This window comes from Aeromonas sp. 2MA4 (assembly GCF_029237305.1).
GTDB lineage: Bacteria > Pseudomonadota > Gammaproteobacteria > Enterobacterales > Aeromonadaceae > Aeromonas > Aeromonas salmonicida.
Genome location: NZ_JAACFY010000014.1, coordinates 1 through 110,619 on the forward strand (window position 1 = coordinate 1; position 110,619 = coordinate 110,619).

Sequence of the window (110,619 nt, forward strand, 5' to 3'; positions counted from 1 at the left end):
CACTTCACCAGACATTGAAAATCAACAAAATTGTTTGATGTTCGATGCTGTGAGTGCCCACACAGATTGCTTGATTCAAATTGTTAAAGAGCGACGCAACAGTGTGTTGCTGCGGGAGTGGAATTCTACTCAACCGCCTTCTCGAGTCAAGCCTTATTTTCAAAGGCTTTTCGAGGCACCGACTGGTTTGTTTGCGTTGCCGCTTGCCCTGTCGATGGAGGCGCATTATAGGGAGTTGAATCTTTCTGGCAACCCCTTATCGGCAATAAAATTGCAAAAATCGGCATCTTTTTAGTTATTCATATCCAACCACAGCTTTTGTACAAACTTATCCACAGAAACTCATAAATACAGGGTAATTACACTCCTTTCTTACGTGTCGCCAGGCAGCACATACAAGTAATCATAAAGACCAAGGCGTAAGGACTTGGTTATGGACAAAGCATAATGCTGTATATAGAAGAGATTAAAAATCAGGGAACGGGCAGTTGAGGCAGTTGAGGCAGTTGAGGCAGTTGAGGCAGTTGAGGCAGTTGAGGCAGTTGAGGGCTCCATTAAAAGAAAAGCCGGGACAAGCCCGGCTTTTTCTTTATCACTCAGCAGCTGCTTCAGCAGCGGCCGGGCGGTCTACCAGCTCAATGTAAGCCATAGGGGCGTTGTCGCCAGCACGGAAACCGCATTTCAGAATGCGAGTATAACCGCCGGCGCGCTCCAGGTAGCGCGGGCCCAGTTCATTGAACAGCTTAGCCACGATCGCGTTGTCGCGAGTGCGGGCAAATGCCAGACGACGATTAGCAACGCTATCAGTCTTGGCAAGGGTGATCAGCGGTTCAACTACACGACGCAGCTCTTTTGCCTTAGGCAGAGTCGTCTTGATGATCTCATGACGAACCAGGGAGCTGGCCATGTTGCGGAACATAGCCTGACGATGGCTGCTGTTCCGGTTCAGTTGACGACCACTCAAACGATGGCGCATGACCTTATCCTTCTAACTAAATCTGTGAAACCCGTAATCTGGATTACTCGTCAGCGATGCTGGCGGGCGGCCAGTTCTCAAGGCGCATGCCAAGAGACAGACCACGGGAGGCCAACACATCCTTGATCTCAGTCAGGGACTTCTTACCGAGGTTAGGAGTTTTAAGCAACTCAACTTCGGTACGCTGTACCAGATCACCAATATAGTGGATAGCTTCTGCCTTCAGACAGTTCGCAGAACGAACTGTCAGCTCCAAATCATCGACAGGACGTAGCAGAATCGGATCAAACTCGGGTTTCTCTTCTTTCTTCTCGGGCACGCTGACATCGCGCAGATCCACGAAGGCTTCCAGTTGCTCAGCCAGAATAGTGGCAGAACGACGGATTGCTTCTTCAGGATCCAGAGTACCATTGGTCTCCATGTCGATGACCAGCTTGTCCAAGTCGGTACGCTGTTCCACACGTGCTGCCTCAACATTGTAGGCAATACGAACGATGGGGCTGAACGCGGAGTCCAGCAGCAGGCGACCAATCGGACGCTCTTCATCATCGTTGTGAACACGAGCAGAAGCAGGCACATAACCACGACCGCGCTGAACTTTCAGGCGCATGCTGATTTCAGCATTGGCACCGGTCAGGTGGCAGATTACGTGCTCCGGGTTTACGATCTCGACTTCATCACCGTGAGTGATATCACCAGCGGTAACGGGGCCTGTTCCAGACTTGGTCAGGGACAGAGTTACCTCGTCCTTGCCTTCCAGCTTCACAGCGATACCTTTCAGGTTGAGCAGAATTTCAAGAATGTCTTCCTGCACACCTTCTTTGCTGCTGTACTCATGCAGTACCCCGTCAATTTCGACTTCAGTAACTGCACAACCGGGCATAGATGACAGCAAAATACGACGCAGGGCATTACCCAGCGTGTGACCAAAACCACGCTCAAGTGGCTCAAGAGTCACTTTCGCATGAGTCGGGCTAACTTGCTCGATGTCAACTAGCCGCGGTTTAAGAAAATCTGTTACAGAACCCAGCATTGTGTCCTCTCTTTAGAAGCTAGCTTTACTTGGAGTAAAGCTCGACGATCAGCTGTTCGTTAATGTCGGCAGACAGGTCGGAACGCTCTGGCAGACGCTTGAAAGCACCTTCCATTTTAGCGGTGTCAACCTCTACCCAAGTCGGCTTCTCACGCTGACCAGCAACCTCGAGGGATGCTTTGATACGCGCTTGCTTCTTAGCCTTCTCACGAACGCAGACCACGTCCTCAGGGGAAACCTGGAAAGAAGGAATATTCACAACGCGACCATTTACCATGATGGCCTTATGGCTCACCAGCTGACGAGATTCAGCACGGGTAGCGCCGAAGCCCATACGGTAAACAACGTTGTCCAAACGACCTTCCAGCAGCTGCAACAGGTTCTCACCGGTGTTACCCTTTTGACGGGCAGCGTCGCGGTAGTAGTTGCGGAACTGTTTTTCCAATACGCCGTAGATACGACGAACTTTTTGTTTCTCGCGCAGCTGAACACCGTAGTCGGACAGACGCGCTTTACGCGCACCGTGCTGACCAGGGGCGGTGTCAATCTTGCACTTAGAATCAATCGCACGAACACCAGACTTCAGGAAGAGGTCGGTGCCCTCACGACGGCTAAGCTTAAGCTTAGGACCGATATATCTTGCCATCTTCTTTCTCCAACAATCCTAGACCAAGTTGCAACAGCGTTATACGCGGCGCTTCTTGGGAGGACGACAACCGTTGTGCGGGATCGGAGTCACATCAGTAATATTAGTGATGCGGAAACCAGCCGCGTTCAGAGCGCGGATGGAAGACTCACGACCGGGACCCGGACCTTTGACCATGACTTCCAGGTTCTTCACGCCGTATTCTTTGGCGATCTCACCAGCACGCTCAGCAGCTACCTGGGCAGCAAACGGAGTGGACTTACGGGAACCACGGAAACCTGAACCACCGGAGGTAGCCCATGACAGAGCATTGCCCTGACGGTCAGTAATGGTCACGATTGTGTTGTTGAAAGATGCATGAACGTGCGCAATACCGTCGCTCACTTGCTTTTTAACGCGCTTGCGAGCACGAGTCGGAGTTTTAGCCATTTTCTACCTTCCCGTTACTTCTTGATAGCCTTGCGCGGACCCTTACGGGTACGAGCGTTGGTCTTGGTACGTTGACCACGAACAGGCAGGCTACGACGGTGACGCAAACCACGGTAGCAACCCAGATCCATCAATCGCTTGATGTTCATGGATATCTGACGACGCAGGTCACCTTCAACGGTGAATTTACCTACTTGTTCACGCAGACTCTCGATCTGAGCTTCGTCCAGGTCTTTAATTTTCACATTCTCAGCGATACCGGCTGCGGCACAGATGGCCTTGGAGCGGGTACGACCGACGCCATAAATCGCAGTCAAAGCAATGACTGCATGCTTATGGTCAGGAATGTTAATGCCAGCGATACGGGCCACTATTCACTCCTACATATAGTAGATTACGACCACCACAAAGCCCGTGAGCGGATACGTGGCGGTCAACCAATACACAACAAAAGTTGGCTGGCTATATTAGCCAGCACAACTATTTGTTGCAAGTACTAACCGTAAAAAATTAGCCTTGGCGCTGTTTATGCTTTGGCTCGCTGCAAATCACACGCACCACACCGTGACGCTTGATGATTTTGCAGTTACGGCAGATTGCCTTAACGGAAGCACGAACTTTCATTGCTTAACTCCGTAACTACGCCGACCTTTAGCGGCCGTAGCCCTTCAGGTTGGCCTTCCTCAGGACGTCGCCATATTGATGAGACATCATATGGGTTTGTACCTGAGCCATGAAGTCCATGATAACTACCACGATAATCAGCAGCGAGGTGCCACCGAAGTAGAACTGTACGTTCCAGGCAGTCATCAAGAACTGGGGTACCAGACAGATAAAGGTTATATAGAGCGCACCTGCCAATGTCAGGCGAGTCATAACCTTATCGATGTAACGTGCTGTCTGCTCGCCCGGGCGGATCCCCGGGATAAAGGCTCCACTCTTCTTCAAGTTGTCTGCTGTCTCGCGGGGGTTGAACACCAGCGCGGTATAGAAGAAACAGAAGAAGATAATGGCTGCTGCATAGAGCATCTCATACAAGGGCTGACCCGGCTGCAGGACCATAGAGACCTGTTGCAGGATATCAGCGACCTTGCCCTCACCCTGACCAAACCAAGAAGTAATGGTCCCTGGGAAGAGGATGATGCTGGATGCGAAAATCGCAGGAATCACACCGGCCATATTCACTTTCAATGGCAGGTGTGTGCTTTGCGCTGCGAATACCTGGCGGCCTTGTTGACGCTTGGCGTAGTTAACGACGATACGACGCTGACCACGTTCCACGAACACCACAAAGTAAGTCACTGCGAAAACAATCAAGCCTAGCAACAACAACAGCAGGATGTGCAATTCCCCTTGACGTGCCTGTTCGGCCGTAGCACCAATGGCATGCGGCAAACCAGCAACGATACCTGTGAAAATAATCAACGAGATACCATTACCGATCCCACGCTCGGTAATCTGCTCACCCAACCACATCAAGAACATGGTACCGGTGACCAGACTCACAACGGCCGTGAAATAGAAGCCCAAACCCGGATGTGTCACGAGTCCTTGCATCATATTCGGCAGACCGGTTGCAATACCAATGGCCTGGAAAGTTCCCAAAACCAGCGTGCCCCAACGGGTATATTGGCTAATCTTGCGACGGCCAGATTCACCTTCTTTCTTGAGTTCAGCAAGAGCGGGGTGAACCACAGTCAGCAGCTGGATAATGATCGATGCCGAAATGTACGGCATGATCCCCAGCGCAAGAATAGAAGCACGCGAGAGTGCACCACCACTGAACATGTTGAACATCTCAATGATGGTGCCCTTCTGTTGTTGGAACAACTCGGCCAGTACGGCGGCGTCAATACCAGGAATCGGCACATAAGAGCCTGCACGGAAAACGATAATCGCCCCGAGAACGAAGAGCAGACGGCTCTTCAGTTCACTCAGACCACCCTGTGCTTTAACATCCAATCCTGGTTTCTTAGCCATTGTACTGATTATTCCTCGATTTTACCGCCAGCGGCCTCGATGGCTGCACGTGCACCTTTGGTGACGGACACACCACGAACGGTCACAGCACGGTCAATGTTGCCAGACAGAACAACTTTAGCGAAAACGATGTTCTTGGTAACAACACCGGCTTGCTTCAGAGTGCTCAAATCGACCACATCACCTTCTACCATGGCGATTTCGTTCAGACGCACTTCGGCAGAAACCAAAGATTTGCGAGAGAAGAAACCGAACTTCGGCAGACGGATTTTCAAAGGCATCTGGCCGCCTTCGAAACCAGCGCGGACTTTACCGCCACCGGAACGAGAGGTTTGACCTTTCACACCACGACCACCAGTCTTGCCCAGGCCGGAGCCGATACCACGACCACGACGTTGTTTTTCAGGCTTGGAACCAGCGGCCGGAGACAGAGTATTCAGACGCATGCTTAGCCCTCCACCTTAACCATGTAATAAACCTGGTTGATCATACCGCGTACGCAGGGAGTATCTTCCAGCTCAACGGTGTGACCAATGCGACGCAGACCCAGACCACGCAGAGTCGCCTTGTGCTTTGGCAGACGGCCGATAGAGCTGCGAGTTTGAGTTACTTTTACAGTGTTAGCCATGTCGCATTACCCCAGAATTTCTTCAACGCGCAGACCACGCTTGGCAGCGATCTGGGCCGGGGATTGACCCTGTACCAGAGCGTCTACAGTTGCGCGAACAACGTTGATTGGGTTGGTGGAACCGTAGGTCTTAGCCAGCACGTTGTGAATACCAGCAACTTCCAGAACAGCACGCATGGCGCCGCCTGCAATGATACCAGTACCTTGTGAGGCCGGCTTCATGAACACGGAGGAACCGGAGTGAACACCGCGCACCGGGTGGTGCAGAGTGCCATTGTTCAGTTCTACCTTGCTCAGGTTACGCTTAGCCTGTTCCATCGCTTTTTGAATAGCGGCCGGAACTTCACGGGCCTTACCGTAACCGTAACCTACACGGCCGTTACCATCACCCACCACGGTCAACGCGGTGAAGGACATGATACGACCACCTTTAACAGTTTTCGAAACACGGTTTACTGCAATCAGCTTTTCTTGCAGTTCGCCGGCTTGAGATTCGACTTTAGCCATCTTCGACTCCTAGCTTAGAACTGAAGACCAGCGTCACGAGCAGCGGTAGCCAGAGCGGCTACACGACCGTGATACTTGAAACCGGAACGATCGAAAGATACGTTCTGAACGCCTTTGGCAATAGCACGCTCAGCGATTGCTTTACCTACTGCGGTAGCTGCATCAGCATTACCGCAGTATTTAAGAGCTTCACTGATGGCTTTCTCTACTGTAGAAGCAGAGGCCAGAACTTCGGAACCGTTGGCTGCGATAACCTGCGCGTAGATATGACGCGGGGTACGGTGAACAACCAGACGGGTAGCTCCCAGTTCCTGCATCTTCTTCCGAGCACGAGTAGCACGACGGAGACGAGCTGCTTTCTTGTCCATAGTGTTACCTTACTTCTTCTTAGCTTCTTTAGTACGCACTTGCTCGTTGGCATAGCGTACACCCTTGCCCTTGTAGGGCTCCGGAGCGCGGTAAGAACGGATATCGGCGGCGACCTGGCCAACCAGCTGCTTGTCCACACCACGCAGAACGATCTCTGTAGCGGTCGGGCATTCAGCGGTGACACCAGCCGGCAGCGCATGCTCTACCGGGTGAGAGAAGCCCAGGGCCAGCGCGACAGCATTGCCCTTGATGGAGGCTTTATAACCTACACCAACCAGCTGCAGCTTACGCTCGAAGCCTTGGGTAACACCGATTACCATGTTGTTAGCCAATGCACGTGCAGTACCGGCCTGAGCGTCAGCACCAGCGATGCCGTCGCGCGGGGCGAACTTCAGTACATTGTCTTCTTTGGTCACTTCTACACCGGCGTGGATGGAACGAACCAGAGAACCTTTACCACCTTTGATGGACAGTTCCTGACCGTTCAGAGTCACCTCTACGCCAGCAGGAATAGTGACGGGTGCCTTAGCAACGCGAGACATTTCCGACCTCCTATTAAGCGACGTAGCAGATGATCTCACCACCCATGCTTGCCTTGCGGGCAGCACGGTCGGTCATCACACCTTTAGACGTGGACACGATAGCAACACCGAGACCGCCCATAACTTTCGGCAGATCAGTAGTGCGCTTGTAAATACGCAGGCCGGGACGGCTCACACGTTGGATCAGTTCTACAACTGGCTTGCCCTGGAAATATTTCAGTTCAATTTCCAGTTCCGGCTTCACATCACCAGCTACGGAGTAGCCAGCGATGTAACCTTCTTCTTTCAGCACTTTGGCGATAGCCACTTTCAGCTTGGAAGAAGGCATGGAAACCGCAACTTTGCTCGCCGCCTGACCGTTACGGATGCGGGTCAGCATATCCGCGATCGGATCTTGCATGCTCATAAGTCTAACTCCCGAGATTCGTTACCAAGAAGCCTTCTTCAGGCCCGGAATTTCGCCCTTCATGGCATGCTCACGCACCTTGATGCGAGACAGACCAAACTTACGCAGGAAACCGTGCGGACGACCAGTAATATTGCAACGGTTACGCTGGCGGGACGGACTGGAATCACGGGGCAGCTGTTGCAGTTGCAGTACAGCATCCCAACGCGCTTCTTCAGAAGCGTTCATATCAACGATGATAGCTTTCAGCTCGGTTCGCTTAGTGGCGAACTTGGCTACCAGCTTCGCACGCTTTGCTTCACGTGCTTTCATGGATGTTTTAGCCATAACCCTAACCTTACTTGCGGAATGGGAAGTTAAAGGCAGCCAGCAGAGCACGGCCTTCTTCATCGGTATTCGCGGAAGTGGTGATGGTGATATCCAGACCACGGACGCGATCGACTTTGTCATAGTCGATTTCCGGGAAGATGATTTGCTCACGCACGCCCATGGAGTAGTTACCACGACCGTCGAACGCTTTAGCGTTCAGGCCACGGAAGTCACGGATACGCGGTACGGAGATGCAAATCAGCCGTTCCAGGAACTCCCACATACGCTCGCCACGCAGGGTTACTTTACAACCTATCGGGTAGCCTTCACGAATCTTGAAGCCCGCAACAGATTTGCGAGCTTTGGTGATCAGCGGCTTCTGACCGGAAATGGCAGCCATATCGGCAGCGGCATTTTCCAACAGCTTTTTGTCAGAGATCGCTTCACCAACACCCATGTTCAGGGTGATTTTCTCGATCCGAGGGACTTGCATGATAGTCTTGTAACCGAACTGTTTGGCCAGTTCATTTACTACATCGGATTTGTAGTAATCATGCAGTTTCGCCATCGTTAAACTCCAATTACTTCACAAGTTCGCCGGTGGATTTGAAGAAACGAACTTTTTTGCCGTCTTCAATCCGGAAACCAACGCGATCAGCCTTGCCAGCGGCAGAGTTGAACAGCGCTACGTTAGAAACGTCCATTGGGGCTTCTTTGCTGATGATGCCGCCAGCCTGACCCAGTGCGGGTACCGGCTTTTGATGCTTCTTCACCAGATTGATGCCTTCAACGAGAACCTTACCTTCGGTTACCAGGACTTGAGTGACTTTGCCACGCTTGCCCTTGTCTTTGCCGGTAAGAACAATCACTTCGTCTTCGCGACGGATTTTAGCTGCCATCGTTCGACTCCTTACAGTACTTCGGGTGCCAGGGACACAATCTTCATGAACTTCTCATTACGGAGTTCACGGGTCACCGGGCCAAAAATACGAGTACCGATTGGCTGTTGGTTGTTGTTAAGCAACACAGCCGCATTGTTGTCGAAACGGATGACTGAGCCGTCCGGACGACGAACGCCTTTACGGGTGCGTACGACCACCGCGTTATATACATCACCTTTCTTCACTTTACCGCGAGGAATGGCTTCCTTGATGGAAACTTTGATGATGTCGCCGATGCCGGCATAACGGCGGTGCGAGCCACCCAGAACCTTAATACACATTACACTGCGAGCGCCGGAGTTGTCGGCTACACCCAGCATACTTTGCATCTGGATCATTTTAGTGCTCCGCTTTGTTTACTTCTTATCCCTTTCGGGATCTGGCTGCCTTCAAAAGGCGCGAAACTATAACACATGATTTTGAGAAAAGGTAGCCTAAAAAACAAACGGCCCCGCTAAGGGGCCGTTTGGACTACAAAGTACCGATTAGGCCTTTTCTAAGATCGCAACCAGGGTCCAGGACTTGGTCTTGGACAGCGGGCGGCATTCGCGGATTTCCACGAGATCGCCAGCTTTACACTCGTTGTTTTCATCATGTACGTGCAGCTTGGTAGTGCGCTTGATGATCTTACCGTAGATCGGGTGCTTTACCTTGCGCTCGATAGCAACAGTGATGGATTTTTCCATCTTGTCGCTGATTACACGACCTTGCAGAGTACGGATCTTGTCAGTCATTACGCACCTGCCTTCTCAGTCAGTACAGTCTTGATACGTGCGACGTCACGACGCACTTGTTTCAGAGTGTGAGTCTGAGCCAGCTGGCCAGTGGACGCTTGCATGCGCATGTTGAATTGCTCACGCAGCAGGCCCAGCAGCTCCTGGTTCAGTTCATCGACGCTCTTTTGACGCAGATCTTGGGCTTTCATCACATCACCGTCTTAATTACGAAAGTGGTCTGAACAGACAGCTTAGCTGCGGCCAGGGCAAACGCTTCACGCGCCAGAGCCTCAGGTACACCGTCCATCTCGTACAGAACCTTGCCAGGCTGGATCGGGCAGACCCAATATTCCACGTTGCCCTTACCTTTACCCATACGAACTTCGAGAGGCTTTTCGGTGATGGGCTTGTCCGGGAACACACGGATCCAGATCTTGCCTTGACGCTTAACGTGACGGGTCATGGCACGACGGGCTGCTTCGATTTGACGAGCAGTCAGTTGACCACGAGATGTCGCCTTCAGGCCAAAGGTACCGAAGGATACTTCGTTACCAGTGTTGGCCAGACCGCGGTTGCGACCCTTATGGGTCTTGCGGAATTTAGTACGCTTTGGTTGCAACATTTACCGAATCTCCTTACTTACCGCGGCGTTTGTTATCGCGCTTGGGCTTTGCAGGAGCTTGCTCTTGAGCAGCGGCAGCATTAACTGCAGCCAGACCACCCAGAACTTCGCCCTTGAAGATCCAAACCTTAACGCCGATCACACCGTAAGTGGTGTGGGCTTCAGAAGTTGCGTAGTCGATGTCGGCACGCAGGGTGTGCAACGGCACACGACCTTCACGGTACCATTCGGTACGCGCGATTTCAGCACCGCCCAGACGACCAGACACTTCCACTTTGATGCCCTTGGCACCCAGGCGCATTGCGTTCTGTACGGCGCGCTTCATAGCACGACGGAACATTACGCGACGTTCCAGTTGGGAAGTGATGCTGTCAGCAACAAGCTTGCCATCCAGCTCCGGCTTACGGACTTCGGAAATGTTGATCTGAGCAGGCACGCCGGTAATCACGGCGACAGCTTTGCGCAGTTTCTCAACGTCTTCGCCTTTCTTACCGATCACAACACCCGGACGAGCGGTGTGAATGGTCACACGGATGCTCTTGGCCGGACGCTCGATGGTGATCTTGGACAAGGACGCATTTTTCAGTTCCTTGGTCAGGAACTGGCGTACTTGAAAATCGCTGTACAGGTTGTCAGCGAAGTCTTTGGTGTTCGCGAACCAGGTAGAATTCCAAGGCTTGGTAATACCCAGGCGAATGCCATTAGGATGTACTTTCTGACCCATTGCTTATCTCCCAGCCTTAGCGTCGGATACCACTACAGTGATGTGAGCGGTACGCTTGAGGATACGATCCGCACGACCTTTGGCACGCGGACGGATGCGCTTCATGGAGGGACCTTCGTCGACCATGATAGTAGCAACACGCAGCGCATCGATATCAGCGCCTTCGTTGTGCTCAGCGTTTGCAATGGCAGATTCCAGCACTTTCTTAACCAGCACTGCAGCCTTTTTCGGGCTGAAGGTCAGGATATTCAGAGCCTTGTCTACAGACAGACCACGTACTTGATCGGCTACCAGACGAGCTTTCTGGGCAGAAGTACGGGCATAACGGTGTTTAGCGATAGCTTCCATCATTTATCCCTTAGCGCTTCTTAGCCTTCTTATCAGCAGCATGGCCGCGATAAGTACGAGTCGGTGCGAATTCACCCAGTTTGTGACCGATCATTTCTTCGGTAACGAAAACCGGAACGTGCTGACGACCATTATGGACAGCGATGGTCAAACCGATCATGTTCGGGATGATCATTGAACGACGGGACCAGGTCTTAACCGGCTTTTTATCCCCGCTTTCCACCGCTTTCTCTACCTTCTTCAGCAAGTGCAGGTCAATAAATGGACCCTTCTTGAGAGAACGTGGCATGGTGATTCCTCTATGTTAACAATTACTTGTTACGACGACGTACGATGTACTTGTCGGTACGCTTGTTCTTACGGGTCTTGAAGCCTTTAGCCTTCTGGCCCCATGGGGACACAGGCTGCATGCCCTTGTTACGACCCTCACCACCACCGTGCGGGTGGTCGACCGGGTTCATCGCCATACCGCGAACGGTCGGACGAATACCACGCCAGCGGTTGGCACCGGCTTTACCCAGTTGACGCAACATGTGCTCGGAGTTACCGACTTCACCGATGGTGGCGCGGCACTCGGCCAGAACTTTACGTACTTCGCCGGAACGCAGACGCAGAGTTACATAGTTACCTTCACGAGCCAGGATCTGGATGAAAGTACCAGCGGAACGAGCCAGCTGGGCACCTTTACCAGGTTTCATCTCAACGGCGTGAACAGTAGAACCAACCGGGATGTTGCGCATCGGCAGGGTGTTACCTACCTTGATGGCTGCATCAGCACCAGAAGCGATCGCGTCACCAGCTTTCAGGCCTTTCGGAGCCAGGATGTAACGACGCTCACCGTCTGCATACAACACCAGTGCGATGTTAGCGGTACGGTTAGGATCGTATTCCAGGCGTTCTACTTTGGCCGGGATACCGTCTTTGTCACGTTTGAAGTCGACGATACGGTAATGCTGCTTGTGACCACCACCGATATGACGGGTGGTGATACGACCGTTGTTGTTACGACCACCGGACTTGCTCTTGCTGTCCAGCAGAGCGGCAAAGGGCTTACCCTTGTACAGCTCTTGATTGACGATCTTAACGACGTGGCGGCGGCCTGGAGAAGTAGGCTTGCACTTAACGATTGCCATTTTTCAGAACTCCTCTTACTCGGCTGCGCCCATGAAGTCGATGTCCTGACCAGCTTTCAGGGTCACATAAGCCTTTTTCCAATCGGAACGACGGCCTACGCGGGCACCTGAGCGCTTGGTTTTACCCTTCATGTTCAGGGTACGGACGGTCTCAACTTCGACCTCGAACAGTTTCGCAACTGCAGCTTTGACTTCCGCCTTGGTGGCGTCGACAGCAATTTTGAACACGATAGTGTTCTGCTTCTCGGCGACCATGGTGCTCTTTTCAGAGATATGCGGAGCCTTCAGAACTTTCAACAGACGCTCTTCGCGGATCATGCCAGCATCTCCTCGATTTGCTTAACTGCTTCAGCAGTCATCAGAACCTTGTCGAAAGCGATCAGGCTGACCGGGTCGATACCGGCAACGTCACGCACGTCAACTTTGTACAGGTTGCGAGCAGCCAGGAACAGGTTCTCATCGACTTCAGCTGTCACGATCAGAACGTCAGTCAGTTCCATCTCTTTCAGCTTGGCGATCAGTTCTTTGGTCTTCGGCGCTTCGATGCCGAATTTCTCGACAACGATCAGGCGCTCTTGACGTACCAGCTCGGACAGGATGCTACGGATAGCGCCGCGGTACATCTTCTTGTTTACTTTTTGGCTGTGATCTTGCGGCTTAGCAGCAAAAGTCACACCACCGGAACGCCAAATGGGCGAACGGATGGAGCCAGCACGGGCACGACCAGTACCCTTCTGACGCCACGGCTTTTTGCCGCCACCAGACACTTCAGAGCGAGTCAGCTGCGCACGAGTACCCTGACGGGCACCTGCGGCATATGCAACGACGACCTGGTGAACCAGAGCTTCGTTGAATTCGCGCCCGAAGGTAGTCTCGGAAACTTCAAGAGCGCTCTTGGCGTCTTTCATTACCAATTCCATTACTATCTCCTCAGACGTTACGCTTTGACGGCAGGTTTGACGATCACGTTGCCGTTGGTTGCACCTGGGACTGCACCTTTGATGAGCAGCAGGTTACGTTCAGCGTCAACACGAACCAGTTCCAGGTTCTGAGTCGTTACACGCTCAGCACCCATGTGACCAGCCATCTTTTTGCCCTTGAATACACGACCCGGAGTCTGGTTCTGACCGATAGAACCCGGAGCGCGGTGAGACAAGGAGTTACCGTGGGTCATATCCTGGGTGCGGAAGTTGTGGCGCTTTACAGTGCCCGCAAAACCTTTACCCTTGGATGTGCCGGTAACGTCTACCATCTTAACGTCAGCGAGAAGATCTACTTTCAGCTCGCTACCAACAGTGAAAGTTTCACCGTTGTTCAGGCGGAACTCCCACAGACCGCGACCGGCTTCTACACCAGCTTTGGCGAAGTGGCCAGCTTCCGGCTTGGTCACACGGCTGGCTTTCTTGGCGCCAGTGGTAACCTGAATAGCGTTGTAGCCGTCGGTTTCTACAGATTTGACCTGAGTTACACGGTTAGCTTCAACTTCGATAACAGTCACCGGGATAGAAACGCCATCTTCAGTGAAGATGCGAGTCATACCCACTTTGCGACCTACAAGACCGATTGTCATTGTTATCAACCTCTTTCCGTAATTAACCCAGGCTGATCTGGACGTCTACACCAGCTGCCAGATCCAGACGCATCAGGGCGTCTACGGTCTTGTCAGTCGGCTCAACGATGTCTACCAGACGCTTGTGAGTGCGGATCTCGTACTGATCACGCGCATCTTTGTTGACGTGCGGGGAGATCAGGACGGTGAAGCGCTCTTTGCGAGTCGGCAGCGGAATAGGACCGCGAACCTGCGCGCCGGTGCGCTTTGCAGTTTCAACGATTTCCGCAGTGGATTGATCAATCAGGCGATGATCAAAAGCCTTCAGGCGGATACGGATTCTTTGGTTCTGCATTGACAGAGCTCCAATAGATAAAAGAACATAAACCAACACCGCCCGACCGAGATTACTCCCGCCAGAGGTGTGATTTTTCACGTTTCCCCCCATATCGGGAGGACTGTATGGCTGGCTCCTGTAAACAGGAAACTCAGCAGCAGACATATCGTCTGGCTTACCTCATGGGTAAGCGGAGGGGATTATACGGATTTTTCAAATTTGCGCAAGGGAGGGCGAACAGATTGTGCGCAGTTTTATGTGACAGATGGATCTCGCCGGCGACACCTCATCCCCTTGGCAACTCGGGGTAACGACAATGTTACAAACAGGCTGGTAGACTGTGCGCCTGCCTCTGTCAGTGGAACGACATCCAATGCTCAAAGATCAAAAAAAAGCCTATCAGTATGGACTCTGCGCCGTTGCCCTCTGGTCGACAGTCGCCACCGCCTTCAAGATCTCCCTCGCCTACTTTGAACCGTTGCAATTGCTGCTTGTAGCCGCCTTCACCTCGACCCTCACGCTGACGGCGATAGTTGCCAAACAGGGTAAACTGCCGCTGCTACGGAGTTACATCAAGGCACGACCTTTCTATTACCTGACCCTGGGTGTGCTGAACCCCTTCCTCTATTACCTGCTGCTGTTCAAGGCCTATGATCTGCTGCCCGCCCAGCAGGCACAGACCCTCAACTACACTTGGGCCATCACCCTCAGTCTGCTGGCAGTCCCCTTTCTCGGCCAGAAACTGCGCCGCCGCGATGGAGTGGCCATAGTGCTGGGCTACTTCGGTGCCCTGGTGATCGCCACCAAGGGGGATGTGTTCGGCCTGCAATTCGACAGCCCGCTCGGGGTCGCGCTGGCGCTGGTATCGACGCTTATCTGGGCCAGTTACTGGATCCTCAACACCCGCAATCAGGGAGACCCCATCGTCAGCCTGTTGCTCGGCTTTATCATCAGCCTTCCTTTCATTGTCGCGGCGACCTGGCTGCTCTCCGATTTCGCCATGACAGCCTGGCAAGGCTGGGTCGGCGCCATCTATGTGGGCCTGTTCGAGATGGGCTTCGGTTTCGTGCTGTGGCTGATGGCTTTGCGCCATGCCACCAACACGGCCCCTATAAGCAACCTCATCTTCATCTCGCCGTTTGCCTCCCTGGTGTTGCTCAACCTGTTGATCGGCGAGACCATACACCCGGCAACCCCCATAGGGCTGGGGCTGATCGTCGCCGCCTTGCTGATCCAGCAGCTGAAATATGGCAAGCGCTACCGCAAGGGAGCTGAGCCGCAAGCCTGATAATGCAAAAGGGCGTATCCACAGATACGCCCTTTTCTCAATCCATCCACTCCAGTGGCTGGTTCTTGGGAAGCCGGACCTCCACCAACAAGCCCCCCAGCTCGGCCCGTCCCAGCCGGATGGTGCCGTGATGCTGGGAGACGATCTTGGCGACAATGGCCAATCCCAGGCCGCTGCCACTGCCGGTGCGAGCCTCGTTGCCCTGAGTGAAGGGCTTGAGCACACGGTAATAATCCTGCTCGGGGATGCCGGGACCATTGTCCGACAGCCGCAGCCGTACCCAGTGACCATCATCTTTGAGCTCGGCGTGCAACCTGCTCGCGCCGTAGCGCAGCGAGTTGCCTGACAGGTTGTTGAGAATACGACGAATACTGATGGGATTGCAGGCCACTCGCACCGCCTCTTCCGGCAATTCGAGGTCAACCTCCAATCCCTGATCGGTCTGCATCAGCAGTACGTCGTGGATCAGCTGAGTCAGATCGATCTGCTGGGTATCCAGTCCCTCGTCCGGACGGATGTAGTCGATGAACTGATCTATGATGCCGTTGGACTCGTCGATGTCCGCATTGATGCTCTCCTTGAGATACTCATCCCCGGACGACATCATTTCGGTCGCCAGCCGGATACGGGTCAGCGGTGTGCGCAAGTCATGAGAGACCCCGGCCATCATCAGATTGCGCTCCTCAATCAAGCGTTTGATGGAGCTCGACATATGATTGAAGGTCCGGGTCAGTCGGCGTACCTCCCGCGACCCCTGTTCCCCCAGCGCATCGGGAAAGTTGCCGCGCGCCACGGCTACGGCGCCGGCCTCCAGATCCTCCAGCGGACGCACCAGCTGGCGGGCAAAACGCCAGGCAGCAAACAGAGTGACCACCAGCAGCACGCTCATGTAGAGGATCAGCGGCTCGATATCGTCATCTTCGATCTCGGTCAGCGGGATGCGAACCCACACCTGATTGGCCTGCGGCGGCTGGATCCAGATGATGTAGTGATCCTGGATCTCGACCCGCACCTTGGTCTTGCCACCCAGTTCACGACTGATGCTCTCTTCCAGATAGGTATAGGGCTTGGAATCGTTGAGCCCATGCTGTTCGGCCTCCGTCTGGGTGTAGAGGTCACTGCCGGTCGCGACATAAACCAGCGCTTCGGCATCCTCGCTCAGCGCCAGCTGATTGCTTTCGACCGGGAAGATGAGCTTGACCTGATTGGCCAGCAGGTGGCTGATCTGCTTGACGGTGGGTGCCAGCAGATAGTTGTAGAAGGTGACATAGGAGACAAACTGATAGACCACCAGCACGGCGGCCAAAAACCAGAGCATGCGAGAAAACATGCTGCCCACTTTTTTCATTCGCCATCACCGTCCGGCACGAAGACGTAACCCAGGCCCCAGACTGTCTGCAGGTAACGGGGCTGGGCCGGATCCTGCTCCAGCAGGCGGCGCAAGCGGGAGACCTGCACGTCTATGCTGCGCTCGGTCGCCGTGTACTCGCGCCCTCTGGCCAGATTCATCAACTTGTCGCGGGAGAGGGGCTCACGAGGGTGGCTGACCAGCACCTTGAGCACGGCAAATTCACCGCTGGTCAGGGCAACGGGCTCCCCATCACGGCTGAGCTCCCGGGTCGCCAGGTTGAGCTGATAGCTGCCGAAGGTCACCATCTTCTCGGCGGTCGAAGGCGCGCCAGGCAGTTCGACGGTATGCCGGCGCAGCACGGCACGGATCCGCGCCAGCAGCTCACGGGGGTTGAATGGCTTGGGCAGATAGTCATCAGCCCCCATCTCGAGCCCAACGATACGATCTACCTCATCCCCCTTGGCGGTCAGCATGAGCACCGGGATCTGGTTGCCGGCTTCACGAAGGCGACGACAGATAGAAAGCCCATCCTCCCCCGGCAGCATCAGATCAAGTACCATCAGGCTGAAGTTTTCACGGGTCAGCAGGCGGTCAGCCTGTTCGCCATTGGCGACGCCCCGAACAACGAATCCCTGTTCGGTCAGGTAACGCTCCAGCAGGGAACGTAATTTCAAATCATCGTCGACGACCAGAACCTTGTATTGCTGACTCATTGCTTGCCTCTCCTCTCGATATGTTGCCAATACTAGAGCTCGAGGCCCCAACGGCAAAGCATAAATATGTTACCGGTTATTGCCCATGGCATCCCTTGATCCCTCTGCCGTCAGCACCTGTCGACCATGCTGCCCCCTGATGACGACGCAGTTTTTGCTCGACACAGAAATGGCAGCGACTAAGATCCGCCGAGCCATAAGAGGCTCATCAGCCCACATTGACGCAGGTACCTGAAATCCATGAAGACCAAGCTCATCACCCGCGAAGGCTACAACAAGCTGAAAGAAGAGCTCGATTTCCTGTGGCGCGAAGAGCGCCCCGAGACCACGCGCAAGGTGGCCTGGGCCGCCAGCCTGGGGGATCGCAGCGAGAATGCAGACTACCAGTACAACAAGAAGCGGCTGCGGGAGATCGACAGACGGGTGCGTTACCTGCGCAAATGCCTCGAGGAGCTGGGGATCGTCGATTATGCTCCCGTCCAGGAGGGCAAGGTGTTCTTCGGCGCCTGGGTCGAGGTGGAAAACGAAGAGGGTGACACCAAGCGCTTTCGCATCGTCGGTTATGACGAGATTTTTGGCCGCAAAGATTACATCTCCATCGACTCTCCCATGGCTCGAGCCCTGCTCAAGAAAGAGGTCGGGGATGAGGCCATAGTACCTACGCCAGTCGGTGACGCCTGCTGGTATATCAATGACATCAGCTATCCCAAATGACGCAGCCGGGGAGACTTGTCCTCCCCGCCATCCCGGGTAGCATAGTGCCCTTCCCTCCCGGACATCTTCTCTTCCATGACGGGGAGCGGATCGCTCGCTCTCTTCCCCCTCCCTTGGGCTCAACGGCCATTTACGTCACTTCGCCAGGGTGGCATACAGTCGTGCGACCCCATATAGTGCTCACATTTGGCGCCTTATGGCGCAAACCGATCTCGGTGGCACTCTCGGTACACGCCATGATGCACATCCTCATGGTGTAGAGACGCGACCTGCTGGCAGGCAATATACCCAGCAGCAAGTCGACGCCACCCAGGCCAGTTGGATAGAAGCGACCACAGAGATCCCCGATGCACAGCCATGTAATAGAGAGACAGATTGCCGGTGAGCTGAATACTCGTCCGGAACAAGTGCAGGCAGCCGTGCGCCTGCTGGATGAAGGCTCGACAGTGCCCTTTATCGCCCGTTACCGCAAAGAGGTGACTGGTGGCCTGGATGACAGCCAGCTACGCCCCCTGGAGAGCCGCCTTGGTTATCTGCGCGAGCTGGAGGATCGCCGCCAGGTGATCATTCGCTCCATCGAGGAGCAAGGCAAACTCACCCCTGAGCTGACCCGTGAGCTGAATGGCGCCGAGAGCAAGACCCGGCTGGAAGACCTCTATCTCCCTTACAAACCCAAACGTCGCACCAAGGGACAGATGGCCATAGAAGCGGGGCTAGAGCCACTGGCGACCCTGCTGCTCACGGACCCGATGCGGGATCCCGAACAGGCCGCTGCCGGCTTCCTCAATTCCGAGCAAGGCATCACAGACAGCAAGACAGCCCTTGATGGAGCCCGCTACATACTGATGGAGCGCTTCGCCGAGCAGGCAGACCTGCTGGAGAAACTGCGGGACTATCTGTGGCACAACGCCACCCTGCGCGCTCGCGTGGTGGCAGGCAAGGAACAGGAAGGGGCCAAGTTCAAGGACTACTTCGAACATGATGAGCCGCTGCACAAGGCTCCCTCCCACCGGGTACTGGCCATGCTGCGCGGGCGCAATGAGGGGGTCCTCAATCTGGCGCTGGTCACAGGTGAAGACGAGGGCGCCAGTCCCTGTGAAGGCATCATCACCCACCACCTCAAGCTCAATCTGCAAAACCGTCCGGCCGACAAGTGGCTGCAAGGTGTCGTGAGCTGGACATGGAAGATCAAGCTGTCGCTGCAGATGGAGACCGAGCTGATCGGCCGGATCCGCGAATCGGCAGAAGAGGAGGCGATCAAGGTATTCGCCATGAACCTCCAGGATCTGCTGATGGCAGCCCCGGTGGGCATGCGCTGCACCATGGGGCTGGATCCGGGTATCCGTACCGGAGTCAAGGTGGCCGTGGTCGACGCCACCGGCAAGCTGGTCGATCACGCCACCATCTACCCGTTCGAGCCGAAGAAACAGGTCGATCAGAGCCTCAAAACCCTGAGCGAGCTGTGCCAGAAGCACAAGGTGGAGCTCATCAGCATCGGCAACGGCACCGCCTCGCGGGAAACCGATCGGCTGGTGAGCGAGCTGTTTGAGCGCTACCCCGCCGCCAAGGCGCAAAAGGTTGTGGTCAGCGAGGCAGGCGCCTCCGTCTACTCCGCCTCCGAGCTCGCCTCTCAGGAGTTCCCGGATCTCGACGTCTCGATCCGTGGCGCTGTCTCCATCGCCCGCCGCCTGCAGGATCCCCTGGCCGAGCTGGTCAAGATCGACCCCAAGAGCATCGGGGTGGGCCAGTACCAGCACGACGTAGGCCAGAGCCAGCTTGCACGGCGGCTGGATGCCGTGGTCGAAGATTGCGTGAACGCAGTCGGGGTGGATGTGAACACAGCCTCGGTCGCTCTGCTGAATCGGGTTTCCGGTCTCTCCCAGACGCTAGCCCAGAATATCGTCGCCTATCGGGACGAGCACGGCGCCTTCCAGAGCCGCCAGCAGTTGCTGAAGGTGAGCCGGCTCGGTCCCAAGGCATTCGAGCAGTGTGCCGGTTTTCTACGTATTCGCGGGGGCAGCAATCCTCTCGACAGCTCGGCGGTACACCCGGAATCCTACCCTGTGGTTGAAAGGATCCTGGCGCAACTCCAGCAGCAAGTTGAAAGCCTGCTCGGCAACGGCAGCCTGCTGCGTAGCCTGAAGCCGGCTGACTATACGGATGAGCAGTTCGGCGTGCCCACTGTCACCGACATCATAGGCGAGCTGGACAAGCCTGGCCGCGACCCGCGCCCCGAGTTCAAGACCGCCACCTTCAAGGATGGGGTAGAGAAGATAAGCGACCTGGTGCCAGAGATGATATTGGAAGGGGTGGTCACCAACGTCACCAACTTCGGCGCCTTCGTCGATATCGGTGTCCATCAGGACGGGCTGGTCCACATTTCCTCCCTGACCGATCGCTTCGTGAAGGACCCTCGCGAGGTGGTCAAGGCGGGGGACATAGTGAGGGTCAAGGTGCTGGAGGTCGATGCCCCGCGCAAGCGGATCAGCCTGACCATGCGGCTGGACGAAAAAGCCGGACAACCAGCCCGCAAGCCTGCCGAGCCACGCAACACTGGCACTGGCAGTGCCAAACCCAGAAACGAGCCCCGTCAGGCAGCGCCCATGGGGGGCGCCATGGGCAGTGCGTTTGCTGCAGCTCTCTCCAAAACCAAGAAATGAAAAAAGCCCCGCGAGGGGCTTTTTTACAAGGCCAGGCTTACTGACTGAGGGTAGCCAGAATACCTTCCGGATCCTGATGTTGTACCAGCACCTCCCGCAGCCGATTGAATGCCTTGCAGGCTTCCTGTGGGTACTTGCCATAAGAAACGACGCCAGTGTGGCTCCAGCCGGCCGCCAGCATGACCTTCTTCTTGAAATGGGTTCCTTCAGTCCCGCCGCCACCGAGTTGCATCAAGAACTGTTCCATCTGAAGGTGAGGAGGGGGAACACGGGAGAAGGTGGCAAAATCTTCCGGTTTGACTTCATCAAAGTGCATGGCGACTCCTGTGAGGATGAATGGGATTACCCCTCAGATTAGTTGCAAAAACCTAGGTCGGGATAGAAAAATCGGGGAAAAGTAGTGTGCCTAGACGCTTAGGCTGAGACCCTGCTGCGCCGCTGGCCTGACCGCCTGTTGATATCGCTGGGCGATGACCTGATTACGTTGTTCCATATAGGTGTTCAGCACGCCGGTCCGTGCACCATCAGCAGGCGTAGCACCTGACTGGGAGCTGGACGTCATCATTGCCTTGCGGGCTTGGGCCTCCTTGGCTGCGGCACTTCTGGCCACACTCAGATCCTGTGCGGAAGGCTCGGCAGGCGCCAGAGCGGCAGTCCGTACCTGCTGCATCTTGGCAATGGTGGCCTCGGGATCACCAGGGATAGTCCCGATGTCGATGGAAACCTCACCACCAGTGGCATAACGCTTGCCGTCCGGTCCCATCGAGAATTGATAAGTAGGGCTACTGGCAAACTGGCCGCCTGCAGCCTGATGAGCCTGCTCGTGGGTGCGAACCTCCTGATCCCTGTCCACCAGCTCCTTGATCTGCAGCTCCTGCTTTTGTTGCTGCTCCTGCTGCTTGGGATCCTGCTGTTGCTTGTTGCGCTGGCCATCCTCACCCGTGGCTTCAACAAAGCGGTTATCCACGGGCGTTTGCGGGTTGCTGGTCTGTGACCCTTCCCGCGTCTGCTGAGAGGTCTGGGCGGCATTGGCCTGGCTGGTCTTGGACTTGTCTTTCTGCGAGCCGACTTCAGGCTCGGCATTGAATGCCTCGCTCTGACGAGTCTGGGGAATGAGTGCTGCACGGCGATTGTCAGTGCGTGCCGATTCCGTCTGCGGTTGCAGCTGATTAGGAATAAGGGTTGGCAGACTGACATTGATGTTCATGTCAGACCCGGATATCGATCAGGGTACCCATCATGTCACTGGCAGTCTGGATCACTTTGGCAGAGGCACCAGCCTGCACCTCGGCCACCTTGAGGTTGACCAGCTCGTCAGGCAACTGCACCTGATCGCCGCTCGGCGTGTTGAGCCGGGCAATCTGGCTGGATGCCTTGTCGGCAATCTGCTCCGCTCGCTGAAACCCTTGTACTCCGCTGTTCAATGCAGAATCTATGCGCATGACAACTCTCCTCTGACGTTGGATTAATTATCCGTCACGCCAGAGGATTAATGAAGTAAATCGTCTGTTTTTCAACCAACAAAATGTCGAACGATTTCAACGAACTGTTGTGGATGGGAAATAAAGGGTGCGTGCGAGGCCTTTTCCAGCACCACGCTGTGGCTGGCTGGGTAGCGCTCATCCAGCAGCACAATGGAGGCTTTAGGCACCAGGGAATCCAGCCGGCCATAGACGCGCAGCCAGGGCAAGCTCAGTGGTACCAGCTCATCGCGCAGGTCAACATCTGCCAGCAAACCGAGTCCTGCCTCCAGCGCAGCAAACTGGGGGGCGGGGCGTTCCGCCAGCCAGTGGCGCAGCTGACGGATATCATCCCTGGCATGCTCGCTGCCCATGGCCTGGATCGCCAGAAAGCGTTCTATGGTCTGCCTGAAGTCTCCCGCCAACATCTGATTGAAACCGGTCAGCACCTTGGGGGCTATACCAGGCCACTCATCCCGGGCCATGAAACAGGGAGAGCTGGCCACAGTGATAAGCGAATGAAGTCGCTCAGGCTGGGTCAAGGCCAGCTGGCTTGCTACCAGACCACCGAGGGACCAGCCGAGCAGATGGCACTTCTGCGGCAAGACTGTGGCAATCTGCTCTGCCAGCCAGGGCAGGTTGTAATCACTCCCCTCGCGCAGCGGACTGTTGCCAAACCCGGGCAAGTCCACCAGATGCAGCCGATAATGTGCCGCCAAATGCTGGGCAATACCATGCCAGACTGCGCCATTCATGCCCCATCCGTGCAACAGCACCAGATCGGGTCCCTGACCAAACCGTTCTACCGATACGTTCATCTAGACTCAAGATCCCTGTTCATTCTCTTGGGGTCAGCATGTTAAAGCGGCTGCTAGCCAAAGCAAGTCCGATCCTTGGCAGCCACGCCGACTGGCAGGGCAGCTGTCTGCTCTGCCAGCAAGATTGTGATAGCCAGCCACTGCTTTGTAGCTGGTGTCGACAAGCCCTGTACCAGTCCTACCCCAGATGCACATTGTGCGCGGCCCCCTTGACGGAATACATGGGAGATAAGGAGCTGATCTGCGGCCGCTGCCAGCGCAGGCCACCACCCTGGGAGCGGTTGCAGGTCATTGGCGACTATCAGGCCCCCTACCCCATGCTCATTCCCCAACTGAAATACGCCGGCCAGATCCTGCTGGCGCCACTGCTCGCACGCCTGCTGGCCGATCATCTGGAGAGAGACGAGCCCCCAGAAGTCATCATCCCTGTTCCCCTGCACTGGTGGCGGCAGTGGTGGCGCGGCTTCAATCAGGCTGAGGAGATAGCCACCACCCTCAGCCAGATCACCGGTATTCCTTGTGATAAGCGGTTGCTGAGTCGCACCAAGGCAACCCCCCAGCAGACCCGGCTCAGTGCCGGTCAGCGGCGGCGGAATCTGCGGGGCGCCTTTCACGTTCGCCCCCATCACTATCGGCATGTGGCCCTGCTCGACGATGTGGTAACCACGGGGGCGACGGCAGGCCAACTAACCCGCTTGCTGCACGAGAGCGGCATCGAAAAAGTGGAAGTGTGGGCCATTTGCCGTACGCTCAAACATCTCAAATGACCCTAGGTATGTATACCGCAGGCTCAGTCACATCAGGCTGCCATAGGTATATTTGACATATGTTAAGCGCCATCTGCATGCTACCCAAGCACTGCCAAGCGAGTTATCATGAATACCCTAGTCGTACACTCAGGTTTATGAGGATAGTGATGATCAGCATTTCCGACACCGCCCAGGCCCATTTCCGTAAACTGCTGGAAAAACAGCCTGATGGCACCAATATCCGGGTGTTTGTGGTCAATCCGGGAACCCAGAATGCCGAGTGCGGCGTATCGTATTGCCCGCCCGACGCGGTGGATCCGGAAGATCAACACCTGCCTTTCAGCGGATTCGACTGCCTGGTTGATCCTCTGAGCGCCCCTTACCTGGTCGATGCCACCATCGATTTCGTCACCGATCAGATGGGCTCCCAGCTCACCCTCAAAGCCCCCAACGCCAAGATGCGCAAAGTGGCCGACGATGCACCGCTGATCGACCGCATTGAATATGTGCTGATGTCCGAGGTCAACCCCATGCTGGCCGGTCACGGTGGCAAGGTAACTCTGGTCGAGTTGACCGAAGACAAGCTGGCCATCCTGCAGTTTGGCGGCGGTTGCAACGGTTGCTCCATGGTCGATTACACCCTGAAAGAGGGGATCGAGAAGCAGCTGCTGGAAAAATTCCCTGGCGAGCTCAACGGCGTCAAAGATGCCACCGAGCACCAGCGCGGCGATCACTCCTACTATTGATCCCGTGCCAGTGGCGATCATCCATCAGGGTTGATCCCCTCTGACCGCACATGAAAAGGCCCCGCCAATCTGGCAGGGCCTTTTGCTATCCGACGAACCGAATGAGCCTATCTCAGTAGGCGTCGTTGTTGACGGCAGTTTGAACACGGACAGCGCGCAGAAACCGGAGCGTATAGGCATATGTGAGGATTTCGAGCACTGCCCAGGTTCAAAATGGCTAATAAAACAGCCTAATGGGATTTGCTCTTATTCGTCGCGCTTGTCCCGACTGAGCAGAGCAATCGCGGCTTCTTTCGGGTTCTTTCCCTGGTAGAGCACCTGGAAGATCTGCTCGCAGATGGGCATCTCGACGCCACAACGGGCCGCCAGCAGATGCACCTCCTTGGTGTTGCGATAACCTTCCACCACCTGGCCGATCTCGGCCATGGCAGTCTCCACCGCCTTGCCTGCACCTAGAGCCAGACCGAAACGACGGTTGCGGGACTGGTTGTCGGTGCAGGTCAGCACCAAATCCCCGAGCCCCGCCATGCCCATGAAGGTTTTGGCATCGGCACCCAGCGCCGCACCGAGACGCTGCATCTCCACCAGACCCCGGGTGATGAGCGCGGTTCTGGCGTTGGCGCCAAAGCCCAGACCATCAGAGAGGCCGGCGCCGATGGCGATGACGTTTTTGACCGCACCACCCAGTTGCAGGCCGACGAAATCCGGATTGGTATAAACCCGGAACGAACGGCCGCAGTGCAGCAGATGGGAGAGCTCATCGGCAAAGTCGTCGTGAGTCGACGCCACCGAGATGGCGGTCGGCAGACCGGCGGCCAGCTCCTTGGCAAAAGTGGGGCCCGAGATTACGGCCAGCGGAATAGTCTCCCCCAGCACATCACGGGCCACATCCTGCAACAGACGGCCGCTGTCAGGTTCAAGCCCCTTGGTGGCCCAGGCGATACGGGTATCGGGGCGCAAGAAGGGTTTGACCTGGCTCAGCACCTGGCCGAACACATGGCTCGGCACCACCAGCAGCAGGACGGGAGCGGCTTGTACCGCCCGTTGCAAATCGGCGGTCAGTTGCAGATCCGCAGGAAAAGGGACATCAGGCAAAAAGGCCTTGTTGCAGCGGTCGTGTTCCAGCTCGGCGACATGGGCAGGGTCGTGACCCCACAGCAGGGTCGGATGACCGTTGCGCGCCAGAGAAATGGCAAGGGCGGAGCCATAAGACCCCGCCCCCAAGACCGAGATAGCGATCTGGTCAGCCATTATCAGGCTTCCGCAGTCGCCTGCTGGGCCTGTGCTTGCGCCATGTGCTGGGCAAACAGGGCATCGAAATTGACCGGTGCCAGGTTCAGCTGCGGGAAGGACCCCTTGCTCACCATGTTGGCCACGGCTTCGCGGGCATACGGGAACAGTATGTTCGGGCAGAAGGCTGCCAGGCAGTGAGCCAGTTGCGGCTCCGGCAGGTTACCTATGGTGAAGATACCGGCTTGCTGCACTTCACACAGGAAAGCGGTCTCGGTTTCCAGCTTGCAGGTCACGGTCAGGGTCAGTACAACCTCGTACACGCCATCAGCCAGGATGTTGGTCTTGGTGTCCATGTCCAGCTTGACGTCCGGCTGCCACTCTTTCTGGAAGATGTGCGGGGTATTCGGGGCTTCGAAAGAGACATCCTTGGTGTAGACACGCTGGATGTGGAATTCCGGTTGCACTTCCTGGTTGTTGATTTCGTCAGCCATTTCGTTTGATTCCTTTTTAAGATAATGAGTGGGCGCAGGCCCTTAAATCAGCGTTTTTTGGTCACCGGCAGATTATCTGCACGCCACTGGGCCATGCCACCGCTGAGCACATACACCTGCTTGAAACCGGCCTTGCTCAGTTGGCGACCCGCGCCACCAGCGGTCATCCCCGACTCGCACACCACTATGATGGGGGCATCTTTATGCTTTTCAACCGGGCCCAGATTATTGCTCTGGATCTGGCTGAGCAGCAGGTGCTGGGCACCGGCCAGATGACCCTTGGCAAACTCTTCCTGACTGCGAATATCCACCACGGTGGCATTTTCACGGTTGATCAGCAGGGTAGCCGTGTGGTTGTTCACCGTCTTCACCGGAGAAAAACGAGCACGCACGCTGGTGTAAACCAGGGTGCCTGCCAGGCCGAACCAGGCTGCGGTCAGCAGCGGGTTACGGGCCGCAAAATCCAAATACTCTTGCATCTTCTACTATCCAGGGACCAAGACAAGGGCCCGAGTATACATGGTGACCCCACCAAGATCAGCCATCTTGGCGGCAAAGCGGGAGCAGGCTCCCATCAGGCGGGACCTCCATAACGGATCGGCATAAAAAGTGGCATCCCGTCTCTTGGGGCGAGGATTCGTCGAGTGAAGGGACAAGCCGGCGACAAAGGGGAAACAGGCTGGCAACAGTCCGCGGCGGGTGTTGGCAAGGGCTTGGCTATCAGGTGACTATTTCGGCAGATGTAGTAATATTACGCTAGTTTCACTTCCCGCAATTCATTCCTATCCGAGAGGACATAGCCTTATGTCAACAGCTAAGAAACCTTTGGTTCTGGTCATCATGGACGGTTGGGGCTACAGCACCAAGCAAGAGCACAACGCCGTCGCTGCCGCCAAGACTCCCAACCTCGACCGTCTCGCCCGTGACTACACCAGCACCCTGATCTCCGGCTCCGGCCTGGATGTGGGTCTGCCGGATGGTCAGATGGGTAACTCCGAAGTGGGCCACGTCAACATAGGTGCCGGTCGCATCGTCTATCAGGAGCTGACCCGTATCTCCAAAGAGATCAAGGACGGCGACTTCTTCCAGAACGTCGAACTGGCCAAGGCTGTCGATTCCGCCGTGACCAAGGGCAAAGCCGTTCACATCATGGGTCTGATGTCCCCGGGTGGCGTACACAGCCACGAAGAGCACATCATGGGCATGATCGAGATGGCAGCCAAACGTGGCGCCGAGCAGATCTACTTCCACGCCTTCCTAGATGGCCGCGACGTCCCGCCGCGCTCCGCCCAGTCCTCCATCGAACAGTTCGATGCCCTGTTTGCCCGTCTGGGCAAGGGTCGTTTCGCCTCCATGATCGGCCGCTACTTCGCCATGGATCGTGACAACCGCTGGGATCGCGTGCAGCAAGCTTATGACCTGATGACTCAGGGCAAGGGCGAGTTCACCGCCGACAGCGCCAGCGAAGCCCTGGCCGCTGCCTATGCCCGCGACGAAAACGACGAGTTCGTCAAGGCCACCCGCATCGGTGCTGCCGCCCCCATGCAGGATGGCGATGCCCTGATCTTCATGAACTTCCGTGCCGACCGCGCCCGTGAAATCACCCGCGCCTTCGTTGACAGTGACTTCACCGGCTTTGCCCGTGCAGCCACCCCTGCGCTGAACTTCGTGATGCTGACCGAATACGCGGCCGACATCAAAACTGCCTGTGCCTACCCGCCGACTGCCCTGGTGAACACCCTGGGTGAGTGGCTGGCCAAGCAGGGCAAAACCCAGCTGCGCATCTCCGAAACCGAGAAGTACGCCCACGTCACCTTCTTCTTCAACGGTGGCGAAGAGTCCTGCTTCACCGGTGAAGACCGCGAGATCGTCGCCAGCCCGAAAGTGGCCACCTATGACCTGCAGCCGGAAATGAGCTCCGAAGAGCTGACCGACAAGCTGGTCGCCGCCATCAAGAGCGGCAAGTACGACACCATCATCTGCAACTACCCGAACGGCGACATGGTCGGCCACACCGGCGTATTCGATGCGGCCGTCAAAGCCTGTGAAGCCGTTGACCACTGCGTCGGTCGCGTCACCGAGGCCCTGGCCGAAGTAGGCGGCGAATGCCTGATCACCGCCGACCACGGCAACGCCGAGAAGATGCTGGACGAAGAGACGGGTCAGGCTCACACAGCCCACACCAACCTGCCGGTTCCCCTCATCTATTTCGGTCGCAAGGCCGAGGTGCTTGAAGGTGGCAAACTGTCCGATCTGGCCCCGACCATGTTGACCCTGATGGGTCTTCCTGTGCCGCCGGAAATGACTGGCAAGCCCCTGATGATTCTGAAATAATCCTTCCCCATGCGGGGATACGAAGTTATTTCAAACAAAACCAGTCGCGTCGGCCTGTTGGCCGGCGCGCTGTTTTTTTGCCTGTCGTTTATCGCGGGCAAGGCCTTGGCTGCCAACCAGCAGCTCGGCACCATGCAGTCCCAGATAAAGGAACAGCAGAAGACCCTCAAGCTCAGCAAGCAAGAGCTGACCAAACTCAATACTCAGCTCAAGGCTGACGAGCAGGCCATTTCGGCCGCCGCCGCCAAGCTCGAGCAGACCAAGCAACAGCTGAAAAAAAACCAGCAAAAGCTGGTAAGCCTGCAACAGGACAAGCTGGATCTGGAACAACAGGCAAAGCATCAGAAGCAGTTGCTGGCCAAGCAGGCGGAAAGCGCCTTCCAGGCGGGCAACCACGATTACCTCAAACTACTGCTCAACCAGCAGGATCCGGCCAAACTGAGCCGCTCTCTCGACTACTACGACTATCTCAACAAGGCCCGCATCGAGGCCATCGAAGCCCTGCGCGCAACCCGCACCAAGCTGGCCAAAAACCAGCAGGCCACCAAAGAGACCGAGAGCAAGCTGCAATCCTTGCTGAGCGAACAGCAACAGCATCACCAGAGCCTGTTGGCCAGCCAGCAGAGCCGTGCCAAGGTGCGCAACCAGTTGCAACAATCGGTGCAAAGCGACGAGCTAAAGCTGACCAAGCTGGTCAAGGCGGAAAAAGCCCTGAAAGCCAGGCTGGAAGAGCTTCGCCGCCAGCGGGAAGAGCAGGAGCGTCGCGAACGGGCCGAGCGGGAACGGCTGGCCAAGCTGAAAGCCGAGCAGGAACGCCAGCGCCGTCTTGAGGCCCAACGACTGGCCGCCGAACAGAAGCGGATTGCAGAACAACAGCGGATCGCGGCTCAGCAGCAGAAGGTCGGCGAGCAGCAACGGCTCGCCGCCGAGCAGCAGAGAGTCGCCGAACAACAAGACAGGGTGGCGGAGCAGCAAGCTGCCGCGCGCAGCAGCAGCGCCAAGGCAAGCAGTGGCGGCTACGGCGGTCTCAAGACCAACGGCAGCCTGCGCTGGCCGGTGCAGGGACCCATCCTCATCTCCTATGGCTCGCCCCGTACCGCCCAACTCAAATGGAAGGGCACCCTGATCGGTGCCAGCGAAGGTACCCAGGTCAAGGCGGTGGCACCGGGCCAGATAGTCTACGCCGACTGGCTGGACGGTTTTGGCATGTTGCTGGTGATCGACCATGGCCGTGGCTATATGAGCCTCTATGGTCACAATCAGTCGCTGCTGCGCCAGGTTGGCCAGAATGTGGAACAGGGCGAACCTGTGGCTCTGGTCGGTGACAGTGGCGGCCAGGACAGACCCGGCCTCTACTTCGAGATCCGCTATCAGGGTGAGGCAATCAATCCGACAAAATGGTTGGCAAAAAGCTGATGTGATCCGGGCTCGGTCCAGATGACAAACAGCCTGCATTACGCAGGCTGTTTTTATCGCAGCATTCACCGCAGCTCAGTGCCAGATGGTGGAAATTTACCTCTTTTCCGAAACCTTCAAGGAAACACCACCAGACCTATCTGCTCCAGCAAACCCTGTTGCTGCTCTTCATTGATCTGCACGCCGTCCAGGTTGATCCGGCGCAGATCCAACCCGGGCAGATCGCACTGGCGCAGATCACAGCCCTGCAGGTTGAAGCTGGCCCAGTCTATCTGGCCAAACTCGGAGCCACTCAGATCAGATCCCGCCAACGAGGCCCCCAGCAGGCTGGCCCCCTGCCAGCGGTTGCCACTGAGCTCGCATCGCTCCAGCAGGCAGCCATCGAAGTTGGCGTAGCTGAAATTGTTGCCCGTAAGATGGGCCTCGCAGAAGTAGCTCTTGACGGTGATCTGGTTGGCGAAGCTGGCGTGGGCGAAATTGATGCCCATGGCCTGGCAGTCGCGCATCTCCAGCCCCAGGCACTGGCTGCGGCTGAGATCTGCCAGAGTCAGATCGCAGCGCAGAAAGCTCGCCTCCCTCAGATCGCAACCCTGCAACTGGCAGCCCAGCTCGCGCTCCCGCTCATAGAAGGTGCAGTCAACGAAGCGGCTCTCGCTCAAGTCCAGCCAGGAGAAGTTGCAGTCGACAAAGCGGCAACCATCAAACTGTTCCTCTTCCACATCCTGCTGTTCGAAACGCTTCCCCTCGAAGCACTTGCCCTTGATCATCCGAGTCATCCTCTACTGATGGCGCCATATGCTGACTTTGTTAAACAAAAACGGTAATGTTACGTGTAACATTCCTTCCGGATCCCCAGATGAACGACACCCGCAAACGCCGCCCTACCCTGCAGGACATAGCCGACCTGACCGGGGTCACCAAGATGACCGTCAGCCGCTATCTGCGCGATCCCCACGCCGTGGCCGAGGGCACCCGTGAGCGGATCGCCGCCGCAGTGGAAGAGCTGGGCTATATCCCCAACCGGGCACCTGACATTCTCTCCAACGCCACCAGCAAGGCGATCGGCATACTGATCCCCTCTCTCTCCAACCAGGTGTTTTCCGCCGTGGTACATGGCATAGAGTCGGTGACCCGGCCCGCCGGCTACCAGACACTGCTCGCTCACTACGGCTACAGCCCGGAGCGGGAAGAGGAGCAGGTGGCCTCCCTGCTCTCCTATCACGTGGACGGCCTGATCCTCTCCGACAGCCAGCACACGGAGCGCACCCGCAAGATGATCGCCACCGCCGGCATTCCTGTGGTGGAAACCATGGATCTGCCGCAAGCCCCCATCGACATGGTGGTGGGGATGGATCACAGGGCCGCCGCCCGGGCCATGGTAACAGAGATGCTGCGCCGGGGCCGACGCAAGCTGGTTTACCTGGGGGCGCGGCTCGACGTGCGCACCCAGCTGAGGATGGAGGGTTACTACCAGGCGATGGCCGATTTCGGCCTGACAGGTCAGCACCTGCTGACCGAGCAATCCTCCAGCTTCACCCTGGGTGGTCAACTGCTGGATCAGGCGCTGGTGCGCTATCCCGACCTCGATGGCCTCTTCTGTACCAATGACGACTTGGCGGTTGGCGCCCTGCTGCAGTGTCAGGCAAAGTGGATACCCGTCCCCCAGCAGATCGCCATCGCCGGCAGCAACGCCCTCGACATAGGCCATGCCATGACCCCCAAGCTGGCCAGTATCGTCACACCACGCAAGGAGATAGGCCGTGAGGCGGCGACCATGCTGCTGGCCCGACTCAGCGGCCAACCACTGCCTGACACCCGCAAGGACATGGGCTTCTCCCTCTATGTCGGGGAGAGCCTGGGCTGACGCTTGCGCGAAGGGAGGGTCAAAGCCTGACGGTACGCACGCGAAGCAGTCTGATCCGAGACGCCAGCCGATTTATCCTCCTGATTCAAAGGCAAAAAAAGAGCAGGTCACCCCGGGGTGGCCTGCTCTTTTTTATAAAGAACGCGCGCTTAGCGTTTAACCAGCTCGACCGCTTCGCGAGAGAGGCGAGTCACCTCCTCCCAGTTGCCACTCTTGACCGCATCGGCCGGCAGCATCCAGGAGCCGCCGACGGTGGCGACGCATTTCAGCGCCAGATAGTCGGCCACGTTTTTCGGGCCGATGCCGCCGGTGGGGCAGAACTTGATCTGGGGAAGCGGTGCTGCGATGGCAGCCAGCGCCTTGGTACCGCCGTTTGCTTCGGCCGGGAAGAATTTCAGGTGGTCATAACCCGCTTCCAGCGCCTGCATCACTTCGGAGGCAGTGGCAACGCCCGGGATCAGCGGCGCCGTGCTGTTGGCCGCATGGGCCAGCAGCGCCGGTGTCATCCCCGGGGAGATGACGAAGCGGGCACCGGCGGCCACGGCTGCATCAAACTGCGCGCAGTTGAGCACTGTGCCTGCACCGACCATGGCATCCGGCATCGCCTTGGCGATGAGGGCGATGGCATCGAGCGCCACCGGGGTACGCAGTGTGATCTCGAATACCGAGATGCCGCCGTCGAGCAGCGCCTTGGCCATCGGCAGGGCCTGCTCCAGCTCATTGATGACCATAACAGGAACCAGCGGAGAGGCGGCAAACACCTCGGCGGGGGTCACTTTCCAGTTTTGCATAACGCTTCCTTAATCAAAGATGGTGGCGCCACACTCGGCGCTCGATACCGCGCGACGCATCACGCTGAACAGTTCACGGCCCCACCCCTCTTGTTCCAGAGTGAGGTCAATCTCGGCCTGGGTACGGCCACTCAAATCGGTCAGGCAATCGAGGCGACCGTTTACCGCGTCCACCCGCAGCAGATCGCCATCCTTCAACAGGCCGATGGCGCCGCCGTGCAGCGCTTCCGGGGTGACATGGATGGCCGCCGGGATCTTGCCGGAGGCGCCTGAGAGACGGCCATCGGTAACCAACGCCACCTTGTGGCCCGCCTTCTGCAGGTTGCCGAGCACCGGCATCAACTTGTGCAGCTCAGGCATGCCGTTGGCCGCCGGGCCGTTGTGGCGCACCACGATAACGGCATCCTGATTGAGGCTGCCAGCCTTGTAGGCCGCCTCCACAGCGTGCTGGGAGGAGAACACTCGGGCGGGCGCTTCGATAACGCGATACTCGGGCGCCACGGCGGAGACCTTGACCACGGCGCGGCCCAGATTGCCCGCCAGCAGCTTGGTGCCGCCGGTGGCCTGGAACACGGAGCCGGTCGGCGACAGCACGCTCGGATCCGTGCTTTCACCCACCGGCTGCCATACCAGCTGGCCATCGACCAGCGCCGGGCGGCTGAGGTAATCCTGCATCTCGCCAAACACAGGGGTGGCATCCATGTGGATCAGCCCCTCTTGCGCCAGACGACGCATCAGGCCGGGCACGCCGCCCGCCTGTTCGAAGGCATTCACATCAGCCGGGCCGTTCGGGTACATGCGTACAAAGAGCGGCACCACATCGGAGAGATCGCTGATGTCGTCCCAGGTCAGGTGCAGGCCGGCGGCCCGCGCCAGCGCCACCATGTGGATGCTGTGGTTGGTGCTACCGCCGGAGGCGAGCAGGGCCACCAGACCATTGACCAGGGAGCGCTCATCCAGCACCTCACTCAAGGGGCGGTAGGCAGGAGAGCCAGGGATCATGGCGCTGATGCGACGGGCGGCTTCTTCAGTGAGCGCGTGGCGCAACTCGCTATGAGGATGGACGAAGGCGGAGCCCGGCAGCATCAGGCCCATGGCCTCGAACACCAGCTGGTTGGTGTTGGCTGTGCCGTAGAAGGTGCAGGTACCCGGCGCATGATAGGCGCCGCACTCCATCTCCAGCAGGGCGTCGCGGCCCAGTTCACCGGCGGCGTACTGCTGGCGCACCTTTACCTTGTCATCATTGCTGATGCCGCTGGCCATGGGGCCGGCCGGCACGAAGGCGGTGGGCAGGTGAGCGTGGGAGAGCGCCCCCATAATCTGGCCCGGGGCTATCTTGTCGCAGATGCCGAGCAGCAGGGTGGCGTCGAAGGTGTTGTGGGAGAGCGACAGCGCGGTCGCCTGGGCGATGAGATCGCGGGAAAACAAAGACATGTCCATCCCCGGCTGACCCTGAGTCACACCATCGCACATGGCCGGTACGCCACCCGCCACCTGGGCGCTGTGGCCGAGTTCGGCCAGTGCCGCCTTGATGATGTCCGGGTAGCCCTGATAGGGCTGATGGGCGCTCAGCATGTCGTTGTACGCAGTGACAATGCCGATGTTGGCGCGGGTCATGTCGAGAATGCGACCCTTCTCGTCACTGCTACAGGCGGCTACGGCGTGGGCCAGGTTACCGCAGGCCAGGGCGGCGCGGGTCTTTCCCTGTTCGGCCTGGCGCTGAATACGGGCCAGGAAAGCCTGGCGACGGGCGACACTGCGCTCACGAATGCGCGCAGTAACCTCGGAAATAACAATGTGTGTCATACGGCTTGCTCCAACGCTGAGACGGCGCGGTCGACCACCTGTTCGAAGGTGCCATCTATATCGATATGGAATACCCCGGCCTCGCCATCCGGACGTTCCAGCGTATCGAACTGACTTTGTACCATGCTTTCCCGCATGAAATGGCCCTTGCGTGCCCGCATCCGTTCGAGGATCAGCGGCTGATCACCGTCCAGAAACAGGAAATGCACTGACTCATTGCCATCGCGGATCTGGTCGCGGTACTGCTTCTTGAGGGCCGAGCAGACGATCACGCCCACCTCGTTCTTCTGTTCCAGGCTGTAAGCCGCATCACGGATCCGCTCCAGCCAGGGGGCACGATCCTCATCGTTGAGGGGGTTGCCACCCGCCATCTTCTGAATATTGGCTCTGGGGTGCAGGTCATCACCATCGATGAACTTGGCACCCAGCGCCTGGGCCACCTTGAGGCCGACACTGGACTTGCCGCTACCACACACACCCATCACGATAATGCTCTTGCCCGCCATTGTTTGACCTCTATCCCATTTTTCAAAAATCGTGCTGCTGATGGGTTCTAACTTAGCACGTTACCGGTAACATGTTACCGGTAACAACAAGAAATGTGAAGTCTGCCACAGACTGAGCGAACTCACAGTCACCTGGGCAATCGACCTTGAGCCCTGGCCATAAACCTAAATAAATCATAAAGATATGGTCTGCTGACGGATCAGCAGGGTGTCGATACTGAACTTGGAACAAGGAACGCACAACAATGTCTGACCTCTCCCTGATCATGACGGCCGCGGGCTCCATAGTGCTGCTGCTCTTTCTGGTGATGAAGGCCCGCCTGCACGCGGTCGTCTCCCTCATCCTGGTCTCCATGGTGGCCGGCCTCGCCGCCGGCATGAACCCGGCGGAGATCGCCACTACCATCCAGAAAGGGATGGGCGGCACCCTGGGCTTCGTCGCCGTCGTGGTGGCACTGGGCGCCATGTTTGGCAAGGTGATGGAAGTCACCGGCGCCCTCGACCGGGTGGCCCATACCCTGCTCGGTACCTTCGGCGTCAAGCGCGCCAACTGGGCCATGTCACTGACTGGCTTCGTCTGTGCTCTGCCGCTCTTCTTCGACGTCGCCGTAGTGCTGCTGATCGGGGTGGCCTTTGCCATTGTCCGCCGTGGCGGTGGCAGCGTGGTGAAGATAGGCATAGCGCTGCTGGCGGGCATCGCCACCTGCCAGGCCTTCCTCATCCCCGCGCCAGGCCCCATTCTGGTGGCGTCCCAGCTGGGGGCTGATTTTGGCTACATGATACTGTTCGGTCTGATCGCCGCCGTGCCGGCCCTGATCCTGGCGGGCCCCCTGTTCGGCGATCTGATCAGCAAGGTGGTGGATGTGCCGCTCCCTGCCGATGCCCAGAGCAGTGCCCATGACGATAGCAAGACTCTCCCCTCCTTCGGACTGGCCATGGGCCTGATCGGTCTGCCGCTGCTGATGATTGGCCTCAAGACCATAGTCGGCCGCTTCGTCGAGGCGGGATCCACCCTCCACAACTGGCTGGAGTTCGTCGGCCACCCCTTCACCGCCATCATGGTCGCCTGTCTGGCCGCCTTCTATCTGCTGGGGGTGCGCCGCGGCATGTCCCGTGACGAGGTGATGAACGTCTGCAACAGCGCCATCCAGCCTGCCGGCGTCATCATACTGGTGACCGGTGCCGGTGGCGTTTTCAAGCAGGTACTGGTGGATTCCGGTGTGGGCGCCGCCCTTGGCAACATGCTGGCAGACTCCGGCCTGCCCATAGTCGCGCTGGCCTTTATCCTGGCGGCGGCCGTGCGGGTCATTCAGGGTTCTGCCACCGTCGCTATGCTGACTGCCTGCGGCCTGCTGCTGCCCATGCTGGAACCGCTCGGTCTGAACGGAGCCCAGCTGGCGGCCGTGACCATCGCCATCGGCGGCGGGGCCATAGTGCTCTCCCACGTCAACGACTCGGGTTTCTGGCTGGCCAACCGCTACCTGGGCCTCTCCGAGAAGCAGACCCTGCAAACCTGGACAGTGATGGAGACCATCATAGGCACCACGGGTGGCGTCATGGCGATGATTATCTACAGCTTCCTTTGAACATAACCGCTGTCAAAAAGGCCTCCGATGTGAGGCCTTTTTCATCTTTATGAAGATTCTTTCTTTGGCTAACAGGTTGAGGTTGCTAGAATCGCCTATCCATCGCTCCGAGTGGAACGCTTAACGCAGTGATTTCAGGTTTCTCTATGCATTCATCGGCACATTATCGACAACTGTTGGCTCGTCTGCCCCAGATCGCTGTCGCCGCAGATCAGTTTCAGGTGCTCAACAGCGCCAAGGACTTCAAGAGCCGGATCCTTTCGCTTATCGACAGCGCAACTCGGCGCATCTATCTGGTGGCGCTCTATCTGCAAGATGACGAGGCGGGACGGGAAATTCTGTCTGCCCTCTACGCCGCCAAACAGCGCAACCCGGCCCTCGACATCAAGTTGTTCGTGGATTTTCACCGTGCCCAGCGCGGCCTGATCGGCAAAGGCAAGCAGGGTGGCAACCACCTGATGTATCAGGAAATGGCCGCCCGCCATGAACACCAGATCGCCATCTACGGCGTGCCGGTCAAGGGACGAGAGCTGCTCGGGGTGCTGCACCTCAAGGGCTTCATTTTCGATGACACCCTGCTCTACTCCGGTGCCAGCCTCAACGATATCTACCTGCATCAGCAGGATCGCTACCGTTTCGACCGTTATCACCAGATCACCAGCCCAGAGCTGACCCGCTGCATGGTCAACTATGTGGACGATCTCTTTCTCAAGAGCGAAGCGGTGCAGCGACTCGATCGCAGCGACATTCCCACCGCCAAGCAACTGAAGGGGCCGATCCGCCGCTTCAAGCACAGCCTGCGCCTGGGCCAGTACCGCTTCGAGAGCATGCCGGTCAACAGCCAGGAGATCGCCATCACTCCGATGACGGGGCTGGGCAAGCGGGGCAATCAGCTCAACAAGATGATCCGTACCCTGGTGCGTGCCACCGAGCGGGAGATCTTCATCTGCACCCCCTATTTCAACCCGCCCAAGGAGTTGAACAAGGACATCGAAGCCCTGCTCAAGCGCGGCTGCAAGGTGACCATAGTGGTGGGCGACAAGACGGCCAACGACTTCTTCATCCCGCCGGAAGAGAAGTTCACCACCATAGGTGGCCTGCCTTATCTGTACGAGACCAATCTGCGCAAGTTTGCCGAGCGCAATCAGCATCACATCGATGCCGGCCGTCTCAACCTGATGTTGTGGTGCTGCGAGCGCAACTCCTACCACCTCAAGGGGATCTTCGTGGATGACGAGTGGGCAATGCTCACCGGCAACAACCTGAACCCCCGCGCCTGGGCGCTGGATCTGGAGAACGGCCTGCTGGTGTACGATCGTCGCCATCACCTGCGCGCCCAGTTCAACGGGGAGCGGGAGAACATACTCGCCAACACCAAGCGGATCAGCCACTTCGATCAGATAGAGCAGATCAAGGACTACCCGGAACAGGTACGCAAGCTGCTGGCCAGGATCCACAGGGTCAGGGCCCATATCCTGCTCAAGCGCATCATCTGATCCGGGGCACACGCTGCCCGTCCTCACTCGTTGACACCTGTGCAAAGGCCTGCCGTTTTCGGCAGGCCTTTTTGTCAGGATCTGCCATGGTCAGTATCCCGCCCCTGGCCTGGCGCCGGGTGTCACTGCAACGCGGCTTGCACCGAGACGTCAATAACCCCTATCATCTGGACATATTTACAGTGTTTTCGGGCATCTGATTGATGAAATTGGATAAAATCTCCCTCGACAGCCTCAAGGGCGTCGGCAGCAAGATGCAGGAGAAACTCGAGCGACTGGGGCTGGCCACGGTACAGGATCTGCTGTTCCACCTCCCCCTTCGTTACGAGGATCGTACTCAGGTGTGGCCCATCGGCGATCTGCCGCCCGGGCTGCACGGCGCCGTCGAGGGCGAAATCCAGGACACTCAATTGGTGATGGGCCGCCGCCGCATGCTGGTCTGCCGCATCAGTGACGGCACCGGCACCCTGACCCTTCGCTTCTTCAACTTCACCGCCGCCCAGAAGAACAGCCTGGGTCAGGGCAGGTTGATCCGCTGCTTCGGCGAGGTGCGCCCCGGCAAATACGGGCTCGAGATGGCTCATCCCGAGTACAAGTTGCTCGGTGAAGAACAGGCAGGTCAGACCGAAGAGGCGCTCACCCCCGTTTACCCCACCACGGAAGGGCTGCGCCAGCTCACCCTGCGTAGCCTCACCGATCAGGCGCTGGCTCAACTCGACCTGTACGGGGTGGAGGAGCTGCTGCCTGCAGGCCTCTATCCCCAGCAGATCGATCTGGCCGCCGCCCTGCGCCTGCTCCATCGCCCGCCCCCCTCGGTGGCGCTGGCCTTGCTGGAGAGCGGCCAGCACCCGGCCCAGCAACGACTGGTGCTGGAAGAGCTGCTGGCTCATAACCTGTCGGTGCTCAAAGTGCGTGCCCAGGCGCAAACCCAGCTGGCACGCGCCCTCAAGCCGGCACCTGCCCTCGTCAAGCAATTGCTGGGGGCGCTGCCGTTCAAACCGACCGGTGCACAGAATCGGGTGGTAGCCGAGATCAACCAGGACCTGCAACGCAGCTACCCCATGATGCGGCTGGTGCAGGGGGACGTGGGCTCCGGCAAGACACTGGTTGCGGCGCTGGCTGCCCTCCAGGCCATCGGTAACGGCTGCCAGGTGGGGCTGATGGCACCGACCGAGTTGCTGGCCGAACAACATGCCATCAACTTCGCCAACTGGCTGGAGCCGCTCGGTATCGGGGTCGGCTGGCTGGCGGGCAAGCAGAAAGGGAAGGCGCGGGAAACCCAGCTCGCCGCCATCGCCGATGGCAGCGTCAAGATGGTGGTGGGCACCCACGCCATCTTCCAGGAGCAGGTGGTGTTCCAACGCCTCGCGCTGGTCATCATCGATGAACAGCACAGATTCGGGGTGCATCAGCGCCTCGCGCTGCGGGAAAAAGGGGAGCGGGAGGGAGTCCATCCCCATCAGCTCATCATGACTGCCACTCCCATACCCCGCACCCTGGCGATGACCGCCTATGCCGATCTCGACACCTCCGTCATCGACGAGCTGCCACCGGGCCGCACCCCCATCACTACGGTGGCGCTGCCGGACAGCCGTCGCCCGGATGTGATCGAGCGGGTCAAGCTGGCCTGTGAAGAGGGCAAGCAGGCCTACTGGGTCTGTACCCTGATCGAAGAGTCCGAGGTGCTGGAGTGCCAGGCCGCCGAGGATACCGCCGCCGAGCTGCAAAACCAGCTGCCCGGCCTGCATATCGGGCTGGTGCACGGCCGGATGCGCCCCATCGAAAAGCAGCGGGTGATGGAGGAGTTCAAGGCGGGCATACTGCAGCTGCTGGTCGCCACCACAGTCATAGAGGTGGGGGTGGATGTACCCAACGCCAGCCTGATGATCATCGAAAACCCGGAGCGGCTCGGGCTGGCTCAGTTGCACCAGCTGCGCGGCCGGGTCGGTCGCGGTTCTGTGGCCTCTCATTGCGTGCTGCTCTATCATGCTCCCTTGTCCAAGACGGCCCAGAGCCGACTCGGGGTATTGCGGGAGACCAACGACGGCTTCCTGATCGCCCAGCGCGATCTCGAGCTGCGCGGCCCGGGGGAACTGCTCGGTACCCGCCAGACCGGGCTGGCCGATCTCAAAATTGCCGATCTGGTGCGCGACCAGCCACTCATCCCTCAGGTACAGAAGATGGCGCGCTTCCTGATGGACAGGCATCCCGCCCATGTTGAACCGCTCATCCGGCGCTGGCTGGGTCTGCGGGATCACTACTCCAACGCCTGAGTAGAACAGCACAAGAAAGAACGCACGTGACACTCAGGCTCCCAATAGATGTGTTGCCACAACACTCAGACCCTGGAGGAAAGCACCGATGAATTCCTGGCTTCGCGCCCTGCTCTACACATTTGCCTTCCTGCTGCTGTTTGCCTGGGTCGCGCTTGGTCTGTTCGACGCCGAACGGGCCAGGGGCCCCATCGCCAGCTGGATCAGCCAGCAAACCGGCGTGCCGGTCACCATAGGGCGGCTGGTGTTCAACCCTCTCCATCCCTATACCCTGCTGGCCGAGCAGGTGAGCTATGGCGACGCCATCGCCCTCGACAAGCTCTATCTGGAAATAGAGAGCATCGACTGGCTGAACCGGGACGTGCGCATCGCCCACCTCGACCTCATTCGCCCCGTCATCAAGCTGCCGCTGCCCAACACCTTGCCGACCCTGCCGGTTCACTCCCTCACCATCAGCGATAGCACTATCGATCGCCTCAGCCTGCACAGTGACGAGCTGACCCTGAACGGCCTCAACGCCACCCTCAACGACTGGCAGCTGCTCAATCCGGTGCGGCCACCCCAGGCCAACCTGAGCCTCAACATCAATGAGCTGGAAACCCCGGCCTTTGCCCTCTCCCGCCTCAATCTGAAGGGACGACTGGAAGGCCGGGTGCTGAGTACGGATCGGCTGGTCGCCAACCTGTTCGATGGCCTGCTGGAAACCGGCATGACCCTGGACTGGCCCGCCCGCAGCCTGCGACTGCACAATCTGAAGGCACAAGGCATGCGGGTCGAGTGGGGAGCCATGGGCCAGCCTGAACTGCCCTTGCGCCACATCAGCCTGGACACGGGACAGGTGCGCGATGTGAGCATCAACGCCATCACCCAGGAGATCGCCCTCAACAACTTCAACGGCCAGCTCACCGCCTTCAGCTGGCAGGCTGGCAGTACGCCGACCGGTTACTTTACGGGTAGCCTCGGTGATCTCGGCCGCGGCCTGTTCCAGCTGGAAGATCTCAAGGGACGAGTCTCTTTCTCGCCACAGCAGATCGATGCCGAGGTGCAGGGCAAAGCCTATGAAGGTGAATTCAATCTGGATCTGGCCCTCGATACCCAGCAGCAGAAGCTGACCCTCAAAGACATGACGCTGAGCGGCATGGACATCAGCCTGCCAGAGGGGTGGTGGCAGGATTGGCAAAGCTGGCGGCCACAACAGATCGATATCCGCAAACTGACGTTCGACAAACTCAAGGTACTCTCCTTCGACGATACCCTGCCCCTGTCGCTGACGGGCTGGCAGTTCTATCTAAGCGATCTCGCCCTGCGAGGCCGGCAGCCAACCCCCTTGCTCGGCCGGGCAAAGGTCGAGAGCAAATGGTTCGAGCTGGTGTGGGACGGCCTCAGTGCCCGCAACGGCGAACTGGATGGTGAGCTGACCCCCAGCTCATGGCAGCTCAACAAGCTGACCAGCTCGCTGCCGGATGAGGGCTCACTCAGCCTGAGCGGCCAGTGGGGCAAGGAGCCCGGCCAAAGCAGCCGCCTGCAGGTGAAGGGGGAGAAGCTGGATCTGGTGCAGTGGAGCAAGATACTGCACTCCCCCATCTCCTTCGCCGGCAAGGCAGACCTGAGTGCCGATCTGCAAGCCGTGCATGGCAAGACAGCAGGAGAGTGGCGCAGTACCCTGCAGGGCAGCTTCGCCCTCGATGCGGTTGATCCTTTCTGGGACAAGGTGAAGATAGATCCCCTGCTGGATGAGTGGTTCAAAGGCGCCACGCCACCTGATCTGACGCCGGAAAGCCTGTGGCAGGCGATGCAGGAAGGAGATACCCCCTTCTACCGCATCAAGTTGCAAGGCAAGATCGAGCATGGCCAGCTGCAGGTGGAACAGGCTGGTGCCTCCACCATCACCCACCTGCTCGCCCTGCAAGGGGGCATGGATTTGGTCAAGGAGCAGTGGCAGCTGGATCTCGGTGTCCTGAATGGCCAGCGCTGTGCCGAGCTGCTGAGCCACTGGCGCGGCCCGCTTGATGCCCCCGTCTTGAGCTGGGAGTTTCCGGCCAGGCAGGCCTCCTGTGGTTGGGAGGTGGGGGTGCCTTATCCTGCACAGGGGCGCAACAGCCCGCTCTGGCGGCCAGCACCACAGCCCAAAGCACCCGCGTCGACCAGCGTTCCGTAAAACAAACAAGGCCTCATCACGAGGCCTTGTTTGTTTCAGATAGCTTTACAGAACGGGGGACTGGCCTCGCCGTTTGACCGGTTGCACCACATACTGGCCGATGAATTCCACCGCCAGCTTGTCGCCGCTGAACAACTTGACCATGAGGCTGAATTTGGCCGACTCCCCCGCCTTGAGCGGAGCCAGCACGGCCGGCATCCCCTCCCTGGCAACCCGCGCCTCGGGCTCCTCGTTGACCGGGCGGTAATACTTGATGTTGCCCTCCGCCAGTACCGTATCCCCCACCAGACCCGCCTCTTTCAGCTGCAACCAGATGAGACCCCAGCCCGCCAGCACGCACTGACTGTAGATGCTGCCGGCAAACATGGTGTCATGCACGTTGAGGTTGGCCGCCAGATTGGCCTTGAGATGAAAAGTCTGGCCGTCATAGTGGGTGATGTGTACTCCCATCTTCTCGCTGATGGGGATGCCTTGCGACCAGCGAGTGGTGAGATCCTGGCACCACTCGGGGCGATACTGGATGGTCTGCAAGGGGCTTAAGGATTTGATCATCTGACGATGGGGAATGCGGCCAAAGCTGACCGGCCCTTCCCCCACTTCGAGGAAGCCGCACCTGCGATAGAACTCCACCGCTTCCTGACGGGCATTCATCACCAGCCGCTTCACTTTTTCCTGGCAGGCGAGCTGTTCGAGATCCTCCACCATGCGAGCCCCCAATCCCTGGCTACGATACTCGGGGTGCAGCGCCATAAAGCGGATCTGGGCCTCGTCACCACCGATAAACAGTCGACCAACGGCAATGGGAGTACCGTCTGGCGCCAGCATCATGCGATGAATGGCAACGGTATCGTATTCGTCTCGCTCGGAACCAATGGGTAGATTGAAGGGTTTACGCAGCAGTTCCCAGCGCAGCTGGTAGTAAGCGTCCAGCTCGGCTGCCGTTTGAGGAGTGACTACCCGGTACATAAAGCGATCCTTGAGTTAGCGCCGACGGACAGATTGAAGGGCTTGCGCACCCATGCCTCCCAGCGCAGCTGGTGGTAAGCGTCCAGCTCGGCAGCCGTTTGAGGAGTGACTACCCGGTACATAAAGCGATCCTTGAGTTAGCGCCGACGGACAGATTGAAGGGCTTGCGCACCCATGCCTCCCAGCGCAGCTGGTAGTAAGAATCCAGCTCGGCTGCCGTTTGAGGAGTGACTACCCGGTACATAAAGCGATCCTTGAGTTAGCGCCGACGGACAGATTGAAGGGCTTGCGCACCAATGCCTCCCAGCGCAACTGATAATAGGCATCCAGTTCGGCTGCCATCTGGGGAGTGACCATCCGGTACATAGTTCTATCCTTGAGTTACACTGGCCGGAAACCATCTTGCCGTGCAAATTCATGGACTTCAATCTGCAAGCGTACCAAGCCGACCACTTATTGCACCTGAGTGCCAAACCGGAACGACGCCTCTCCATCCTGGAAAATGCCCATCACCGCTGGCTGGAGATCGACGGTGTGGTGCAATCGGCCATGTCCCTTGCCGAACCTGCCGCCCTCTGCCTGCCCCATCAGCAGTGCATCGCAGACCTGCTGCCAGCCACCGCAAGCCGGGTGCTGGAACTGGGATTGGGCGGTGGCGATCTCACTCGTCATCTGGGGGCGCGCTGGCCAGAGGCTCGGCACGACTGCGTCGATCTGGATGAAGAGGTACTGACCCTGTTTCAGACCTTCTTCCGCCACCCGGCGGAACCCGTTGACCGGGCGTTGCACCTGCACCACGCCGATGCCCTCGCCTTCCTGCTGGCCCACGACGACACCTATGACTTCGTGCTGCTCGACCTGTTCAGTCAGGATGGCAATCCCCTGCTGCTGTTTCAGGTTCCGCTCTATCAGGCACTGGCCAAATGCCTCCGCGGTACCCTCATCGTCAACCTGCTGCCACGGACACATCTCGAACTGGCGCAGGCCAAGCGGCTGGCGGAGGAGTGGATTGGCCTCACCAGCACCCACAGGGTGCCCGGCTATCGCAACGTCATACTGCACGCCACCAATCTGATCCCCTAGCTCCTGTTACGGGATGCCACGGCTGGCCCTGTCTGCACGTCCGCAGATGAAGGCCTGTAGCAAGGAGCGGGCTCGCGGCCATGGCGCCTACACCTGCAGCCAGAAGGTGACGGGGCCATCGTTGAGCAGCGCCACCTTCATGTCGGCAGCAAAACGGCCTGTCTCGGTCGGTATGCCACTGGCCTTTGCCTGCACTACAAAATAGTCGTAGAGCCGCTCGGCGTCGGTCGGATGGGCGCCGCCAGAGAAGCTGGGTCTCATGCCTTTTTTGGTATCCGCCGCCAGGGTGAACTGGGAGACGACCAGCAGGCTGCCGCCGGCCTGACTCACATTGAGGTTCATTTTGCCCTCTTCATCGGAGAAGATGCGGTAGCCGCTCACCTTGTGCAGCAACTTGTCCGCCCTGGCCTCGTCATCCCCCTGCTCCACCCCGAGCAACACCAGCAGGCCATTGGCAATGGCACCCGTTACTTCGCCTTCCACTGTCACGCTGGCCTCTGAGACCCGCTGGATCAATGCAATCACATCCCTCTCCTCTCAAAACAGAACGACCGCCCTCACAGGGGCGGTCGTCGATGCTACCAAGAAAACGACGGGCAAAGCGATGGATCAGGCCAACTCCTCGCTCACCGGTTTTTCATATTCGCCGAGACAAGCCGTGGTCTCGGCGCCAAGCAATACCACCAACCAGCTGAGATAAACCCAGACAAACAGGATCGGAATGGTCGCCAGAGCGCCATAGATGGCCTGATAGGAGGGGAAGTTGGTGATGTAAATGGCAAATCCGCGCTTGGCCAGCTCGAACAGGGTAGCGGCCACCAAGGCACCGATGAAGGCATGAACCAGCCTCACCTTGCAGTTGGGCACAACCGTATAGACCAGCAGGAAGGTGAGCACCGAGAAGAGGAACGGCAAGCTGCGCAACAACAGATAGCCGATGCCGAACAGACTCTCGGCCCCGAACAACCGCAGCGAGAAGATGTAAGAGGAGATGGCAATGCTGCCACCGATAAGCACAGGGCCCAGTGTCAGTATCATCCAGTACATGGCAAACGCCTGCGCCAGCGGCCGGCCCTGGGTCGAGCGCCAGATGTAGTTCAGGTTCTTGTCGATGGCCGAGATCAGCATCAGCGCCACCACTATCAGGGCACCGATACCCACGGCAGTGGTGTTGGTGGCATTCGCCACGAAGCCATCTATGTACTCCTTGAGCATCTCACCCGCGGTCGGCACGAAGTTGTGATAGACGAACTGCTCCATCGCCTGTTTCAGGGTTTGGAACACAGGGAAGGCGGACATCATGCCAAATACCACGGCAATCATGGGGACCAGAGAGAGCAAGGTGACATAGGCCAGATAACCGGCGGTGACGGTCAACCTGTCGTGCTGGAAACGGCTCCAGACAAACTGGGCGAAATGGCCGCCATCGTGGCGTAAAAAGGAGAGAGCATGGCCAAGACGGCCACCAAATTTCTGCTGCATTGTGATTCTCAACGTCTTCATCATGCAGACATTGTGTCAGATAGCATGGTCATTTGACCACCCATGGACCGGATCGGTACGACCAGCCCGAGCATACTGGCTGGTGATCCACCGTCAAAGGGGCATAAAAAAAGAGGCCCGCAGGCCTCTCTCTGTCTGTCGATAAACAGATATCAAGCACGACCGGCGCGCTTGCGATCCATTTCAGTCAGCAGTTTCTTGCGCACACGGATGGCCTTGGGAGTGATCTCTACCAACTCATCGTTATCGATGAACTCGAGAGCCTGTTCCAGGGTCATGCGGATCGGCGGAGTCAGCACCTGGGCTTCGTCGGTACCGGAGGCACGCATGTTGGTCAGCTGCTTGCCCTTCAGGCAGTTTACAGTCAGGTCATTGGAACGGGAGTGAATACCGATCACCTGGCCTTCGTACACTTCGGTAGCGTGACCGATAAACAGACGACCGCGGTCTTGCAGACCGAACAGGGCGAAGGTCAGCGCCTTGCCGGTAGCGTTGGAGATCAGCACGCCATTCTGACGCTCGCCGATGCTGCCACCCTTGTGCGGACCGTAATGGTCGAAGGTGTGGTACAACAGACCGGTACCGGAAGTCATGGTCAGGAACTCGGTCTGGAAGCCGATCAGGCCACGACTCGGGATCATGAAGTCAAGACGGACACGGCCCTTGCCATCCGGGGTCATGTTGGTCATCTCACCCTTACGCAGGCCGAGTTGCTCCATCACAGAACCCTGGTGGATCTCTTCCACGTCGACAGTCACAGTTTCGAACGGTTCGTGCAGAACGCCATCCACGGTGCGCAGGATAACTTCCGGACGGGATACTGCCAGCTCGTAACCCTCGCGACGCATGTTTTCGATCAGGATGGAGAGGTGCAGTTCACCACGACCGGATACGCGGAACTTGTCCGGATCTTCGGTCTCTTCCACACGCAGGGCCACGTTGTGGACCAGCTCCTGATTCAGACGCTCCAGGATGTTGCGGGAAGTCACGAACTTGCCTTCTTTACCAGCGAACGGTGAGGTGTTGACCTGGAAGGTCATGTTCACGGTCGGCTCGTCAACGGAGAGCGGCGGCAGGGCTTCAACAGCACCGTTGTCACAGATGGTGTCGGAGATTTTCAGCTCGCCCAGACCTGTGATGGCGATGATGTCGCCCGCTTGCGCGTCAACAACTTCGGTACGGGACAGACCCAGGTAGCCAAGCACCTGACCGACCTTACCAGTACGGGTTTTGCCATCGGCACCGACGACAGTGACTTGCTGGTTGGTCTTGACGCGACCACGGCTGATACGGCCGATACCGATAACACCGACGTAGGAGTTGTAGTCCAGCTGGGAGATTTGCATCTGGAAAGCACCGGCAGGGTCACCCTTCGGCTGCTCGACGTTGTCGACGATGGCCTGAAACAGGGGTTCCATGTTGTCGGATTCAACGCTTTGGTCCATGGTGGCCCAACCGTTCAGTGCTGAAGCGTAAACAACTTTGAAGTCCAGTTGCTCATCGGTCGCACCCAGGTTGTCAAACAGGTCGAACACCTGATCCATAACCCAGTCAGGACGAGCACCCGGACGGTCGATCTTGTTGATGACCACGATCGGCTTCAGACCCTGGGCGAATGCCTTCTGGGTCACGAAACGAGTCTGCGGCATAGGGCCGTCAACAGCATCAACCAGCAGCAGCACTGAGTCGACCATGGACATAACGCGCTCTACTTCACCACCGAAGTCGGCGTGACCCGGGGTATCAACGATGTTGATACGGTAGTCTTTCCAGCGGATCGCGGTGTTCTTGGCGAGAATGGTAATACCACGTTCCTTTTCCAGGTCGTTGGAATCCATCAGACGCTCTTGACCATCAGTGGTACGGTCCAGGGTTCCAGACTGCTGCAGCAGCTTATCAACCAGGGTAGTTTTGCCGTGGTCTACGTGCGCAATAATCGCAATATTGCGTAAATTCTCTAACATTCTCGCCTCAATCACCGGGTAAAATTGGGCGCTAATTGTACTCTCGCCTTTGTGATCTGCCTAGCATAATTGCAGTGCAATCACGCATAACAGGGGATCAGGATCATAGACCTTCCGATCAAAGCCTGTTTAGATGGGGGCTGACCGTATACTGCGCACCATTTTAGTGCACCAAAACGATCCACAGTTGCACTACTTTGAGGCGTAACGCGCTGGGACAGCAAGTCTTGGGGCAGGCTTATAGCCGCAAACGCCCTGAAATCAAGCTGTCACAAACTTGGCACGATACTGGCTTATGTGAATGTGATGACGCATTCACCCTAAGAGTTTTAACACCGGAGGTTACTTAGCATGTCAGCCCAGAATGTAATGGCCCTGATCCAGGAACACGAAGTCAAGTTTGTTGACCTGCGCTTTACCGACACCAAGGGTAAAGAGCAGCACGTATCCATCCCTTCCCATCAGATTGACGAAGATTTCTTCGAAGATGGCAAGATGTTCGATGGCTCCTCCATCGGCGGCTGGAAGGGCATCAACGAGTCTGACATGGTGCTGATGCCGGATGCGGCCTCCGCCAAGCTGGACCCATTCACCGAAGAGACCACTCTGAACATCGTCTGTGACATTCTGGAACCGGCCACCATGCAAGGCTATGACCGCGACCCGCGCTCCATCGCCAAACGTGCCGAAGAGTTCCTGAAGTCCAGCGGCATCGCTGACACTGTACTGTTCGGGCCTGAGCCAGAATTCTTCATGTTCGACAACATCACCTTCTCGAACACCATGGGCCACAGCTTCGTGAAAATCGAATCTGAAGAAGCCGCCTGGAACTCCGGCACCGCCTATGAGCACGGCAACAAGGGTCACCGTCCTTTCGTCAAGGGTGGCTACTTCCCTGTTGCACCGGTTGACTCCTCCCAGGATATCCGCGCCGCCATGTGTCTGGTGCTGGAAGAGATGGGCCAGGTCGTTGAAGCGCACCACCACGAAGTGGCAACCGCCGGTCAGAACGAGATCGCCACCCGTTTCAACACCCTCACCCTGAAAGCGGATGAAGTGCAGGTTCTGAAGTACGTGATCCACAACGTGGCCCACGCTTACAACAAGACTGTCACCTTCATGCCGAAACCCATGTTCGGTGACAACGGCTCCGGCATGCACTGCCACCAGTCCCTGGCCAAGAACGGTGTCAACCTGTTCGCTGGCGACCTGTACGGCGGTCTGTCCGAGATGGCACTGCACTACATCGGCGGTATCATCAAGCACGCCAAGGCCATCAACGCCTTCGCCAACCCGACCACCAACTCCTACAAGCGTCTGGTTCCGGGTTATGAAGCACCTGTCATGCTGGCTTACTCCGCCCGCAACCGCTCTGCTTCCATCCGTATCCCGGTCGTACCGAGCCCGAAAGCGCGTCGTATCGAAGTACGTTTCCCGGATCCGGCAGCCAACCCGTACCTGGCTTTTGCAGCTCAGCTGATGGCCGGTCTGGACGGTATCATCAACAAGATCCATCCGGGCGATGCCATGGACAAGAACTTGTATGACCTGCCGCCGGAAGAAGCCGCAGAAGTGCCGACCGTTGCCGGCTCTCTGGACGAAGCACTGGCCGCACTGGACAGCGATCGCGAGTTCCTGACCCGCGGTGGCGTGTTCAGCGATGACTTCATCAATTCCTATCTGGAACTGAAACAGCATGATGTTGACCGTGTGCGCATGACCCCGCACCCGCTGGAGTTTGAACTGTACTACTCCGTTTAATTCGGACCACAGCTCTGAACTTGACCAAACCCGCCAACAGGCGGGTTTTTTCTCTGATAGGATTAAGCAAAATCCCGTCAAGGAGAGATGGATGAAAAACGCATGCCCCCTATGGGCTCTGGGACTTTTGCTGTTGACGAGCACCGCCGCCCAGGCCACCAAGATCTACTCCTGGACAGACAGCAAGGGCGTCGTTCACTACACGGATTCCCCCCCTCCCGGCCAGCAGGCCAAAGAAGTGGATCTGCGTGTTGCCCCTCTCATTGGTGGTGCCCCCCGCTCGGTGCAGGTGGACAACTTCAACAGCCTGACCGGCGTTGATGCCAAGAAAGAGGAGGAAGCAGCCAAGCTGGTAATCGAACTACTCTCCCCGGAACAGGGCAGCACACTGCGCGACAACACGGGCAATGTGGTGTTCCAGGGGCAGATAAGCCCCAAACCGCCGACCCAGTACGACGTGCGCCTGACCCTGGATGGCAAGGCTGCCCCCATCGTCAGCAACGGCTTGGCTATTCGGGTCGAAAACCTGGATCGCGGCGCACATGAGGCACAACTCGAACTACTCGCCAAAGACGGTACGATCCTTGCTAAATCAAGGGTAGTCACCTTCTACCTGCACCGAGCCAGTATCAATCCGGCACCTAAAGTGACTCCGCTCCCCAACAAGGGGTGATCCTGTGCATCGATACGGGTAGACTAAATGCACCACGTTGGTGCATTACTGGTGTATAGCACCGTTTTAGGGAGAAACCTGTGCCAACCCGCTCGGACAACGCCAAAACACTCTTGGATAATTTGCTGACCGCCGTGATCCTGATGGATGAGCGGCTCTGCATCCAGTTCGTCAACCCGGCGGCTGAACAGCTGCTCTCCCTCAGCGAACGCCGGCTGATCGGCATCGAACTGCCCCATCTGCTGGAACATATCTCCCTCGATTTGCAGCGGCTCAAGCAGTGCCTCGTTTCAGGGCAAGGCTTTACCGATAGCGAAGTGACTCTGGTGGTAGAGGGAGAACCGCGACTGGTGGAGCTGAGCGCCACTCCGATGGCGGATCACGAACAGCGTCTGCTGGTGGTGGAGCTGCGCAAGATCGACCAGCAGAAGAAGATCAGCCAGGAGCAGCAGCAACATGCCCAGCAGCTGGCGGCCAAGGAGCTGGTGCGCGGGCTGGCCCATGAGATCAAGAATCCCCTCGGCGGCCTGCGCGGCGCGGCCCAGCTGCTGCAAAAAGAGCTGCCGGACCCGGCGCTGCGCGAATATACCGGCATCATCATCGAACAGGCCGACCGGCTGCGGGTACTGGTCGATCGGCTGCTCGGCCCCCAGCGCCCCGGCCGCCACCAGATGCACAATGTCCATTCGGTGCTGGAGCAGGTACGCCGACTGGTGGAGCTGGAGCTGCCATCCTCGGTTCGCATCGAGCGGGATTACGACCCCAGCATTCCCGAATTCGAGATGGAGCCGGATCAGCTGCAGCAGGCGTTTCTCAACATAGTGCGCAACGCCGCCGAAGCGCTGGGCGATCAGACCGGGCTTATCCGCATCAAGACCCGCACCGCGTTCCAGGTCACCATCCACGGCCAGCGTTACCGGCTGGCGGCGGAGATCAAGATCATCGACAACGGCCCCGGCATTCCCGATGCCATCCGCGACACCCTCTTCTACCCCATGATCACCGGCAAGGAGGGGGGAACCGGACTCGGCCTCTCCATCGCCCAGAACCTGATTGATCAGCACAAGGGGCGCATCGACTGCATCAGCTGGCCTGGCCACACCGAATTCACCATTTTTCTACCGCTTCGCAAATAAGGGAACGTAATGACAGCAAAAGTGTGGATCGTCGATGACGACAGTTCTATCCGCTGGGTACTGGAACGCACCCTCGGCAGTGAAGGCTTCGAGTGCGAGAGTTTTGCCGATGGCGAGGCTCTGCTGAGCTCGCTGGAGATACGTTCGCCCGATGTGATCCTCTCCGATATCCGCATGCCCGGCATCGATGGTCTCAGCCTGCTGGAGCAGATCCACCGCCGCCAGGCCGATCTGCCCATCATCATAATGACGGCCCACTCGGATCTGGACAGCGCGGTCAACGCCTATCAGAGGGGCGCCTTCGAGTACCTGCCCAAGCCGTTCGACATCGACGAGGCGGTCACCCTGGTGCGCCGCGCCGAGAATCACCTGAAAGAACAGCGCACCAAGCGCAAGGCACGCCAGCAGGAGACTGCCACCACACCTGAAATCATCGGCGAAGCGCCGGCCATGCAGGAAGTGTTTCGCGCCATCGGCCGGCTGTCACGCTCCAGCATCTCGGTGCTGATCAACGGTCAGAGCGGTACCGGCAAGGAGCTGGTCGCCCACGCGCTGCACAAGCACAGCCCGCGCGCCCACAAGAACTTTATCGCACTCAACATGGCCGCCATCCCCAAAGATCTCATCGAATCCGAGCTGTTCGGTCATGAAAAAGGGGCCTTTACCGGTGCCAACAATATTCGCCACGGCCGCTTCGAGCAGGCCGATGGCGGCACCCTGTTTCTCGATGAAATCGGCGACATGCCGCTGGATGTGCAAACCCGCCTGCTGCGGGTGCTGGCCGATGGCCAGTTCTACCGAGTCGGCGGTCATCAGCCGGTGCAAGTAGATGTGCGGATCATCGCTGCTACCCACCAGAATCTGGAGAAACGGGTGGCTGACGGCGAATTCCGGGAAGATCTGTTCCACCGCCTCAACGTCATCCGCATTCATATTCCGGCCCTCAAGGAGCGCCGCGAAGATATACCTCAACTGGCCCAGCACTTCCTGCTGCGCGCCGCCAAGGAGCTGAACGTGGAGGCCAAGAGCCTGCACCCTGATACCCAGGCCTACATCAGCCGTCTCGCCTGGCCGGGCAACGTGCGCCAGCTGGAGAACGTCTGCCGCTGGCTGACGGTCATGGCCTCGGGTCAGGAGGTGCTGGTAGGGGATCTGCCCGCCGAACTGCTGACCCCCATCACCAATACGGCAGAGCCCGGCCAACCTGCCCTGCCCGGCTGCTGGCAGCAGCAGTTGCAGGACTGGGTCGCCAGTAAGCTGGCACTGGGGGAGACCGACATCCTGGCCGATGCCCTGCCCCAATTTGAGCGGATCATGCTGGAGACGGCACTGGATCACACCCATGGCCACAAACAGGAGGCTGCCCGCCTGCTTGGCTGGGGTCGCAACACCCTGACTCGCAAGCTCAAGGAGCTCGACCTCTCCTGAGCCCTCTGGAAAAACGATTCCCATCACGCCTTGGCAAATCCCTGACCAATAAGACCCCGTTTGATTTCAAACGGGGTATCTTTTTTGAGAGCCCTGCCTAGAATGGCAGGCTTTCAAACCCGACTCGAAGAAGGCGCCATCATGATTGACAGATCTCTCCCCCTGACCGACCTGCACCGCCATCTGGACGGTAATATCCGCGCGCAGACCATCCTCGAGCTGGGCCGTCAGCACAATATCCAGTTGCCAGCCTTTGAGCTGGAAGCACTTCGCCCCCACGTGCAGATCGTCGAGAATGAGCCGAGTCTGGTCGCCTTCCTGAAGAAACTGGACTGGGGCGTGGCCGTGCTGGCTGATTACGATGCCTGCCGCCGTGTTGCCTACGAGAACGTGGAGGATCTGCTGCGCGCCAGCATCGACTATGCCGAGCTGCGCTTCAGTCCCGCCTACATGGCCATGACCCACAAACTGCATCCACAAGGTGTGGTGGAAGCCATCATTGACGGCGTTGCAGCTGGCAGCCGCGACTTTGGCATCAAGACCAACCTCATTGGCATCATGAGCCGCACCTTCGGCACCGAACAGTGCCGCAAGGAGCTGGACGCCTGTCTGGCCCATCGCGACAAACTGGTTGCCGTCGATCTGGCCGGTGACGAACTGGGCTTCCCGGGCGAGCTGTTCACCGAGCATTTTCGCAAGGTCCGTGATGCGGGCATGCGCGTCACAGTACACGCAGGCGAAGCGGCGGGCCCCGAAAGCATGTGGCAAGCCATTCGCGATCTCGGCGCCGAGCGCATCGGCCACGGCGTCAAGGCCATCCAGGATCCGGCCCTGATGGCCTATCTGGCGGAGCACCGCATCGGCATCGAATCCTGCCTCACCTCCAACCTCCAGACCACCACGGTCACGAACCTGACCGAGCACCCAATCCGCCAGTTCCTGGCTGCCGGTGTGCTGGCCTGTCTCAACACCGACGATCCTGCGGTCGAAGGCATAGACCTGCCCCACGAATATGACGTGGCTGCCCCGGCCGCCGGCATGACCGCCAGCGAGATCCGCACCGCCCAGCAAAACGGCCTGACCCTCGCTTTTCTGAGCGATGGCGAGAAAGCCGAGCTGAGCGCCCGCGCCGCCAGCCGCTAAACCTTGAACCGTTTGCTTACCCCATAAAAAAACCGCCGAAAGGCGGTTTTTTTATCTTCAGTGCAGGGCTGCCTGTTCAGATCACCCGGGAGAACTGCTGCTGGCGCGCCTTGTTGCGCAGGTAGACATCGAAACACATGCAGATATTGCGAATGAGCAGCTGACCGGTGGAGACCACTTCCAGCCCATCGTCGGTCATGCGCACCAGACCGTCGTCGATAAAGGTCTGCAACAGCTTGAGATCATCGGCAAAATACGCCTTGAAGACCAGACCATAAGCCTGCTCGACGGCGGCGAAGTTCAGGCTGAAATCGCAGATGAGACGTTTGATCACCTCGCGGCGGATCAAGTCGTCCTGATTGAGGGAGCACCCCTTCCACTGGGCATGCCCCAGCTCTTCAACCTGGGCGTAGTAAGCTTTGAGCTCTTTTTGGTTCTGGGAATAGGCATCGCCAATCATGCTGATGGAGGAGACCCCCAATCCCAGCAGATCACAATCCCCCTGGGTGGTGTAGCCCTGGAAGTTGCGGTGCAACTTGCCCTCGCGCTGCGCCACCGCCAGCTCGTCATCAGGTTTGGCGAAGTGGTCCATGCCGATGAACTGGTAGCCCTGACCGGTGAGGAAGGCGATGGTGTCTTGCAACATGGCCAGCTTCTCCCGGGGGGCCGGCATGTCTTCCTCTTTCAGCTTGTGCTGGGCGGCAAAGCGGCTCGGCAGATGAGCGTAGTTGAAGATGGAGAGGCGGGCCGGATCCGTCTTGAGCACTTCCTCCAGGGTGTGGTGGAAGCTCTCCCTGTTCTGGTGCGGCAGGCCGTAAATAAGATCGAGATTGGTGGAGCGAAAGCCCAGTGCGCGGGCGCGCTCCAGCATGGCGCGGATGAAGTCGTTATCCTGCTCGCGGTTGACCGCAACCTGGACCGCCTTGTTGAAGTCCTGCACGCCGAGACTGATGCGGTTGAACCCCACCTCTCGCAGCACATCCAGCATGATGAGTTCGATTTCACGCGGGTCCACCTCTATGCTGATCTCCCCTTCCTCCGCGAACTGGAAGTGCTCGCGCAACATGGCCATCAGGCGACGGGTCTGGGCTTCGTTCAGATAGGTAGGCGTACCACCACCCCAATGCAGCTGGGTCACCAGCCGATGCTTGAACAGAGGGGCCTGCGCCTTGATCTCCTGTTCGAGGTAGTCGAGGTATTGATCGGCCTTGTGCTGGTGACGTGTGATCACCTTGTTGCAGCCGCAGTAATAGCAGAGCTTGTGACAGAAGGGGATGTGTACGTAAAGCGACAGGTTGCGCGCCGGGTACTGGCCTGCGGCGCGGACCAGGTCCGGATAGCCGAAGCTTTCGTTGAACTCCAGCGCGGTGGGATAGGAGGTGTAGCGCGGGCCGCTGTAGTTATATTTTTCGATCAGGGCCTGATCCCACACAATCTGTTCTGCTTGCACGCTTGCTTCCTCTTTTTTGTTATCCAGGGCTCAGCGGCTTAACTGAAAATCCTTCAGTTGGGCCACATCCTTGAGGATCTGTGCCTCCAGCTCGGCCTCATAGCCACTGCGTTCGAGATCCATCTTCATCACTTCATTGCGCTTGAGGGCACGTCTCGCCTCATGAGTCGGCATCTCTTTCACCTTCTCATAGAGACTGTACAGACCCGGAAATTCGCTGGCAAAAACGCGCCCTTCCTTGATCTGCAAGGCATCCAGCAAATTGGTCAGCCGAATGGCACCTTCGGAATAGTCGCACTGACCATCCCGCACCGCATGGGCGATCACCCGTACGCTGTCGAGAATGCGTTCATTGCGCGCAGCTATGGCCTGCTGCTGCATATCGCGCTGGCGCTTGAGACGAGCCAGCAGGGTACCGGCATACACAGCCAGTCCCAGCAAAATCAGGCCGCCCAACGAGGCGGCCAGCATCCATCCACTCATCACTTTTTCTTCGGCTCTGGCTTGGGCTCAGGCTGATAGTCGACCTGAGTGAAACGATCCCACAGCTCCTCTTCGGAGGCGGGCTGGGTCGGCGCCTCATAACTGGCATCGTCGAATGAGCCGTCGTCTTCTTCGTCATCATCGTTGTCTATGATGCCAAGCTCATCCATCAATTCCTGATAACGATCGACACGCTGGTCAACCCAGGCCTGCTCGGTCGCTTCCAGGGTCTCGCCAGCATCGAGGCGATCCAGCAGGTCATTCAGGCGATCATCATTCTCGATGGCAGCCAGCTCCTGCTCCGGCGTCATCACCAGCTTCTTCTCTTTCGCAGGCTTGGGCGCAACTGGCTTGGCACCCTTCTCGTCTACGATCAAGGCAACCGGCTTGCGGGAACCGATACGCGGATCCTTGGCCTGCTTGCCATTGTTGTTCTTGCTGGATTGCTCTGCCTGCTGGCGGGAACCCGCCTTCAAGCCCTTACGCTTGGCAGCGCGTTTGCGCTCACGGCCGTCCAGGGCACTGGCATCTGATTCTTTGCGCTTACCGGTAGGCTTGCGATTGGGTTGTTTAGCCGACATGAATGACTGACTCCGACAAATAACTGGATTGAAGCCCGCACCCGGGATGAGAATCATCCGGGGAAGATACAGACACGGGGAACAGTGGATTAGAAACAAGAGTGGGATCCCGCACCAATCCGGCCATTGCTGGCCTCTGAACACCGCAGGATCGGTATCCTCTGGGCATGTTGCTGGTATTTTGACACAGAATGGCTAATCGGGTTAATGACCCAAAAGAAAAAAGGCAGCCGAAGCTGCCTTGATATGTTTATGCGAGTCCCATCCCTGGCTGCAAATCACCCTGTCCGTGGTGATACCTCTGCGCATCATATCTTTGTATGTGGTCATCCTGACCTTAATTGGTCGATCCTGAATGTGCGTGTGCTTGCTTTGACCCATGGGGACGACATCCGGTCATCACTCTGGGGTGGTTGCATCCTGCAGCCCGGCTCTTCCTGAGCAGTCACCATCCTGGTATTTCAATCCTTTGCCTGTCATTTGCGTGGTTCTGTGGCATCCCGCCAAATCGACATCCTGTCTTCACAACATCCCGGTCGTGAATGGCCCTGTGGGCCGCTCCATATATCCACTGTATCAACTTAATAAAGCGGCTCAATCCACCGATAACGTTTTCAAACGGAGATAAACCTATCACTCTTATTTAACATATTGAAATCAATGAATTATTAAACATAATTTGAAAAATGTTTAAGCCTTGACCAGGCCGATGAATGGGGGATCTCTTACAGCAATGCGAGAAAAACTGGCCGAATGGAGTTAAAGGTCAAAAAGAAACGAGGAGCCAGTGGCTCCTCGTTCATATCAATGGGGTACATCATCAGACATGATCAGTGCAAACCAGCCACATATTTGGAAAGCGCTTCGATGTCCTGATCAGTCAGCTTCTTGGCAACATCCTGCATCATGCCATTCGGATCATTATCACGGGCAGCCGCACGAAAGGCGGTGAGCTGAGCCTTGATATAAGCAGGATGTTGGCCGGACAGACTTGGATATTTCGCCTGTTCTATACCTGATCCACGCGGACCATGACAGGCAGTGCAGGCAGCCAGACCACGGCTCATGTCTCCACCCATATAGAGCGCTTTACCCGCTGCTACAGCATCATCAGGCACCGCTATCGGTGTTACCTTCTGGCTGGAGAAGTAGGCAGCAAGGTCTTCCATGTCCTGTTCAGACAAGGGGAGAGCCATAGGCCCCATGATGGGTGCGACTCGACCAATTTGGCCAGAAGCTGCAGCCTTCAGTTCAACTAATTGCTTTTTGATATATGATGCGTGCTGACCAGCAATCTTGGGATACATATCAACAAGGCTGTTTCCGTCCGGTCCATGACAAGCCGCACACACGGCAGCCTTGGATTGTCCCGCAGCGGCATCGCCCTTGGCTTGTGCCATCCCCGTTACGCCAACCATCAGAGCAAGAGTAATGACTAGGTTCTTCATGGCGTTCCAACTTCTCGTTATTAGGCTTCCAGATCCCATGCCGCTGAAGGCATGTTAAAATAAACGCGTTTAAGCGACGTCATTTTACACGATTTCACAAAAAAGTAACTCTATAACCCTCTATCTCTATGGGGAATTTACGTTGGATACACAAACTCTGAATTTCAATAAGGTGCATTTTGTGACCAGCGCACCCGACATCCGCCACCTGCCAAATGATGGGGGTGTCGAGATTGCGTTTGCCGGCCGTTCCAATGCCGGTAAGTCATCTGCATTGAACACCTTAACGAAACACAAGAACCTGGCTCGCACCAGTAAAACACCGGGTCGCACCCAGTTGATCAACCTGTTTGAACTGGAGCCGGGCAAGCGTCTGGTCGATTTGCCGGGCTATGGTTATGCGCAAGTTCCGCTAGAAATGAAGCTCAAGTGGCAAAAGTCACTGGCAGAGTACCTGCAGCGCCGCGAGTCATTGAAAGGCCTGGTGATCCTGATGGACATCCGCCACCCGCTCAAAGATACCGACATGAACATGCTGGAGTGGAGCTCACACCGTGAATTGCCGGTCATGCTGCTGCTGACCAAGGCTGACAAGCTGAGCCCTGGTCCCCGCAACAATCAGGTCATCAAGGTACGTCAGGCCATTGCCGACCTGGGCCCACAGATCCAGGTGGAAGCCTTCTCCTCCCTTAACAACATAGGGGTGGAAAAATTGGCCCAGACTCTGTCTGGCTGGTACTTGGCGGGTGCCGATGAAATTGCCGATAACGATGAGCAAGAACAGGTTGAGGAATAATACATTCCTCCATCTTCCTGCTGCTTCTCTCTTGCAATTAGCGGAGCTGACCCTCCGCTGATTGAAAGACTTTCAGTTCAACTGCTTCCTGCCAACGCTCAATCCCCACCGATATGCCCTTCTAGCAATCCTAGTAAAATCATTATCAATCAATAGGATATGAGGTTAATTTCAATTAATAATTAACTTCATATCCACATGATAACGGTTTCATATTTTTGCTATTAAACGGCAAGCACATCACGTAAGAAGAACCAAAATGAAATTTAATTACACTTCGAGGTATGGAAGGGATAAAGAAGGGATAAAAATGAAGCCAGTACCACTGGTGCAGTACCGGCCTGAAACAATCAGTTCAAAAATTGGGAAGAAGCTAAATCTTGAGAACAAAGACGACTGGTTTTCCTCAAGAAGCCCTTTCATTCTAGCAAATACTTGCCAAAACTAAAGCATTTACTCTAAATTAGGTGCATAAAAAAACACCCCGACGAATACTCATCGGGGCAGCTATTCAGCCACATTCAATTACGTGAAATAAAAGGTCTGAAAGATAGAACATCTTACCTCTGTACCCTACGTCGCTAACTGTATAGCAAAGCAGCAAAAAGTGAAAGTAATTTATGTAATTAAGTTTCATGAAAGACGGTTTGGTAAAAACCACTTATTTTTCATACAGATAAAAAAATCCCCAGTACGAATACCGGGGAGTTATAAAGGTGACTAGCTAGCACTTCCTCAACTATCTAGTTAGTCAGCGGTATTTCTCACAAGTTCCGCCGCTTTGAGAAAAAACTTGGGACACTCAGAGGTAGATGGATCCATCCTCTGCAAACTCTTGTTCTTCAATGAGTTTCTCAGCAATATCTTCAATGTCAAAACGAACGCTCTCGAAAGCACGCAGTATGTCCTCCTCCTTGACGAGGGAGAGTCCGGTCATTTTTTCCAGGCGCCGACGACTGATGTAGCAATTGATCAATGCCCCCATCTGCTGGGCTGGAAAATGTATCCTCTGTTCGTCCGGCTGCCAGGCCGCCAGTTCGGGAAACAGGATGCCTTGATTCATAGAGTCCCCAGATTTCGTTTCAGCTCTCTCAATACCTGTTTAGTTCCTGGGCGGATTCCTCGCCACACTGTGAATGCTTCAGCCGCCTGTTCAACCAGCATACCCAGCCCATCCATGGCCTGACGGGCACCGTACTGTTTGGTCCAGCTGATGAAAGGGGTATCCATGGATCCATACATCATGTCGTAGATAGCAATATCCGCGTGGATCAGTGCAGGGGAGAGGGGCGGCAGCTCCCCTTGCAGGCTGGCGGAGGTGGAGTTGATGATGAGATCAAACGTCCCCCCCAGTTGCTCGTAGGTCAGAGCTGTCACTACCCCCAGATCATGAAACTCGGCCGCTAGTTGCTCCGCCTTGGCGTGGGTGCGGTTGGCAATCACCAGTTCTGTCGGATGCTCGGCCAGCAGCGGAGCCAAAGCACCACGGGCGGCTCCCCCGGCCCCCAGCAGCAAGATCCGGCTTCCGGCCAGAGTCACACCATGAGACTTCAGGTCCGCCACCAGACCAGCACCATCGGTATTGTCTCCCAGCAGTACACCGTCATCGGTCAGCTTGATGGTGTTGACGGCGCCCGCCCGTTTGGCCCGGGGGCTCAAGCTGTCAACCAACGCAAACGCCTGCTCCTTGAACGGTACTGTGACATTGCACCCCTTGCCCCCTTGGGCAAAGAAGGCTAGCAGGGTCGTAGCAAACTCGTCGACGGCAGGTTCAGCCAGACCATACTCCAGCTCTTGCTGAGTTTGTCTGGCAAACAGGGTATGAATGAAGGGGGACTTGCTGTGGCGCACCGGGTGGCCAAAAACCAGATAACGATCCATCAAAGAGTTCCATCAGAGGGTAATATTCCGATTTAACGGGTTTTCGCACTCGGGAACAAGCCGAATATCGGCCAATAAAAAGGGGCCATCATGGCCCCCCCGGGTCACAGCCACTCTCGCGGCGCGAGGTAGTCGGTGTAGAGCAAGGCCTCCGGGCTGCCCGCTTCCGGCCGCCAGTCATACTCCCAACGGGCCAGTGGCGGCATCGACATCAGAATCGACTCGGTACGTCCACCGGTCTGCAACCCGAACAGGGTGCCCCGGTCGTACACCAGATTGAACTCGACATAACGACCGCGGCGATAGAGCTGGAACTCCCGCTCCCGCTCGCCATAGGGCTGCGCCTTGCGTCGCTCGATGATCGGCAGATAGGCATCGAGATAACCCCGGCCTACCGCCTGCATAAAGGCGAAGCAGTCAGCAAAGGGCCAACGATTCAGATCGTCGAAGAAGAGGCCACCCACCCCCCGCGTTTCGTTGCGATGCTTGAGGAAGAAGTAGCGATCGCACCAGGATTTGAACTCGGGGTAAATATCTTCGCCAAAGGGTTGGCAGAGATCGCGTGACACTCGATGCCAGTGCTGCACATCCTCGGCAAAGGGATAAAACGGCGTCAGATCGAAACCACCACCGAACCACCAGATGGGCTCCTCGCCCTCTTTCTCGGCGATGAAAAAACGGACATTGGCATGGCTGGTCGGCACATAGGGATTGTGCGGATGGATCACCAGCGACACCCCCATGGCCTCAAACTTGCGACCGGCCAGCTCGGGCCTATGAGCCGTCGCCGAGGCAGGCATGGCATCACCATAGACATGGGAAAAGTTGACCCCACCCTGCTCAATCATGTCGCCGTGGCGCATTACGCGGGTTCGACCACCGCCGCCGCCCTCACGGGCCCAGGCATCCTCAACAAAGCGCCCAACGCCGTCAGCCTGCTCCAGACTTCGGCAGATCTCGTCCTGCAACTGCAACAGGAAGGCCTTGACCTGGGCCACATCCGGTTTGCTCATCTTGTCTCCAGTCAGGCAGGATCTTGAACGCCCTGTCCATTTTTATAGTTGAATCAATCCGGTGAGCTCACTGCTCATCGGATTGATGACAAATCATGACGTATCCGCCCGCTCAGGAAGGGCGAATGACGGCGCCGGTACGGGCGTCCTTGATCTCGGATGGGTTAGCTTGACCACCCACTTCACCGGGCAGGATGTAGGCCAACTGACTTGCCAGCAATACGCCAATATCGGCGACCCGACGGGCGGGCTCTTCACCGGTCAGATTGGCACTGGTGGAAACCAGGGGCTTGCCGAAGGCGCGGCACAAGGCCTGCACCTGTGGGTGTGCGGTGACTCGCACAGCCAGCGTATCAAACTGGCCGGTTAGCCAGGTGGGTGTCGTGGCGCGAGCCGGCATGATCCAGGTGAAGGGACCTGGCCAGCTGGCCTGCACTCGCGCAAGCTGCTCACCGCTAAGCTGGCTCAGATCGATGTAATCCTGCAATTGCGCCACGTCGGCAGCAATCAGGATCAACCCCTTCTCTACCGGACGCTGTTTGATGGCCAACAATCGCTGCACCGCCACTTCGGAGTCGGGATCACAACCCAGACCAAACACGGCCTCGGTTGCATACGCGATCACCCCTTCGCCGTGAAGGGCGGCAACCGCTTGTTCAAATTCAGTAGACATAGGAAAAATGCGGCAGCCTGGCTGCCACCTCACTACTTGGTTGAGTTAAGCCTGCAAGGCGACAACCGCACCATATACAGCGGGCTGTCACCTCATCACTTACTTGAGTTGAGCCTGCAAGGCGGCATCCTTGGCCATCACCTCTTCGGCATTCTTTTGGCGTTCGGCCCGAACCTTGGCTGCCAGTTCATCATCAGCCACCGCCAGCATCTGGGCTGCCAGGTAACCTGCGTTCTTGGCACCGGCCTTGCCGATCGCCACGGTTGCCACCGGCACGCCACCCGGCATCTGCACGGTGGAGAGCAGTGCATCCAGTCCCTTGAGCGGACCACCATCGATGGGCACCCCAATCACGGGACGGGTGGTGATGCCGGCAACGGCACCCGCCAGGTGAGCCGCCAAACCGGCAGCACAGATAAAGACCTTGCAACCACGGGACTCGGCATCGGTCACATACTGATGGGTCGCAGCCGGAGTACGGTGCGCAGAGGTTACTTTCACTTCCACTGCGATATCAAACGACTTGAGGATCTCAAGGGTGGATTGCATCACGGGAAAATCAGAGTCAGAGCCCATCAATACGGCAACAAAAGGTTTATTCATGGTGGGAATTTCCTTACTCCAAGTGGGGGGTTGAAGTGCGCCGAAAACGTTTCAATTTGGTTACGGCGGCGGGATTATACCTGCTCACTTTGATGGCCGCATTTCTTTTGCGGGCAGATCCACTTCAGATTGCCCCTTACTTTCTTCTCCACCATAATGCCCCAGCCACACTCGGGACAAGGCATGGGGATCGGCTTGTCATTCACCACATATTTACAATGGGGATACCCATCACAGGAGTAAAACTGCTTGCCGTAGCGGGAGGTACGGCTCACCAGATGACCCTTGCCGCACTCGGGGCAGAGGATCTGGGTATCATCGCTCTCCTGCAGAGACTCGATATGCTGGCAGGCCGGATACTGGGTACACCCTACAAACAAACCGTAACGACCCTTCTTGATTGCCAGCGGCTGGCCACAATCCGGGCAAGCTGACCCCTCAAGCACTTTCTCGATGTCACGACCGGACGGTGTCAGAGAACGGATGTAATCACAGGAGGGGTAGGCGGAGCAGCCAAGAAAAGGGCCATGCTTGCCCTGGCGGATCAACAGCTCGGCACCACACTGCGGGCACGGCTCTCGCTCAAACCCATGCTCGTGGGCAGAAAAGAGATGATGATCGATTTTTGACATGTGCCGCGCCTTGAAATCCAGATGGCCTGAATTCTACCAGCGCGACACCAGACTGTCAGTGAATGACGCCATCGGACTCATCAAACACCAGCTCTTCCATCTGCTGGTAGGCATTTTCACTGCCCGGCACATTGAACAGCACCATCATGACAACCCACTTCAGGTCATCCAGCTCGATATCCGGTTTATCCAGCTCGAGCAGTCGCTCGATACAGATTTCGCGGGTTTCAGCATTCAGCACCTGGGCTTGTTCCAGAAAGAGCAGGAAGCCGCGGCACTCGGTGCCAAGGCGGGCCAGCTCCTGCGGGGCATAGATACGCATCGAGCCTTGCGCGCTGGCGGCGACATACACCTCCCGCTCGCTATCATGCAGATTGGCCAGCCTTTCCAGCCAGTTGAGCGCCTTCTCGATCTCGTCCTTGTCGAAACCAGCCCGGCTCAGTTCGTCGGTGAGTTCATTTTGTTCGACCATCACATCTGCATCGCTGTGGATGTAGGTCTCGAAAAGGTACATCAGTACATCAAACATGATTCGCCCTCCTCGCTCTGACGTATCCACCGGCTACCGCTATCACTGCGCCTGCCAGTTCCAGCTCTACCAACCTGCCCAATACCACTTCGACAGGAAGCTGGGACCGTTCGGCGACGGTATCCACGCTCGTGGTCTCATAATCTACGTTATCCAACAAATCGGCATAAGGCAATTCGCTATTATGCTCTTGCTCAAGCAATCCAGCCTCTTTGCGCACCAGACTGGCCAATCCGGGAAGCTCTTCCACTATATCGGCCGCACTCAACACAAGTTTGGCCCCCTGCTGGATTAATTTATTGCAACCCAGCGCCTGCCCATTTTGTGGCGCTCCCGGCACGGCAAACACTTCGCGCCCCTGTTCCAGTGCGTAACGCGCCGTGATGAGTGACCCGCTCTGCTCGGCAGCCTCCACCACCAGGGTTCCCAGCGACAGGCCACTGATGATGCGGTTGCGACGGGGAAAATGTTCGGCCAGCGGCCCCTTGTCCGGCGCCAATTCGGAGATGATCAAGCCACCGCTCTCCAGGATCTGGCCAGCCAGCCCATGATGGCGCTTGGGGTAGAGACAATCCAGGCCGGAGCCCAACACAGCAAGCGTGATACCGCCCGCCGCCAGCGCCTGCTGATGGCAGACACCATCTATGCCGAGCGCCAGCCCCGAGGTAATCGCCAGTCCACACCCTACCAACTCGCTACACAAACGCGCGGCATTGTCCTTGCCGGCATAGGTGGGATGACGCGTCCCTACCATAGCCAATTGCGGCAACGACAAGGCTGCGACATTTCCGCGACAATAGAGCAGCAAGGGGGCGGCAGGGATCTCTTTCAGCAGGTCGGGATAGGCGGGATCATCGGGACAAACCAAGTAATTGCCAGGCATTGCAGCCCAGTTCAGCCCCAGCTCTACCACCGGCAGCGGCCATCTGAGCTGCTGTATCTGGGACGAGTGCAGACCCAGCGCCCGCAAACCGCCATCATCGCACTCAAACAGGGCTTTTATGTCACCATCGAAGCGGGCAAGCAGGCGTGAGGCAGTGACCGGGCCTATGCCAGTAACGGCATCCAGCGTCAGCCACAGTGAAAGCCGCCCGGATGGAAATGGCACGTTAGAAGTTACTGACCTGATAGCCGGAGCTGACCATGCCCTGGCTCTGCATGATGAGGCCGTAGCTCAGCTTGTCGTACACCTTGAACAGCATGACGCGCGCCACCGCCTCCGACGGCAGGGAGGGCTTGCCGGCAGAATAGAACGCCTTGTCATAGACGGAAGAGTACTCTTTGTAAGATACCTTGCCGTTCTTGCTCACCAGCTGGGCGCCAGGTCGCCGCACCTCCAGTACATCGCCGGGGGAAACCTGATCGCGCAGCCCCTTATTGATGAGCACAACGTCAAACTTGCCGCCACCACGAGCCTTGCTCGGCAGATCTATGATGTAACCCGGCGAAATAACGGGCGCGGCTTTAGGAGTGAATACGGCGAAGAGACTCTCTTGCGGCGGGAAGGGCATCAGCTTGTCTCCCTGGTATACCTCCCGCTGGCTGTGGCTGAGCGTGACTCGGGTGCGATCATTCGCCAGCCGCTCCTCTGCTCTGGCAGTGCCGACAAACACAGCTTCCTGCCCCAGCAACTCACCTGTCTCCTTGTCCTTGTACAAGCTCCCCGGGTGGTAGATGCCGTAGTCCTGACCCGGGGTCAGCGATCCCTGTACATACAGGGTATCTCCCTCCAGCATGCCGATATGCGCCTCATCGTTGCCGAGCACATAAGGCAGCTGTTTCGCCTGCTGGCTGTCGGCCAGGATATGGTCGGTACGCAGGAAGGGACCTATCTCGCTAAGCGGCAACGTCGGGATCGGATTGGCCTTGTTCTCGTAACGGCTCTTGGGAGAGAGGTGAACCACCGGCTTGCCCCCCTGCATCGCTTTGCCGAGGCGAGGCTCGCCATTGACCCAGCTCAGATGCAGCACGTCACCGGGATAGATCCAGTGCGGGTTGGCAATCTGGGGATTGATGTTCCAGAGACGGGGCCAGAGCCAGGGTTGAGCCAGATACCGGCCTGAAATATCCCAGAGGGTGTCACCCTTTTGCACGACATAGCGCTCGGGATAACCCGCTTTCAGTGTCAACTGGTCGGCCATGGCAGCCTGGCTCAGAGTGGCCAGCAGGCAAGCGAGGATGGTTTGCTTCAGATACATAACACTCCCTGTTACTTCTGCGCGCAAAGTGTTGCTGTTTTTTGTCGGCGTAAATGACTAGAATTACGCCAATATTGACTGCATTTATACGAAACTAAAGAAAAAACTATGGCCATTCTAGATGTATTGCGTTTTCCCGATGAACGTCTGCGCACAGTTGCAGCCCCTGTCGAGACCTTTACACCCGAGTTACAACACATTGTAGATGATATGTTCGAAACCATGTACGCGGAGGAAGGCATAGGCCTGGCCGCCACTCAGGTCGACATTCATCAGCGCATCATAGTGATCGATGTCTCCGAGAACCGTGAAGATCCTCTGGTATTGATCAACCCCGAGATCCTCGAGCAAGCGGGCAGCACAGGCATCGAAGAGGGCTGCCTCTCGGTGCCCGACCACAGAGCTCTGGTGCCACGCGCCGAGTGGGTCAAGGTACGTGCGCTGGATCGCAACGGCCAGCCGTTCGAGCTGGAAGCGGACGATCTGCTCGCTATCTGCATACAGCATGAGATGGATCATCTGATCGGCAAGCTGTTTGTGGATTACTTGTCTCCGCTCAAGCGCCAGCGCATTCGCCAGAAGCTGGAAAAGATGGCCCGTGAAGATCGCAAAGCCCTCTGAGGATCTGCCCCATTGAATAAGCTGAAACTGATTTTTGCCGGTACTCCCGACTTCGCCGCCCGTCACCTGGCGGCGTTGTTGTCTTCCGACCACGAGGTCGTTGCCGTTTATACCCAGCCGGACAAGCCTGCTGGCCGTGGTCAGAAGCTCACCGCCAGCCCGGTCAAGGAGCTGGCTCTGACCCACAATCTGCCGGTTTACCAACCAGCTTCCCTGCGCAAGGAAGAAGCGCAAGCCGAGCTGGCTTCTCTGGGCGCCGACTTGATGGTGGTAGTGGCCTACGGCTTGATCCTGCCCAAGGTGGTGCTCGATACCCCGCGTCTGGGCTGTATCAACGTGCATGGATCTCTGCTGCCGCGCTGGCGCGGTGCAGCCCCGATCCAGCGCTCCATCTGGGCGGGTGATACCGAGACCGGCGTCACCATAATGCAGATGGATGTCGGGCTGGATACTGGCGCAATGATCAGAAAAGTGACCTGTCCCATCGCCGCCAACGAAACCTCCACCAGCCTGTATGACAAGCTGGCCGAGCTGGGCCCGCAAGCACTGGTCGACACCATCAATGCCATGGCCGCCGGTGAAACCGCAGCCGAGGAGCAAGACGATGCGCTGGCCAACTATGCCGAGAAGCTCTCCAAAGAGGAGGCTCGCATCGACTGGGCGATGGAAGCCGTCGCCATAGAGCGCTGCATCCGCGCCTTCAATCCCTGGCCCATCAGCTGGTTTGAGGTGGCGGGACAGACTATCAAGGTGTGGCAAGCCGAAGTGGTGGACAGTGAGCACAGTCAACCCGCTGGCACCCTGCTCAAGGCCGACAAGCAGGGGATCGACATCGCTACCGGCCTGGGTGTCCTGCGCCTGCTGACCCTGCAACCACCCGGCAAGAAGGCCATGTCCGTTTCGGATCTGCTCAACTCTCGCCGCGACTGGTTTGAACCCGGCACGCAATTGAATTGAAACAAGCGGGGCCCAGGCCCCGACTTGCGCATCTAAGGTAACACTATGAAAACACGTGCACAGGCCGCTCTCGTTATTCAACAGGTGCTGGATCAGGGTCAATCCCTTTCCGCTGTTCTGCCTGCTGCCCAGGAGAAGGTTGCGCCCCGCGATCGCGCCCTCCTGCAAGAACTCTGCTATGGCACCCTGCGCTGGCTGCCCCGCCTCGACGCGGCGGTGGGCGAGATGATGGACAAGCCGCTCAAGAACAAGAGCCGCATCTTCCACTATCTGATCCTGGTCGGCCTCTATCAGCTCATCTACACCCGCATTCCGGCTCACGCTGCTGTGGCCGAGACAGTCAACGCCGTCAAGCTGCTCAAGGGTACCTCCTTGCGCGGCCTCATCAACGGTGTGCTGCGCAACTTCCAGCGCAGCGCCGAAGTCATATTGCTGCGCATCGACCGTGTCCCCAGCATTCGCCTCGGTCACCCTGAGTGGCTCACCAAGCGCTTGCGTCAGGCCTATCCCGAAGATTGGGAATTCATCATGGAGGCCAACAATCAGCGCCCCCCCATGTGGATCCGCAACAATAGCCAGCGCCAGAGCCGCGAGCAGATGCTGGCTCGCATGGCCGAAGTTGGCATCAATGCGGTTGCCGGTCAGGAAGGCGAGGATTGCATTCTGCTGGAACGACCCTGCGATGTGACCAAGCTGCCCGGTTTCGAGACAGGTGACTGCTCGGTACAGGATGGCGCGGCCCAACAGGCCGCCCGACTGCTCGATCCGCAGCCGGGCGAATGGGTGCTGGATGCCTGCGCCGCTCCCGGTGGCAAGACGGCCCACCTGCTTGAGCGTCAACCCGCACTGGCTGGCGTAGTGGCCGTGGATGCAGACGAGCACCGCCTCAAGCGGGTGCAAGAGAATCTGGATCGTATCGGCCTCCAGGCCCGGGTGATCCATGGTGATGCCAGCACCCCTGAGCTGTGGTGGCCACAAGGCCAGTTCGATCGCATCCTGCTGGACGCCCCCTGCTCCGCCACCGGTGTCATCCGTCGTCACCCCGACATCAAGTGGCTGCGTCGGGATCAGGACATCCGCGAGCTGGCCGAGTTGCAGCGCCGTATTCTGATCGCCCTCTGGTCGAAACTGAAAAGCGGCGGTACTCTGCTCTACGCTACCTGCTCAGTGCTGCCGGAAGAGAACCGCGAACAGATCCGCGCCTTCCTGGCCGCCACGCCGGATGCAACCCTGGTGCCGCTGCACCCGCAGGACACACCAGATTGTCCGGGCCGCCAGTTCCTGCCAGGGGAAGCCGAGATGGATGGCTTCTACTACGCCAAGCTGATCAAGCGATAGGCAGATCAGTGGCCATGATCATGAGGGGGGCTGGTTGACGGCCCCCATTACTGCGCAACATCGAGCACGTTTTCCCTATGAAGATCACCATGTTGATGACTGATCCCTGCCATATTGCCAGCGCTAACAACCTATCCTCGTCCCATGAGGGGTCCCTATGAAGATCATCATTCTAGGCGCAGGTCAGGTCGGTGGCACCCTGGCCGAGAACCTGGCCGGAGAGAACAACGACATCACCATAGTCGATACCGACAGCGACCGTCTGCGGGAGCTGCAGGACAAGTTCGACCTGCGGGTGGTGAATGGTCACGGTGCCCATCCCAGGGTACTGCGCGAGGCGGGTGCTCAGGATGCGGACATGCTGGTGGCTGTCACCAACAGCGACGAAACCAACATGATCGCCTGCCAGGTGGCCTACTCCCTGTTCAACACCCCGAACAAGGTGGCGCGCATTCGCTCCCCGGCTTATCTGACCGAGCGGGACCGGCTGTTTTTACCGGAATCCGTGCCGGTGGATCACCTGATAGCGCCGGAACAGCTGGTCACCGACTATGTTCGCCGACTGATCGAATATCCCGGCGCCTTGCAAGTGGTGGACTTTGCCGGTGGCAAGGTGGGTCTGGTAGCGGTCAAGGCTTACTACGGTGGCCCCCTGGTGGGCAATGCCCTCTCCACTCTGCGGGATCACATGCCCAACATAGAGACACGGGTAGCGGCCATCTTCCGCCAGGGGCGCTCCATCCGTCCGCAAGGCACCACCATCATAGAAGCGGATGACGAAGTGTTCTTCGTCGCTGCCGCCGGTCATATCCGGGCCGTCATGTCCGAGCTGCAGCGGCTCGAGAGCCCTTATCGCCGCATCATGATTGTCGGGGGGGGCAACATAGGCGCCGGTCTCGCCCGTCAACTGGAGAAGCGCTACAGCGTCAAGCTCATAGAGCGCAACCAGAAGCGGGCCGAGCAGCTCTCGGAACAGCTGGAGAACACCATCGTCTTCTGTGGTGATGCAGCGGATCAGGAGTTGCTGGCCGAGGAGCACATAGACCAGATCGATGTCTTCATCGCGGTCACCAACGAGGATGAGGCCAACATAATGTCGGCCCTGCTTGCCAAGAAGATGGGTGCCAAGAAGACAATGGTGCTTATCCAGCGCAGCGCCTACGTGGACCTGGTGCAAGGCGGCTCCATCGACATCGCCATCTCGCCACAGCAGGCCACCATTTCGGCCCTGCTGACCCACGTGCGTCGGGCCGATATCGCCAACGTATACAGCCTGCGCCGCGGGGCGGCCGAAGCCATTGAAGCCATCGCCCACGGTGACGAGAACACCTCCAAGGTGGTGGGCAAGACGGTGGGTGAGCTCAAGCTGCCGCCCGGCACCACCATAGGTGCCGTTGTTCGTGGTGATGAGGTGCTGATCGCCCACGATCGCACCCAGATCCAGCAGGATGACCATGTGGTGATGTTCCTGGTGGACAAGAAGTACATACCGGAAGTGGAACGGCTGTTCCAGCCAAGCCCTTTCTTCCTGTAACCGACCCATGCCTCAAGTCAGCACAACCCAGATCCGGCGTCGCCTCCCGAAGGGGATGTCCGGATCTCTCGTCACTCAACGATCAGGTTATTCTGCATGATCAAGCTGCGTCCTATCATCTTCACTCAAGGGCTGGTGCTCTCCAAGCTGGCTCTGTTCATGTGGTTGCCAACCCTGCTGGCCCTGTTCACCGGCTCGGAGGGATTTGTCGAGTTTCTTCAATCCGTGCTGATCACCCACGGCGCCGCTCTGCTCTGCCTCCACTACGGCCGCAAGGCAGAATTTCACCTCGGGGTGCGGGAGATGTTTCTGCTCACCACCTCTGTCTGGCTGGTTGCCTGCATCTTCGGGGCCCTGCCCTTCGTCTTCATCAATCACATCGGCTTTGTCGATGCCTATTTCGAGACAATGTCTGGGGTGACCACCACGGGATCCACAGTGCTCTCAGGGCTGGATGGCATGGCTCACAGCATACTGTTGTGGCGCTCCACCCTGCAGTGGCTGGGTGGCGTTGGCTTTATCGTGATGGCGGTGGCGGTACTGCCCTACCTCAACGTGGGCGGCATGAAATTGTTCCAGACCGAGAGCTCGGATTGGTCTGACAAGAGTGCCCCCCGCGCCAAGACAGTGGCCAACAACATAGTGGTGGTCTATCTGGTGCTCTCCATGTGCTGCTTCCTCGCCTACTGGGTGAGCGGCATGACACTGTTCGAGGCGGTCAACCACGCCATGACCACGCTCAGTACAGGCGGGTATTCCACCTCGGACCAATCCATGTCCCACTTCTCCAATTCGGCACACTGGATCGGTACCCTCTTCATGTTTCTGGGGGGGCTGCCCTTCCTGCTCTATGTACAGAGCCTGAGCCGACGTGACCACAGCCTGCTCAAGGATGCCCAGGTACAGGGCTTCTTCTGGCTGGTGGTCTGGATCACAGTCGTTGTCACCTTCTATCTGTGGATCAGAGACATTTACGGCTTCATGGATGCCCTGCGCATCAGCAGCTTCAATATCGTCTCCGTGATCACCACCACCGGCTATGGCCTCGGCGATTTCGGCACCTGGGGACCGCTCACCAGCGTGCTGTTTATCTTTATCATGTTGCTCGGTGCCTGCTCCGGCTCCACCTCCGGCGGCCTCAAGATCTTCCGGGTACAGGTGGCGTTCGCCCTGTTCAGAAAGCAGATGCGCCAGCTGATGCATCCCTCCGCCGTCTTTCCGCAGAAGTACAATGGCCGCCAGGTCAACGACGCCATCATTCGCTCCATGATCTCCTTCGTGCTGGCCTACTTCGCCATCATATTGCTGATCGCCGCCCTGCTCGCCACCATAGGTCTGGACCCCCTGACCGCCATCTCGGGCTCCATCACAGCGGTGGCAAACGTGGGTCCCGGCATGGGCCCCGTCATAGGCCCCAGTGCCAACTTTTCCACCCTGCCGGACTCGGCCAAGTGGATATTGTCGTTCGGCATGCTGCTGGGACGGCTAGAGATCCTGACCGTGGCCGTGATCTTCTTTCCCTCGTTCTGGAAGCAGTAATTCCTGCCAGGATAGCGATAACACAGAAAACAGAAGGGCAGCCCTGCGGCTGCCCTTCTCCATCTCATGATGCTGACAAGACTCGGTGTTATTCGGTCGGGTCTTCCCGTTCCAGTGCACGGTTGACCAGCGCCTCGGGCAGGGGTTTGGTCACCTCCACCCCCAGCTCGCGGAAACGCTCGACCTGGGCAATCAGGTTGCCACGGCCGTTGACCAGCCGCCCCATCGCCTTGTCATAGCTCTCCTGCGCCTTGTGCAGGCTGCCCCCCATCTGCTGCATCTCTTCCACAAACAGCCGCAGCTTCTCGTAGAGGCGTCCGGCTCGCTCGGCAATCTGGCGGGCATTCTGGTTCTGCCGCTCGTAGCGCCACAGGTTCTCTATGGTCCGCAGCGCCACCATCAGGTTGGTGGGGCTCACCAGCAAGATGTTGTTGTCGAGCCCGTAGCGTACAAGGGAAGGGTCGGCCTCCAGCGCGGTGAGGAAGGCAGGCTCCACCGCCACAAACATCAGCACATAGTCGAGGGTGCGCACCCCGGGCAACTGCTGGTAATCCTTGCGGCCCAGCTCGCGGATATGGTTGCGCACCGAGGCGACGTGCTCCTTGAGGGCTACCGCTTTTTCCAGCGCGTCATCGGCGTTGTACCAGCGCTCGTAGGCGGTCAGCGACACCTTGGCGTCTATGATGATGTCTTTCTCTTGCGGCAGGTGGACGATCACGTCGGGCTGATAGCGCTTGCCCTTGTCCAGCTCGATATTGACCTGGGTGTGGTACTCGTGGCCCTCACGCAGACCGCATTCACTGAGGATGCGGGCCAGCACCACCTCCCCCCAGTTACCCTGCTGCTTGCTGTCCCCCTTGAGGGCGCGGGTCAGGGCAGCCGCCTCTTCGGTCATGCGGGCGTTGAGTTCGGCCAGACGCTCCAGTTCGAACTTGAGGCTGTGGCGCTGGGCCGTCTCCTGGGCATGGGTTTCTCCCACCTGGCGACGGAAGCCTTCCAGCTGCTCTTTCAGCGGGGTCAGCAGCAGATCCAGACTGTTCTGGTTCAGGTCGCGAAAGTTACCCGAGTTCTGCTCGAAAATACGGTTGGCGAGGTTTTCAAACTGCTGGCTGAGACGCTGTTCCCCATCCCGCTGCAGTTGCAGCTTCTCGGCTGCGGCCAGTCGCTCGCTGCGCAGGGTGGCTTCAGCATCCTTGAGACGGGCGGTGAGCTTGATCAGCAGGGTCTGCTGCTGATCCAGCTTCTGCTGATCCTGCATCCGCTCATCCTGCAATTCGTCGAAGCGATCCTGCAGCGCCTGATGGCGCTCCTGGGTCAGCAGCAACTCCTGCTCCTGGGCGCTGGCAAAGCGGCGCCCTGCCAACCAGCCGACACAGAGGGCGAGCAGGGCTGCCAGCAGCGCCGGCCCCCAGGTCGCCAGCGCGATCATTTGCGACTCCGCTGACGCAGAAAAAGCTCAAGGTAACGGTTGAGCAGCAGCCAGAGCAGCACATAGAGGAGGTAGGCGGCCAGCACCACCCACTTGTGACTGTTAACCCCGGTATCGAGCTCGGCGAATTCGATCCCCTTGATGCGACAGTAAGCCCACATCAGCAGAGGGAAGATATACAACAGAGAAGCACGCCACAAAAATAACCACATGAGTTCATTCAATCCCGCAAAAAGACCCGCCTAGCTTACACAAGGGCAACCCTGCTTGCGATCCTGCCCACCGCTATTCTCTGGCTTGCCAGCAGAAACTTGGATAAAATTAACCCCTAATAGGTATCAGGGGTGAGCATGACTCATTATTTCCTCCGTTGGCTGACGCAAGGTTGGCAAGCTTCTCGCCCCGCCCCCGTGGTTTGCCATGAAGCTCGCCCGCCATGGGCCATCGAAGAGTCCCAGTACCTCTCCCTCTGCACCCGTTGCGGCGAGTGCTTCAAGGCCTGCCCCAACGGCCTGCTCAAACCGGCCAGTCAACCCGAATACAAGGGTACCGCCATCGCCGGCACCCCTGTGCTGGATCTCGCCTGCGGCCAGTGCAGCTATTGTGGCAGCTGTGCCAGAGCCTGCCCGACCGGCGCTCTCGATCTGCAATGGGGGCGCCAGGTGCAGACCCGGGTTCAGATTGAAGCGAGCTGTCAGGCCAAGCAGGGCTTCTACTGCCTGCTGTGTGAAGATGCCTGTCCCCAGCAGGCGATCAAGGCCACCAGCGATGGGGTGAGCGTCAACATGGCGGCGTGCGATGGCTGCGGTGCCTGCGGTCTCGCCTGCCTGCACGGCGCCATCACCCTGATCCCCCAGCTTTGACTCCCCCAGGACCCCGTCTTCAGCACTGAAGCCATATTCCACTGCTACCAGACGCCAGAAAGCACAAAGGGGCCCGTGGGCCCCTCATGGTCTGACGCTGGTTCTATGCCATGGCCAGAATGGAGTCGTGCTCAATGCCGAGCAGGTGGCAGAGACGAGTGGGATCCCGCACTGCATCGGCCAATGTGTATTCGCCCAGCACCTCGAGGAAGGCGTTCATGGCGCGGCGCAGAATACCCTGTATACGACAGCCACCGGAGAGGCGGCAGTTCTCGCGCTTGCAATCCACAGGGCAGAGCACGTGTTCCATGTCCATCACCACATCACGCAGATTGATGGAGACGGCGGAGCGACCGAGGCGGATGCCGCCATGCTTGCCGCGTACCGTCTCTATGTACCCCTTGATGCCAAGCTGATGCACTATCTTGACCACGTGGTTGCGGGAGATGGCAAAGGTATCGGCCACCTCAGTGATGGTCGACAGGCGATCTCCCGGCTGAACCGCCAAAAAAGTCAGGGTACGCAGGGCATAGTCGGTAAATCGTGTCAGTTGCATGGTCGCACTTGCCTCTTACTACAAGCTGGAAATCAGGACGACAACCTAAAGCTAAGAGGCGGGACAGCTCTTGCGCCCGTGCAGAGTCCGCATCTTAATCCGAGTCGTGGAATGACAAGGTTAAGAGCAGCTCAGGCGAGTGTCGATGAAGATGCACATAAATCGACACTTTCTTTGATTGATCGCAAACTTGCAGGCTGGCTCCCGGGTTTGAGGGGTTTTGGGCGGCTAACTTCGCCGCGCCATCCCCAAGGCCGGCGCGGATAGGCGTGCACCACACGACTCCTGCTGTGTGGATTCAATGGGGCTGCTTGAGCCAGTTTTTCAGCGCTGTGGAGGGAATTGAGCTCTCGGAGGCAACCGCGAAGGCGCCCCAGTCCACAGCGCACTGCAAGGCATCCTGGATCGCCATGCCTCGCGCCAGTCCGTGGATCAGGCCACCGGCGAACGCATCCCCCGCTCCCGTGGTATCCACCACTGACACGGGCCGCGCCGCGACCCGGATCTGCTCCTCACCATGGATGGCCACGGCCCCCGCCTTGCCTTCGGTCAGCACCAGCCACTCCAGCTGCTCCCCGGCCAGTTGACGAGCATGCAGCCAGGGGTCGCTCACCTCGCCGAGATCGGAGCGGGAGGCCACCAGCACGTGACAGGGACGGCGAGCCTGCCCGCCCTTGGGATACTGTGCCACCACGAAACTCTTGCCGAGCATCTGGCGCATATAGCCTGTGATGGCGGTGCCGGGATAGTTCACGTAGAGACAGTCCACCCCCTCCACCGGCAAGTCGCCAGGCAGGTCGGGGCGACGCGGCCGCCTGAGGATGGTGCGCTCGCCGGTGGAATCCACCAGGATCAGCAGTTCCCCTGTTTCGCCCCCGAAGCGCTCCACATGAGAGCAGTCCAGCCCGTAACCCGCCGCCTGCTCCAGCAGCCAGTCGCCGGCCTCATCCAGCCCGATGCGGGAGGCGATGGTCACCTCGTGGCCCGCCCATACCAGCCCTATGCCGGTGTTGGCGGCGCCGCCCCCCAGCCTGCGGCCCTGATCCACGTATTGCAGACGGGCACCGGCCATCAGGGGTTCGGAGAGAGAGAGCACATGATCACAGTTGAGATTGGCAAGCAGCAGAATGCGGGACATGGAGAAGCCTCACTGACAAGGGACCCCAGTATATGAGAAAGGGCCCTGACGGCCCTCCCTGAAATCACGGGGTTTGTGAACCAGCTCGACGTTTGCCGGCAGGGTTCACACCGGCTGCGTCACGCCAGCACGGATTCGGCGCTGACGTACTCGTAGCCAAGCGCCTGGGCCACTGCCGCCTGGGTGACCTTGCCCTTGAACACGTTCAGACCGGCCCGCAGGTGTTTGTCATCCTTGAGCGCCTGGGCGTAACCCTTGTCTGCCAGCGCCAGCACGAACGGCAAGGTGGCATTGGTCAGCGCGAAGGTGGAGGTACGCGCGACACCGCCCGGCATGTTGGCCACGCAGTAGTGGATGATGCCATCCACCACATAGGTGGGCTCCTCGTGGGTAGTGGGGTGGGAAGTCTCGAAACAGCCGCCCTGATCGATGGCCACGTCCACCAGCACTGAGCCCTTGCGCATCAGCTTGAGCATGTCGCGGGTCAGCAGCCTGGGCGCCGCCGCTCCCGGGATCAGCACGGCGCCGATCACCAGATCCGCCTGAGCGATGCAGGCTTCGATATTGGTGCGGGTGGAGTAAAGCGTCTTGAGGGCCGGGCCATAGAGGCTGTCCAGCTCCCGCAGGCGCGGCAGGGATCGATCCAGAATGGTGACATCAGCCCCCAGACCCAGCGCCATGCGCGCCGAGTTGACGCCCACCACGCCGCCCCCCAGCACCACTACCTTGGCAGGGGCCACTGCAGGCACACCACCTAGCAGGGTGCCATTGCCCCCCTGCGCCTTCTCCAGACTGTGTGCGCCGGCCTGGATTGCCATCCGTCCCGCCACCTCGGACATGGGTGCCAGCAGAGGCAGACCGCCACGCTCGTCGGTCACCGTCTCGTAGGCGATGGCCACCGCCCCCGAGTGGACCAGCAGCTGGGTCTGCACCGGATCCGGCGCCAGGTGCAGATAGGTAAAGAGCAGCTGACCGGGGCGCAGCAGTTCACACTCCTCCGGCTGGGGCTCCTTCACCTTCACTATCATCTCGGCCCGGGCGAATATCTCAGCCGCACTCGCCACCAGCTCAGCACCGGCAGCCTGGTACTCGGCATCGGACAGCCCGATCGCCTCGCCCCCCTGCTGTTGCACCAGCACAGTGTGTCCCCGGGCCGCCAGCTCCTGCACTCCGGCGGGAGTCATGCCGACCCGGTATTCATGGTTTTTGATTTCCTTGGGTACGCCAATAATCATGCTCGCTCTCCTGCTGTGATCCCGCCGGCCGCCCTTTCGCTACCGGGCAGGATGCCCAAAAATTGTAACAACCACTGCATCATGGTGGCCGAATCCACCTCCCCCTCCAGCGAGGAGAGGCTGCTCTGATAACGATCATCGGACAAGAAGTCCCGCCGCCGCTCGATCAGCGCCCGGTTGTACTCCACCGAAAACTCCGGATGCCCCTGAATGGCGACTATGTGGTCCCCCTGCAAGAACATGAAGTTGGGGCAAAAATCGTTGCCCGCCAGCCGGGTCGCACCGGGTGGCAACAGGGCCACCTGATCCTGATGGCTGGCCAGGATCCGGATCTGATCCAGCCCGGGCTGCATCCAGGATCCGGTCGCCAGCATGGGGTGAACCGAGACCCCCAGCCCCCACCCCTTGGTGGATTTGACCACCTCGCCCCCCAACGCCTGCGCAATCACCTGATGGCCGAAGCAGACCCCGGCCAGCTTGACGTCGGCGTCGTGGGCCAGCCGGATCCAGGCGCGCAGTGCCTGGATCCAGGGCAGATCGCTGTAGGCATCGTGCCGCGAACCCGTGATGAGCCAGGCATCACACTCTTGCAGATCGTCCGGCAGCTCGCCATCGAGCGCCGACCAGATCCTGAACTCCAGCTCGGGGGCCAACGCCCGAAAGCCCTTGATAAACATCTCGGAGTAAACGGGGCCAAAATGATCCGCCAAATCGGGATCCAGCCGGTCACAATCGAGAATTCCCAGTCGCATCTGTTACTCCTTCAACAGGGATAGCGGGGCACTCCGGCAGCGTTTCACCACCGGGCCATGCCTGGACTAGCTGCTGCATGGTTGCTTACTTCATGGTCGGCATGGAGAACTCGGCAACGGCCCGCAGGCTCTGTGGCCAGCGCGCCGTTACCGTCTTCATCCGGGTATAGAAGCGCACCCCATCCGGCCCGTGCATGTTGAGCGGCCCGAAGATGGACCGTTTCCAACCCCCAAAGCTGTGAAACGCCATGGGCACGGGAATGGGGACGTTCACCCCTACCATACCGACCTGAACCCTGGCAGTGAAGTCCCGCGCAGTATCGCCGTCGCAAGTAAAGATGGCAGTGCCATTGCCATACTCGTGCTGGTTGATGAGCCCGAGCGCCGTCTCGTAATCCGGGGCCCGCACTATGGCGAGCACGGGGCCGAAAATCTCCTCCCGGTAGATGCGCATCTCGGGGGTTACCTCGTCAAACAAGCTGCCACCGATAAAGTAGCCTTCCCCGTGACTCACGCCGCGACCATCCACTCGCAGCAGGGCGCCCTCGGCCACCCCCTGATCCACATAACCTCGCACCTTGGCCAGATGCTCACGGCTGATGAGAGGCCCCATCTCGTTCTCCGGGCTCTGACCCAGACCCGGCCCGACCCGTAGCGCTTCCACCAGCGGCGCCAGCTTGGCCACCAGTGCATCGGCGGTCTCATCACCCACCACCACAGCGACCGAAATGGCCATACAGCGCTCGCCCGCCGCCCCATAAGCCGCCCCCATCAGGGCGGAGACCGCCTGATCGAGATCCGCATCCGGCATCACCAGCATGTGGTTCTTGGCACCGCCCAGCGCCTGCACCCGCTTGCCGTGGGCCGAGGCAGTGGCATAGATATATTCGGCGATGGTAGTGGAGCCCACGAAAGAGACGGCGCCAACCCGCGGATCGGTCAGCAGCACATCCACCACCTCCTTGTCGCCGTTGACCACGTTGAGCACGCCATCTGGCAAACCGGCCTGCTTGAGCAGCTCGGCCATGCGCAGGGAGAGGGAGGGATCCTTCTCGGAGGGCTTGAGAATAAAGGTATTGCCGCAGGCGATGGCTACCGGGAACATCCAGAGCGGCACCATGGCCGGAAAGTTGAACGGCGTGATACCGGCGCACACCCCCACCGGCTGCATCATGGAATGGCTGTCTACCCCCCGGCCCACATTGAGGGAGTGCTCCCCCTTGAGCAGATGGGGAATGCCGCAGGCAAACTCCACCACTTCCAGCCCCCGGGTCAGCTCACCCTGGGCATCGGAGAAGACCTTGCCATGCTCGCGGCTGATGAGCTCCGCCAGCTCATCTCTGTGCCGCTCCATCAGCTCTTTGAAGCGAAACAGCACTCGCGCACGCACCAGCGGCGGTGTCTGGGACCAGTCGGTGAAAGCACGCTCCGCCACGGCGATGGCCTCGCCACATTCGGCGGCGGTGGCGAGTGCCACACTCCCCTGCTGCTGGCCGGTGGCCGGGTTGAAGATGGCACCAAACCGCTCGCTGTGACTCTGTTGCAGCTGGCCGTCGATAAAGTTGCTGACCCTGTATGTCATATATCCTCCATGATGAGTAATCCGCATTCCCCTGCGGGCCTACGGGCCGGGCACAGGGAGATGGCGCCCGACAAGCCGCGGGCGCCATGAAACAAGGTGAAAAAGGTCAGTCCTGGGTCTGCAACACATCCTGCAGCAGGGTGAAGAGGTCGTCGATCTGGCTGCGCTCGATAATGAGCGGCGGCGACAGGGCTATGATGTCCCCTGTCACGCGAACCAGGGCCCCCTTCTCGAAGCAGCGCACGAACACCTCATAGGCACGCTTGCCAGGGGCATCGGGCATGGACTCGAGCTCGATACCCGCCACCAGCCCGTAGTTGCGCACATCCTTCACATGCTTGCAGCCCTTGAGGGAGTGGGCCGCCTCCTCCCAGTAGCCCGCCAGATCGGCGGCGCGGGTGAGCAGGTTTTCGTTGCGGTAGATGTCGAGGGTCGCCAGCGCGGCGGCGGCGGCCACCGGGTGACCCGAGTAGGTGTAGCCGTGGAACAGCTCGATGGCGCCCTTGCCGGCGGCCATCATGTCGTCATAGATGTGGTTTTGCACCAGCACGGCCCCCATGGGGATGGCGCCATTGGTGAGCCCCTTGGCACAGGTGATCATGTCGGGAATGACATCGAACTCCTGTGCCGCGAAGGGGGAACCGAGCCGACCGAAGCCGGTGATCACCTCGTCGAAGATCAGCAGAATGCCGTGTTTGGTGCAGATCTCCCGCAGCCGCTTGAGGTACCCCTTGGGCGGCATGATGACACCGGTGCTGCCGGCTATGGGTTCGACGATGACAGCCGCTATGTTGCTGGCATCGTGCAGGAAGACGATCTTCTCCAGCTCGTCGGCCAGGGTCAGGTCTTCGTCGGGCAATCCCCTGGTGAAGGCATGCTTGGCAATATTGAGGGTGTGGGGCAGATGATCCACCCCGGTCAGCAGGGAGCCGAACCACTTGCGATTGCCGGGAATGCCCCCCACAGAGATGCCGCCAAAGCCCACTCCATGGTAGCCCCGTTCACGACCAATCAGCCGGGTGCGGGTACCCTGTCCCCGCGCCCGCTGCCAGGCCAGCGCTATTTTCAGCGCCGTATCCACAGATTCGGAACCCGAGTTGGTATAGAAGACGTGGGCGAACCCTTGGGGGGCTATCTCCACCAGCTGGTTGGCCAGCTCGAACGGCAAGGGGTGCCCCATCTGGAACGTAGGAGCAAAATCGAGGTGGGAAATCTGCTGGGAAACCGCCTCGGCGATCTCGCGGCGACCATGGCCCGCGTTGCAACACCAGAGCCCGGCAGTGCCATCCAGTATCTTGCGGCCATCCTCTGAGTGATAATACATCCCCTCTGCCGACTTCAGGATGCGCGGCGCCGCCTTGAATTGCTGGTTGGCGGTGAACGGCATCCAGAAGGCGGACATGTCGGAGGGCGTATTGATGTCGCTGATCGGTTTCATGGTCACCTCATCCTTAAGGTGTTTAGTAACTATCGGCTTATGCCTATTAAATTAAACACCTGAATCCATAAAAAAGGGCTCAATATTGCCCTGCTTGGTGTCACCCCGACCGGGGTGGTATAAGATATTTAACACAATTTTAATAATAGTAAACAGTCAAGGAGTGTCTATTGATGGATATCGGTCACCGCCTCAAGGCGGTTCGCACCAAGGCGGCCCTCTCCCAGCGCGAGCTAGCCAAACGCTCCGGTGTGACCAACGGTTTTATCTCCCAGATCGAGAAAAATCAGGTGAGCCCCTCAGTGTCATCGCTGCGCAAGGTACTCGAAGGCATTCCCATGTCCCTGGCCAGCTTCTTCACCGAAGAGACAGAGATGGGGACAGAGGTGATCTTCCGCGCCAGCGACATGCCGGACCTTGGCACCCATCCCATCAGCTACCGACTGGTGGGCCACAGCCGCGCCAACCGTGCCATCGGCATGATGCAGGAGATACTGCCGCCGGGCGCAGACACGGGTGACGACATGCTGAGCCACGAAGGGGAAGAGTGCGGCATCGTCATTCAGGGGACGGTCGAGGTGACCATTGGCGAGCAGACCCACCAGCTGGCACCGGGTGATGGCTACTACTTCGACAGCCGCACGCCGCACCGTTTTCGCAACGTGGGCGAGCAGGAGTGCGTGCTGATCTCGGCCAACACGCCGGCCAGTTTCTAAGTCGCCATTTGGCAAAGTCCGGGCTGATCTCGGCCAAGTCACGCCGGCCAGTTTCCAAGCCGCCATTTGACAGAGTTCGGACTGATCTCGGGCAAGTCACGCCGGCCAGTTTCCAAGCCGCCATTTGACAGAATTCGGGCTGCTCTCGAACAGATCACATCAGCCACACAGAGTCGCAAGGCAGCATCATTGAACCGTGTTCGAGCTGCTCTCAGGCAAAGCATCCCGGCCAGTTCCTGACGGGAACAGCCTCAACTGTTTAATAAAATGTTACATAGTGGATTTACAAGCGGCGGTATGTTTAGCATATTGATACGCGGATACCAATTCTTTGCCGGTTCAAGGAGTGAACATGAGTGACCTGACTCTGGCCCAGTGGCAACACAAGGCCGCCCATCTGACCCTGCCCTCACAAGCCTTCATCGACGGCAGCTACCGTGATGCCATCAATGGCGCCACCTTCGACTGCATCAACCCGGCCAATGGCCAGCTACTGACCAAGGTCGCCGCCTGCGATGCCGCCGATGCCGAGCTGGCGGTGCAGGCCGCCCGTGCCGCCTTCTATGACAAACGCTGGAGCGGGCTGGCCCCGAAACAGCGCAAGCTGATCATGCAGCGCTTCGCCGACCTGATGCGTCTGAACAAGGTGGAGCTGGCACTGCTGGAGTCGCTGGACATGGGCAAGCCCATCAGCGATGCCATGGGGTATGACGCTCCCGCCGCCGCCAACTGCATCGCCTGGAACGCCGAAGCCATCGACAAGATCTACGATCAGGTCGCACCGGTGGAAGAGTCCGCCCTGGCGCTGGTAACCCGCGAGGCCCTCGGCGTGGTCGCCGCCATTGTGCCCTGGAACTTCCCGCTGGTGATGGCCTGCTGGAAGCTGGGCCCGGCGCTGGCGACCGGTAACTCAGTCATCCTCAAGCCCTCCGAGAAATCCCCCCTCACCGCCCTGCGCATCGCAGGTATCGCGAAAGAGGCGGGCATTCCGGATGGGGTCTTCAACGTGTTGCCGGGCTTTGGTCATACGGTGGGTGAGGCGCTGGCCATGCACATGGACGTGGATTGCATCACCTTCACCGGCTCCACCAAGATCGGCAAACATCTGGTGGAGTGCTCCGGCAAGTCCAACCTCAAGCGCGCCTTTATGGAGTGTGGTGGCAAGAGCCCCAACATCATACTGGCGGACGCGCCGGATCTGGACGCCGCCGCCAAGAGTGCGGCCGGCGCCATCTTCTACAACCAGGGTGAGGTGTGTACCGCCGCCTCTCGCCTGCTGGTGCAAAACAGCATCAAGCCGCAATTTATGGAACGGTTGCTGGCCCATGCCCGCGAATGGATTGCGGCCAACCCGATCGATCCCGCCACCCGCATCGGCGCCATGGTGGATAACATCCAGATGGAGCAGGTGCTGCGCTACATCGATATCGGCCAGCAGGAAGGGGCCAAGCTGCTGCTGGGGGGCAAGCGCACCAATATGGAGAGCGGTGGCTTCTACATCGAACCCACCATCTTCGACGAGGTGACGCCCGAGATGCGCATCTTCCGCGAGGAGATCTTCGGCCCAGTGCTGGCGGTGACCGGCTTCGATACGCTGGAGGAAGCGATCGCCCTTGGCAACGACACCGACTACGGCCTGGCGGCGGCTATCTGGACCGCTGACCTCAACAAGGCGATCAAGGGCTCCCGCGCCCTGCGTGCCGGCACCGTCTTCGTCAACAACTGGGATGGCGGCGACATGACGATGCCGTTCGGCGGCTTCAAGCAATCCGGCAACGGCCGCGACAAGTCACTGCACGCCCTGGAGAAGTACACCGAGCTGAAAAGCACCTGGATCCAGCTCGAATAGCATCAGAAATGACGCTCATTCGTGAAATAGGGGGAGAAATCCTCCTTTTTCATTTTTGCCCTTTCATCGCACGCCTCAATCGATATAATCGTCAAATAGACAAGCCCTTAAATATAAAGATAAAAATGCTATTTTTTCTGGGAAGTGTACTGTTTCTGGTGATAGGACTGCCCCTGCTGTTCTACCTCTTGGGGCAGGGTGAGGCCTATGTGACCTGGGGTCCGTGGATCTCCGCCATCGCACTCATGCTGTGGTTGCTGATGGACGTCGAGAAGATTCGTCGTGGGCGTTGATCACTCCCACTCATTATCAACCAGTTGATCGGCAACCTGTTTTTGCAAACCCAAGTTCAATGGTGTCAGCCTCATCTTCAATCCAAATGGCCGGAATACCTGATCGACCGTCTTCATTGAAGGAGTGGCAGTATTGCGTTCGATTGCTGACAAGGTGCGTCGACTGATGCCAATTAGACTGGCATAGCCCTCCTGATCCATCCCTAGCATCTCTTTGCGCAACTTGCGTAGCAGGTCGCCTTCGTGGATGACGCCACGATGCAACTTGACCAACAGTTCACGCAGCAGCTCCTCACGCTCCTCTATAGATAGTTTTTTCATCCTCATGCCCCCCACTGCTCAATCCAGACTGTCAGCCTTTCATCGAGCGTATTGAAATTGAATGTCGGCATAGTCAGGATGGAAACGGGTACTCCACGTCGAGCTAAGCGTTCCGGTAACCCCTTGAGCCTTAGTGCCAGCTCGGTCAACGATGCCAACAAGACGTCAGGCTCAACCCGGTGTGACAGACGTTGCGCAATGGCTACCCAATCAAACTGCCCTCCCTCTTCGAGCCCCAACCCCCACTGTGTCGTGCGACGGATCCCCTCTGGATCGGCTTTCATGGGGGCAAAGTCGTAGACTGGCGCGAGCCAGATCCCCTCGTCGCTCTTGAGCAATGCCGTATTGCGGCCATGGTTGTCCGAATTTCCAAAGACCACGTTGAGTAAGTCACGTCTGACCCACTCGATCACAAATGCAGAGCCGTTAAAACGAGTGTTACGCTGTCGGGCCTCACCCTCCAGCATGGGCAGCAAGGTATCGAGAATATCCAGATGGTTAAGGTCCGAGCCTGGAGCTGCGTCCATCACGCTGTAGACAGATTCCACTCCGAAGCGAACCAGTTTTTGCTCCTGCACCGCTACATCAAAGCGGGGAAGCCACAACGAAGGGTATTTGCTCCCTTCGTCAAGACGCATGCCATGAATCGGAATCGTATCGATCCCCAAGGCATTAAGTTCTTGATAATAGTGATACTCAGCTCTGAGGATATCCTGGTCAATGGCGCTGCGATTGTTACGCGGGAACTTGACCAGATAGAAATCATCCAGGCAGTAGGGATCATCCTGAAAAGTGTCTATCCACACCTCCTGATTGCGATTTTGCCGCAACAACAGCTTGGGAGCCTCTCCACCGGCCCCAGTCGCACCACCGCTGGCGGCCCCCATCTGCTGGGCATATTCCAGAAAGTCGGTATCACGTTCCAATACCATCGCCACAGGGAAGCGCAGTTGCGTGACCTGGCTCTGCTCGGGTATCTGAGCCGCGACTCTCTCTACAGCCTCCTTGATGCGCAAGTTTCCGATCGGAGCAATAGTACCGAGAGCCAGAAGGGTACGGTCTTGTCCCTCTTCACCCAAATGTCCGATGTCGAGCTGCCTGACCCAGTAACGGCGCGCACTACCCGCTGGCATAATGTCATCGAGAAAACGAAACCAGCCACCATCATGAGGGATCATCAGCTCAATGGGGTACCTCAAGGCACAAGCGTGCCATCCCTGTGTCTGATGCAGATATTCAAGGGCATAATCAAACTCATAGGCGAGCCGGGCCGAGCGCTTCCCTCCCTCATTCAGCCGCAAACGGGCTGCATCGCACCACCCCTTTTCACCATAAATCTGGATAGTCAGTTCCATCACACCTCGCCATGTGAATTATTTTGCTCAAAATTATGACGCCTTTTATATTATGAGAATTATATTACTCAAAACATAGATCCTTCAGTTTTTTTGAGCAAAATAATTCACATAAAAACATGGTTCTTTGATCCCGCTACGGTACTCGTTACACTCATTGCCCTGTGATCTCCATCACCCCCCAACAAGCCATAAGGCAACATTCACGCATGCAGCAACAAGCTCAGCGTCAGGGCATCATCTATGCCTTGTGCGCCTATACCCTTTGGGGTCTCGCCCCCATCTATTTCAAAACCCTCTCCGCCGTACCGGCCGCCGAAATCCTGACCCACCGCATGATTTGGTCCTGCGTTCTGCTGATGGTGCTGACCCTGCTCGGGCGCCAGTGGCACAAGGTGCAGGCCGTGCTGCGCCAGCCAAAAGTGCTGCTGACCCTGGCCTTCACTTCGGTCACCGTCGGCGGCAACTGGCTGCTCTTTATCTGGGCCATCAACAACGGCCACATGCTGGATGCGAGCCTCGGCTACTACATCAATCCGCTGTTCAACGTGCTGCTCGGCATGCTGTTTCTGAGCGAACAGCTGCGTCGCCTGCAGTGGTGGGCCGTGGGACTGGCGGTGATCGGTGTCGCCGTCCAGCTCATCGCCTTCGGCTCACTGCCCTGGATAGCCCTGGTACTGGCCTCGAGCTTTGCCATCTACGGCCTCATTCGCAAGAAGCTGGCCCTCGATGCCCTCACCGGCCTGCTGATCGAAACCATGATCATGCTGCCGCCGGCCGCCATCTACCTGTGGGGATTCGCCGACAGCCCCACCAGCCATATGACAGAGAACGACTGGCACCTCAATCTGTTGCTGATCGCCGCCGGTGCCGTCACCACGGCGCCCCTGCTCTGCTTCACCGCAGCTGCCACCCGTCTCAAGCTCTCCACCCTGGGTTTCTTCCAGTACATAGGCCCCAGCCTGATGTTCATACTGGCGGTGACCTTGTACGGGGAAGCGCTGACACCGGACAAGCTGATCACCTTCGGCTGCATCTGGAGTGCGCTTGTGCTGTTCAGCCTGGACGGACTGCGCAGCGGCAAGCGGCGCCGGGCTGCCAGTCAGGGTTGACGGCATGGCTGCGTCGACACTGCAATAATCTACAAGCCAATATTCAGGTTTCAGGTTATCAATAGCCGATGAGCGCTCCCCAATCCCGCATCCACTACTGGCAATCCCGGCTGCTGCCGGGGGTTGAACTCTCCCACTCCCATCACAGGGAGTTCAGCTATGGCCGCCACGTTCACCTGGACTATCACATAGGTCTGGTGCAGCAGGGCGGCCAGAAATTCATCCACAAGGGCAGCAGCCACAATCTGGTGCGCGGCGAGCTCTCCACCGTCAACCCGGACGAGATGCACGACGGCCTCAGCCTGCTGCCGGAAGGGTACGAGGTACGGGTATTTGCCATCGCACCCGAACAGCTGGCGCGCTGGCTGCCGGACAGCCCAGAGCCCTTCTTCGACAAGGGCTTGCAGAGCCGTCCCGACCTCTATCAGGGCTTCGCCCGGCTGCACATGTATCTGGACGGTCCCGAGCCAGACGGCCTGCTGGCGGAGAGTCAGCTGCTGGCCCTGCTCGGCGAGCTGCTGCACATAGCGCCGGAGCGCCACGCCCTGGCGGATCCCCAGCTCAGATACCTGCGCGACTATCTGCTGGCCCGACTGGATGAGCGCCACAGCCTGGAGGATCTGGCCGCCCTGTTCGGGCTGGATCGCTTCGCCTTCCTTCGTCAGTTCAAGAAAAAGACCGGCATGACCCCCTATGCCTGGCTCAAGCGACTGAGACTGGAGCAGGGCAAGCGCCTGCTCGGCAGCGGCCTGCCGGTGAGCGAGGTGGCGCTGGCGGTCGGCTTCTTCGATCAGAGCCACTTCCACCACGGTTTCCGGCAGGCATTCGGGCTGACCCCCGCCGATTACCGCCAGCAGATGCAGTCTTTTACGGGCCAGCCCGGCTAGCCAGGTCCATGACAGCCCAGCCCGGTCGATGACCGGCAGCAGATGCAATCTTTTACAATCGCCTCCCCGCCCTGATCCCCCATGCTGTCACCTCATACCGTTATCGAGGTTTCACCATGTTCACCAGCCTGTTTCTGACCATAGGTCTCATCCACCTGATCGCCCTGGCGAGCCCTGGGCCGGACTTCGCGCTGATCTTGCGTACCAGCCTGCACAGGCCCACGGCACTGGGGGCTGCGCTCGGCATAGCACTTGCCATCTTGTTGCACGCCACCCTCAGCCTGACCGGCATCAGCCTGCTGATCGCTGAACATCCCTGGCTCTTCATGGCGGTGAAGGTGGTCGGCGCCCTCTATCTGGGTTGGCTCGGCTGGGGGGCGCTCAAGGCCGCCTGGCACAGCTCGGCAACTCTGGCCCTCAAGGCTGGCGGTGAGCAGCAAGGCTGGCGCAAAGGGATAGGGAGCGGGCTTGCCACCAATCTGCTCAATCCCAAGGCGCTGCTGTTCTTCATGGGACTGCTGGCGGCCATGGTGACGCCGCAGGTGGATGGGCTGACGCGCGGCCTGCTGGTGCTGGAGCTGTTCCTGCTCTCTCTGGTCTGGTTCGGCGTGCTGGCCTGGAGCCTCTCCACCCCGCGGGCCCAGCGCCTGCTTGGCCGGATCCAGCGCCCGCTCAATCTGGTCACGGGTCTGCTGTTCGGCGCCGTCAGCCTCTCCATCCTGACCGGCATGGCCAGCGAGGCCTATGCCCTGGTCCCGCACTGATCTCCTCCCGGCCCCATGAAAAAGAGGGATGGCCTGAGCCATCCCTCTTTGCGTTCACACGAATAAAGACCCGCATGACAGTCTGGTTCACACCGGGCACCACCAACTGTGGTGCTTGATGGCCAGGCTTATCCCGTCAGAACCACTGACCGTGGCGCTTGATGTAGATGGTCTTGATCGCCTGGGTCAGCCCCATGTAGACCAGCATGGTGATCACCAGCCACATGAAGTACCTGGGCGCCTCCAGGGTGATGAAGCCGAAGTGCTCCGCCAGCGGCGAGAATGGCAGGTAGCAGCCGATGGCGATGGCGATGGAGGTCGACAACAGCACCGGCAGGGTAGCCGTACTCTGCAGGAAGGGGATCTTGCGGGTTCGCAGCATGTGCACCACCAGGGTCTGGGAGACCAGCCCCTCGATGAACCAGCCAGAGTTCATGATGGCCTGACCGTTGACCAGGGGATCCATGCTGCCGTTGGCGGTGGCATACATGGCGCCGGCACCGAACACGAACCACATCAGGCAGAAGGTGCTGATGTCGAACACCGAGGAGGTCGGGCCGAGCCACAGCATGAAGCGCTTGATGTTGCTCGCCTCCCACTTGCGCGGACGCTTGAGGAACTCGGGATCCATCTTGTCCCAGGGCAGCAGCATCTGGGAGACGTCATACACCAGGTTCTGGATCAGCATCTGCATCGCCAGCATGGGCGCCCAGGGCAGCCAGGCGGAGGCGACCAGCACGGAGAAGACGTTGCCAAAGTTGGAACTGGCGGTCATGTTGAGGTACTTGAGGATGTTGCCGAAGGTCTCGCGTCCCTTGACCACCCCCTCTTCCAGCACCATCAGGCTCTTCTCAAGCAAGATGATGTCGGCCGTCTCCTTGGCGATGTCAGCGCCGCTGTCCACCGAGATCCCCACATCCGCATCCCGCAGCGCCGGGGCGTCGTTGATGCCGTCACCGAGGAAACCGACCGTGTTGCCGTTGGCCTGCAACGCCTTCACCACCCGCGACTTCTGCAGCGGAGTGAGCTTGGCGAAGATGGTGGTGTGCTTGACGACTGTGCACAGGGCCACGTCGTCCATCACCTCTATGTCCTTGCCGAGCAGCGGCACCCCCGGATTCAGCCCCACATCGCGACACACCTTGCTGGTGATGATGGGGTTGTCACCGGTCAGCACCTTGACCGCCACGCCGTAGTCATTCAGCGCACGGATGGCCGGGGCGGCTGAATCCTTGGGCGGATCGAAGAAAGTGAGGAAGCCGCGCACCACCAGCCCGGCCTCGTCACTGGTGCGGTAGCTCTGCTTGCACTCGGCAGCCGGGATATCGCGGGTCGCCACTATCAGCACCCGATAACCATCAGCGTTGTACTCCTCACTGCGGCGCAGCAGGGCACGGCGCTCAATCTCATCCAGCTCGCGGATCTGCTTGCCGTCGTCGATGTGGCTGGAGACGGAGAGCATCTCCTCGACCGCCCCCTTGGAGACCATCAACTGCTGGCCCAGATCGTCCTGCACTATTACCGATAGGCGACGACGCACGAAGTCGAACGGCAGCTCATCCACCTTGCTGTAGTTGCCCGGCTTGCAGCTGTCACCCAGCACATCGGCGTGCTCGATCACGGCTATGTCCATCAGGTTCTTCATGCCGCTCTGGTGATAGCTGTTGAGCCAGGCCAGCTGCAGGATCCTGTCGTCCCGGCTGCCGCGCACGTCGTAGTGGTGCTCCAGGATGATCTTGTCCTGAGTCAGGGTGCCTGTCTTGTCGGTGCAGAGCACGTCCATGGCGCCAAAGTTCTGCACCGAGTTGAGCCGCTTGACCACCACTTTGCGTTTGGCCATGGCCACGGCGCCCCGCGCCAGGTTGGCGGAGACTATCATGGGCAGCATCTCCGGGGTCAGCCCCACCGCCACTGCCAGCGCGAAGGTCAGCGCTGACATCCAGTCACCACTGCTGACGCCGCTCAGCATGAAGACCACGGGCACCATCACCAGCATGAAGCGGATCAGCAGCCGGGTGACGCTGTTCACACCCCTATCGAAGCTGGTTTCGATGCGCTTGTGGCTTACCACGTTGCGGGCCAGCGAACCGAAGTAGGTGTCGCTGCCGGTCGCCACCACCACCGCCTTGGCGGTGCCGCTCACCACGTTGGTGCCCATGAAGCAGATGTTGGGCAGGTCGAGCAGGCCCACCTCCCCCGTGCTGCTGCCGGCCGCCGACTTCTCGGCCACGGCTCCCAGTGTGTCGTACTTCTCCACCGGCAGGGCCTCGCCGGTCAGCACCGCCTGGCTGATGAAGAGATCGCGGGATTCGATCAGCTTGATGTCGGCCGGGATCATGTCCCCCGCCTGCAGGTGCACTATGTCACCGGCCACCAGCTCGACCATCGCCACCTCCTTGCGCAGGGAGGGGGCTCCCGGCGAAGGGCGGCGCAGCACGGTGGCGGTGTTGCGCACCAGCGACTTGAGGGTTTCGGCCGCCTTGGCCGAGCGGTACTCCTGCCAGAAGCGGAGCAGGCCGCTCAGGCTGACCATGACGCCGAGGATGATCACCTTGACCCAATCCTCGTCACCCGGCTCGGCCATCAGTACGTCCATCACGTAGCTGACCAGTCCGAGCACGATCAGCACCATCACGAAGGGGTTCTTGAACGCCTGCATCAGCTGGATCAGCGGATGGGGCGGTTTGTCGTGGGTCACCTCGTTGGGGCCGAACTGGACCAGACGGTTGGCCGCCTCGGTCGAGGTCAGGCCGTCGATATTGCCGCGCACGGCAGTGAGGGTGTATTCGAGGGACTTGTCGGCCTCGTCGAGCACTCGTGAGGAGAGCTTCTCATTGGCACGGCCTGGGGAGACGAATCCCATTTGCTTGTGCCGGCTGGCGGTATGTTGTTGTTTCATGACTCTTTATCCTGATTTTCGCTTGCAGCAAGGCCCTGTCGCGGGCCAGGCCAGGCGTCAGTACTGATGTGAGACAGGCAATGGGCCCCCGGTTGGCGCAGGCGCAGCATGGCTGCCGCCAGACGGCATGTCTGTCGGGCACGCTTGCCAGCAAGTAGGGGCTATCAGGGATCAGGACTCCGCATCCTGTTACCCGCAGGGGGATCAGGCGTGGGGAAGCGTGGACCCCGAGGGTCGAGGCTTGGGCTCTTCGGTCATACGATATCCTCCGAGTGGGGTGGAGAGAGGGCCGGGCGCGGCCACTGACAGCCAGATACGCTGTCGTTGGCGAGCATGACCCAACGGGTCTGTATTATCGGCGGACGAGTCCGGTGATCCCGCCACCAGAGCGGCATACACCCATAAAGGAAATAAGGATAACGACAGCTTGAAATAACTGGATATCGGTCATGGAATAATGTCAGCGATGCCGGGCGGGTGAATATAACGGAGAAAACCGCGCCCCATGGAAATATTACGGCGCAACCTTTGCCACGACCGGAATATATTGAGCAATCACGTCAATTATTTTATTTCGCAACCAGTCCTATCGAAAACCAATCTGTTTTCAATATGGTATTGTCCATCTTGTTATTTTACGCTCGATCACTTCCCGGCCACGGAACGGATGCACGGTTCCGACGCTGTGGCGGCCCTGACGGGCAGCACCCGGGGCGCATGATGAAGCGTTCAATTGCAGGGGTCGCGAGGCGGCATGGCTTGCAGGTGAGCAGAACAATCCAGATTTACAACGGCAATCCCTGATGAAGGCCGGGATTTGGCGGTTGTGAGAGTCGAAGGTGACTCATATAGATGTTGCACTCTATGCTGCACTCTGAGCAATCAGAGTGAGGGGGAAGAAAGGATATCAACCTCAGCTCTGGCAAGCCCACATCGCGATTTGCAATCGGCTACAACTGTCGCTTTCCATAATATCCTTCCATCTGTTGATAACACGCCGAGATTCTACCCAAAAGCATTCTAGGGCGCAAAATTTAAATTCATCTTTTTCCATTTAATTAGTTTCACACTCGTCACACCATTATTTCCAGCCCCTGAAATAGATTCATACTCATTTCGCCATGGGCCCTTGCCAGGAATTGATCTGGATGAGGTTTTGCTTTCATTTTCCGCCACAGGCGCGGATCCGCGCTGGAATCGGACTCAATGTGGGAATAGGATGCACGGCTTCCACTCACACATGACGCACAGGAAACAACAAGATGAATCGAAAATGGTCGCTCCCCATCGTGGTACTCGCGGGGGGAGCGTTACTCTGGCTCGGCAACACCTTTGGTATGAAATGGGCCCTGATGGCCCTGTTAGGATTCGGCTTCGGCTTCACCCTCTCCTTCAGCCGCTTCGGCATCGTCTTCGGTTGGCGCGAAATGCTGACCAAGCGCAACAGCTACTATGTGCGGGTTCATCTGCTCACCATCGCCATCGAAATGCTGCTGTTCACCTGCTTCCTCTCCTTTAGCCACGCCCTGTTTGGCGATGCCATGGTGGGTAACGTGATGGCTATCGGTATTCCTTTCATCGTCGGTGCCTTCCTGTTCGGCATCGGCATGCAGCTGGCCGGCGTCTGCGCCACCGGCACCCTCTACTGCTGCGGCGAGGGGCAACCCCGCTTCTGGCTGGTGCTGATTTGCTACGGCATCGGCACCCTGATCAGCAACCAGTTCCGCCCCGAGCTGGAGGCTACCTTCTCCAGCCAGGTGGTGCTGGCCAAGGATCTGACCGGCAATCTCTGGAGCGGCATGCTGCTCAACCTGGCGCTGGTCGCCGTGCTCTTCCTGCTGTTTCGCAACAGCGAACTCAAACGCACCGGCGAGCTCAAGCCCCTCTTCAGCGGTGGCAACCTGTTCTGGCGCGACGGCCGCTTCACCGTGCTGACCGGCGGCATCCTCATCGCCCTGCTCAACTCCTCCGTGGTCGCCCTGCACGGCTCGGCCTGGACCATCACGGGCGCCGTCTATGACATGGCGCTGCGCGGCGCCTCCCTGTTCGGCCTGTTCGAGGGGAACCCGAAACTGGCCCAGCCGCTCTTTATCAACCCCATGGTCGGCATGTTCTGGCTGGGGATCCTGGGGGCCATGCTGGCGCGCTGCATCAGCGGTGGCGGCAACTTCGCCCCGATGCGGCTCGGCAACAGCCTGGCATCCATCCTGGGCGGCCTGCTGATGGGGATGGGCGCCATGTACAGCGCCTGCAACCTGGGTGGCTTCTTCGATGGTACGGCGTCGGGCAGCCTGCACGGCTGGGTCTGGATGCTGATGGCCCTGGCCGGCAGCCTGATCGGCATTCGCCTGCGGCCGCTGTTCAAGCTCTGACATCACAGCAGGACAACACGAGTGGAGGGGTTGTCTACTCCCCGCGCTGCTTCACCTTGCGCAGATAGACATAACCCTCACCCGGGCTGCCCCAGCGCTGATGGGCCTCGTTGTCGTAGGCGCGATCCAGCAATCTGACGCTGTCGGGACCGACCCAGAGATATTGCACCAGTGTGCTGGCACCGCCGAAGTTGGTGGCGCAGCTGCCGACCTTGCTGTGGCCTGCATACTCCCCCGAGGGTTGACGACTCAGCCAGACCTCGCAGCCCTGGCGCAGGGAGAGCTGTTGCGGGGTAAGGGAGTCAAGCAGTCCGGGGTCGCGCCAGGCACCGGCAAAGTCGACGGCTCTGGGCATGGTCAGCTCGGCCATCAGGATGCGGCCATCGGGCACGGGAGAAAAACGGTAGATACGCTGACGGAACGGGCGCACCGAGCGCTCGGTCAGGAACTGCTCGGCATAGACCCAGCGAAAGCCTTGATAACCTGGCCAAATCTCCACCAGCCGCAGCTCGGCGCTGGTGAAACGAGTGTCATAGCCGGCCTGCTCGCGACTGGAAAACTCGCCGGTAAACCAGGAGAGCAGCGGCTCCATGCCGACCCGGGTCGTTGTCGCACTGGCCGCTGACGGGCCGGTCGGAATGGCGACAAAAGGTGTGGGTGCCGCCCATACCAGACTGGTGCAGAGCAGCCCGAACAGGGCCGCCATCAGCGTGACCATCGAATCCATCCGAATCATTTTCATGGCGGCGATTATATGAGCGAATGGCTGCAATAACCTCAACCTTGATCAAATCCTTACCAATCCACTGAAAAATCACAGTGTTAGCGAAAGAAGCTGACGGCGGATACGCAACAAGGATGAGAGCCGCAACCAGTGAACCGGATCGAGGAATAGACGATCTCCTGCATCTGCCGGGTCGAGGTAGTCGCCGTCAGAAAAGCAGAGTCACAGGTTTGCCATAACCAGAGCGCAGCAAAGCGCGACGGCGTCAGCAGAAACAGTGACCAGAGGACGCAAACAAGTCAGATACCCCCCGGCATGGGCAGGGCCAGCTAGGCAAAGGCGTGCCCCTGAACCCAGACCAGGAGCTCATTCTCTCTGAGCATTGACCACTAGAAGACGTACGGGAACAGGGGAAAAGAGATCGTAAACAACAGGCCGCTGAGCAACGCCAGTAATATCCGCTACCATAGCCATCGCAGTATGAACGTCCATCACGACATCAGTTACTCCCCTCAAGTGAGGAAGCAGCATGCGAAGAGAGTGGCCACTTTTGAAGCCCTTAGGCCCCACCTGATTTGAACGATTTCCAGCAAAATGCTTATACGAGGCCACTCATTTGGTTTATCCAAGAAAAACAAACGCTACGCTCAGGAAGTATCTTGCCACTCCCCTACGGCCTGACGTCGGTGATGGAAGCAGGAAAGGCGTACTGGATCGCGGGCCAAACAAGTGGGAGCTCTCTTCCACAGACCTGGACTGATGTAGTGCTGTGGTGTGTATCTATTCGACCCGTCGCTGAACCGCGCCGGCCTTGATGGGATATGTCAGTAAAGCGCGCAGTCACCGGCGTGTGCGGCAAGATGAGAGAATCATCATTCCCGCGAAAGCGGGGATGATGATTTTATGCCTGATTTTCGCAACCGGGCCAGATTGGCCCAAAGACCTAAAACGCAGTGCTTACTTGAATTTCAACTGTGCTTCGGCCAGACCAGTCTTCAGGTCGCTCCACATCTTGTCAGCGGTCAACTTGACCTGCTCCCAGGATTCACCGCTTGCCTTGCCGAGCTCATCCATCTTGTCGGAGGCAGCGTGCTGTTTGGCACGCAAAGCCTGGATCTCTTTCGCCCGTTTGACTTTCAGGTCGGCCGAGATATTTTCCATTTTGGCTTCCAGCAGATTGATCTGACTGCTCCACTCATTGAGCTGAGCATTCAACTTTTCCTTGTATGCCTTTTGCACTTCCATGGTGTTCTCCTTGGGTGCTGATGAGCGATGGCGTTATTGGACAGCCGTGACAACGAGCTGGTTAACGACACCCTTGACGCCGCTGATGGCCATCGCACGGGCACTGGCCTTGTCGCTGTTGATTCGCGAATCGACAGTACCGGTCAGAGTGACCATACCCTGGACAGTGTTGACACTGATGTCCATTGACTTCAAACCAGGTTCGCTGAGGAACTCGGCTTTGACCTTGGCCGTCACTTCGGTGTCATTCCAGGACTGGGCACTTTTGGCAGTTTGCTCAGTCATCTTGTCTTCATACTTGTCGACGGTTGCATCGACTTTCTCGCCAGTCTCGCTGGCAGCGTCATCAATTTTCTTGCCGGCCTGTTCGGCCGACCCTGGTTGGTCGCATCCGCTCACCCCGAGTGTGAGGAGCAGCGAGATGGCGATGAGGATAGCTTTGCTTTGTATCATGTGGTGGTTTCTCCGGTGCTGGGTTGCCTAGATCTTGCCGAGCAAGACCAGGATGAGCAGTATGGTCAGCACCAGTCCAATGGCGCCGCTTGGGCCGTAACCCCAGCCTCGGCTGTGCGGCCAGCTTGGAATGACGCCGATCAACAACAAGACAAGAACGATCAGCAGAATGGTTCCCATGGTCATTTCTTTCTCCTAAATGTTGCATATTGGATGACATAAACGACCCATGCCGTGGTGATGGTGCTCCGGATCCGGGGTCTGGTCTGTTCTCCAACGCACAGACAACCCCCTCGATATAACGGAGCAAGAGCGGTTCGCTGATGAAATCGACCACCTGGATGCTGCAAAGCCAGCCCGACATCTGACGTTCGTCGACCATGATCCTGCTGGCTCAGCTGACAATCCGTCTTCTTGGTCAGTCCATTGGCACCCCTGCAGCCCGCGTCGCGGCTGTATCAGCAAGGTTATTGACCCGGTGCAACACCAAGCAGCCGGAGGCGACGGGCTCATTCTGCAAGGGGTCTGCAAACGCATTCCCTTGATGGGCCATCCCGCTTCTGTCACCCACAACATCTTCTGCATCCGCCCACACTCACAGCGTCAAACCATGACACTGCACCGGACAAGGGGATCCGGGCTGGGTGATGGAAGGGAGGCTTTTTGAGGCATGTTGGAGGAGCGAGGCGTTTTGGCAGGCGTTTGGGGACAATCTTTTTGTTTGCTCTATTTCTCTTGCACAAGGCGCTTGTCCTGCAAGAGCGATCAGATTGCGGTGACAGGCTCGGTTACCCTCTCGCCCATCACCAACCCAGTTATCAACAGCTCGCTTGTCTATGACCTGTCCAGAAAGATGGGTGCCCCAGAATTGCCAGATTTGTCATACCGGAATGACCCAGCACTGGCGGCTATCCTTGATGCGGATCTCAATCAGGAGGAGTTGATCATGACGACGGGAACAGTACGACTGCACAGGGTGCTCAAGGCTCCGCCGATGCGGGTCTATCGGGCCTTTATCGAGGCGGATGCGCTGGCCAAGTGGCTGCCGCCCCACGGCTTTACCTGCCAGGTAGCGCAGCTGGAGGCTCGAGTTGGCGGCTCGTTTCGGATGTCATTCTGCAATTTTGCCTGCGGGCATGCCCACGCCTTCGGTGGCGAGTACCTCGAGCTCGAACCCGGCAAGCGCATCCGCTACACCGACAGCTTCGACGACCCCAACCTGCCAGGGATGATGCAGGTGACCATCAGCCTGACCGGAGTGCTTTGCGGCACCGAGCTTGCCATCGAGCAGGCCGGGATCCCCGAAATCATACCGGTGGAGATGTGCTATCTCGGCTGGCAGGAATCCCTGACCCAGCTGGCCGCCCTGGTCGAACCCGAGATCCCGCCGGGCTGAGTGGTGCCCACGCAAGAGCCTGCCAGCTGGCAGGCTTTTTTATTGCTAGCTGCCTAGGTGCGCCCGGCCGCCATCCGGGCTCAGCGGCCGAGAGCGTTGTCCAGCGGGAAGGCGAAGAGATCGCGGCGATAGGTCTCGACCACCAGGCTGAACGGTACGCCATCACCCCGTGAGAGGATGGCGCTATGCTGCAGCACCCGCTCGGGGATCGCCAGCGGCTGGTCACTGCTGGTGAGGGTCGGCATCTGCATCTCCCAACCGGCCGGCAGGGGCGCCCACAGCAGGGTGGAAGAGAGGGTACGGCGGCTGAAGTTCAGCGCCTTGACGGCCAGGCCAAACGGGGTATCGCTGGTGTCGAGGAGCCGGTTCATCTCCGGTGTGAGGCGGCTTTGCACGTACCAGTTGTCCGCTTCGGAGAAGACATGATCGCCGCAGGCGAGCTGTACCCGGCGATAGCCGACGGGCTCATCGGCCGCGATCTTGAGCTGCTCGCGGACGGCAGCATCGGCCGGTTTGCGGGTACGCTGATCACGCAGGGCGCGGATACGCGGCTCACCGGCCATCTGGTGGTCGGCGCACCAGTTTTGCAGGGTGACGGTGGCGCTCGGGTTGCTGAGCAGGGTGGCATTGAGGGTCTGCAGCAGCGCCTGCGCCTTGAGACGGGTGACGGGGGTGTCGGGCCAGCTGGCAGCAACGCTTTCCTGCGCCTGCACGGCGCCATGGCACAGCAAGGCCGCCAACATAATTACTCGAATCTTCATGTTTTTATTACCCTTTCTACTTTGACGCTGGATTGTAACCCCGCGCGAGTCGAAGACCACGCCTTTATGCCCAGAGCCGTCGCCAGCGGCCATGCCGACAGATCTGTCTTCCCCCCGTTTGCGGATAAAAAAAGTCTGCCAGCAGGCAGACTGCTTCGTACCTGAGTGCGGCTTATTGCAGCTTGATGGCGCCCAGATAATCCCGCTTGCCGAGATCGACCCCGGCCCGGCGCAGCAGGGCATAGGTCATGGTGAGGTGGAAATAGAAGTTGGGGATGGCGTACTCATGCACGCAGGTATGACCGTCCATCCCCTTGCCGCCCGCCCAGTGGGGGACGTAGCGACCGCTCTCGAACTGGCTGAAATCGGCATCCAGCTTGCTCTGCAAAAAGGCGATGGTCTTGCCGATATGGGCGCGCAGATCCGCCATTGTCCTGGGCTCATCCCCCATCACGGGCTGCTCGCCGTGACTGGCGGTGGCGACACAGGCCCGAGCCGAATCGCAGCAGATCAGCACCTGCTTGCTGAGTGGCAGCATGTCGACGATCAGCCGATCGCCGAAGAAGTTCTCCACATTGAACTGCTTCGCCTCGGCATGGGCAGCGGCCTTGGCCAGGCACAGGTCGAGGTTGGTCAACATCTTGATAAACTGGGCAGCAATATCACGGTTCATGGTGCGTTCTCGGTTGGTTGAAGGCAGTTAAACGAGCGGCACCACTATAGCGCATCCCCCTGCAGTATCACCCCCACCCCACAACCGCCGCGACAAGGTATGCCCATAGACAGGAAGCTGCATATTGGGACACCCATCTTTTACCTATCACCAACCTGGCTACGGCTTACTCAGAAAGATGGATGTCCCAGATTTACTCGAGGCTGCCGGCACCCTGAGTCCTTCTTTGGCTCTTTTTTGATCTGTAACATGCATCACGCTTTTTCAGGGGCGTAGGCTGATCCCGCAGCCCGGGCATCCAACTGGGTACAACACCAGAAAAGGAGAGTGCCATGAAAATCTATGACCGAAACCGCAATGCGCTGAAGCTGGGTCAGCGTGTGATGATTGCCGCCACCGGCGCCGTCGACATTCTGAAAGAGGCCCACACCGACAACATGACCCCCTATCAGGCGGAGCATGAGAAATGTGTACTGCTGGCAAACACTCAAGAGCGCTACGCGCCCATCGAGTTGATTAGACTAGGCTGATCCCTTTCCCTGTCACCCTACTCTTTACAATTCACCCGGCCACTGCGCCCCGTCTGGCGGCCGGGTTTCTACGCTCTACCTCCGTCCCCACGCCGCGTCATGGGAGCATGCACGCTATCGGCACGGGGATCGCCATGAATAGGGGGTGGCTCAACCCCTTCCACTACATCTACTCACCTGTACGGACTACCCTCATCGGGGTGCCATATAACAAGGAGAGTGAATCATGTACGGGAAAATCCTTCTGATCGTCTGTCTGTTATTACAGGGTTGTACCAATACCCCTCAACGCCGGCTTGCCTCGGCAGAAAAGCAATTGAGTACGGATGGTGAAACCACAATGCTGTATCACTCTGTTCTTTATTATCCGGATGAACTGAGTTTGCGTTTTGATGGTTATCTGATTGGCGTGGAAAAAAGCCCGCGAGATCTGGTCTCTACACCGCAAAGCGTGAAGGTCAGTACCCCCTCAGAGAAGACCTTAAAGACATCAACAGACGCATTATTAAACCAGCCCAAGTTGTTGTATATCTCGCATATTCTGCGAGAGCAGGCCCAGCCCCAATCCGCCGAAAACCATACCTGTGCCTTGTATAACCTTTATCAACGACTGGAGCCCGCACAATCCCAGCTGGTTGAACCCTGCGCCGAGCAGAATATGCTACCGATGGCCACCACGCATCGGCGTTGCCAGGATAAAGAGGTCTGTGGTTATGACGACAGTTGGGATGCCCTGAAGCTGTTAAAACAGAGCATGATTCAGCGCCTGATGACGCAGGCCAACACAGGCAAGCCTTACAGCGATATTGTGGTCATTGTCATGGGCTGGAATACGGTGCAAGAAGAGGCCATTCGCAACTTCAACTCCATCATGCTCAATGTGAAACGCAGTGCCCCTGCCGATTTCAATCCCCTGGTTATCGGTGTCACCTGGCCTAGCCAATGGAGCAGCAGTTGGATTGAACCGATTTATCGACTCACCAGCTTCCCCACCAAGGCCGGCGACGCCGACGAACTCGGCCTGAGCTGGCTGGGAGTGCTGATACAGCAGACACTGCCGGAAGTAAAAGCCGCATTGCCTCAAGCCCAGCAAGCGCAACTCACGACCTCGCTGATTGGCCATAGCTTTGGCAGCCGCGCTTCCAATGTGGCTGCCTGCTTTGGTCCGGCCATTTATCAGGATCACTACCAGCCCCCCACTGCGGGCATTGATAACCTGATCAACCTGCAAGGAGCCTTTAAACTGACCCAGCTGACCGATAACGCCACATCGACCTCAGCGACGGTATTTTGCCCTCTGGTCAAGCAGGTAGCGCTGACGGCATCGATCAATGACCAAGCCATGAGCAAGGCGCCCGGGGGAGGCTATGCCGGCGATGCCAGGAGCTATGCAGATATTTGCTCCAATACCAACACCCTTATTCGCTGCGCCTTCGCCGATCATCACGGTAACCTGTTCGGTGTCAGCGGCTCAGCCCGCAGCAACATCACCTATATCGATGCGAGCAGTCTCATCAGTGAGAACGCCTATCTAAGTGGTGGTGGCGCGCACAGTGACATCTATCGCAAAGAACATGGCCGTCTGATTTATCAGCTGATGCGACAGGGAAAAACTCCTCCTCTTGATTGAGAGAGCAGCGCAGCATTCACACTGGATCCGTCTGTCTGCTGTGCCATATCGTTCCGGCGGGTGATCACAACACCTCACCCGCCACCATCAACGACCTCAAGAGACTGGCGCGATGGCGCTTGCCGGTATCCAGCCTGATTGCCCTGCTTCGTTATGTACCCAAAGCCAGCCTGCCAGCTCGCGCTCCACCCGTACCCGTTCCCCCACCACCACATCCAGCTCGCGGGCGGTGTAATCCTGCTGTGCCAGCGCCTCCCCTTCTGCGGCAAGGGTCAGCAGTGACAGGGGCGCCCATCCCTCGTTGCCGTCTGTGGTCAAGGTGCGCACCCAGCCCGGAAATTCGTCATCCTCGTGACCGATGCGCACCCGTTCCCCGGCTCGAAAGGCGATGGGATTGGGATAATCGGTGTGGTGAGCCGTGGTGATCAATGCCTGCATTGTCTCTCTCCAGAAAAGTCATCCTCTCGCCACTATCGCAGCAACTGGCCAGCCCGAGGAGAGACGTTGCATATCGGCCTCGATTAATTCCCGGAAAAGAGAAGCGGGTCACGGCTTGAACGGCAATGGGCAATTGCCAGCCAACCAAGCCCCATGCGAACCTTTAAACCCCATTAACCCACTAAAAACAAAAACTATGTTCAGGCAAATAATGATGGGTGCCGCCCTGCTGTCGGCGGCGCTGCTTTCCGGTTGTGCTTCCGTACCCATGGCTGATGCCACCGCAGACGTGCAGGCCAAGCAGTTTGTGGCGCCCAAGGATGCGGCCAACCTCTATATCTATCGCAACGAGACCTTCGGCACTGCCGTCAAAATGCCGGTGCTGGTGGATGGCTTTGCCGTAGGCGATACGGTGGCCCACAGCTATATCCTCAAGCAGGTGACGCCGGGCAGCCACACCATCACCTCCAAGTCGGAGAACGATGCCACCCTGACCCTCAGCACCGAGGCGGGTAAAAACTACTACGTCTGGCAGGAGGTCAAGATGGGCCTGCTGATGGCTCGCTCCAAGCTGAGCCAGGTCAGTGAAGAAGAGGGCAAGCAAGGTGTGATGGAGAGCAAGTTGGTCAAGTAGATTTATGAAAAATATATGTTGAGTGATGTAAGTTATTATGGATAAGAACTCCTCACTCTCATCTTTAACTGAATCAATTTAGGGATAGCCATGGATATATTATTAGTCTCTAATACACCAAACTCTAACAATGGTTATGTGACAGTTGATGGAGAGAATACTGACTTCATTAATTTCATCAATAAAGAATTTACCCCTCCAGAAGATATCTATAATACGGTTCTCTGGAATATAAAAAACTTCGCATCTAAGGCTAATATAGCCTACGCTGTAAACATTTTATATCAAGCCGCTACCAGCAAAAAAACCTTACAAATAAAGGAAGTTCCAAAAATCAGTTCTTGCAAAAAACATCAACGGGTTAATCTGCTTTCACAATCAGTTATAGTACCCAAAAAAACTGTTGTTGACGGAGAGGTGGAATATAATCACGAAATCTTTAAAGGGATGTTCAAATTAAATGAACAGTTTGAGCAAATAATAAAAAACATGGATTCAGATGATTCTGACATAATCGTTTGTGATGCTGAATCTGTTGCAAACGCTTTGGGGTTAGATAACCTAGATGTAGGTATCTACACTATAGATAATTCAAACCGCCCTATCAAACTATCTAATTACTCACAATGTATGTGGGAAAATGTCAAAGATGGAATAATAAAGACATTCCTAAATCTAAATGCGAATAGAATATATATATCAGATAAAACTGAAACTTCTGTAGAAGCAGACCTTGCAATTAGTAAAGAAGTTATTTCTCTGGCGCCAAAACTAGGACTGAATTTAAAGAGGAGAGATATATTTAGCTTTGATATGAAACTGCGTGGTGTTTTTGATGTAGAAAGAGCATCAGAGTCATTATATAAAATTACGGCATTTCCAGAGCTAAAAGCATTGGCGGAACACATTATCAAAAATAACAACTCAGGGCAAAGCTATGAAGGTACTGCATGTTTAGATGTTACTTTCGGTGCTAACTTGAATTTAATTACAATCTTTCAAGGTGCATTCTCATCCGGTTACTCAAGAGAATTGCAGATAAAAATTGAGTTCGCTTGAATGAGGTACACACTACATTAAATTATTCGTAACTGAGTAGCGCGGCCTAGGACCGGTTACGCCACCTAGAGCAGGGTTTTTGGCAACGCCATTATTGGGAGCACCTGATCCGGGATGAGCAGGATTACCGCCGCCATATGGATTACGTCCATATCAACCCACTCAAGCATGGTCATGTTACGCGGGTGGCTGGCGGCATCTATCCCCGGGATTTATGCGGGGTGGAGGATGGAAAGCTGTAGGGATTGGAGTAAAAGACCCCAAAATTTTGCCTCGCGATACCAAAATACGCGATCGTCAGAATACGCTTCGCTATTCGAACCTACAGTCCACATTTACTCTGACATCCTTGCTGAAATAGATGAAATCTCAATTTTTGCAGACAGAAAGCTTATTGCTGATATTGCTTGAATAGTTATTGCCACGGCTAATAAAACTACATTTTGTGGCGTGGAACTATCGCCCAACAACCATACTAACAGACAAGCTACAAATGATAATGCCGAGTAACAAAGACCAATGTATACATGCAACTTCAATTTCCAAATATTCCCCCACTTATGTAGTAGAGCATTCATCTTCTCATTTGGAAATAGAATTGGTGTGACTTCATTAACCATCCATATAAACACCGCCACTGGCACTAACATGAGATATTCATAAGCATCACTATTCAGCTTATGGCGAACCATTATCTCAGCTATAAAATAGGCTGCATCATTTTTAAATGTCAGGTATAGCAGTAAAAAAACAAATTCAAAGCTGATTAAAGATACGCGAAATAAGTAAATCAATTTACTCAATGTTTCATGTCCCTTTCAACACTGATAGCTGTAAAGTGTTCTTTCACTCGGACAGCTAAGTGATATGGATTAGGATCTTTTGAAAAAAGAAAGCTTTTTTGAGTGTCAGATGTCTTTATCACTACCTCTTCACCATCATCTGATATGCCACTAACTTTTCCCCTACCGTATCCGTCTGCTGCCATTAAAATAACAGCATCACCGATATCGGCGGGATTTTCAGGCATATAGTCTCTTGACTCCATAATACCATCCATAAGCTCAATTAACTTTGACTTTATGCCAGATAGTTTAGAGCTACTTTCCTTCACGGTGACCTCTGAGGCATTTCTTTTTGAAATGTATTCATTTAATTCACCCCATAACCTACCGAATAATGGATTAGGAGGAGAAACTGTGCCAGAAATTTCTGTAAGCGTACTGATATTTCTAAGTTTTTGAGTGAATTCAGTGTAGTCAGATAATGGATCGATCTCACATGAGATCATAAACCCACCAAATACGCCTTCAATTATAGATTTAAACCGTCTTGGAAATACATCTTCTTGAATTCCATTCCAAACATGAAGATATGCAATACCAGAGAATTCTGGGAGATAAATAAACGGGGATGATGCCTCGACTAAATTAGGAACATCTGCTTTTATTTGGGAACGGCTACTTTCGTCAACAACATTCGCGTGTCCATCTTTTGCATACTTAGATAATTTTCCATATACAAATGGAATGCTATTATCTCTGGCATCAACACAGTCAGTAATTATCCAGTCAAACTTTCCTTTTGTAATTATAGGTGAGGATATTATTGCACCCATTAAATCCGACTGTGATAAGTTAATCTTAATCACGCGACCAAGATAGTATCTCCCTTTCTTCTCCATATAACACCGTACGCATTATAAATAAGTGCTAATGTTGCATCAAATGAATCTTCTGGTCAATAAGGTACTCCCAATCACCAAGTGACTAAGATCACAGTTAGGACCGTAGGTTAGAATAGCGAAGCGTGTTCGAGCCTACGCGTAAATAATGCTATCGCGATGACTGATATAAAAACCAATCCAACCAAAAAGCCAGGCTGATGAAATCAAAAACCAAGGGGAGTTACAACACCTCCAACCTCGCATACGCCGTCACCAGCCATTTAGCGCCGACATCGTCGAACTGGATCTGCATCCGGCTCTACTGACCGACCTATTAGAAGTTGAGTTCCACCCCTCACCCGAATTTCGTATTAAGCACCCCAGTCGAATGCGGGCACGGTATTGAGCCCCCTCCAATCCGCCGAGGGTCAGAGGCAATGTCAGGGACGCCATCAGGGATGATGGCGTAGCCGCAGTCGGCACAGGGATGTGCCGTCTGCGGCGGCCCGTCCGACGTTGACTCTGGCCCGAGGGCACTGGCGAAGCCAGCGGATTGGCGGGGGAAAAGACCTTTGGTGCATTTTTTGAAAAGAGCGGGTCTTTCCAAAGTCACTCGCCCCAGCCCGAAGGGCGGGCGAAACCCTGTCGAGGGCCACGCCCTCGCGTCCTGCACGGCGCTAGCCGTGCTGCCTACAACTAGGCACACAATTTACCCATGGCTCGAACGTCCGATTACGCTTCGCTAATCGAACCTACAGTCCTGACAAAAAAGGAGCCATCGGCTCCTTTTCACATCACAGGTGGGTGTGCTGCGCCTTACAGCGCCTCAAGGCGGGCATACGCCGTCACCAGCCACTTGGCGCCGACGTCGTCGAACTGGATTTGCACCCGGCTCTGCTGGCCGACCCCTTCAAAGTTAAGCACTATCCCTTCGCCGAATTTCGGATGGAGCACCCGCTGGCCGAGCTTGATGCCGCTGGCGTCGAAGCTCTGCTGCACCTCGTTCTGGCTGAAGCGGCCGTACTGGGTGGGTCTGCTCACCTGAGTGCGCAGCCGGATCTCTTCCAGACACTCGGCGGGCATCTCGCGAATAAAGCGGCTCGGCTTGTGGAACATCTCGCGGCCGTAGATGCGGCGGCTCTCGGCATAACAGATGTAGAGCTTCTCCATGGCGCGGGTCATGCCGACGTAACAGAGGCGGCGCTCCTCTTCCAAGCGACCCGACTCCTCGGTCGATTGCTGGCTGGGGAACATGCCCTCTTCCACGCCGACCAGCAGCACCAGCGGGAACTCCAAGCCCTTGGCGCTGTGAAGCGTCATCAGCTGCACAGCGTCGGCATATTCATCCGCCTGATTCTCGCCTGATTCCAGCGCCGCGTGGGCGAGGAAGGCGGAGAGATCGCTCATATCCTCCAGCTCGTCCGGGCGGTTGTATTGACGACAGGCGGTGACCAGTTCGTCCAAGTTCTCTACCCGTGCCTGGGATTTCTCGCCTTTTTCCGCCAGATACATGGCCTTGAGGCCGGAGTTCTGGATGGCGATATCCGCCTGCTGGTGCAGCGGCAGCATGCCGACCTGCTCTTCCAGCGCGTCGATCAGCTCGACAAAGCCACGCACAGCATTGCCGGCACGACCGGTCAGCACCTTGTCATTGAGCAGTCCCTTGGCCGACTGCCAGAGGTTCTGCCCCTGATCCCGGGCGTTGGTGCGCAGGATCTCGAGGGTGCGATCGCCGATGCCACGGGTCGGGGTGTTGACCACCCGCTCGAAGCTGGCGTCGTCGCCACGGTTGTTGATCAGCCGCAGGTAGGCCATGGCGTCCTTGATCTCTTGCCGCTCGAAGAAACGCAGGCCGCCGTAGATGCGGTAGGGCATGGCGTCCTGCATCAGCGCCTCTTCCAGCACCCGCGACTGGGCGTTGGAACGATAGAGAATGGCGCAATCGGCCAAGAGGCCGCCCTTCTCTTTCCAATCCTTGAGGCGGCCGACCACGAAGCGTGCTTCGTCCACCTCGTTGAAGGCGGCATAGAGCGAAATCGGGTCACCCTCGGCCCCCTCGGTCCACAGCTCCTTGCCGAGCCGCTCAGAGTTGTTGGCAATGACGCAGTTGGCGGCTTTGAGGATATTGGCGGTGGAGCGGTAGTTCTGCTCGAGGCGAATGGTTTCGGCCCCCTGATAGTCGGTCAGGAAGCGCTGGATGTTCTCAATCTTGGCGCCACGCCAGCCGTAGATGGACTGGTCATCGTCGCCGACGATCATCACCTTGCCGCTGTCACCTGCCAGCATCCGCAGCCAGGCGTACTGGATGCCGTTGGTATCCTGAAACTCGTCCACCAGTATGTTCTGGAAGCGATCCCGGTAGTGCTCGAGGATGTGGGGCTTGTTGAGCCATAGCTCGTGGGCGCGCAGCAGCAGCTCGGCAAAATCCACCAGCCCGGAGCGATCGCAGGTCTCCTGATAGGTCTTGTAGATCTGCTGATAGGTGCGGGTGACGGGGTCGCCGTAGAGATCGATGTCACCGGGGCGCAAGCCCTCGTCCTTCTTGCCGTTGATGTAGCTCATCACGGCGCGGGGGGCCCAGTGCTTCTCATCGAGGTTGAGCGCCTTGATGACGCGGCGGATCAACCGGTACTGGTCGTCGGAGTCGAGGATCTGGAAATCCTGCGGCAGACCCGCATCCAGATGATGGGCCCGCAGCAAGCGGTGGGCGATACCGTGGAAGGTGCCGATCCACATGCCACGCTGCATGCTGCCCAACACCTTCTCGACCCGACCGCGCATCTCGGCCGCCGCCTTGTTGGTAAAGGTCACGGCTATGATGGAGAAGGGTGAGCAACGCTCCACCTGCATCAGCCAGGCAATACGGTGCACCAGCACCCGGGTCTTGCCCGAGCCGGCGCCCGCCAGCACCAGCAGATTGCTGCGAGGGGCCGCCACCGCGTCTCTTTGCTTGTCGTTGAGCCCGTCGAGCAGGGTTGAAACGTCCATCACCACTCCTGTTTATTTATACAGGCGGGGATTATACGACCTGTGGCGCCACAGACCAAATCCGAGTGAATGACGAGCCACTGCGCTTGTACAGGGGCGGCTTGGTGGCGGGCCGGGACCGGGGAAATCATGAACCGGCACCAATAGAAACCGCTTCTCCTCCTTACAGACGAAAACGCTTGCCTATAACCATATGAATGTAAACATAAATGTCGTTTGAGGCCTGTATTTCACAGAATTTAAATCTAAAAAAAGACATTAAAACAAACACTTATAAATTGATCTGCTTATATTTCAAACCGTTACCGCAAACGTTTTTCCTTTATGATCTGCTTGACCCGCTCCATGGCTCACTTACAGTTAGCCAGCGTGCTTTATGCCTGCTCCGGCAGGCTGTGGACCCTCACATAACAATCAAGGATACGATCGTGACTAAAGTGCTCAAGCTGGCCACCGTGGCCGCCCTCACTCTCGCTGCCCTCTCTGCCCAGGCAGCCACCCAACCTGCCGTCATCTATGACACCGCCGGCAAATTCGACAAGTCGTTCAACGAAGCCGTGTTCCGCAACGGCGTCGAAGTCTACAACAAGGACAAAGGGGTCAAGGTCAAGGAGTTCGAACCCCAGAACGAAGCCCAGCGCGAGCAGGGTCTGCGTCGTCTGGCCAGCCGTGGCAACGGCCCCATCGTGGCCGTCGGCTTCAACATGGGCTCGGCCGTCGAGAAAGTGGCGACCGAATTCCCGAAAACCCAGTTCACCATCATCGACATGGTGGTCGACAAGCCGAACGTGCAATCCATCATCTTCAAGGAGCATGAAGGCTCCTTCCTGGTGGGTGCGCTGGCTGCCATCGCCTCCAAGAGCGGCAAGGTCGGCTTCGTGGGCGGCATGGACATACCGCTGATCCGCAAGTTCCAGTGCGGCTACGAGCAGGGTGCCAAGTACGTCAATCCGAAGATTGAAGTGTTCCAGAACATGACAGGCTCCACACCGGCGGCGTTTGCTGACCCGGCCAAGGGTGCCGAGCTGGCCAAATCCCAGTTCGCCAAGGGTGCTGATGTGGTCTATGCCGCCGCTGGCGGTACCGGCATCGGTGTTTATCAGGCCGCCAAGGACGAAGGCAAGTTCGCCATCGGCGTTGACTCCAACCAGAACCACCTGCAACCGGGCACCATGCTGACCTCCATGGTCAAGTCGGTCGGTCTGGCCGCCTACCAAACCTGGGATGATGCCGCCAAAGGCACCTGGAAACCGGGTATCAAGAACCTGGGCCTGGCCGAGGGCGGTGTGGATTGGGCACTCGACAAAGACAACGAGAAGCTGATCACCCCAGAGATGAAAGCCAAGGTGGAAGCCATCAAGGCCGACATCATTGCCGGCAAGGTCAAGGTGCATGACTACATGAGCGACAGCACCTGCAAATACTGAGTTACCGCTACGACTCTCAACCCGATGACCGGCCCGCACGGGCCGGTTTTTAGTCTCTTTTCATGACTCGCAAGGACTGCATCATGGACCAGACAGATCGCTATGCCATCGAATTAAGGGGTATCGATAAGCGGTTCGGCGACGTTTACGCCAACAAGCAGATCGACCTCAAGGTTCAAAAAGGCAGTATTCACGGCATCGTCGGCGAAAATGGCGCCGGCAAGTCGACCCTGATGAGCATCATCTACGGTTTCTACCACGCCGACAGAGGCGAGATGTTCATCGACGGCAACCCCTTTAACCCCCATGGCTCACAAGATGCGATCACCGCAGGGGTGGGCATGGTGCACCAGCACTTCATGCTGGTGAACAATTTTTCCGTGCTGGAGAACGTCATTCTGGGCGCGGAGAACGGCTGGCACCTGGGCCAGAGTCTGGCGGCGGCCGAGAAGCTGCTCGGCGAGCTGGCGCGGGACTATGGTCTCGACGTACCGTTGCACGAAAAGATCGAAGATCTGCCGGTGGGCCTGCAACAGCGGGTCGAGATCCTCAAGGCGCTCTATCGCGGCGCCCGCATCCTGATCCTCGACGAGCCGACCGGCGTGCTGACCCCTCAAGAGGCGGATCACCTGTTCGAGGTGCTGAAAAAGCTGCGGGATCAGGGCGCGACCATCATCCTCATCACCCACAAATTGCGGGAGATCCTGGCCATCACGGATCAGGTTTCCATCATGCGCCGGGGCGAGATGGTGGCCCACGTGGCGACCAAGGATACCGACAAGGAGCAGCTGGCCGAGCTGATGGTGGGCCGCAAGGTGCGCCTCAAGGTCGACAAGGGCCCGAATCTGCCGGG

At 57.8% G+C, this 110,619-nt stretch carries 119 protein-coding genes and 1 pseudogene (1 of these 120 only partly in view); 41 read left to right on the top strand and 79 right to left on the bottom strand.

Annotated features, from left to right (window positions below; genetic code table 11):
• A partial coding sequence (locus GWQ31_RS14415) for a hypothetical protein (protein ID WP_275909658.1) occupies positions 1 to 295 on the top strand: 295 nt, incomplete at its 5' end.
• Positions 296 to 592: 297 nt separating this feature from the next.
• On the opposite strand, the gene rplQ is transcribed toward GWQ31_RS14415, so the two are convergent.
• From rplQ to rpsJ, 28 genes are all read right to left on the bottom strand, one after another.
• Complete coding sequence (gene rplQ / locus GWQ31_RS14420) at positions 593 to 976, bottom strand: 50S ribosomal protein L17 (RefSeq protein WP_005307999.1); 384 nt, start codon at positions 974 to 976, stop codon at positions 593 to 595.
• A 43-nt stretch (positions 977 to 1,019) separates the two neighbouring features.
• On the bottom strand, positions 1,020 to 2,009 hold the full coding sequence (rpoA, locus tag GWQ31_RS14425; RefSeq protein ID WP_005307997.1) for a DNA-directed RNA polymerase subunit alpha: 990 nt from the start codon (positions 2,007 to 2,009) through the stop codon (positions 1,020 to 1,022).
• Between the two features lie 25 nt (positions 2,010 to 2,034).
• Positions 2,035 to 2,655, bottom strand: coding sequence for a 30S ribosomal protein S4 (rpsD, locus tag GWQ31_RS14430; protein ID WP_005319700.1), 621 nt, complete (start codon positions 2,653 to 2,655; stop codon positions 2,035 to 2,037).
• Between the two features lie 39 nt (positions 2,656 to 2,694).
• Complete coding sequence (gene rpsK / locus GWQ31_RS14435) at positions 2,695 to 3,084, bottom strand: 30S ribosomal protein S11 (protein WP_005319702.1); 390 nt, start codon at positions 3,082 to 3,084, stop codon at positions 2,695 to 2,697.
• A 14-nt stretch (positions 3,085 to 3,098) separates the two neighbouring features.
• A complete protein-coding gene (gene rpsM / locus GWQ31_RS14440; RefSeq protein WP_005307991.1) occupies positions 3,099 to 3,455 on the bottom strand; it encodes a 30S ribosomal protein S13 in 357 nt (118 codons plus the stop codon).
• Between the two features lie 139 nt (positions 3,456 to 3,594).
• Positions 3,595 to 3,708 (bottom strand): 50S ribosomal protein L36, encoded by a 114-nt coding sequence (gene rpmJ, locus GWQ31_RS14445; RefSeq protein ID WP_005319705.1) that lies wholly within the window; start codon positions 3,706 to 3,708, stop codon positions 3,595 to 3,597.
• A gap of 27 nt (positions 3,709 to 3,735) precedes the next feature.
• Positions 3,736 to 5,064: a preprotein translocase subunit SecY gene (gene secY, locus GWQ31_RS14450; protein ID WP_005307989.1), complete on the bottom strand. Its 1,329-nt coding sequence runs from the start codon at positions 5,062 to 5,064 to the stop codon at positions 3,736 to 3,738.
• Positions 5,065 to 5,072: 8 nt separating this feature from the next.
• The gene (gene rplO, locus GWQ31_RS14455; RefSeq protein WP_005319708.1) at positions 5,073 to 5,510 is read right to left on the bottom strand and encodes a 50S ribosomal protein L15; all 438 of its coding nucleotides are present in this window, start codon (positions 5,508 to 5,510) and stop codon (positions 5,073 to 5,075) included.
• 2 nt (positions 5,511 to 5,512) lie between these two features.
• Positions 5,513 to 5,692, bottom strand: coding sequence for a 50S ribosomal protein L30 (gene rpmD, locus GWQ31_RS14460; protein WP_005307985.1), 180 nt, complete (start codon positions 5,690 to 5,692; stop codon positions 5,513 to 5,515).
• 6 nt (positions 5,693 to 5,698) lie between these two features.
• Positions 5,699 to 6,199, bottom strand: coding sequence for a 30S ribosomal protein S5 (rpsE, locus tag GWQ31_RS14465; RefSeq protein WP_005319713.1), 501 nt, complete (start codon positions 6,197 to 6,199; stop codon positions 5,699 to 5,701).
• Between the two features lie 14 nt (positions 6,200 to 6,213).
• Positions 6,214 to 6,567, bottom strand: a complete 354-nt coding sequence (gene rplR, locus GWQ31_RS14470) for a 50S ribosomal protein L18 (protein WP_265463292.1) — start codon at positions 6,565 to 6,567, stop codon at positions 6,214 to 6,216.
• Positions 6,568 to 6,576: 9 nt separating this feature from the next.
• Positions 6,577 to 7,110 (bottom strand): 50S ribosomal protein L6, encoded by a 534-nt coding sequence (rplF, locus tag GWQ31_RS14475; RefSeq protein WP_005319720.1) that lies wholly within the window; start codon positions 7,108 to 7,110, stop codon positions 6,577 to 6,579.
• 13 nt (positions 7,111 to 7,123) lie between these two features.
• A complete protein-coding gene (gene rpsH, locus GWQ31_RS14480; RefSeq protein ID WP_005307980.1) occupies positions 7,124 to 7,516 on the bottom strand; it encodes a 30S ribosomal protein S8 in 393 nt (130 codons plus the stop codon).
• A 21-nt stretch (positions 7,517 to 7,537) separates the two neighbouring features.
• Positions 7,538 to 7,843 (bottom strand): 30S ribosomal protein S14, encoded by a 306-nt coding sequence (gene rpsN, locus GWQ31_RS14485; protein ID WP_005319722.1) that lies wholly within the window; start codon positions 7,841 to 7,843, stop codon positions 7,538 to 7,540.
• Between the two features lie 10 nt (positions 7,844 to 7,853).
• Entirely contained in the window at positions 7,854 to 8,393 is a 540-nt protein-coding gene (gene rplE / locus GWQ31_RS14490) for a 50S ribosomal protein L5 (protein ID WP_005319725.1), read from the bottom strand.
• Positions 8,394 to 8,406: 13 nt separating this feature from the next.
• Positions 8,407 to 8,724, bottom strand: coding sequence for a 50S ribosomal protein L24 (rplX, locus tag GWQ31_RS14495; protein ID WP_005319727.1), 318 nt, complete (start codon positions 8,722 to 8,724; stop codon positions 8,407 to 8,409).
• Positions 8,725 to 8,735: 11 nt separating this feature from the next.
• A complete protein-coding gene (rplN, locus tag GWQ31_RS14500; RefSeq protein ID WP_005307975.1) occupies positions 8,736 to 9,104 on the bottom strand; it encodes a 50S ribosomal protein L14 in 369 nt (122 codons plus the stop codon).
• 147 nt (positions 9,105 to 9,251) lie between these two features.
• Positions 9,252 to 9,500, bottom strand: a complete 249-nt coding sequence (gene rpsQ, locus GWQ31_RS14505) for a 30S ribosomal protein S17 (RefSeq protein WP_005319730.1) — start codon at positions 9,498 to 9,500, stop codon at positions 9,252 to 9,254.
• Positions 9,500 to 9,691, bottom strand: coding sequence for a 50S ribosomal protein L29 (gene rpmC, locus GWQ31_RS14510; RefSeq protein WP_005319733.1), 192 nt, complete (start codon positions 9,689 to 9,691; stop codon positions 9,500 to 9,502). The genes rpsQ and rpmC overlap by 1 nt, the downstream gene beginning before the upstream one ends.
• The gene (gene rplP / locus GWQ31_RS14515) at positions 9,691 to 10,104 is read right to left on the bottom strand and encodes a 50S ribosomal protein L16 (protein WP_005319737.1); all 414 of its coding nucleotides are present in this window, start codon (positions 10,102 to 10,104) and stop codon (positions 9,691 to 9,693) included. Before rplP ends, rpmC begins: the two co-directional genes overlap by 1 nt.
• 13 nt (positions 10,105 to 10,117) lie before the next feature.
• Positions 10,118 to 10,828, bottom strand: coding sequence for a 30S ribosomal protein S3 (gene rpsC / locus GWQ31_RS14520; protein ID WP_005319740.1), 711 nt, complete (start codon positions 10,826 to 10,828; stop codon positions 10,118 to 10,120).
• Between the two features lie 3 nt (positions 10,829 to 10,831).
• A complete protein-coding gene (rplV, locus tag GWQ31_RS14525; protein ID WP_005319741.1) occupies positions 10,832 to 11,176 on the bottom strand; it encodes a 50S ribosomal protein L22 in 345 nt (114 codons plus the stop codon).
• Positions 11,177 to 11,186: 10 nt separating this feature from the next.
• A complete protein-coding gene (gene rpsS / locus GWQ31_RS14530; RefSeq protein WP_005307960.1) occupies positions 11,187 to 11,465 on the bottom strand; it encodes a 30S ribosomal protein S19 in 279 nt (92 codons plus the stop codon).
• A gap of 22 nt (positions 11,466 to 11,487) precedes the next feature.
• A complete protein-coding gene (gene rplB / locus GWQ31_RS14535; protein ID WP_005319743.1) occupies positions 11,488 to 12,309 on the bottom strand; it encodes a 50S ribosomal protein L2 in 822 nt (273 codons plus the stop codon).
• A 15-nt stretch (positions 12,310 to 12,324) separates the two neighbouring features.
• Positions 12,325 to 12,624, bottom strand: coding sequence for a 50S ribosomal protein L23 (gene rplW / locus GWQ31_RS14540; RefSeq protein WP_343212775.1), 300 nt, complete (start codon positions 12,622 to 12,624; stop codon positions 12,325 to 12,327).
• Positions 12,624 to 13,229, bottom strand: a complete 606-nt coding sequence (rplD, locus tag GWQ31_RS14545) for a 50S ribosomal protein L4 (protein ID WP_005319750.1) — start codon at positions 13,227 to 13,229, stop codon at positions 12,624 to 12,626. The genes rplW and rplD overlap by 1 nt, the downstream gene beginning before the upstream one ends.
• A gap of 17 nt (positions 13,230 to 13,246) precedes the next feature.
• The gene (gene rplC / locus GWQ31_RS14550; protein ID WP_005319753.1) at positions 13,247 to 13,879 is read right to left on the bottom strand and encodes a 50S ribosomal protein L3; all 633 of its coding nucleotides are present in this window, start codon (positions 13,877 to 13,879) and stop codon (positions 13,247 to 13,249) included.
• A 22-nt stretch (positions 13,880 to 13,901) separates the two neighbouring features.
• Entirely contained in the window at positions 13,902 to 14,213 is a 312-nt protein-coding gene (rpsJ, locus tag GWQ31_RS14555) for a 30S ribosomal protein S10 (RefSeq protein WP_005307944.1), read from the bottom strand.
• Positions 14,214 to 14,568: 355 nt separating this feature from the next.
• Between rpsJ and GWQ31_RS14560 the strand changes: the two genes are divergently transcribed.
• Positions 14,569 to 15,483 (top strand): DMT family transporter, encoded by a 915-nt coding sequence (locus GWQ31_RS14560; protein ID WP_275909659.1) that lies wholly within the window; start codon positions 14,569 to 14,571, stop codon positions 15,481 to 15,483.
• Between the two features lie 37 nt (positions 15,484 to 15,520).
• Here GWQ31_RS14560 and envZ read toward each other — a convergent pair whose 3' ends face one another.
• Positions 15,521 to 16,831 carry a two-component system sensor histidine kinase EnvZ gene (envZ, locus tag GWQ31_RS14565; RefSeq protein ID WP_021140671.1) on the bottom strand — a complete coding sequence of 437 codons (1,311 nt, stop codon included), beginning with the start codon at positions 16,829 to 16,831 and terminating at the stop codon, positions 15,521 to 15,523.
• Positions 16,828 to 17,547, bottom strand: a complete 720-nt coding sequence (ompR, locus tag GWQ31_RS14570; RefSeq protein WP_005319762.1) for a two-component system response regulator OmpR — start codon at positions 17,545 to 17,547, stop codon at positions 16,828 to 16,830. The genes envZ and ompR overlap by 4 nt, the downstream gene beginning before the upstream one ends.
• A gap of 240 nt (positions 17,548 to 17,787) precedes the next feature.
• Here ompR and greB point away from each other — a divergent pair, with 240 nt between their 5' ends.
• Together greB and GWQ31_RS14580 are read left to right on the top strand one after the other, a co-directional pair.
• Positions 17,788 to 18,261 carry a transcription elongation factor GreB gene (greB, locus tag GWQ31_RS14575; RefSeq protein ID WP_275909660.1) on the top strand — a complete coding sequence of 158 codons (474 nt, stop codon included), beginning with the start codon at positions 17,788 to 17,790 and terminating at the stop codon, positions 18,259 to 18,261.
• A 347-nt stretch (positions 18,262 to 18,608) separates the two neighbouring features.
• The gene (locus tag GWQ31_RS14580; RefSeq protein ID WP_275909661.1) at positions 18,609 to 20,921 is read left to right on the top strand and encodes a Tex family protein; all 2,313 of its coding nucleotides are present in this window, start codon (positions 18,609 to 18,611) and stop codon (positions 20,919 to 20,921) included.
• 37 nt (positions 20,922 to 20,958) lie between these two features.
• On the opposite strand, the gene GWQ31_RS14585 is transcribed toward GWQ31_RS14580, so the two are convergent.
• The 4 genes from GWQ31_RS14585 to bioH all read right to left on the bottom strand — a co-directional run bounded on the left by GWQ31_RS14585 (position 20,959) and on the right by bioH (position 23,199).
• On the bottom strand, positions 20,959 to 21,237 hold the full coding sequence (locus GWQ31_RS14585; protein WP_005319791.1) for a hypothetical protein: 279 nt from the start codon (positions 21,235 to 21,237) through the stop codon (positions 20,959 to 20,961).
• A 90-nt stretch (positions 21,238 to 21,327) separates the two neighbouring features.
• Positions 21,328 to 22,128, bottom strand: a complete 801-nt coding sequence (locus tag GWQ31_RS14590) for a putative metalloprotease CJM1_0395 family protein (protein ID WP_169047220.1) — start codon at positions 22,126 to 22,128, stop codon at positions 21,328 to 21,330.
• A gap of 1 nt (position 22,129) precedes the next feature.
• Positions 22,130 to 22,363, bottom strand: coding sequence for a hypothetical protein (locus GWQ31_RS14595; protein WP_005319796.1), 234 nt, complete (start codon positions 22,361 to 22,363; stop codon positions 22,130 to 22,132).
• Between the two features lie 71 nt (positions 22,364 to 22,434).
• Complete coding sequence (bioH, locus tag GWQ31_RS14600; RefSeq protein WP_275909662.1) at positions 22,435 to 23,199, bottom strand: pimeloyl-ACP methyl ester esterase BioH; 765 nt, start codon at positions 23,197 to 23,199, stop codon at positions 22,435 to 22,437.
• A gap of 38 nt (positions 23,200 to 23,237) precedes the next feature.
• On the opposite strand from bioH, the gene GWQ31_RS14605 reads away from it, so the two are divergent.
• Together GWQ31_RS14605 and nfuA are read left to right on the top strand one after the other, a co-directional pair.
• Positions 23,238 to 23,966, top strand: a complete 729-nt coding sequence (locus GWQ31_RS14605; protein ID WP_271774039.1) for a ComF family protein — start codon at positions 23,238 to 23,240, stop codon at positions 23,964 to 23,966.
• Between the two features lie 149 nt (positions 23,967 to 24,115).
• Positions 24,116 to 24,694: a Fe-S biogenesis protein NfuA gene (gene nfuA, locus GWQ31_RS14610; protein WP_017411920.1), complete on the top strand. Its 579-nt coding sequence runs from the start codon at positions 24,116 to 24,118 to the stop codon at positions 24,692 to 24,694.
• A gap of 246 nt (positions 24,695 to 24,940) precedes the next feature.
• Here nfuA and gpsA read toward each other — a convergent pair whose 3' ends face one another.
• From gpsA to GWQ31_RS14625, 3 genes are read right to left on the bottom strand one after another with little or no spacing between them, the layout of a single operon-like run.
• Positions 24,941 to 25,945, bottom strand: coding sequence for an NAD(P)H-dependent glycerol-3-phosphate dehydrogenase (gene gpsA / locus GWQ31_RS14615; protein ID WP_005319805.1), 1,005 nt, complete (start codon positions 25,943 to 25,945; stop codon positions 24,941 to 24,943).
• A 2-nt stretch (positions 25,946 to 25,947) separates the two neighbouring features.
• Complete coding sequence (secB, locus tag GWQ31_RS14620) at positions 25,948 to 26,418, bottom strand: protein-export chaperone SecB (RefSeq protein ID WP_005319808.1); 471 nt, start codon at positions 26,416 to 26,418, stop codon at positions 25,948 to 25,950.
• A 47-nt stretch (positions 26,419 to 26,465) separates the two neighbouring features.
• Positions 26,466 to 26,897: a rhodanese-like domain-containing protein gene (locus tag GWQ31_RS14625; protein ID WP_005319811.1), complete on the bottom strand. Its 432-nt coding sequence runs from the start codon at positions 26,895 to 26,897 to the stop codon at positions 26,466 to 26,468.
• Positions 26,898 to 27,222: 325 nt separating this feature from the next.
• Between GWQ31_RS14625 and gpmM the strand changes: the two genes are divergently transcribed.
• Both gpmM and GWQ31_RS14635 read left to right on the top strand, forming a co-directional pair.
• Positions 27,223 to 28,752 carry a 2,3-bisphosphoglycerate-independent phosphoglycerate mutase gene (gpmM, locus tag GWQ31_RS14630; RefSeq protein WP_021141093.1) on the top strand — a complete coding sequence of 510 codons (1,530 nt, stop codon included), beginning with the start codon at positions 27,223 to 27,225 and terminating at the stop codon, positions 28,750 to 28,752.
• Positions 28,753 to 28,761: 9 nt separating this feature from the next.
• Complete coding sequence (locus GWQ31_RS14635; protein WP_275909663.1) at positions 28,762 to 30,168, top strand: peptidoglycan DD-metalloendopeptidase family protein; 1,407 nt, start codon at positions 28,762 to 28,764, stop codon at positions 30,166 to 30,168.
• Between the two features lie 116 nt (positions 30,169 to 30,284).
• Here GWQ31_RS14635 and GWQ31_RS14640 read toward each other — a convergent pair whose 3' ends face one another.
• Complete coding sequence (locus tag GWQ31_RS14640) at positions 30,285 to 30,935, bottom strand: Qnr family pentapeptide repeat protein (protein ID WP_059112757.1); 651 nt, start codon at positions 30,933 to 30,935, stop codon at positions 30,285 to 30,287.
• 89 nt (positions 30,936 to 31,024) lie between these two features.
• Between GWQ31_RS14640 and GWQ31_RS14645 the strand changes: the two genes are divergently transcribed.
• The gene (locus GWQ31_RS14645; protein ID WP_058395582.1) at positions 31,025 to 32,032 is read left to right on the top strand and encodes a substrate-binding domain-containing protein; all 1,008 of its coding nucleotides are present in this window, start codon (positions 31,025 to 31,027) and stop codon (positions 32,030 to 32,032) included.
• 149 nt (positions 32,033 to 32,181) lie between these two features.
• Here GWQ31_RS14645 and GWQ31_RS14650 read toward each other — a convergent pair whose 3' ends face one another.
• Genes GWQ31_RS14650 through GWQ31_RS14660 form a run of 3 tightly spaced genes read right to left on the bottom strand, consistent with a single transcriptional unit; the run spans position 32,182 to position 35,135 of the window.
• Positions 32,182 to 32,823, bottom strand: a complete 642-nt coding sequence (locus GWQ31_RS14650; protein WP_042866942.1) for a bifunctional 4-hydroxy-2-oxoglutarate aldolase/2-dehydro-3-deoxy-phosphogluconate aldolase — start codon at positions 32,821 to 32,823, stop codon at positions 32,182 to 32,184.
• A gap of 9 nt (positions 32,824 to 32,832) precedes the next feature.
• Positions 32,833 to 34,629 carry a phosphogluconate dehydratase gene (edd, locus tag GWQ31_RS14655; protein WP_275909664.1) on the bottom strand — a complete coding sequence of 599 codons (1,797 nt, stop codon included), beginning with the start codon at positions 34,627 to 34,629 and terminating at the stop codon, positions 32,833 to 32,835.
• Positions 34,626 to 35,135, bottom strand: coding sequence for a gluconokinase (locus GWQ31_RS14660; RefSeq protein ID WP_005319830.1), 510 nt, complete (start codon positions 35,133 to 35,135; stop codon positions 34,626 to 34,628). The genes edd and GWQ31_RS14660 overlap by 4 nt, the downstream gene beginning before the upstream one ends.
• 245 nt (positions 35,136 to 35,380) lie before the next feature.
• Between GWQ31_RS14660 and gntU the strand changes: the two genes are divergently transcribed.
• The 4 genes from gntU (at position 35,381) to GWQ31_RS14680 (ending at position 42,648) form a co-directional block, all read left to right on the top strand.
• A complete protein-coding gene (gene gntU, locus GWQ31_RS14665; RefSeq protein WP_058395586.1) occupies positions 35,381 to 36,721 on the top strand; it encodes a gluconate transporter in 1,341 nt (446 codons plus the stop codon).
• A 146-nt stretch (positions 36,722 to 36,867) separates the two neighbouring features.
• Positions 36,868 to 38,217, top strand: coding sequence for a CDP-diacylglycerol--serine O-phosphatidyltransferase (pssA, locus tag GWQ31_RS14670; RefSeq protein ID WP_275909665.1), 1,350 nt, complete (start codon positions 36,868 to 36,870; stop codon positions 38,215 to 38,217).
• A gap of 203 nt (positions 38,218 to 38,420) precedes the next feature.
• Positions 38,421 to 40,490 (top strand): ATP-dependent DNA helicase RecG, encoded by a 2,070-nt coding sequence (gene recG / locus GWQ31_RS14675; protein ID WP_219598170.1) that lies wholly within the window; start codon positions 38,421 to 38,423, stop codon positions 40,488 to 40,490.
• An 88-nt stretch (positions 40,491 to 40,578) separates the two neighbouring features.
• A complete protein-coding gene (locus tag GWQ31_RS14680; protein ID WP_275909666.1) occupies positions 40,579 to 42,648 on the top strand; it encodes an AsmA-like C-terminal region-containing protein in 2,070 nt (689 codons plus the stop codon).
• 45 nt (positions 42,649 to 42,693) lie between these two features.
• Here the strand turns inward: GWQ31_RS14680 and GWQ31_RS14685 are convergent, their stop codons facing one another.
• The gene (locus GWQ31_RS14685) at positions 42,694 to 43,614 is read right to left on the bottom strand and encodes a bifunctional GNAT family N-acetyltransferase/hotdog fold thioesterase (RefSeq protein ID WP_169047210.1); all 921 of its coding nucleotides are present in this window, start codon (positions 43,612 to 43,614) and stop codon (positions 42,694 to 42,696) included.
• A gap of 417 nt (positions 43,615 to 44,031) precedes the next feature.
• Here GWQ31_RS14685 and GWQ31_RS14690 point away from each other — a divergent pair, with 417 nt between their 5' ends.
• Complete coding sequence (locus GWQ31_RS14690; protein WP_275909702.1) at positions 44,032 to 44,697, top strand: methyltransferase domain-containing protein; 666 nt, start codon at positions 44,032 to 44,034, stop codon at positions 44,695 to 44,697.
• 87 nt (positions 44,698 to 44,784) lie between these two features.
• On the opposite strand, the gene dtd is transcribed toward GWQ31_RS14690, so the two are convergent.
• The 3 genes from dtd to typA form a co-directional block, all read right to left on the bottom strand.
• Positions 44,785 to 45,222 (bottom strand): D-aminoacyl-tRNA deacylase, encoded by a 438-nt coding sequence (dtd, locus tag GWQ31_RS14695; protein WP_099991396.1) that lies wholly within the window; start codon positions 45,220 to 45,222, stop codon positions 44,785 to 44,787.
• Between the two features lie 84 nt (positions 45,223 to 45,306).
• Positions 45,307 to 46,179, bottom strand: coding sequence for a virulence factor BrkB family protein (locus GWQ31_RS14700; RefSeq protein WP_021138645.1), 873 nt, complete (start codon positions 46,177 to 46,179; stop codon positions 45,307 to 45,309).
• A 173-nt stretch (positions 46,180 to 46,352) separates the two neighbouring features.
• Positions 46,353 to 48,164, bottom strand: coding sequence for a translational GTPase TypA (gene typA / locus GWQ31_RS14705; protein WP_169047209.1), 1,812 nt, complete (start codon positions 48,162 to 48,164; stop codon positions 46,353 to 46,355).
• A 351-nt stretch (positions 48,165 to 48,515) separates the two neighbouring features.
• Here typA and glnA point away from each other — a divergent pair, with 351 nt between their 5' ends.
• The 5 genes from glnA (at position 48,516) to add (ending at position 54,305) form a co-directional block, all read left to right on the top strand.
• Positions 48,516 to 49,925 carry a glutamate--ammonia ligase gene (gene glnA / locus GWQ31_RS14710; RefSeq protein WP_021138647.1) on the top strand — a complete coding sequence of 470 codons (1,410 nt, stop codon included), beginning with the start codon at positions 48,516 to 48,518 and terminating at the stop codon, positions 49,923 to 49,925.
• 91 nt (positions 49,926 to 50,016) lie between these two features.
• On the top strand, positions 50,017 to 50,598 hold the full coding sequence (locus GWQ31_RS14715) for a DUF4124 domain-containing protein (protein WP_275909667.1): 582 nt from the start codon (positions 50,017 to 50,019) through the stop codon (positions 50,596 to 50,598).
• A gap of 80 nt (positions 50,599 to 50,678) precedes the next feature.
• On the top strand, positions 50,679 to 51,734 hold the full coding sequence (glnL, locus tag GWQ31_RS14720; RefSeq protein ID WP_275909668.1) for a nitrogen regulation protein NR(II): 1,056 nt from the start codon (positions 50,679 to 50,681) through the stop codon (positions 51,732 to 51,734).
• A 9-nt stretch (positions 51,735 to 51,743) separates the two neighbouring features.
• Positions 51,744 to 53,162, top strand: a complete 1,419-nt coding sequence (glnG, locus tag GWQ31_RS14725; protein WP_005319876.1) for a nitrogen regulation protein NR(I) — start codon at positions 51,744 to 51,746, stop codon at positions 53,160 to 53,162.
• A 141-nt stretch (positions 53,163 to 53,303) separates the two neighbouring features.
• Positions 53,304 to 54,305, top strand: coding sequence for an adenosine deaminase (gene add, locus GWQ31_RS14730; RefSeq protein ID WP_275909669.1), 1,002 nt, complete (start codon positions 53,304 to 53,306; stop codon positions 54,303 to 54,305).
• Positions 54,306 to 54,381: 76 nt separating this feature from the next.
• On the opposite strand, the gene hemN is transcribed toward add, so the two are convergent.
• The 4 genes from hemN to GWQ31_RS14750 form a co-directional block, all read right to left on the bottom strand.
• Positions 54,382 to 55,755 carry an oxygen-independent coproporphyrinogen III oxidase gene (hemN, locus tag GWQ31_RS14735; RefSeq protein WP_275909670.1) on the bottom strand — a complete coding sequence of 458 codons (1,374 nt, stop codon included), beginning with the start codon at positions 55,753 to 55,755 and terminating at the stop codon, positions 54,382 to 54,384.
• Positions 55,756 to 55,785: 30 nt separating this feature from the next.
• Positions 55,786 to 56,226 (bottom strand): DUF2489 domain-containing protein, encoded by a 441-nt coding sequence (locus tag GWQ31_RS14740; RefSeq protein WP_034523570.1) that lies wholly within the window; start codon positions 56,224 to 56,226, stop codon positions 55,786 to 55,788.
• 11 nt (positions 56,227 to 56,237) lie between these two features.
• The gene (gene yihI, locus GWQ31_RS14745; protein ID WP_005319890.1) at positions 56,238 to 56,819 is read right to left on the bottom strand and encodes a Der GTPase-activating protein YihI; all 582 of its coding nucleotides are present in this window, start codon (positions 56,817 to 56,819) and stop codon (positions 56,238 to 56,240) included.
• An 830-nt stretch (positions 56,820 to 57,649) separates the two neighbouring features.
• Positions 57,650 to 58,267, bottom strand: a complete 618-nt coding sequence (locus GWQ31_RS14750) for a c-type cytochrome (RefSeq protein ID WP_021138654.1) — start codon at positions 58,265 to 58,267, stop codon at positions 57,650 to 57,652.
• Between the two features lie 142 nt (positions 58,268 to 58,409).
• Between GWQ31_RS14750 and yihA the strand changes: the two genes are divergently transcribed.
• A complete protein-coding gene (gene yihA / locus GWQ31_RS14755) occupies positions 58,410 to 59,063 on the top strand; it encodes a ribosome biogenesis GTP-binding protein YihA/YsxC (RefSeq protein WP_005319896.1) in 654 nt (217 codons plus the stop codon).
• A gap of 802 nt (positions 59,064 to 59,865) precedes the next feature.
• On the opposite strand, the gene GWQ31_RS14760 is transcribed toward yihA, so the two are convergent.
• From GWQ31_RS14760 to GWQ31_RS14800, 9 genes are all read right to left on the bottom strand, one after another.
• Positions 59,866 to 60,126: a DUF1488 domain-containing protein gene (locus GWQ31_RS14760; protein WP_017412967.1), complete on the bottom strand. Its 261-nt coding sequence runs from the start codon at positions 60,124 to 60,126 to the stop codon at positions 59,866 to 59,868.
• Entirely contained in the window at positions 60,123 to 60,944 is an 822-nt protein-coding gene (gene aroE / locus GWQ31_RS14765; RefSeq protein WP_275909671.1) for a shikimate dehydrogenase, read from the bottom strand. Before aroE ends, GWQ31_RS14760 begins: the two co-directional genes overlap by 4 nt.
• A 104-nt stretch (positions 60,945 to 61,048) precedes the next feature.
• The gene (hemF, locus tag GWQ31_RS14770) at positions 61,049 to 61,957 is read right to left on the bottom strand and encodes an oxygen-dependent coproporphyrinogen oxidase (protein WP_275909672.1); all 909 of its coding nucleotides are present in this window, start codon (positions 61,955 to 61,957) and stop codon (positions 61,049 to 61,051) included.
• A 112-nt stretch (positions 61,958 to 62,069) separates the two neighbouring features.
• Entirely contained in the window at positions 62,070 to 62,630 is a 561-nt protein-coding gene (locus tag GWQ31_RS14775) for a Sua5/YciO/YrdC/YwlC family protein (RefSeq protein ID WP_275909673.1), read from the bottom strand.
• A 99-nt stretch (positions 62,631 to 62,729) separates the two neighbouring features.
• Entirely contained in the window at positions 62,730 to 63,233 is a 504-nt protein-coding gene (purE, locus tag GWQ31_RS14780; protein ID WP_005319907.1) for a 5-(carboxyamino)imidazole ribonucleotide mutase, read from the bottom strand.
• Between the two features lie 74 nt (positions 63,234 to 63,307).
• Positions 63,308 to 63,865 (bottom strand): topoisomerase DNA-binding C4 zinc finger domain-containing protein, encoded by a 558-nt coding sequence (locus GWQ31_RS14785; RefSeq protein WP_275909674.1) that lies wholly within the window; start codon positions 63,863 to 63,865, stop codon positions 63,308 to 63,310.
• A gap of 55 nt (positions 63,866 to 63,920) precedes the next feature.
• Entirely contained in the window at positions 63,921 to 64,394 is a 474-nt protein-coding gene (locus GWQ31_RS14790; RefSeq protein WP_005319913.1) for a DUF494 family protein, read from the bottom strand.
• Entirely contained in the window at positions 64,387 to 65,502 is a 1,116-nt protein-coding gene (gene dprA / locus GWQ31_RS14795) for a DNA-processing protein DprA (protein WP_275909675.1), read from the bottom strand. Before dprA ends, GWQ31_RS14790 begins: the two co-directional genes overlap by 8 nt.
• 1 nt (position 65,503) lies before the next feature.
• Positions 65,504 to 66,592 carry a LysM peptidoglycan-binding domain-containing protein gene (locus GWQ31_RS14800; RefSeq protein ID WP_265422401.1) on the bottom strand — a complete coding sequence of 363 codons (1,089 nt, stop codon included), beginning with the start codon at positions 66,590 to 66,592 and terminating at the stop codon, positions 65,504 to 65,506.
• A gap of 108 nt (positions 66,593 to 66,700) precedes the next feature.
• On the opposite strand from GWQ31_RS14800, the gene def reads away from it, so the two are divergent.
• From def to GWQ31_RS14825, 5 genes are all read left to right on the top strand, one after another.
• Positions 66,701 to 67,213, top strand: coding sequence for a peptide deformylase (def, locus tag GWQ31_RS14805; protein WP_005319924.1), 513 nt, complete (start codon positions 66,701 to 66,703; stop codon positions 67,211 to 67,213).
• 12 nt (positions 67,214 to 67,225) lie between these two features.
• Complete coding sequence (gene fmt, locus GWQ31_RS14810; protein WP_275909676.1) at positions 67,226 to 68,170, top strand: methionyl-tRNA formyltransferase; 945 nt, start codon at positions 67,226 to 67,228, stop codon at positions 68,168 to 68,170.
• Between the two features lie 45 nt (positions 68,171 to 68,215).
• Complete coding sequence (gene rsmB / locus GWQ31_RS14815; RefSeq protein ID WP_275909677.1) at positions 68,216 to 69,508, top strand: 16S rRNA (cytosine(967)-C(5))-methyltransferase RsmB; 1,293 nt, start codon at positions 68,216 to 68,218, stop codon at positions 69,506 to 69,508.
• 157 nt (positions 69,509 to 69,665) lie between these two features.
• The gene (trkA, locus tag GWQ31_RS14820) at positions 69,666 to 71,042 is read left to right on the top strand and encodes a Trk system potassium transporter TrkA (protein ID WP_005319933.1); all 1,377 of its coding nucleotides are present in this window, start codon (positions 69,666 to 69,668) and stop codon (positions 71,040 to 71,042) included.
• 96 nt (positions 71,043 to 71,138) lie between these two features.
• Entirely contained in the window at positions 71,139 to 72,581 is a 1,443-nt protein-coding gene (locus tag GWQ31_RS14825; RefSeq protein WP_021138664.1) for a TrkH family potassium uptake protein, read from the top strand.
• An 88-nt stretch (positions 72,582 to 72,669) separates the two neighbouring features.
• Here GWQ31_RS14825 and rmuC read toward each other — a convergent pair whose 3' ends face one another.
• Together rmuC and GWQ31_RS14835 are read right to left on the bottom strand one after the other, a co-directional pair.
• Complete coding sequence (gene rmuC / locus GWQ31_RS14830; protein WP_275909678.1) at positions 72,670 to 74,010, bottom strand: DNA recombination protein RmuC; 1,341 nt, start codon at positions 74,008 to 74,010, stop codon at positions 72,670 to 72,672.
• Positions 74,007 to 74,222 carry a hypothetical protein gene (locus tag GWQ31_RS14835; protein ID WP_005319942.1) on the bottom strand — a complete coding sequence of 72 codons (216 nt, stop codon included), beginning with the start codon at positions 74,220 to 74,222 and terminating at the stop codon, positions 74,007 to 74,009. The genes rmuC and GWQ31_RS14835 overlap by 4 nt, the downstream gene beginning before the upstream one ends.
• Positions 74,223 to 74,360: 138 nt before the next feature.
• On the opposite strand from GWQ31_RS14835, the gene GWQ31_RS14840 reads away from it, so the two are divergent.
• Positions 74,361 to 74,873: a ferredoxin-type protein NapF gene (locus tag GWQ31_RS14840; RefSeq protein WP_021138666.1), complete on the top strand. Its 513-nt coding sequence runs from the start codon at positions 74,361 to 74,363 to the stop codon at positions 74,871 to 74,873.
• A gap of 103 nt (positions 74,874 to 74,976) precedes the next feature.
• Here GWQ31_RS14840 and GWQ31_RS14845 read toward each other — a convergent pair whose 3' ends face one another.
• The 6 genes from GWQ31_RS14845 to GWQ31_RS14870 all read right to left on the bottom strand — a co-directional run bounded on the left by GWQ31_RS14845 (position 74,977) and on the right by GWQ31_RS14870 (position 81,574).
• On the bottom strand, positions 74,977 to 75,429 hold the full coding sequence (locus GWQ31_RS14845) for an Rrf2 family transcriptional regulator (RefSeq protein ID WP_005319948.1): 453 nt from the start codon (positions 75,427 to 75,429) through the stop codon (positions 74,977 to 74,979).
• 298 nt (positions 75,430 to 75,727) lie between these two features.
• Positions 75,728 to 76,567, bottom strand: a complete 840-nt coding sequence (locus GWQ31_RS14850) for a PfkB family carbohydrate kinase (protein WP_275907580.1) — start codon at positions 76,565 to 76,567, stop codon at positions 75,728 to 75,730.
• Positions 76,568 to 76,686: 119 nt separating this feature from the next.
• Positions 76,687 to 77,802 carry an alanine dehydrogenase gene (gene ald, locus GWQ31_RS14855; protein ID WP_111589582.1) on the bottom strand — a complete coding sequence of 372 codons (1,116 nt, stop codon included), beginning with the start codon at positions 77,800 to 77,802 and terminating at the stop codon, positions 76,687 to 76,689.
• Positions 77,799 to 78,554, bottom strand: a complete 756-nt coding sequence (locus GWQ31_RS14860; protein WP_005319956.1) for a glutamine amidotransferase — start codon at positions 78,552 to 78,554, stop codon at positions 77,799 to 77,801. The genes ald and GWQ31_RS14860 overlap by 4 nt, the downstream gene beginning before the upstream one ends.
• A gap of 85 nt (positions 78,555 to 78,639) precedes the next feature.
• Positions 78,640 to 80,136: a CoA-acylating methylmalonate-semialdehyde dehydrogenase gene (locus GWQ31_RS14865; protein WP_275909679.1), complete on the bottom strand. Its 1,497-nt coding sequence runs from the start codon at positions 80,134 to 80,136 to the stop codon at positions 78,640 to 78,642.
• Between the two features lie 106 nt (positions 80,137 to 80,242).
• Positions 80,243 to 81,574: an aspartate aminotransferase family protein gene (locus GWQ31_RS14870; protein ID WP_275909680.1), complete on the bottom strand. Its 1,332-nt coding sequence runs from the start codon at positions 81,572 to 81,574 to the stop codon at positions 80,243 to 80,245.
• Positions 81,575 to 81,747: 173 nt separating this feature from the next.
• Here GWQ31_RS14870 and GWQ31_RS14875 point away from each other — a divergent pair, with 173 nt between their 5' ends.
• The 3 genes from GWQ31_RS14875 to GWQ31_RS14885 all read left to right on the top strand — a co-directional run bounded on the left by GWQ31_RS14875 (position 81,748) and on the right by GWQ31_RS14885 (position 84,432).
• Positions 81,748 to 82,290, top strand: coding sequence for a cupin domain-containing protein (locus GWQ31_RS14875; RefSeq protein ID WP_265461553.1), 543 nt, complete (start codon positions 81,748 to 81,750; stop codon positions 82,288 to 82,290).
• A 352-nt stretch (positions 82,291 to 82,642) separates the two neighbouring features.
• Positions 82,643 to 84,139, top strand: coding sequence for an aldehyde dehydrogenase (locus tag GWQ31_RS14880; protein ID WP_275909681.1), 1,497 nt, complete (start codon positions 82,643 to 82,645; stop codon positions 84,137 to 84,139).
• A 125-nt stretch (positions 84,140 to 84,264) separates the two neighbouring features.
• Entirely contained in the window at positions 84,265 to 84,432 is a 168-nt protein-coding gene (locus GWQ31_RS14885; protein WP_265461551.1) for a hypothetical protein, read from the top strand.
• On the opposite strand, the gene GWQ31_RS14890 is transcribed toward GWQ31_RS14885, so the two are convergent.
• Both GWQ31_RS14890 and GWQ31_RS14895 read right to left on the bottom strand, forming a co-directional pair.
• Positions 84,433 to 84,753 carry a helix-turn-helix transcriptional regulator gene (locus tag GWQ31_RS14890; protein ID WP_034523574.1) on the bottom strand — a complete coding sequence of 107 codons (321 nt, stop codon included), beginning with the start codon at positions 84,751 to 84,753 and terminating at the stop codon, positions 84,433 to 84,435.
• Positions 84,754 to 84,755: 2 nt separating this feature from the next.
• The gene (locus GWQ31_RS14895; protein ID WP_021138673.1) at positions 84,756 to 86,108 is read right to left on the bottom strand and encodes a HipA domain-containing protein; all 1,353 of its coding nucleotides are present in this window, start codon (positions 86,106 to 86,108) and stop codon (positions 84,756 to 84,758) included.
• A gap of 209 nt (positions 86,109 to 86,317) precedes the next feature.
• Here GWQ31_RS14895 and rarD point away from each other — a divergent pair, with 209 nt between their 5' ends.
• The 3 genes from rarD to GWQ31_RS14910 all read left to right on the top strand — a co-directional run bounded on the left by rarD (position 86,318) and on the right by GWQ31_RS14910 (position 88,871).
• Positions 86,318 to 87,220, top strand: a complete 903-nt coding sequence (gene rarD, locus GWQ31_RS14900; protein ID WP_087756736.1) for an EamA family transporter RarD — start codon at positions 86,318 to 86,320, stop codon at positions 87,218 to 87,220.
• A 68-nt stretch (positions 87,221 to 87,288) separates the two neighbouring features.
• Positions 87,289 to 88,107, top strand: a complete 819-nt coding sequence (locus GWQ31_RS14905) for an AraC family transcriptional regulator (RefSeq protein WP_058395615.1) — start codon at positions 87,289 to 87,291, stop codon at positions 88,105 to 88,107.
• Positions 88,108 to 88,223: 116 nt separating this feature from the next.
• Positions 88,224 to 88,871, top strand: coding sequence for a LysE family transporter (locus GWQ31_RS14910; protein ID WP_265422393.1), 648 nt, complete (start codon positions 88,224 to 88,226; stop codon positions 88,869 to 88,871).
• A gap of 136 nt (positions 88,872 to 89,007) precedes the next feature.
• Here GWQ31_RS14910 and mgtA read toward each other — a convergent pair whose 3' ends face one another.
• Positions 89,008 to 91,770, bottom strand: coding sequence for a magnesium-translocating P-type ATPase (gene mgtA / locus GWQ31_RS14915; protein ID WP_275909682.1), 2,763 nt, complete (start codon positions 91,768 to 91,770; stop codon positions 89,008 to 89,010).
• 1,262 nt (positions 91,771 to 93,032) lie between these two features.
• On the opposite strand from mgtA, the gene GWQ31_RS14920 reads away from it, so the two are divergent.
• Positions 93,033 to 94,142: a YeeE/YedE thiosulfate transporter family protein gene (locus GWQ31_RS14920; protein ID WP_275909683.1), complete on the top strand. Its 1,110-nt coding sequence runs from the start codon at positions 93,033 to 93,035 to the stop codon at positions 94,140 to 94,142.
• Between the two features lie 34 nt (positions 94,143 to 94,176).
• Here GWQ31_RS14920 and GWQ31_RS14925 read toward each other — a convergent pair whose 3' ends face one another.
• The 4 genes from GWQ31_RS14925 to GWQ31_RS14940 form a co-directional block, all read right to left on the bottom strand.
• Positions 94,177 to 94,860, bottom strand: coding sequence for a chromophore lyase CpcT/CpeT (locus GWQ31_RS14925; RefSeq protein ID WP_005319994.1), 684 nt, complete (start codon positions 94,858 to 94,860; stop codon positions 94,177 to 94,179).
• A gap of 963 nt (positions 94,861 to 95,823) precedes the next feature.
• On the bottom strand, positions 95,824 to 96,111 hold the full coding sequence (locus GWQ31_RS14930) for a hypothetical protein (protein ID WP_275909684.1): 288 nt from the start codon (positions 96,109 to 96,111) through the stop codon (positions 95,824 to 95,826).
• A 33-nt stretch (positions 96,112 to 96,144) separates the two neighbouring features.
• Entirely contained in the window at positions 96,145 to 96,564 is a 420-nt protein-coding gene (locus GWQ31_RS14935; protein WP_005320002.1) for a BON domain-containing protein, read from the bottom strand.
• A 27-nt stretch (positions 96,565 to 96,591) separates the two neighbouring features.
• Positions 96,592 to 96,744, bottom strand: a complete 153-nt coding sequence (locus tag GWQ31_RS14940) for a DUF3309 family protein (RefSeq protein ID WP_196764779.1) — start codon at positions 96,742 to 96,744, stop codon at positions 96,592 to 96,594.
• A 766-nt stretch (positions 96,745 to 97,510) separates the two neighbouring features.
• Here GWQ31_RS14940 and GWQ31_RS14945 point away from each other — a divergent pair.
• Positions 97,511 to 97,960, top strand: coding sequence for an SRPBCC family protein (locus tag GWQ31_RS14945; RefSeq protein ID WP_275909685.1), 450 nt, complete (start codon positions 97,511 to 97,513; stop codon positions 97,958 to 97,960).
• 80 nt (positions 97,961 to 98,040) lie between these two features.
• On the opposite strand, the gene GWQ31_RS14950 is transcribed toward GWQ31_RS14945, so the two are convergent.
• Positions 98,041 to 98,706 (bottom strand): hypothetical protein, encoded by a 666-nt coding sequence (locus tag GWQ31_RS14950; RefSeq protein WP_169047657.1) that lies wholly within the window; start codon positions 98,704 to 98,706, stop codon positions 98,041 to 98,043.
• A 187-nt stretch (positions 98,707 to 98,893) separates the two neighbouring features.
• Positions 98,894 to 99,394 carry a DUF1993 domain-containing protein gene (locus tag GWQ31_RS14955; protein ID WP_111589570.1) on the bottom strand — a complete coding sequence of 167 codons (501 nt, stop codon included), beginning with the start codon at positions 99,392 to 99,394 and terminating at the stop codon, positions 98,894 to 98,896.
• 332 nt (positions 99,395 to 99,726) lie between these two features.
• Here GWQ31_RS14955 and ydfZ point away from each other — a divergent pair, with 332 nt between their 5' ends.
• Positions 99,727 to 99,924, top strand: coding sequence for a putative selenium delivery protein YdfZ (gene ydfZ, locus GWQ31_RS14960; RefSeq protein ID WP_265431981.1), 198 nt, complete (start codon positions 99,727 to 99,729; stop codon positions 99,922 to 99,924).
• Positions 99,925 to 100,150: 226 nt separating this feature from the next.
• Positions 100,151 to 101,554, top strand: coding sequence for a hypothetical protein (locus GWQ31_RS14965; RefSeq protein ID WP_169047189.1), 1,404 nt, complete (start codon positions 100,151 to 100,153; stop codon positions 101,552 to 101,554).
• A gap of 96 nt (positions 101,555 to 101,650) precedes the next feature.
• On the opposite strand, the gene GWQ31_RS14970 is transcribed toward GWQ31_RS14965, so the two are convergent.
• Complete coding sequence (locus GWQ31_RS14970; RefSeq protein WP_169047188.1) at positions 101,651 to 101,992, bottom strand: ligand-binding protein SH3; 342 nt, start codon at positions 101,990 to 101,992, stop codon at positions 101,651 to 101,653.
• Positions 101,993 to 102,188: 196 nt separating this feature from the next.
• Between GWQ31_RS14970 and GWQ31_RS14975 the strand changes: the two genes are divergently transcribed.
• From GWQ31_RS14975 to GWQ31_RS21740, 3 genes and pseudogenes are all read left to right on the top strand, one after another.
• Positions 102,189 to 102,626 carry a DUF2846 domain-containing protein gene (locus tag GWQ31_RS14975; RefSeq protein WP_275909686.1) on the top strand — a complete coding sequence of 146 codons (438 nt, stop codon included), beginning with the start codon at positions 102,189 to 102,191 and terminating at the stop codon, positions 102,624 to 102,626.
• Between the two features lie 90 nt (positions 102,627 to 102,716).
• A complete protein-coding gene (locus GWQ31_RS14980; RefSeq protein WP_275909687.1) occupies positions 102,717 to 103,685 on the top strand; it encodes a hypothetical protein in 969 nt (322 codons plus the stop codon).
• A 53-nt stretch (positions 103,686 to 103,738) separates the two neighbouring features.
• A pseudogene (locus GWQ31_RS21740) lies at positions 103,739 to 103,927 on the top strand (transposase); the annotation flags it as partial.
• A gap of 93 nt (positions 103,928 to 104,020) precedes the next feature.
• Here GWQ31_RS21740 and GWQ31_RS14985 read toward each other — a convergent pair.
• From GWQ31_RS14985 to uvrD, 3 genes are all read right to left on the bottom strand, one after another.
• Positions 104,021 to 104,488 carry a hypothetical protein gene (locus tag GWQ31_RS14985; RefSeq protein ID WP_275909688.1) on the bottom strand — a complete coding sequence of 156 codons (468 nt, stop codon included), beginning with the start codon at positions 104,486 to 104,488 and terminating at the stop codon, positions 104,021 to 104,023.
• Positions 104,485 to 105,369: a hypothetical protein gene (locus tag GWQ31_RS14990; protein ID WP_275909689.1), complete on the bottom strand. Its 885-nt coding sequence runs from the start codon at positions 105,367 to 105,369 to the stop codon at positions 104,485 to 104,487. Before GWQ31_RS14990 ends, GWQ31_RS14985 begins: the two co-directional genes overlap by 4 nt.
• Positions 105,370 to 106,167: 798 nt before the next feature.
• Positions 106,168 to 108,339 carry a DNA helicase II gene (uvrD, locus tag GWQ31_RS14995; protein ID WP_275909690.1) on the bottom strand — a complete coding sequence of 724 codons (2,172 nt, stop codon included), beginning with the start codon at positions 108,337 to 108,339 and terminating at the stop codon, positions 106,168 to 106,170.
• 428 nt (positions 108,340 to 108,767) lie between these two features.
• Here uvrD and GWQ31_RS15000 point away from each other — a divergent pair, with 428 nt between their 5' ends.
• Both GWQ31_RS15000 and GWQ31_RS15005 read left to right on the top strand, forming a co-directional pair.
• Complete coding sequence (locus GWQ31_RS15000; RefSeq protein WP_017412538.1) at positions 108,768 to 109,766, top strand: BMP family ABC transporter substrate-binding protein; 999 nt, start codon at positions 108,768 to 108,770, stop codon at positions 109,764 to 109,766.
• Positions 109,767 to 109,849: 83 nt separating this feature from the next.
• A protein-coding gene (locus GWQ31_RS15005; RefSeq protein ID WP_058395632.1) for an ABC transporter ATP-binding protein crosses the window boundary here: on the top strand, positions 109,850 to 110,619 show its 5' portion. 811 nt of this gene lie beyond the right edge of the window; the window shows 770 of its 1,581 coding nt (coding positions 1–770); the start codon lies at positions 109,850 to 109,852; the stop codon falls past the right edge of the window.

What these genes read in the sequence shown, in the direction of transcription:
- rplQ (WP_005307999.1), bottom strand. Translation starts at nt 976, where the DNA reads ATGCGCCATCGTTTGAGTGGTCGTCAACTGAACCGGAACAGCAGCCAT.
- rpoA (WP_005307997.1), bottom strand. Translation starts at nt 2,009, where the DNA reads ATGCTGGGTTCTGTAACAGATTTTCTTAAACCGCGGCTAGTTGACATC.
- rpsD (WP_005319700.1), bottom strand. Translation starts at nt 2,655, where the DNA reads ATGGCAAGATATATCGGTCCTAAGCTTAAGCTTAGCCGTCGTGAGGGC.
- rpsK (WP_005319702.1), bottom strand. Translation starts at nt 3,084, where the DNA reads ATGGCTAAAACTCCGACTCGTGCTCGCAAGCGCGTTAAAAAGCAAGTG.
- rpmJ (WP_005319705.1), bottom strand. Translation starts at nt 3,708, where the DNA reads ATGAAAGTTCGTGCTTCCGTTAAGGCAATCTGCCGTAACTGCAAAATC.
- secY (WP_005307989.1), bottom strand. Translation starts at nt 5,064, where the DNA reads ATGGCTAAGAAACCAGGATTGGATGTTAAAGCACAGGGTGGTCTGAGT.
- rplO (WP_005319708.1), bottom strand. Translation starts at nt 5,510, where the DNA reads ATGCGTCTGAATACTCTGTCTCCGGCCGCTGGTTCCAAGCCTGAAAAA.
- rpmD (WP_005307985.1), bottom strand. Translation starts at nt 5,692, where the DNA reads ATGGCTAACACTGTAAAAGTAACTCAAACTCGCAGCTCTATCGGCCGT.
- rpsE (WP_005319713.1), bottom strand. Translation starts at nt 6,199, where the DNA reads ATGGCTAAAGTCGAATCTCAAGCCGGCGAACTGCAAGAAAAGCTGATT.
- rplR (WP_265463292.1), bottom strand. Translation starts at nt 6,567, where the DNA reads ATGGACAAGAAAGCAGCTCGTCTCCGTCGTGCTACTCGTGCTCGGAAG.
- rplF (WP_005319720.1), bottom strand. Translation starts at nt 7,110, where the DNA reads ATGTCTCGCGTTGCTAAGGCACCCGTCACTATTCCTGCTGGCGTAGAG.
- rpsH (WP_005307980.1), bottom strand. Translation starts at nt 7,516, where the DNA reads ATGAGCATGCAAGATCCGATCGCGGATATGCTGACCCGCATCCGTAAC.
- rpsN (WP_005319722.1), bottom strand. Translation starts at nt 7,843, where the DNA reads ATGGCTAAAACATCCATGAAAGCACGTGAAGCAAAGCGTGCGAAGCTG.
- rplE (WP_005319725.1), bottom strand. Translation starts at nt 8,393, where the DNA reads ATGGCGAAACTGCATGATTACTACAAATCCGATGTAGTAAATGAACTG.
- rplX (WP_005319727.1), bottom strand. Translation starts at nt 8,724, where the DNA reads ATGGCAGCTAAAATCCGTCGCGAAGACGAAGTGATTGTTCTTACCGGC.
- rplN (WP_005307975.1), bottom strand. Translation starts at nt 9,104, where the DNA reads ATGATCCAGATGCAAAGTATGCTGGGTGTAGCCGACAACTCCGGCGCT.
- rpsQ (WP_005319730.1), bottom strand. Translation starts at nt 9,500, where the DNA reads ATGACTGACAAGATCCGTACTCTGCAAGGTCGTGTAATCAGCGACAAG.
- rpmC (WP_005319733.1), bottom strand. Translation starts at nt 9,691, where the DNA reads ATGAAAGCCCAAGATCTGCGTCAAAAGAGCGTCGATGAACTGAACCAG.
- rplP (WP_005319737.1), bottom strand. Translation starts at nt 10,104, where the DNA reads ATGTTGCAACCAAAGCGTACTAAATTCCGCAAGACCCATAAGGGTCGC.
- rpsC (WP_005319740.1), bottom strand. Translation starts at nt 10,828, where the DNA reads ATGGGTCAGAAAGTACATCCTAATGGCATTCGCCTGGGTATTACCAAG.
- rplV (WP_005319741.1), bottom strand. Translation starts at nt 11,176, where the DNA reads ATGGAAGCTATCGCTAAACACCGTTATGCCCGTACTTCTGCCCAGAAA.
- rpsS (WP_005307960.1), bottom strand. Translation starts at nt 11,465, where the DNA reads ATGCCACGTTCTCTCAAGAAGGGTCCATTTATTGACCTGCACTTGCTG.
- rplB (WP_005319743.1), bottom strand. Translation starts at nt 12,309, where the DNA reads ATGGCAATCGTTAAGTGCAAGCCTACTTCTCCAGGCCGCCGCCACGTC.
- rplD (WP_005319750.1), bottom strand. Translation starts at nt 13,229, where the DNA reads ATGGAATTGGTAATGAAAGACGCCAAGAGCGCTCTTGAAGTTTCCGAG.
- rplC (WP_005319753.1), bottom strand. Translation starts at nt 13,879, where the DNA reads ATGACAATCGGTCTTGTAGGTCGCAAAGTGGGTATGACTCGCATCTTC.
- rpsJ (WP_005307944.1), bottom strand. Translation starts at nt 14,213, where the DNA reads ATGCAGAACCAAAGAATCCGTATCCGCCTGAAGGCTTTTGATCATCGC.
- GWQ31_RS14560 (WP_275909659.1), top strand. Translation starts at nt 14,569, where the DNA reads ATGCTCAAAGATCAAAAAAAAGCCTATCAGTATGGACTCTGCGCCGTT.
- envZ (WP_021140671.1), bottom strand. Translation starts at nt 16,831, where the DNA reads ATGAAAAAAGTGGGCAGCATGTTTTCTCGCATGCTCTGGTTTTTGGCC.
- ompR (WP_005319762.1), bottom strand. Translation starts at nt 17,547, where the DNA reads ATGAGTCAGCAATACAAGGTTCTGGTCGTCGACGATGATTTGAAATTA.
- greB (WP_275909660.1), top strand. Translation starts at nt 17,788, where the DNA reads ATGAAGACCAAGCTCATCACCCGCGAAGGCTACAACAAGCTGAAAGAA.
- GWQ31_RS14580 (WP_275909661.1), top strand. Translation starts at nt 18,609, where the DNA reads ATGCACAGCCATGTAATAGAGAGACAGATTGCCGGTGAGCTGAATACT.
- GWQ31_RS14585 (WP_005319791.1), bottom strand. Translation starts at nt 21,237, where the DNA reads ATGCACTTTGATGAAGTCAAACCGGAAGATTTTGCCACCTTCTCCCGT.
- GWQ31_RS14590 (WP_169047220.1), bottom strand. Translation starts at nt 22,128, where the DNA reads ATGAACATCAATGTCAGTCTGCCAACCCTTATTCCTAATCAGCTGCAA.
- GWQ31_RS14595 (WP_005319796.1), bottom strand. Translation starts at nt 22,363, where the DNA reads ATGCGCATAGATTCTGCATTGAACAGCGGAGTACAAGGGTTTCAGCGA.
- bioH (WP_275909662.1), bottom strand. Translation starts at nt 23,199, where the DNA reads ATGAACGTATCGGTAGAACGGTTTGGTCAGGGACCCGATCTGGTGCTG.
- GWQ31_RS14605 (WP_271774039.1), top strand. Translation starts at nt 23,238, where the DNA reads ATGTTAAAGCGGCTGCTAGCCAAAGCAAGTCCGATCCTTGGCAGCCAC.
- nfuA (WP_017411920.1), top strand. Translation starts at nt 24,116, where the DNA reads ATGATCAGCATTTCCGACACCGCCCAGGCCCATTTCCGTAAACTGCTG.
- gpsA (WP_005319805.1), bottom strand. Translation starts at nt 25,945, where the DNA reads ATGGCTGACCAGATCGCTATCTCGGTCTTGGGGGCGGGGTCTTATGGC.
- secB (WP_005319808.1), bottom strand. Translation starts at nt 26,418, where the DNA reads ATGGCTGACGAAATCAACAACCAGGAAGTGCAACCGGAATTCCACATC.
- GWQ31_RS14625 (WP_005319811.1), bottom strand. Translation starts at nt 26,897, where the DNA reads ATGCAAGAGTATTTGGATTTTGCGGCCCGTAACCCGCTGCTGACCGCA.
- gpmM (WP_021141093.1), top strand. Translation starts at nt 27,223, where the DNA reads ATGTCAACAGCTAAGAAACCTTTGGTTCTGGTCATCATGGACGGTTGG.
- GWQ31_RS14635 (WP_275909663.1), top strand. Translation starts at nt 28,762, where the DNA reads ATGCGGGGATACGAAGTTATTTCAAACAAAACCAGTCGCGTCGGCCTG.
- GWQ31_RS14640 (WP_059112757.1), bottom strand. Translation starts at nt 30,935, where the DNA reads ATGATCAAGGGCAAGTGCTTCGAGGGGAAGCGTTTCGAACAGCAGGAT.
- GWQ31_RS14645 (WP_058395582.1), top strand. Translation starts at nt 31,025, where the DNA reads ATGAACGACACCCGCAAACGCCGCCCTACCCTGCAGGACATAGCCGAC.
- GWQ31_RS14650 (WP_042866942.1), bottom strand. Translation starts at nt 32,823, where the DNA reads ATGCAAAACTGGAAAGTGACCCCCGCCGAGGTGTTTGCCGCCTCTCCG.
- edd (WP_275909664.1), bottom strand. Translation starts at nt 34,629, where the DNA reads ATGACACACATTGTTATTTCCGAGGTTACTGCGCGCATTCGTGAGCGC.
- GWQ31_RS14660 (WP_005319830.1), bottom strand. Translation starts at nt 35,135, where the DNA reads ATGGCGGGCAAGAGCATTATCGTGATGGGTGTGTGTGGTAGCGGCAAG.
- gntU (WP_058395586.1), top strand. Translation starts at nt 35,381, where the DNA reads ATGTCTGACCTCTCCCTGATCATGACGGCCGCGGGCTCCATAGTGCTG.
- pssA (WP_275909665.1), top strand. Translation starts at nt 36,868, where the DNA reads ATGCATTCATCGGCACATTATCGACAACTGTTGGCTCGTCTGCCCCAG.
- recG (WP_219598170.1), top strand. Translation starts at nt 38,421, where the DNA reads ATGAAATTGGATAAAATCTCCCTCGACAGCCTCAAGGGCGTCGGCAGC.
- GWQ31_RS14680 (WP_275909666.1), top strand. Translation starts at nt 40,579, where the DNA reads ATGAATTCCTGGCTTCGCGCCCTGCTCTACACATTTGCCTTCCTGCTG.
- GWQ31_RS14685 (WP_169047210.1), bottom strand. Translation starts at nt 43,614, where the DNA reads ATGTACCGGGTAGTCACTCCTCAAACGGCAGCCGAGCTGGACGCTTAC.
- GWQ31_RS14690 (WP_275909702.1), top strand. Translation starts at nt 44,032, where the DNA reads ATGGACTTCAATCTGCAAGCGTACCAAGCCGACCACTTATTGCACCTG.
- GWQ31_RS14700 (WP_021138645.1), bottom strand. Translation starts at nt 46,179, where the DNA reads ATGCAGCAGAAATTTGGTGGCCGTCTTGGCCATGCTCTCTCCTTTTTA.
- typA (WP_169047209.1), bottom strand. Translation starts at nt 48,164, where the DNA reads ATGTTAGAGAATTTACGCAATATTGCGATTATTGCGCACGTAGACCAC.
- glnA (WP_021138647.1), top strand. Translation starts at nt 48,516, where the DNA reads ATGTCAGCCCAGAATGTAATGGCCCTGATCCAGGAACACGAAGTCAAG.
- GWQ31_RS14715 (WP_275909667.1), top strand. Translation starts at nt 50,017, where the DNA reads ATGAAAAACGCATGCCCCCTATGGGCTCTGGGACTTTTGCTGTTGACG.
- glnG (WP_005319876.1), top strand. Translation starts at nt 51,744, where the DNA reads ATGACAGCAAAAGTGTGGATCGTCGATGACGACAGTTCTATCCGCTGG.
- add (WP_275909669.1), top strand. Translation starts at nt 53,304, where the DNA reads ATGATTGACAGATCTCTCCCCCTGACCGACCTGCACCGCCATCTGGAC.
- GWQ31_RS14740 (WP_034523570.1), bottom strand. Translation starts at nt 56,226, where the DNA reads ATGCTGGCCGCCTCGTTGGGCGGCCTGATTTTGCTGGGACTGGCTGTG.
- yihI (WP_005319890.1), bottom strand. Translation starts at nt 56,819, where the DNA reads ATGTCGGCTAAACAACCCAATCGCAAGCCTACCGGTAAGCGCAAAGAA.
- GWQ31_RS14750 (WP_021138654.1), bottom strand. Translation starts at nt 58,267, where the DNA reads ATGAAGAACCTAGTCATTACTCTTGCTCTGATGGTTGGCGTAACGGGG.
- GWQ31_RS14760 (WP_017412967.1), bottom strand. Translation starts at nt 60,126, where the DNA reads ATGAATCAAGGCATCCTGTTTCCCGAACTGGCGGCCTGGCAGCCGGAC.
- aroE (WP_275909671.1), bottom strand. Translation starts at nt 60,944, where the DNA reads ATGGATCGTTATCTGGTTTTTGGCCACCCGGTGCGCCACAGCAAGTCC.
- hemF (WP_275909672.1), bottom strand. Translation starts at nt 61,957, where the DNA reads ATGAGCAAACCGGATGTGGCCCAGGTCAAGGCCTTCCTGTTGCAGTTG.
- GWQ31_RS14775 (WP_275909673.1), bottom strand. Translation starts at nt 62,630, where the DNA reads ATGTCTACTGAATTTGAACAAGCGGTTGCCGCCCTTCACGGCGAAGGG.
- purE (WP_005319907.1), bottom strand. Translation starts at nt 63,233, where the DNA reads ATGAATAAACCTTTTGTTGCCGTATTGATGGGCTCTGACTCTGATTTT.
- GWQ31_RS14785 (WP_275909674.1), bottom strand. Translation starts at nt 63,865, where the DNA reads ATGTCAAAAATCGATCATCATCTCTTTTCTGCCCACGAGCATGGGTTT.
- GWQ31_RS14790 (WP_005319913.1), bottom strand. Translation starts at nt 64,394, where the DNA reads ATGTTTGATGTACTGATGTACCTTTTCGAGACCTACATCCACAGCGAT.
- GWQ31_RS14800 (WP_265422401.1), bottom strand. Translation starts at nt 66,592, where the DNA reads ATGTATCTGAAGCAAACCATCCTCGCTTGCCTGCTGGCCACTCTGAGC.
- def (WP_005319924.1), top strand. Translation starts at nt 66,701, where the DNA reads ATGGCCATTCTAGATGTATTGCGTTTTCCCGATGAACGTCTGCGCACA.
- rsmB (WP_275909677.1), top strand. Translation starts at nt 68,216, where the DNA reads ATGAAAACACGTGCACAGGCCGCTCTCGTTATTCAACAGGTGCTGGAT.
- trkA (WP_005319933.1), top strand. Translation starts at nt 69,666, where the DNA reads ATGAAGATCATCATTCTAGGCGCAGGTCAGGTCGGTGGCACCCTGGCC.
- GWQ31_RS14825 (WP_021138664.1), top strand. Translation starts at nt 71,139, where the DNA reads ATGATCAAGCTGCGTCCTATCATCTTCACTCAAGGGCTGGTGCTCTCC.
- rmuC (WP_275909678.1), bottom strand. Translation starts at nt 74,010, where the DNA reads ATGATCGCGCTGGCGACCTGGGGGCCGGCGCTGCTGGCAGCCCTGCTC.
- GWQ31_RS14835 (WP_005319942.1), bottom strand. Translation starts at nt 74,222, where the DNA reads ATGTGGTTATTTTTGTGGCGTGCTTCTCTGTTGTATATCTTCCCTCTG.
- GWQ31_RS14840 (WP_021138666.1), top strand. Translation starts at nt 74,361, where the DNA reads ATGACTCATTATTTCCTCCGTTGGCTGACGCAAGGTTGGCAAGCTTCT.
- GWQ31_RS14845 (WP_005319948.1), bottom strand. Translation starts at nt 75,429, where the DNA reads ATGCAACTGACACGATTTACCGACTATGCCCTGCGTACCCTGACTTTT.
- GWQ31_RS14850 (WP_275907580.1), bottom strand. Translation starts at nt 76,567, where the DNA reads ATGTCCCGCATTCTGCTGCTTGCCAATCTCAACTGTGATCATGTGCTC.
- ald (WP_111589582.1), bottom strand. Translation starts at nt 77,802, where the DNA reads ATGATTATTGGCGTACCCAAGGAAATCAAAAACCATGAATACCGGGTC.
- GWQ31_RS14860 (WP_005319956.1), bottom strand. Translation starts at nt 78,554, where the DNA reads ATGCGACTGGGAATTCTCGATTGTGACCGGCTGGATCCCGATTTGGCG.
- GWQ31_RS14865 (WP_275909679.1), bottom strand. Translation starts at nt 80,136, where the DNA reads ATGACATACAGGGTCAGCAACTTTATCGACGGCCAGCTGCAACAGAGT.
- GWQ31_RS14870 (WP_275909680.1), bottom strand. Translation starts at nt 81,574, where the DNA reads ATGAAACCGATCAGCGACATCAATACGCCCTCCGACATGTCCGCCTTC.
- GWQ31_RS14875 (WP_265461553.1), top strand. Translation starts at nt 81,748, where the DNA reads ATGGATATCGGTCACCGCCTCAAGGCGGTTCGCACCAAGGCGGCCCTC.
- GWQ31_RS14880 (WP_275909681.1), top strand. Translation starts at nt 82,643, where the DNA reads ATGAGTGACCTGACTCTGGCCCAGTGGCAACACAAGGCCGCCCATCTG.
- GWQ31_RS14885 (WP_265461551.1), top strand. Translation starts at nt 84,265, where the DNA reads ATGCTATTTTTTCTGGGAAGTGTACTGTTTCTGGTGATAGGACTGCCC.
- GWQ31_RS14890 (WP_034523574.1), bottom strand. Translation starts at nt 84,753, where the DNA reads ATGAAAAAACTATCTATAGAGGAGCGTGAGGAGCTGCTGCGTGAACTG.
- GWQ31_RS14895 (WP_021138673.1), bottom strand. Translation starts at nt 86,108, where the DNA reads ATGGAACTGACTATCCAGATTTATGGTGAAAAGGGGTGGTGCGATGCA.
- rarD (WP_087756736.1), top strand. Translation starts at nt 86,318, where the DNA reads ATGCAGCAACAAGCTCAGCGTCAGGGCATCATCTATGCCTTGTGCGCC.
- GWQ31_RS14905 (WP_058395615.1), top strand. Translation starts at nt 87,289, where the DNA reads ATGAGCGCTCCCCAATCCCGCATCCACTACTGGCAATCCCGGCTGCTG.
- GWQ31_RS14910 (WP_265422393.1), top strand. Translation starts at nt 88,224, where the DNA reads ATGTTCACCAGCCTGTTTCTGACCATAGGTCTCATCCACCTGATCGCC.
- mgtA (WP_275909682.1), bottom strand. Translation starts at nt 91,770, where the DNA reads ATGAAACAACAACATACCGCCAGCCGGCACAAGCAAATGGGATTCGTC.
- GWQ31_RS14920 (WP_275909683.1), top strand. Translation starts at nt 93,033, where the DNA reads ATGAATCGAAAATGGTCGCTCCCCATCGTGGTACTCGCGGGGGGAGCG.
- GWQ31_RS14925 (WP_005319994.1), bottom strand. Translation starts at nt 94,860, where the DNA reads ATGGTCACGCTGATGGCGGCCCTGTTCGGGCTGCTCTGCACCAGTCTG.
- GWQ31_RS14930 (WP_275909684.1), bottom strand. Translation starts at nt 96,111, where the DNA reads ATGGAAGTGCAAAAGGCATACAAGGAAAAGTTGAATGCTCAGCTCAAT.
- GWQ31_RS14935 (WP_005320002.1), bottom strand. Translation starts at nt 96,564, where the DNA reads ATGATACAAAGCAAAGCTATCCTCATCGCCATCTCGCTGCTCCTCACA.
- GWQ31_RS14940 (WP_196764779.1), bottom strand. Translation starts at nt 96,744, where the DNA reads ATGGGAACCATTCTGCTGATCGTTCTTGTCTTGTTGTTGATCGGCGTC.
- GWQ31_RS14945 (WP_275909685.1), top strand. Translation starts at nt 97,511, where the DNA reads ATGACGACGGGAACAGTACGACTGCACAGGGTGCTCAAGGCTCCGCCG.
- GWQ31_RS14955 (WP_111589570.1), bottom strand. Translation starts at nt 99,394, where the DNA reads ATGAACCGTGATATTGCTGCCCAGTTTATCAAGATGTTGACCAACCTC.
- ydfZ (WP_265431981.1), top strand. Translation starts at nt 99,727, where the DNA reads ATGAAAATCTATGACCGAAACCGCAATGCGCTGAAGCTGGGTCAGCGT.
- GWQ31_RS14965 (WP_169047189.1), top strand. Translation starts at nt 100,151, where the DNA reads ATGTACGGGAAAATCCTTCTGATCGTCTGTCTGTTATTACAGGGTTGT.
- GWQ31_RS14970 (WP_169047188.1), bottom strand. Translation starts at nt 101,992, where the DNA reads ATGCAGGCATTGATCACCACGGCTCACCACACCGATTATCCCAATCCC.
- GWQ31_RS14975 (WP_275909686.1), top strand. Translation starts at nt 102,189, where the DNA reads ATGTTCAGGCAAATAATGATGGGTGCCGCCCTGCTGTCGGCGGCGCTG.
- GWQ31_RS14980 (WP_275909687.1), top strand. Translation starts at nt 102,717, where the DNA reads ATGGATATATTATTAGTCTCTAATACACCAAACTCTAACAATGGTTAT.
- GWQ31_RS14990 (WP_275909689.1), bottom strand. Translation starts at nt 105,369, where the DNA reads ATGGAGAAGAAAGGGAGATACTATCTTGGTCGCGTGATTAAGATTAAC.
- uvrD (WP_275909690.1), bottom strand. Translation starts at nt 108,339, where the DNA reads ATGGACGTTTCAACCCTGCTCGACGGGCTCAACGACAAGCAAAGAGAC.